The sequence below is a fragment of the Ponticoccus litoralis genome (assembly GCF_039769985.1).
Classification (GTDB): domain Bacteria; phylum Pseudomonadota; class Alphaproteobacteria; order Rhodobacterales; family Rhodobacteraceae; genus Ponticoccus; species Ponticoccus litoralis.
This window is the reverse complement of record NZ_JBDNCH010000002.1, coordinates 231,306-340,953: the sequence shown is the minus strand read 5'-3', so window position 1 is coordinate 340,953 and position 109,648 is coordinate 231,306. Positions and strand designations below refer to the sequence as shown.

Annotated in this window: 107 protein-coding genes, 2 tRNA genes and 16 pseudogenes (2 of these 125 only partly in view); 78 read left to right on the top strand and 47 right to left on the bottom strand. The window is 66.6% G+C overall.

The features are described from left to right. Both ABFB10_RS02715 and ABFB10_RS02710 read right to left on the bottom strand, forming a co-directional pair. Positions 1-717 carry the 5' portion of a putative zinc-binding metallopeptidase gene (locus ABFB10_RS02715; RefSeq protein WP_347165276.1) on the bottom strand. Its footprint begins 51 nt before the window's first position, so the window shows 717 of its 768 coding nt (coding positions 1-717); it begins with the start codon at positions 715-717; the stop codon falls past the left edge of the window. A 133-nt stretch (positions 718-850) separates the two neighbouring features. Further along, positions 851-910: pseudogene (locus ABFB10_RS02710) on the bottom strand (hypothetical protein); the annotation flags it as partial. 140 nt (positions 911-1,050) lie between these two features. Here ABFB10_RS02710 and ABFB10_RS02705 point away from each other — a divergent pair. The 3 genes from ABFB10_RS02705 (at position 1,051) to arsJ (ending at position 4,345) form a co-directional block, all read left to right on the top strand. Then, entirely contained in the window at positions 1,051-1,902 is an 852-nt protein-coding gene (locus tag ABFB10_RS02705; protein ID WP_347165275.1) for a metalloregulator ArsR/SmtB family transcription factor, read from the top strand. Next, on the top strand, positions 1,899-2,897 hold the full coding sequence (locus ABFB10_RS02700; RefSeq protein WP_347165274.1) for an ArsJ-associated glyceraldehyde-3-phosphate dehydrogenase: 999 nt from the start codon (positions 1,899-1,901) through the stop codon (positions 2,895-2,897). The genes ABFB10_RS02705 and ABFB10_RS02700 overlap by 4 nt, the downstream gene beginning before the upstream one ends. Positions 2,898-3,085: 188 nt before the next feature. Continuing rightward, entirely contained in the window at positions 3,086-4,345 is a 1,260-nt protein-coding gene (arsJ, locus tag ABFB10_RS02695; protein WP_347165273.1) for an organoarsenical effux MFS transporter ArsJ, read from the top strand. Positions 4,346-4,457: 112 nt separating this feature from the next. On the opposite strand, the gene kynU is transcribed toward arsJ, so the two are convergent. Beyond that, positions 4,458-5,651, bottom strand: coding sequence for a kynureninase (gene kynU / locus ABFB10_RS02690; RefSeq protein ID WP_347165272.1), 1,194 nt, complete (start codon positions 5,649-5,651; stop codon positions 4,458-4,460). A 240-nt stretch (positions 5,652-5,891) separates the two neighbouring features. Between kynU and ABFB10_RS02685 the strand changes: the two genes are divergently transcribed. The 4 genes from ABFB10_RS02685 to ABFB10_RS02670 all read left to right on the top strand — a co-directional run bounded on the left by ABFB10_RS02685 (position 5,892) and on the right by ABFB10_RS02670 (position 10,362). Continuing rightward, on the top strand, positions 5,892-6,338 hold the full coding sequence (locus tag ABFB10_RS02685; protein ID WP_347165271.1) for a methyltransferase family protein: 447 nt from the start codon (positions 5,892-5,894) through the stop codon (positions 6,336-6,338). Positions 6,339-6,469: 131 nt separating this feature from the next. After that, positions 6,470-8,044, top strand: coding sequence for a Re/Si-specific NAD(P)(+) transhydrogenase subunit alpha (locus tag ABFB10_RS02680; RefSeq protein WP_347167914.1), 1,575 nt, complete (start codon positions 6,470-6,472; stop codon positions 8,042-8,044). A 16-nt stretch (positions 8,045-8,060) separates the two neighbouring features. Beyond that, positions 8,061-9,494 (top strand): NAD(P)(+) transhydrogenase (Re/Si-specific) subunit beta, encoded by a 1,434-nt coding sequence (locus ABFB10_RS02675; RefSeq protein ID WP_347165270.1) that lies wholly within the window; start codon positions 8,061-8,063, stop codon positions 9,492-9,494. Positions 9,495-9,756: 262 nt separating this feature from the next. After that, positions 9,757-10,362 (top strand): biotin transporter BioY, encoded by a 606-nt coding sequence (locus tag ABFB10_RS02670; RefSeq protein WP_347165269.1) that lies wholly within the window; start codon positions 9,757-9,759, stop codon positions 10,360-10,362. Between the two features lie 135 nt (positions 10,363-10,497). On the opposite strand, the gene ABFB10_RS02665 is transcribed toward ABFB10_RS02670, so the two are convergent. The 5 genes and pseudogenes from ABFB10_RS02665 to ABFB10_RS02645 form a co-directional block, all read right to left on the bottom strand. After that, entirely contained in the window at positions 10,498-11,709 is a 1,212-nt protein-coding gene (locus ABFB10_RS02665; RefSeq protein WP_347165267.1) for a bifunctional alpha/beta hydrolase/OsmC family protein, read from the bottom strand. A gap of 271 nt (positions 11,710-11,980) precedes the next feature. Further along, on the bottom strand, positions 11,981-12,604 hold the full coding sequence (locus tag ABFB10_RS02660; RefSeq protein WP_347165266.1) for a hypothetical protein: 624 nt from the start codon (positions 12,602-12,604) through the stop codon (positions 11,981-11,983). 327 nt (positions 12,605-12,931) lie between these two features. After that, positions 12,932-13,747, bottom strand: a complete 816-nt coding sequence (locus tag ABFB10_RS02655) for a lytic murein transglycosylase (RefSeq protein ID WP_347165265.1) — start codon at positions 13,745-13,747, stop codon at positions 12,932-12,934. Between the two features lie 288 nt (positions 13,748-14,035). After that, positions 14,036-15,442 (bottom strand): type I glutamate--ammonia ligase, encoded by a 1,407-nt coding sequence (gene glnA / locus ABFB10_RS02650; protein WP_347165264.1) that lies wholly within the window; start codon positions 15,440-15,442, stop codon positions 14,036-14,038. Positions 15,443-15,516: 74 nt separating this feature from the next. After that, positions 15,517-15,857 (bottom strand): annotated as a pseudogene (locus tag ABFB10_RS02645) (P-II family nitrogen regulator). A gap of 173 nt (positions 15,858-16,030) precedes the next feature. Between ABFB10_RS02645 and ABFB10_RS23950 the strand changes: the two are divergent. Continuing rightward, positions 16,031-17,598: pseudogene (locus ABFB10_RS23950) on the top strand (NAD(P)H-hydrate dehydratase). 92 nt (positions 17,599-17,690) lie between these two features. Here ABFB10_RS23950 and ABFB10_RS02625 read toward each other — a convergent pair. Continuing rightward, the gene (locus tag ABFB10_RS02625; protein WP_347165260.1) at positions 17,691-18,182 is read right to left on the bottom strand and encodes a Hint domain-containing protein; all 492 of its coding nucleotides are present in this window, start codon (positions 18,180-18,182) and stop codon (positions 17,691-17,693) included. Between the two features lie 133 nt (positions 18,183-18,315). Between ABFB10_RS02625 and ABFB10_RS02620 the strand changes: the two genes are divergently transcribed. Then, positions 18,316-18,400 (top strand) — tRNA-Leu (locus tag ABFB10_RS02620). A 72-nt stretch (positions 18,401-18,472) separates the two neighbouring features. Here the strand turns inward: ABFB10_RS02620 and ABFB10_RS23945 are convergent. From ABFB10_RS23945 to ABFB10_RS02605, 4 genes and pseudogenes are all read right to left on the bottom strand, one after another. Continuing rightward, positions 18,473-18,670: a tyrosine-type recombinase/integrase gene (locus ABFB10_RS23945; protein WP_430522986.1), complete on the bottom strand. Its 198-nt coding sequence runs from the start codon at positions 18,668-18,670 to the stop codon at positions 18,473-18,475. Positions 18,671-18,795: 125 nt separating this feature from the next. Beyond that, positions 18,796-18,912 (bottom strand): annotated as a pseudogene (locus tag ABFB10_RS23940) (type IIL restriction-modification enzyme MmeI); the annotation flags it as partial. A gap of 288 nt (positions 18,913-19,200) precedes the next feature. Continuing rightward, on the bottom strand, positions 19,201-19,899 hold the full coding sequence (locus ABFB10_RS02610; protein WP_347165258.1) for an aldolase/citrate lyase family protein: 699 nt from the start codon (positions 19,897-19,899) through the stop codon (positions 19,201-19,203). Positions 19,900-19,922: 23 nt separating this feature from the next. After that, positions 19,923-20,735 (bottom strand): carbon-nitrogen hydrolase family protein, encoded by an 813-nt coding sequence (locus ABFB10_RS02605; RefSeq protein ID WP_347165257.1) that lies wholly within the window; start codon positions 20,733-20,735, stop codon positions 19,923-19,925. Between the two features lie 202 nt (positions 20,736-20,937). Between ABFB10_RS02605 and ABFB10_RS02595 the strand changes: the two are divergent. From ABFB10_RS02595 to ABFB10_RS02555, 9 genes and pseudogenes are all read left to right on the top strand, one after another. Beyond that, positions 20,938-22,487: pseudogene (locus ABFB10_RS02595) on the top strand (ABC transporter substrate-binding protein). Between the two features lie 33 nt (positions 22,488-22,520). Further along, the gene (locus ABFB10_RS02590) at positions 22,521-23,465 is read left to right on the top strand and encodes an ABC transporter permease (RefSeq protein ID WP_347165252.1); all 945 of its coding nucleotides are present in this window, start codon (positions 22,521-22,523) and stop codon (positions 23,463-23,465) included. Next, positions 23,462-24,277, top strand: a complete 816-nt coding sequence (locus tag ABFB10_RS23935) for an ABC transporter permease (protein ID WP_430522985.1) — start codon at positions 23,462-23,464, stop codon at positions 24,275-24,277. Before ABFB10_RS02590 ends, ABFB10_RS23935 begins: the two co-directional genes overlap by 4 nt. Further along, positions 24,277-25,929 (top strand): dipeptide ABC transporter ATP-binding protein, encoded by a 1,653-nt coding sequence (locus ABFB10_RS02580; protein ID WP_347165250.1) that lies wholly within the window; start codon positions 24,277-24,279, stop codon positions 25,927-25,929. The genes ABFB10_RS23935 and ABFB10_RS02580 overlap by 1 nt, the downstream gene beginning before the upstream one ends. Beyond that, a complete protein-coding gene (locus ABFB10_RS02575) occupies positions 25,926-27,473 on the top strand; it encodes a serine hydrolase domain-containing protein (protein ID WP_347165249.1) in 1,548 nt (515 codons plus the stop codon). Before ABFB10_RS02580 ends, ABFB10_RS02575 begins: the two co-directional genes overlap by 4 nt. After that, a complete protein-coding gene (locus ABFB10_RS02570) occupies positions 27,470-28,270 on the top strand; it encodes a creatininase family protein (protein WP_347165248.1) in 801 nt (266 codons plus the stop codon). The genes ABFB10_RS02575 and ABFB10_RS02570 overlap by 4 nt, the downstream gene beginning before the upstream one ends. Next, a complete protein-coding gene (locus ABFB10_RS02565; protein WP_347165247.1) occupies positions 28,267-28,956 on the top strand; it encodes an RraA family protein in 690 nt (229 codons plus the stop codon). The genes ABFB10_RS02570 and ABFB10_RS02565 overlap by 4 nt, the downstream gene beginning before the upstream one ends. Positions 28,957-29,079: 123 nt before the next feature. Beyond that, on the top strand, positions 29,080-29,850 hold the full coding sequence (locus tag ABFB10_RS02560; RefSeq protein ID WP_347167913.1) for an N-formylglutamate amidohydrolase: 771 nt from the start codon (positions 29,080-29,082) through the stop codon (positions 29,848-29,850). Continuing rightward, positions 29,850-30,701, top strand: a complete 852-nt coding sequence (locus tag ABFB10_RS02555) for an alpha/beta hydrolase family protein (protein ID WP_347165246.1) — start codon at positions 29,850-29,852, stop codon at positions 30,699-30,701. The genes ABFB10_RS02560 and ABFB10_RS02555 overlap by 1 nt, the downstream gene beginning before the upstream one ends. Here ABFB10_RS02555 and ABFB10_RS02550 read toward each other — a convergent pair. Next, the gene (locus tag ABFB10_RS02550; protein ID WP_347165244.1) at positions 30,664-31,575 is read right to left on the bottom strand and encodes a GntR family transcriptional regulator; all 912 of its coding nucleotides are present in this window, start codon (positions 31,573-31,575) and stop codon (positions 30,664-30,666) included. The two genes, ABFB10_RS02555 and ABFB10_RS02550, sit on opposite strands and share 38 nt — an antisense overlap. A 910-nt stretch (positions 31,576-32,485) precedes the next feature. Between ABFB10_RS02550 and ABFB10_RS02545 the strand changes: the two genes are divergently transcribed. Next, positions 32,486-33,157, top strand: a complete 672-nt coding sequence (locus ABFB10_RS02545; protein WP_347165243.1) for a hypothetical protein — start codon at positions 32,486-32,488, stop codon at positions 33,155-33,157. Here the strand turns inward: ABFB10_RS02545 and ABFB10_RS23930 are convergent. From ABFB10_RS23930 to ABFB10_RS02520, 6 genes and pseudogenes are all read right to left on the bottom strand, one after another. Beyond that, on the bottom strand, positions 33,120-33,356 hold the full coding sequence (locus ABFB10_RS23930; RefSeq protein WP_430522984.1) for an acyl carrier protein: 237 nt from the start codon (positions 33,354-33,356) through the stop codon (positions 33,120-33,122). The two genes, ABFB10_RS02545 and ABFB10_RS23930, sit on opposite strands and share 38 nt — an antisense overlap. Beyond that, positions 33,346-34,791: a class I adenylate-forming enzyme family protein gene (locus ABFB10_RS02540; protein WP_347165241.1), complete on the bottom strand. Its 1,446-nt coding sequence runs from the start codon at positions 34,789-34,791 to the stop codon at positions 33,346-33,348. Before ABFB10_RS02540 ends, ABFB10_RS23930 begins: the two co-directional genes overlap by 11 nt. Continuing rightward, positions 34,778-35,779, bottom strand: coding sequence for an aKG-HExxH-type peptide beta-hydroxylase (locus ABFB10_RS02535; RefSeq protein WP_347165239.1), 1,002 nt, complete (start codon positions 35,777-35,779; stop codon positions 34,778-34,780). Before ABFB10_RS02535 ends, ABFB10_RS02540 begins: the two co-directional genes overlap by 14 nt. A gap of 769 nt (positions 35,780-36,548) precedes the next feature. Continuing rightward, the gene (locus tag ABFB10_RS02530; protein WP_347165238.1) at positions 36,549-37,556 is read right to left on the bottom strand and encodes an ABC transporter permease; all 1,008 of its coding nucleotides are present in this window, start codon (positions 37,554-37,556) and stop codon (positions 36,549-36,551) included. Continuing rightward, positions 37,549-38,556 (bottom strand): ABC transporter permease subunit, encoded by a 1,008-nt coding sequence (locus tag ABFB10_RS02525; RefSeq protein WP_206563401.1) that lies wholly within the window; start codon positions 38,554-38,556, stop codon positions 37,549-37,551. The genes ABFB10_RS02530 and ABFB10_RS02525 overlap by 8 nt, the downstream gene beginning before the upstream one ends. A 399-nt stretch (positions 38,557-38,955) precedes the next feature. Beyond that, positions 38,956-40,657: pseudogene (locus tag ABFB10_RS02520) on the bottom strand (peptide ABC transporter substrate-binding protein). Positions 40,658-40,911: 254 nt separating this feature from the next. Between ABFB10_RS02520 and ABFB10_RS23925 the strand changes: the two are divergent. The 4 genes and pseudogenes from ABFB10_RS23925 to ABFB10_RS02505 all read left to right on the top strand — a co-directional run. Then, positions 40,912-41,433: pseudogene (locus ABFB10_RS23925) on the top strand (ATP-binding cassette domain-containing protein); the annotation flags it as partial. 100 nt (positions 41,434-41,533) lie between these two features. Continuing rightward, entirely contained in the window at positions 41,534-42,742 is a 1,209-nt protein-coding gene (locus ABFB10_RS02515; RefSeq protein WP_430522983.1) for an ATP-binding cassette domain-containing protein, read from the top strand. 387 nt (positions 42,743-43,129) lie between these two features. Beyond that, positions 43,130-44,292, top strand: a pseudogene (gene argE / locus ABFB10_RS02510) (acetylornithine deacetylase). A 505-nt stretch (positions 44,293-44,797) separates the two neighbouring features. Then, positions 44,798-45,965, top strand: a pseudogene (locus tag ABFB10_RS02505) (M20 aminoacylase family protein). Between the two features lie 302 nt (positions 45,966-46,267). Here the strand turns inward: ABFB10_RS02505 and rsgA are convergent. Next, positions 46,268-47,302 carry a ribosome small subunit-dependent GTPase A gene (rsgA, locus tag ABFB10_RS02500; protein ID WP_347165236.1) on the bottom strand — a complete coding sequence of 345 codons (1,035 nt, stop codon included), beginning with the start codon at positions 47,300-47,302 and terminating at the stop codon, positions 46,268-46,270. A 248-nt stretch (positions 47,303-47,550) separates the two neighbouring features. On the opposite strand from rsgA, the gene ABFB10_RS02495 reads away from it, so the two are divergent. Beyond that, positions 47,551-48,345: a glycosyl transferase gene (locus ABFB10_RS02495; protein WP_347165235.1), complete on the top strand. Its 795-nt coding sequence runs from the start codon at positions 47,551-47,553 to the stop codon at positions 48,343-48,345. A 52-nt stretch (positions 48,346-48,397) separates the two neighbouring features. Here the strand turns inward: ABFB10_RS02495 and ABFB10_RS02490 are convergent, their stop codons facing one another. Next, positions 48,398-49,216, bottom strand: coding sequence for a universal stress protein (locus ABFB10_RS02490; protein WP_347165234.1), 819 nt, complete (start codon positions 49,214-49,216; stop codon positions 48,398-48,400). A 332-nt stretch (positions 49,217-49,548) separates the two neighbouring features. Between ABFB10_RS02490 and fabF the strand changes: the two genes are divergently transcribed. Together fabF and mltG are read left to right on the top strand one after the other, a co-directional pair. After that, complete coding sequence (gene fabF / locus ABFB10_RS02485) at positions 49,549-50,811, top strand: beta-ketoacyl-ACP synthase II (RefSeq protein WP_347165233.1); 1,263 nt, start codon at positions 49,549-49,551, stop codon at positions 50,809-50,811. Between the two features lie 16 nt (positions 50,812-50,827). Beyond that, positions 50,828-51,986: pseudogene (gene mltG, locus ABFB10_RS02480) on the top strand (endolytic transglycosylase MltG). Positions 51,987-52,054: 68 nt separating this feature from the next. Here the strand turns inward: mltG and ABFB10_RS02475 are convergent. Then, positions 52,055-52,399, bottom strand: a complete 345-nt coding sequence (locus ABFB10_RS02475) for an MmcQ/YjbR family DNA-binding protein (protein ID WP_347165231.1) — start codon at positions 52,397-52,399, stop codon at positions 52,055-52,057. A 224-nt stretch (positions 52,400-52,623) separates the two neighbouring features. Here ABFB10_RS02475 and cysS point away from each other — a divergent pair. From cysS to ABFB10_RS02450, 5 genes and pseudogenes are all read left to right on the top strand, one after another. Next, positions 52,624-54,079, top strand: a pseudogene (gene cysS / locus ABFB10_RS02470) (cysteine--tRNA ligase). 305 nt (positions 54,080-54,384) lie between these two features. Further along, entirely contained in the window at positions 54,385-55,998 is a 1,614-nt protein-coding gene (gene cimA, locus ABFB10_RS02465) for a citramalate synthase (protein WP_347165229.1), read from the top strand. Next, positions 55,998-56,714, top strand: a complete 717-nt coding sequence (locus tag ABFB10_RS02460) for a class I SAM-dependent methyltransferase (protein ID WP_347165228.1) — start codon at positions 55,998-56,000, stop codon at positions 56,712-56,714. The genes cimA and ABFB10_RS02460 overlap by 1 nt, the downstream gene beginning before the upstream one ends. Next, positions 56,711-56,887 carry a hypothetical protein gene (locus tag ABFB10_RS02455; RefSeq protein ID WP_347165227.1) on the top strand — a complete coding sequence of 59 codons (177 nt, stop codon included), beginning with the start codon at positions 56,711-56,713 and terminating at the stop codon, positions 56,885-56,887. The genes ABFB10_RS02460 and ABFB10_RS02455 overlap by 4 nt, the downstream gene beginning before the upstream one ends. Beyond that, a complete protein-coding gene (locus ABFB10_RS02450; protein ID WP_347165226.1) occupies positions 56,884-57,492 on the top strand; it encodes a squalene/phytoene synthase family protein in 609 nt (202 codons plus the stop codon). The genes ABFB10_RS02455 and ABFB10_RS02450 overlap by 4 nt, the downstream gene beginning before the upstream one ends. 501 nt (positions 57,493-57,993) lie before the next feature. On the opposite strand, the gene ABFB10_RS02445 is transcribed toward ABFB10_RS02450, so the two are convergent. Next, positions 57,994-59,226, bottom strand: coding sequence for an MFS transporter (locus tag ABFB10_RS02445; RefSeq protein ID WP_430522982.1), 1,233 nt, complete (start codon positions 59,224-59,226; stop codon positions 57,994-57,996). 531 nt (positions 59,227-59,757) lie between these two features. Here ABFB10_RS02445 and ABFB10_RS02440 point away from each other — a divergent pair. The 5 genes from ABFB10_RS02440 to ABFB10_RS02420 all read left to right on the top strand — a co-directional run bounded on the left by ABFB10_RS02440 (position 59,758) and on the right by ABFB10_RS02420 (position 63,398). Then, a complete protein-coding gene (locus ABFB10_RS02440) occupies positions 59,758-60,399 on the top strand; it encodes a DNA-3-methyladenine glycosylase family protein (protein ID WP_347165223.1) in 642 nt (213 codons plus the stop codon). Next, complete coding sequence (locus ABFB10_RS02435) at positions 60,396-60,809, top strand: hypothetical protein (protein WP_347165221.1); 414 nt, start codon at positions 60,396-60,398, stop codon at positions 60,807-60,809. The genes ABFB10_RS02440 and ABFB10_RS02435 overlap by 4 nt, the downstream gene beginning before the upstream one ends. A gap of 48 nt (positions 60,810-60,857) precedes the next feature. Next, on the top strand, positions 60,858-61,523 hold the full coding sequence (locus ABFB10_RS02430) for an alpha/beta hydrolase (protein WP_347165220.1): 666 nt from the start codon (positions 60,858-60,860) through the stop codon (positions 61,521-61,523). Between the two features lie 180 nt (positions 61,524-61,703). Then, positions 61,704-62,462 (top strand): hypothetical protein, encoded by a 759-nt coding sequence (locus tag ABFB10_RS02425; protein ID WP_347165219.1) that lies wholly within the window; start codon positions 61,704-61,706, stop codon positions 62,460-62,462. A 351-nt stretch (positions 62,463-62,813) separates the two neighbouring features. Then, on the top strand, positions 62,814-63,398 hold the full coding sequence (locus tag ABFB10_RS02420; protein WP_347165218.1) for an HNH endonuclease: 585 nt from the start codon (positions 62,814-62,816) through the stop codon (positions 63,396-63,398). Positions 63,399-63,881: 483 nt separating this feature from the next. On the opposite strand, the pseudogene ABFB10_RS02415 reads toward ABFB10_RS02420, so the two are convergent. The 4 genes and pseudogenes from ABFB10_RS02415 to ABFB10_RS02400 form a co-directional block, all read right to left on the bottom strand. Continuing rightward, a pseudogene (locus ABFB10_RS02415) lies at positions 63,882-64,410 on the bottom strand (bactofilin family protein). Further along, on the bottom strand, positions 64,400-65,707 hold the full coding sequence (locus ABFB10_RS02410) for a DUF5930 domain-containing protein (RefSeq protein WP_347165217.1): 1,308 nt from the start codon (positions 65,705-65,707) through the stop codon (positions 64,400-64,402). Before ABFB10_RS02410 ends, ABFB10_RS02415 begins: the two are co-directional and overlap by 11 nt. A 156-nt stretch (positions 65,708-65,863) precedes the next feature. Further along, positions 65,864-66,694: a ferritin-like domain-containing protein gene (locus ABFB10_RS02405; RefSeq protein WP_347165215.1), complete on the bottom strand. Its 831-nt coding sequence runs from the start codon at positions 66,692-66,694 to the stop codon at positions 65,864-65,866. Positions 66,695-66,795: 101 nt separating this feature from the next. Next, the gene (locus ABFB10_RS02400; protein ID WP_347165214.1) at positions 66,796-67,245 is read right to left on the bottom strand and encodes a peroxiredoxin; all 450 of its coding nucleotides are present in this window, start codon (positions 67,243-67,245) and stop codon (positions 66,796-66,798) included. A gap of 742 nt (positions 67,246-67,987) precedes the next feature. Here ABFB10_RS02400 and ABFB10_RS02395 point away from each other — a divergent pair. From ABFB10_RS02395 to lpdA, 6 genes and pseudogenes are all read left to right on the top strand, one after another. After that, the gene (locus tag ABFB10_RS02395) at positions 67,988-70,426 is read left to right on the top strand and encodes a YhdP family protein (protein WP_347165213.1); all 2,439 of its coding nucleotides are present in this window, start codon (positions 67,988-67,990) and stop codon (positions 70,424-70,426) included. Then, the gene (locus ABFB10_RS02390; protein WP_488175601.1) at positions 70,410-70,664 is read left to right on the top strand and encodes a hypothetical protein; all 255 of its coding nucleotides are present in this window, start codon (positions 70,410-70,412) and stop codon (positions 70,662-70,664) included. Before ABFB10_RS02395 ends, ABFB10_RS02390 begins: the two co-directional genes overlap by 17 nt. A gap of 17 nt (positions 70,665-70,681) precedes the next feature. Beyond that, positions 70,682-71,740 (top strand): tRNA preQ1(34) S-adenosylmethionine ribosyltransferase-isomerase QueA, encoded by a 1,059-nt coding sequence (queA, locus tag ABFB10_RS02385; protein ID WP_347165212.1) that lies wholly within the window; start codon positions 70,682-70,684, stop codon positions 71,738-71,740. A gap of 111 nt (positions 71,741-71,851) precedes the next feature. Continuing rightward, positions 71,852-73,111: an MFS transporter gene (locus tag ABFB10_RS02380; RefSeq protein ID WP_347165210.1), complete on the top strand. Its 1,260-nt coding sequence runs from the start codon at positions 71,852-71,854 to the stop codon at positions 73,109-73,111. Positions 73,112-73,217: 106 nt separating this feature from the next. Next, positions 73,218-73,796 (top strand): DUF924 family protein, encoded by a 579-nt coding sequence (locus tag ABFB10_RS02375; RefSeq protein ID WP_347165209.1) that lies wholly within the window; start codon positions 73,218-73,220, stop codon positions 73,794-73,796. A 67-nt stretch (positions 73,797-73,863) separates the two neighbouring features. Further along, positions 73,864-75,248: pseudogene (lpdA, locus tag ABFB10_RS02370) on the top strand (dihydrolipoyl dehydrogenase). Positions 75,249-75,330: 82 nt separating this feature from the next. On the opposite strand, the gene ABFB10_RS02365 reads toward lpdA, so the two are convergent. Then, the gene (locus ABFB10_RS02365; RefSeq protein WP_347165207.1) at positions 75,331-75,612 is read right to left on the bottom strand and encodes a hypothetical protein; all 282 of its coding nucleotides are present in this window, start codon (positions 75,610-75,612) and stop codon (positions 75,331-75,333) included. A gap of 6 nt (positions 75,613-75,618) precedes the next feature. After that, positions 75,619-76,272, bottom strand: coding sequence for an alpha/beta hydrolase (locus ABFB10_RS02360; protein WP_347165206.1), 654 nt, complete (start codon positions 76,270-76,272; stop codon positions 75,619-75,621). Between the two features lie 166 nt (positions 76,273-76,438). On the opposite strand from ABFB10_RS02360, the gene iscR reads away from it, so the two are divergent. The 13 genes and pseudogenes from iscR (at position 76,439) to ABFB10_RS02295 (ending at position 86,246) form a co-directional block, all read left to right on the top strand. Further along, positions 76,439-76,903 carry a Fe-S cluster assembly transcriptional regulator IscR gene (gene iscR / locus ABFB10_RS02355; protein WP_347165205.1) on the top strand — a complete coding sequence of 155 codons (465 nt, stop codon included), beginning with the start codon at positions 76,439-76,441 and terminating at the stop codon, positions 76,901-76,903. Positions 76,904-77,019: 116 nt separating this feature from the next. Further along, positions 77,020-78,064, top strand: a pseudogene (locus ABFB10_RS02350) (cysteine desulfurase family protein). 16 nt (positions 78,065-78,080) lie between these two features. Beyond that, the gene (gene sufB, locus ABFB10_RS02345) at positions 78,081-79,613 is read left to right on the top strand and encodes a Fe-S cluster assembly protein SufB (protein WP_347165204.1); all 1,533 of its coding nucleotides are present in this window, start codon (positions 78,081-78,083) and stop codon (positions 79,611-79,613) included. Between the two features lie 51 nt (positions 79,614-79,664). Next, positions 79,665-79,868, top strand: a complete 204-nt coding sequence (locus ABFB10_RS02340; RefSeq protein WP_347165202.1) for a hypothetical protein — start codon at positions 79,665-79,667, stop codon at positions 79,866-79,868. Further along, a complete protein-coding gene (locus ABFB10_RS02335; RefSeq protein WP_347165200.1) occupies positions 79,865-80,191 on the top strand; it encodes an FkbM family methyltransferase in 327 nt (108 codons plus the stop codon). The genes ABFB10_RS02340 and ABFB10_RS02335 overlap by 4 nt, the downstream gene beginning before the upstream one ends. Then, on the top strand, positions 80,188-80,499 hold the full coding sequence (locus tag ABFB10_RS02330) for a heavy metal-binding domain-containing protein (RefSeq protein ID WP_023852418.1): 312 nt from the start codon (positions 80,188-80,190) through the stop codon (positions 80,497-80,499). The genes ABFB10_RS02335 and ABFB10_RS02330 overlap by 4 nt, the downstream gene beginning before the upstream one ends. Positions 80,500-80,653: 154 nt before the next feature. Further along, the gene (gene sufC, locus ABFB10_RS02325; RefSeq protein WP_206563437.1) at positions 80,654-81,409 is read left to right on the top strand and encodes a Fe-S cluster assembly ATPase SufC; all 756 of its coding nucleotides are present in this window, start codon (positions 80,654-80,656) and stop codon (positions 81,407-81,409) included. Continuing rightward, a pseudogene (locus ABFB10_RS02320) lies at positions 81,410-82,688 on the top strand (SufB/SufD family protein). 20 nt (positions 82,689-82,708) lie between these two features. Continuing rightward, positions 82,709-83,194, top strand: a complete 486-nt coding sequence (locus tag ABFB10_RS02315) for a YIP1 family protein (protein WP_347165198.1) — start codon at positions 82,709-82,711, stop codon at positions 83,192-83,194. Positions 83,195-83,313: 119 nt separating this feature from the next. Then, positions 83,314-83,775 carry a YIP1 family protein gene (locus tag ABFB10_RS02310; protein ID WP_347165197.1) on the top strand — a complete coding sequence of 154 codons (462 nt, stop codon included), beginning with the start codon at positions 83,314-83,316 and terminating at the stop codon, positions 83,773-83,775. Then, positions 83,768-84,989: pseudogene (locus tag ABFB10_RS02305) on the top strand (cysteine desulfurase). Before ABFB10_RS02310 ends, ABFB10_RS02305 begins: the two are co-directional and overlap by 8 nt. 104 nt (positions 84,990-85,093) lie before the next feature. Then, positions 85,094-86,107, top strand: a complete 1,014-nt coding sequence (locus ABFB10_RS02300) for a methyltransferase (RefSeq protein ID WP_347165196.1) — start codon at positions 85,094-85,096, stop codon at positions 86,105-86,107. Positions 86,108-86,169: 62 nt separating this feature from the next. Further along, positions 86,170-86,246, top strand: a tRNA-Arg gene (locus ABFB10_RS02295). A gap of 9 nt (positions 86,247-86,255) precedes the next feature. On the opposite strand, the gene ABFB10_RS02290 is transcribed toward ABFB10_RS02295, so the two are convergent. The 16 genes from ABFB10_RS02290 to ABFB10_RS02215 form a co-directional block, all read right to left on the bottom strand. Beyond that, positions 86,256-87,305 carry a tyrosine-type recombinase/integrase gene (locus ABFB10_RS02290; protein WP_347165195.1) on the bottom strand — a complete coding sequence of 350 codons (1,050 nt, stop codon included), beginning with the start codon at positions 87,303-87,305 and terminating at the stop codon, positions 86,256-86,258. Next, entirely contained in the window at positions 87,302-87,478 is a 177-nt protein-coding gene (locus ABFB10_RS02285; protein WP_347165193.1) for a hypothetical protein, read from the bottom strand. Before ABFB10_RS02285 ends, ABFB10_RS02290 begins: the two co-directional genes overlap by 4 nt. Then, positions 87,475-87,870, bottom strand: a complete 396-nt coding sequence (locus tag ABFB10_RS02280; RefSeq protein ID WP_347165191.1) for a hypothetical protein — start codon at positions 87,868-87,870, stop codon at positions 87,475-87,477. Before ABFB10_RS02280 ends, ABFB10_RS02285 begins: the two co-directional genes overlap by 4 nt. Position 87,871: 1 nt before the next feature. Then, positions 87,872-88,498 (bottom strand): hypothetical protein, encoded by a 627-nt coding sequence (locus ABFB10_RS02275; protein WP_347165190.1) that lies wholly within the window; start codon positions 88,496-88,498, stop codon positions 87,872-87,874. After that, entirely contained in the window at positions 88,495-89,187 is a 693-nt protein-coding gene (locus tag ABFB10_RS02270; RefSeq protein ID WP_347165188.1) for a hypothetical protein, read from the bottom strand. The genes ABFB10_RS02275 and ABFB10_RS02270 overlap by 4 nt, the downstream gene beginning before the upstream one ends. A 423-nt stretch (positions 89,188-89,610) precedes the next feature. Continuing rightward, complete coding sequence (locus tag ABFB10_RS02265; protein ID WP_347165187.1) at positions 89,611-90,012, bottom strand: hypothetical protein; 402 nt, start codon at positions 90,010-90,012, stop codon at positions 89,611-89,613. Continuing rightward, positions 90,009-90,512, bottom strand: coding sequence for a hypothetical protein (locus ABFB10_RS02260; RefSeq protein ID WP_347165186.1), 504 nt, complete (start codon positions 90,510-90,512; stop codon positions 90,009-90,011). The genes ABFB10_RS02265 and ABFB10_RS02260 overlap by 4 nt, the downstream gene beginning before the upstream one ends. Continuing rightward, the gene (locus ABFB10_RS02255) at positions 90,512-90,685 is read right to left on the bottom strand and encodes a hypothetical protein (RefSeq protein WP_347165185.1); all 174 of its coding nucleotides are present in this window, start codon (positions 90,683-90,685) and stop codon (positions 90,512-90,514) included. Before ABFB10_RS02255 ends, ABFB10_RS02260 begins: the two co-directional genes overlap by 1 nt. Beyond that, the gene (locus ABFB10_RS02250; RefSeq protein WP_347165183.1) at positions 90,685-91,383 is read right to left on the bottom strand and encodes a hypothetical protein; all 699 of its coding nucleotides are present in this window, start codon (positions 91,381-91,383) and stop codon (positions 90,685-90,687) included. Before ABFB10_RS02250 ends, ABFB10_RS02255 begins: the two co-directional genes overlap by 1 nt. Positions 91,384-91,393: 10 nt before the next feature. Continuing rightward, positions 91,394-92,197, bottom strand: coding sequence for an ERF family protein (locus ABFB10_RS02245; RefSeq protein ID WP_347165182.1), 804 nt, complete (start codon positions 92,195-92,197; stop codon positions 91,394-91,396). Positions 92,198-92,308: 111 nt separating this feature from the next. After that, positions 92,309-92,644 (bottom strand): hypothetical protein, encoded by a 336-nt coding sequence (locus ABFB10_RS02240; protein ID WP_347165180.1) that lies wholly within the window; start codon positions 92,642-92,644, stop codon positions 92,309-92,311. 13 nt (positions 92,645-92,657) lie between these two features. Then, positions 92,658-92,897, bottom strand: a complete 240-nt coding sequence (locus tag ABFB10_RS02235; protein ID WP_347165178.1) for a hypothetical protein — start codon at positions 92,895-92,897, stop codon at positions 92,658-92,660. A gap of 20 nt (positions 92,898-92,917) precedes the next feature. Further along, positions 92,918-93,232 carry a hypothetical protein gene (locus ABFB10_RS02230; RefSeq protein WP_347165177.1) on the bottom strand — a complete coding sequence of 105 codons (315 nt, stop codon included), beginning with the start codon at positions 93,230-93,232 and terminating at the stop codon, positions 92,918-92,920. A gap of 351 nt (positions 93,233-93,583) precedes the next feature. Further along, positions 93,584-94,093 carry a hypothetical protein gene (locus ABFB10_RS02225; protein WP_347165176.1) on the bottom strand — a complete coding sequence of 170 codons (510 nt, stop codon included), beginning with the start codon at positions 94,091-94,093 and terminating at the stop codon, positions 93,584-93,586. After that, positions 94,093-94,308 (bottom strand): hypothetical protein, encoded by a 216-nt coding sequence (locus tag ABFB10_RS02220; RefSeq protein ID WP_347165175.1) that lies wholly within the window; start codon positions 94,306-94,308, stop codon positions 94,093-94,095. Before ABFB10_RS02220 ends, ABFB10_RS02225 begins: the two co-directional genes overlap by 1 nt. A gap of 242 nt (positions 94,309-94,550) precedes the next feature. Beyond that, on the bottom strand, positions 94,551-94,823 hold the full coding sequence (locus ABFB10_RS02215; RefSeq protein WP_347165174.1) for a helix-turn-helix domain-containing protein: 273 nt from the start codon (positions 94,821-94,823) through the stop codon (positions 94,551-94,553). 92 nt (positions 94,824-94,915) lie between these two features. On the opposite strand from ABFB10_RS02215, the gene ABFB10_RS02210 reads away from it, so the two are divergent. The 20 genes from ABFB10_RS02210 to ABFB10_RS02115 all read left to right on the top strand — a co-directional run bounded on the left by ABFB10_RS02210 (position 94,916) and on the right by ABFB10_RS02115 (position 108,007). Continuing rightward, positions 94,916-95,122: a carph-isopro domain-containing protein gene (locus ABFB10_RS02210; protein ID WP_347165173.1), complete on the top strand. Its 207-nt coding sequence runs from the start codon at positions 94,916-94,918 to the stop codon at positions 95,120-95,122. A 66-nt stretch (positions 95,123-95,188) separates the two neighbouring features. Beyond that, entirely contained in the window at positions 95,189-95,632 is a 444-nt protein-coding gene (locus ABFB10_RS02205; RefSeq protein WP_347165172.1) for a hypothetical protein, read from the top strand. Positions 95,633-96,070: 438 nt separating this feature from the next. Next, complete coding sequence (locus ABFB10_RS02200; RefSeq protein ID WP_347165170.1) at positions 96,071-96,253, top strand: hypothetical protein; 183 nt, start codon at positions 96,071-96,073, stop codon at positions 96,251-96,253. A gap of 187 nt (positions 96,254-96,440) precedes the next feature. Then, positions 96,441-96,662, top strand: coding sequence for a hypothetical protein (locus tag ABFB10_RS02195; protein WP_347165169.1), 222 nt, complete (start codon positions 96,441-96,443; stop codon positions 96,660-96,662). After that, positions 96,659-97,012 (top strand): RusA family crossover junction endodeoxyribonuclease, encoded by a 354-nt coding sequence (locus ABFB10_RS02190; RefSeq protein ID WP_347165168.1) that lies wholly within the window; start codon positions 96,659-96,661, stop codon positions 97,010-97,012. Before ABFB10_RS02195 ends, ABFB10_RS02190 begins: the two co-directional genes overlap by 4 nt. Further along, positions 97,009-98,250, top strand: coding sequence for a hypothetical protein (locus ABFB10_RS02185; RefSeq protein ID WP_347165167.1), 1,242 nt, complete (start codon positions 97,009-97,011; stop codon positions 98,248-98,250). The genes ABFB10_RS02190 and ABFB10_RS02185 overlap by 4 nt, the downstream gene beginning before the upstream one ends. Then, entirely contained in the window at positions 98,141-98,920 is a 780-nt protein-coding gene (locus ABFB10_RS02180; protein ID WP_347165166.1) for a hypothetical protein, read from the top strand. The genes ABFB10_RS02185 and ABFB10_RS02180 overlap by 110 nt, the downstream gene beginning before the upstream one ends. Further along, positions 98,917-99,267, top strand: a complete 351-nt coding sequence (locus ABFB10_RS02175) for a hypothetical protein (RefSeq protein WP_347165165.1) — start codon at positions 98,917-98,919, stop codon at positions 99,265-99,267. The genes ABFB10_RS02180 and ABFB10_RS02175 overlap by 4 nt, the downstream gene beginning before the upstream one ends. Continuing rightward, positions 99,264-99,425 carry a hypothetical protein gene (locus tag ABFB10_RS02170; protein WP_347165164.1) on the top strand — a complete coding sequence of 54 codons (162 nt, stop codon included), beginning with the start codon at positions 99,264-99,266 and terminating at the stop codon, positions 99,423-99,425. Before ABFB10_RS02175 ends, ABFB10_RS02170 begins: the two co-directional genes overlap by 4 nt. Next, entirely contained in the window at positions 99,422-100,018 is a 597-nt protein-coding gene (gene nusG / locus ABFB10_RS02165) for a transcription termination/antitermination protein NusG (protein ID WP_347165163.1), read from the top strand. Before ABFB10_RS02170 ends, nusG begins: the two co-directional genes overlap by 4 nt. A gap of 252 nt (positions 100,019-100,270) precedes the next feature. Then, the gene (locus ABFB10_RS02160) at positions 100,271-100,780 is read left to right on the top strand and encodes a terminase small subunit (RefSeq protein ID WP_347165162.1); all 510 of its coding nucleotides are present in this window, start codon (positions 100,271-100,273) and stop codon (positions 100,778-100,780) included. A 704-nt stretch (positions 100,781-101,484) separates the two neighbouring features. Further along, positions 101,485-102,156 (top strand): phage terminase large subunit family protein, encoded by a 672-nt coding sequence (locus tag ABFB10_RS02155; protein WP_347165161.1) that lies wholly within the window; start codon positions 101,485-101,487, stop codon positions 102,154-102,156. Then, complete coding sequence (locus ABFB10_RS02150; RefSeq protein WP_347165160.1) at positions 102,153-103,574, top strand: DUF4055 domain-containing protein; 1,422 nt, start codon at positions 102,153-102,155, stop codon at positions 103,572-103,574. Before ABFB10_RS02155 ends, ABFB10_RS02150 begins: the two co-directional genes overlap by 4 nt. A gap of 74 nt (positions 103,575-103,648) precedes the next feature. Then, positions 103,649-104,230, top strand: a complete 582-nt coding sequence (locus ABFB10_RS02145; protein WP_347165158.1) for a DUF6651 domain-containing protein — start codon at positions 103,649-103,651, stop codon at positions 104,228-104,230. Next, a complete protein-coding gene (locus tag ABFB10_RS02140) occupies positions 104,142-104,426 on the top strand; it encodes a DUF6651 domain-containing protein (protein ID WP_347167911.1) in 285 nt (94 codons plus the stop codon). The genes ABFB10_RS02145 and ABFB10_RS02140 overlap by 89 nt, the downstream gene beginning before the upstream one ends. A gap of 96 nt (positions 104,427-104,522) precedes the next feature. Beyond that, positions 104,523-105,671: a major capsid protein gene (locus ABFB10_RS02135; RefSeq protein WP_347165156.1), complete on the top strand. Its 1,149-nt coding sequence runs from the start codon at positions 104,523-104,525 to the stop codon at positions 105,669-105,671. A 58-nt stretch (positions 105,672-105,729) separates the two neighbouring features. Further along, positions 105,730-106,002, top strand: a complete 273-nt coding sequence (locus ABFB10_RS02130; protein WP_347165154.1) for a hypothetical protein — start codon at positions 105,730-105,732, stop codon at positions 106,000-106,002. Between the two features lies 1 nt (position 106,003). Continuing rightward, positions 106,004-106,531 carry a DnaT-like ssDNA-binding protein gene (locus tag ABFB10_RS02125; RefSeq protein WP_347165152.1) on the top strand — a complete coding sequence of 176 codons (528 nt, stop codon included), beginning with the start codon at positions 106,004-106,006 and terminating at the stop codon, positions 106,529-106,531. Beyond that, positions 106,528-106,932 carry a hypothetical protein gene (locus ABFB10_RS02120; RefSeq protein ID WP_347165151.1) on the top strand — a complete coding sequence of 135 codons (405 nt, stop codon included), beginning with the start codon at positions 106,528-106,530 and terminating at the stop codon, positions 106,930-106,932. Before ABFB10_RS02125 ends, ABFB10_RS02120 begins: the two co-directional genes overlap by 4 nt. Next, positions 106,925-108,007, top strand: coding sequence for a phage minor head protein (locus ABFB10_RS02115; protein ID WP_347165150.1), 1,083 nt, complete (start codon positions 106,925-106,927; stop codon positions 108,005-108,007). The genes ABFB10_RS02120 and ABFB10_RS02115 overlap by 8 nt, the downstream gene beginning before the upstream one ends. On the opposite strand, the gene ABFB10_RS02110 is transcribed toward ABFB10_RS02115, so the two are convergent. Beyond that, positions 108,004-108,183, bottom strand: coding sequence for a hypothetical protein (locus tag ABFB10_RS02110; RefSeq protein ID WP_347165149.1), 180 nt, complete (start codon positions 108,181-108,183; stop codon positions 108,004-108,006). The genes ABFB10_RS02115 and ABFB10_RS02110 overlap by 4 nt on opposite strands. Positions 108,184-108,213: 30 nt before the next feature. Between ABFB10_RS02110 and ABFB10_RS02105 the strand changes: the two genes are divergently transcribed. The 3 genes from ABFB10_RS02105 to ABFB10_RS02095 form a co-directional block, all read left to right on the top strand. Next, a complete protein-coding gene (locus ABFB10_RS02105) occupies positions 108,214-108,624 on the top strand; it encodes a hypothetical protein (protein ID WP_347165147.1) in 411 nt (136 codons plus the stop codon). A 182-nt stretch (positions 108,625-108,806) separates the two neighbouring features. Further along, positions 108,807-109,217, top strand: a complete 411-nt coding sequence (locus ABFB10_RS02100) for a hypothetical protein (RefSeq protein ID WP_347165146.1) — start codon at positions 108,807-108,809, stop codon at positions 109,215-109,217. Between the two features lie 91 nt (positions 109,218-109,308). Further along, on the top strand, positions 109,309-109,648 hold the 5' portion of the coding sequence (locus tag ABFB10_RS02095; RefSeq protein WP_347165145.1) for a hypothetical protein. The gene runs 173 nt beyond the window's last position; the window shows 340 of its 513 coding nt (coding positions 1-340); the start codon lies at positions 109,309-109,311; the stop codon falls past the right edge of the window.

Genomic DNA, 109,648 nt, shown 5'->3' with positions numbered 1-109,648 from the left:
CGCGGGCGTCAGCACGAAGGGGTAGAGGTCCGGCAGGTCCAGCGCGCGGTTCACGTGGTTCATCGCGATGCTGATGTCCACGGCCAGGGTCAGCAGCCGCTGGGTATCGGCGTCCTCATAGGCATCGTAGTCGGCGGGCGGGCCATCGGGCAGCGACAGGCCGGAGGCGGTGGTGCTGTCCAGAAGGTCCGTCAGGTGCAGCAGGTGGGCGATGGTCTCGGCCCAGTCCTCGTGCGGGTGGGCGGTGGCGTAGGCCGTGATATGGGTTTCGCCGGGCGGTTCGGGGGTCTTGTAATGGGTTGTCAGGGCGTCGCCGTAATCGGCGCGCTCGTCGCCAAAGCTCTTGCGGAAGGCCCCGAGGAAGGCCGGGTCGCCGGACAGCCGGAGAAAGAGGAAATGCGCCATCTCGTGCCGGATGTGGCCGATCATGGTGCGGTAAAGCTCGCCGAACTGCGCCTGTCGCTGGGCCAGCACCATGTCCGAGGCCTCTGTCACGTTGAGGGTGATCGTGCCGCCCGCATGGCCCATGATCACGTCGGTCGTGCCGCTGGCGGTCTGCTCGGAGAGCATCCGGAAGGCCGGGCGGGCGCCCGGGTCGCCGGGCGTGAACCAGCCCCAGCGCATCAGGTTGGCCAGCACCCAGCGCTTGGCGTGTTCGCTCCGCTCCCACAGCGGCATGTTCTCGGGTTCGCGCAGGTCGGGCACCGTTTCGGTCATCGCGCAGGACCGGCAGAGCGTGCCGCCCTCGGTACGTCCAGTTGCAGCCGATATCGTCGCGGTTGGCGCAGAAGGGCAGATCCTGCTGCATGGTCTGGCTGTCCGGGTCGAAGGTCAGCGGCTGGCCGCAGGTGCAGGCCGTGTTGTGGAAGAAGACGGTCGCGCCGCAGGCGGGGCAGTGGAAGACTTGCATGGATGCTCTCGGGTGGGATGCGCCTTTCAACGCGCTGCGCGGTCTGGCGGTTCCAGGGGTCAGCCGCGCCGGGGCGAAAGAAGACCTGTCGGCGGCAGGAATCGCTTGGCACGGGTTAATATTTCCAATATTCGGGAAATATGGAATCTGTAGCATCATCCCAAGCGGTCGCGCAGCTGACCGCGCTGGCCCATCCCCGCCGCCTTGCGGTCTTTCGCCTGCTGATGCGCCGCTATCCCGACGCGGTGCCGGCGGGCGATCTGGCGCAGGCGCTTGAAATGCCGGCCTCTTCCCTGTCGACCACGCTGGCGCAGCTTCGGCAGGCCGGGCTGATCCGGCAGGACCGGCAGGGCACCTCGCTTCTCTACTCTGCCGATGTGGCGGGGGCGGGCGGCCTCATGACCTACCTTGCCGCGGATTGCTGCCGCGGTCGGGCCGACATCTGTTTTGCCACCCTGGAAAAGGATCCTGCCATGCCTGCCGCATCCCCTCGCAAGCGGACCGTGCTGTTTGTCTGCACCGGCAACTCCGCCCGTTCGATCTTTGCCGAGACCCTGCTGCGCGACATCGCGGGCGACCGGTTCGAGGTTTTCTCTGCTGGAACCCGCCCGCAGAGCGCGCTTAACCCCTTTGCCCTGAAACTGCTGGCGGACAAGGGACATGACACAACGGTGTTACGCGCCAAGCATATCTCGGAGTTTCAGGGCGAGGGCGCACCGCAGTTCGACTTCGTCTTCACCGTCTGCGACCGCGCCGCGAACGAGGAATGCCCGCCCTGGCCGGGCCAGCCGGTGACCGGACACTGGGGCCAGCCCGACCCGGTCAAGGCAGAGGGCACCGAAGCCGAGCGCATGCTGGCCTTCCAGCAGGTCTATGGCGCGCTGAAGAACCGGATCGCGAGCTTTGCCGCGCTGCCGGTGGATACGCTGGACCGGGTCTCGTTGCAGGCGCGGATCGACGACATTGGAAGGATCGAGGACGCATCCGCATGACAGTCTACGCACTCAACGGCCTTGGCCGCATGGGCAAGCTGGCCCTGAAACCGCTGCTGGAGGCAGGCGAGACCATCGCCTGGATCAACGATGCGGTCGGCGACGCGGCCATGCACGCGCATCTGCTGGAGTTCGACACGGTGCACGGGCGCTGGAATGCGGAGTTCTCGCATGACGCGGACAGCATCACCATCGACGGCACCCGCCTGCCGGTCCACCAGAGCAGGACGCTGGACGCCCTGCCGCTGGAGGGCGTCGACGTGGTGATCGACTGCACCGGCTACTACAAGACAGAGGCCCGGATCGCCCCCTATTTCGAACGTGGGGTGAAAAAGGTCGTGGTCTCGGCCCCGGTCAAGGACGGCGATGCGGCGAATGTGGTCATGGGGGTCAACGACGACAGCTACGACCCGGCGCGCCACCGCATCGTGACGGCGGCCTCCTGCACGACCAACTGCCTTGCCCCGGTGGTGAAGGTCATCCACGAGGGGCTGGGCATCCGCCATGGCTCGATGACGACGATCCACGACGTGACCAATACGCAGACCATCGTCGACCGCCCGGCAAAGGACCTGCGCCGCGCGCGCTCGGCGCTGAACTCGCTGATCCCGACCTCGACCGGATCGGCCACGGCGATCACGCTGATCTATCCCGAGCTGACGGGCCGCCTGAACGGCCATGCGGTGCGGGTGCCGCTGCTGAATGCCTCGCTGACCGACTGCGTCTTCGAGGTCGAGCGGGAGACCAGCGTCGAGGAGGTCAATGCGCTGTTCAAGGCAGCCGCCGATGGGCCGCTGAAGGGCATCCTTGGCTATGAAGAGCGCCCGCTGGTCTCGACCGACTATGTCAACGACCCGCGCTCGTCGATCGTCGATGCGCCCTCGACCATGGTGATCAACGGCACGCAGGTGAAGATCTACGCATGGTACGACAACGAATGGGGCTATGCGCACCGGCTGGCGGAGGTGGCGCGGATGGTCGGCGCCTCGCTTTAGGCGCGGCTCCCGGGGTGCGCCCCGGAGACCACAGCGGCAAGACCGCCGGAACCGGGGGCGAACAGAAGGCGCCGTGTCGCCCCCTGACGTGAAAGACGTCGCGACAGGACTGCCCCGGGCGCGCGGCGGGCGGGGCAGGATGCCAGGCCGGGCGCGCCAGGTTGCCGCCCATCAGGATGACAGGACAGATGACCCAGACCCGCACCGCCCACCGCCCCGAAGGCCTGTCGGCCTATATCGCCGTGACCGCCGCCTATTGGGCCTTCATGCTGACCGACGGGGCGCTGCGCATGCTGGTGCTGCTGCACTTCCACACGCTGGGCTTCTCGGCGGTGCAGCTGGCCTATCTCTTCCTGCTGTATGAACTGGCGGGCATCGTGACGAACCTTTCGGCGGGCTGGATCGCGGCGCGCTTCGGCCTGACCGCGACGCTTTACGCCGGGCTGTCCCTGCAGATCGTGGCGCTGCTGGCCCTGGCGCAGCTTGATCCCGGCTGGGCGCTCGGGGCCTCTGTCGTCTATGTCATGGTGGTGCAGGGCCTGTCGGGGGTGGCCAAGGACCTGTCGAAGATGTCCGCCAAGTCGGCGGTGAAGCTGCTGGCACCCGTGGGGCAGGGCGGGCTATTCCGCTGGGTGGCGGTGCTGACCGGCTCGAAGAACGCGGTGAAGGGCTGCGGCTTCCTGCTGGGCGCCGCGCTGCTGGCCCCGGCGGGTTTCGTGCCCGCGATCCTCGGCATGGCCGCCGTGCTGGCTGTTGTGCTGGCGGCAGTGGCGCTGCGCATGCCCCCGGGGCTGCCGGGCGGCAGCAAGGGGGTCAAGTTCGCCTCGGTCTTTTCCACCGACCGCAATGTCAACTGGCTGTCCTTCGCGCGGGTCTTCCTGTTCGGCGCCCGGGATGTCTGGTTCGTGGTGGGCATCCCGGTCTATTTCTACGCCGTCCTCTCCGACGGGTCGGAGGCGGGCAACCGTGCCGCCTTCTTCACCATCGGCAGCTTCATGGCGGTCTGGACGATCCTCTACGGCGCCGTGCAGGCCTGGGCGCCCAGGGCGCTGGGGGCGGCAAGCCGCCCCGAGGCCGAGATCGCCGCCGCCGCGCGCGGCTGGGCGCTGTCGCTGACGGTCGTGCCGGTGCTGCTGGCCGCGCTGGTCGCGCTGGCCGGGGATCCGGCGCCCTGGCTGACCGCGACGATCATCGCCGGGCTGCTGCTCTTCGGCGCGCTCTTCGCGGTGAACTCGGCGCTGCACAGCTACCTGATCCTTGCCTTTTCCAAGGGCGAGAGGGTGACGATGGACGTGGGCTTCTACTACATGGCCAATGCGGCGGGGCGCCTGCTGGGCACGCTGCTGTCGGGGCTCAGCTACCAGATCGGCGGCCTGCCGGCCTGCCTTGCCACCGCCGCCGTCCTGCTGGCGCTCAGCGCCTTCGGGGCGGGCCGTCTGCGGACCTGACCGGCGGCGATGGCGGGGGGCGGTGGCGCCACCGACCGGGGTGGGCGGCAGGCGCGCCGGGCGGCAAGCCGACCGGCGCGCAGACGGCCCGCCCGCAGGCGCCGTGGCAGGCTCAGGTCACCGCCTTGCGCGCCCGGTACTCGGGCTGGTCCCACAGCGCACCGTCCATCACCTCTGCCAGCACCTCGGCGGCGCGGTCGATCTCGGCCTCGCCGATATACAGCGGGGTCACGCCGAAGCGCAGGATGTCGGGGGCGCGGAAGTCGCCGACGACGCCGCGCGCGATCAGCGCCTGCATGATGGCATAGCCCTCGGGGTGGCGGAACGACACCTGCGAGCCGCGCTGGTCATGCGCCCGCGGGGTGGCCAGCGTCAGCGCGGGGCAGGCGGCCTCGACCGCCGCGATGAAGCGGTCGGCCAGCGCCAGCGACCGGGTCCGCAGCGCCGTCATGTCCACCCCCTCCCAGACATCGAGCGCGGCGTCGAGCGCGGCCATCTGCAGGACCGGCGGCGTACCGACCCGCATCCGCGCCACGCCCTCGCCGGGGCGATAGCCCTGTTCGAAGGCGAAGGGCGCATCGTGACCCAGCCACCCGGCCAGCGCCGGTTCAACGTGGTCCGCGTGACGGGCCGCGACAGAGATGAAGGCGGGCGCGCCGGGACCGGCGTTGAGGTACTTGTAGGTGCAGCCCACCGCGAAATCGGCGTTCCCGCCGGTCACGTCGACCGGGAAGGCCCCGGCGGAATGCGCGAGATCCCAGATCGCAAGGGCGCCCCGGGCATGGGCGGTGGCGGTCAGCCGCGCCATGTCGTGGCGCCGCCCGGTGCGGTAGTCGACCTCGGTCACCAGAACGACGGCGGTCTCTTCGGTGATCGCATCCTCCAGCGCCTCGGGGTCCGCCAGTTGCAGGCGATAGTCCGGCCCAAGCAGCTTGATCAGCCCTTCGGCCATGTAGAGGTCGGTCGGGAAATTGCCGGTGTCCGACAGGATCACGTTTCGCCCGGGGTTCAGGGCCACGGCGGCCGCCAGCGCCTGAAACACCTTGATGGACAGGGTGTCGCCGATCACCGTATGCCCCGGCCGGGCGCCGATCAGCCGCCCGATCCGGTCCCCCAGTGCGCGCGGCTGGTCCATCCAGCCGCAGGCGTTCCAGCCGCCGATCAGATGCGGACCCCACTGCTCTGTCACCGTCCGGGCAACGCGCTCGGGCACGGCGCGGGGCAGGGGCCCCAGCGAGTTGCCGTCGAGATAGACCAGCCCCTGCGGGATGTCGAAAAGCCTGCGTGTGGTGGTGAAGTCGGTCATGGGGCCTGTATCCTGTTTGCGCCGCGCCATGGGGCGGCGGGGGTGCGGGCGACCATAGACCGACAGGTGCCGGGCGTCCAAGGGGCCGTTGGCCTTGTGGTCGGGGCGCGCAGAGGCAGAGGGGCGGCGGCCCCGGGGGGCATGGCGCATCGGCCCCGGGCCGCCCCGTGCGACATCGGCAGCCGTTGCGCGCCGCGCCGCCGCAGGTCACCCTTGCGCCGCAATGCGGGGAGAATGCTGATGAAATGGCTCGACATGCCGCCGGTCTGGCTGGCGGCTTTCCTGTCGCTGGCCTGGGTCCAGAAGACCGTCCTGCCCGTCGGCTCCTTCGGCCCGGTCTGGGCGGACCTGCTGGGCGGGCTTCTGGTCGGGGGCGGGCTGCTTCTGGCGGCGCTTGCGGTGACCGAGATGCGCCGCCAGCGCACCACGGTCATCCCGCACCGAGAGGCCGACCGGCTGGTCACAACGGGCATCTTCAGCCGCACGCGGAATCCCATCTACCTTGGCGATTCGATGATCCTTGCGGGGATGGTGCTGTACTGGGACGCGGTGCTGGCGCTGCCCCTGATCCCGATCTTCGTCTGGGTGGTGGAGCGTCGATTTATCGCGCAGGAAGAGGTGCGGCTACGGCGAAAGTTTGTTGCCCAGTACACACGGTATGCGCAACAAACGCGACGATGGCTTTAACTTTCCGTCGCGGTATGGTCTAGAGCGGCGCGACGGTTGTGCACCCCCTTGGGGGATTGTACATCCTATGTGCGTGCTGCGATGCAGAAAGCGCGAGACGCAGGAATTCCTGAACGAGGGGGATGAAACACGTGAGAATCGGGACACCAACAGAGGTCGAGGCCGGTGAGAACCGGGTGGCGATGACGCCCGACTCGGCCCGGCAATTGCAGAAGCTGGGCCACGACTGTCTGATTCAGGCCGGGGCTGGCACAAAGGCCGGCTTCTCAGATGCAGATTACGCGGCAGCCGGGGTAGAGGTCGTCGCCGATGCCGACACCCTGTGGGCAAAGTCCGACATCATCGCCAAGGTGCGCATTCCCACGGATGAGGAACTGGGCCGCCTGAGCGCGGACAAGACGCTGATCACCTTCTTCAACCCCGGCGGCAACGAGGCTGGTCTGGAAAAGGCCAAGGCCTCGGGCGCGTCGGTCATCGCGATGGAAATGGTGCCGCGCATCAGCCGCGCGCAGAAGATGGACGCGCTGTCGTCCATGGCCAACATCGCGGGCTACCGCGCGGTGATCGAGGCGGGCAACAACTTCGACCGCTTCTTCACCGGCCAGATCACGGCGGCGGGCAAGGTGCCCCCGGCCAAGGTTCTGGTGGTCGGCGCCGGTGTGGCGGGCCTTGCCGCCATCGGCACCTCGACCTCGCTGGGCGCGATCACCTACGCCTTCGACGTGCGCCCCGAAGTGGCCGAGCAAGTCGAGTCGATGGGCGCCGAATTCGTCTACCTCGACTTCGAGGAAGAACAGACCGACGGCGCCGCCACCGGTGGCTATGCCTCTGTGTCCTCGCCTGAATTCCGCGAAGCGCAGCTGGCCAAGTTCCGTGAACTCGCCCCCGAGATCGACGTGGTCATCACCACCGCGCTGATCCCCAACCGCGACGCGCCCAAGCTGTGGCTCGAGGACATGGTCAAGGCGATGAAGCCGGGATCGGTCATCGTCGACCTCGCGGCAGAACGCGGCGGCAACGTCGAGGGCACCGTCAAGGACGAGAAGGTCGTGACCGAGAATGGCGTGACCATCATCGGCTACACGGATTTCCCGAGCCGCATGGCGACGCAGTCCTCGACGCTTTACGCGACCAACATCCGTCACATGATGACCGATCTGACGCCCGACAAGGACGGCGAGGTCAACCACAACATGGACGACGACGTGATCCGCGGCGCGACCGTGACCCACAAGGGAGAGATCACCTGGCCGCCCCCGCCGCCCAAGGTGAAGGCCATCGCGGCCCAGAAGCCGAAGGAAAAGGCCAAGGAGCTGACGCCCGAGGAAAAGCGCGCCAACGAGGTTGCCGCCTTCAAGGCGCAGACCGTGCAGCAGGTGACCCTGCTGGCGGTGGGCGGTGGCCTGCTGCTCGCGGTGGGCCTTGTCGCCCCGGCCAGCTTCATGCAGCACTTCATCGTCTTCGTGCTGTCGGTCTTCGTGGGCTTCCAGGTGATCTGGAACGTCTCGCACTCGCTTCACACGCCGCTGATGGCCGTCACCAACGCCATCTCGTCGATCATCATCCTTGGCGCGCTCATGCAGATCGGATCGGGGAGCTTCCTCGTGATCCTGCTGGCGGCCCTGTCGGTCTTCATGGCCGGGATCAACATCTTCGGCGGCTTCCTCGTGACACGGCGCATGCTCGCCATGTTCCAGAAGTCGTAAGGGAGGGGACAGACACATGGATTTCGGTTTCACGACAGCGGCCTACGTGGTCGCAGCCGTCCTCTTCATCCTGTCGCTGGGTGGCCTTTCGGGGCAGGAAAGCGCCAAGCGGGCCGTCTGGTACGGCATCGTCGGCATGGGCCTTGCGGTCTTTGCCACGCTGATCGGCCCGGGCTCTGGCTTCTGGCTGCTCTCGCTGATCCTGATCGCGGCGGGCGGGGCCATCGGCTTCGTCGTCGCCAAGCGTGTCCAGATGACCGAGATGCCGCAGCTTGTGGCGGCCATGCACTCGCTTGTCGGCCTCGCGGCGGTCTTCGTGGGCTTCAACGCGCATTTCGAACTGGGCCGCGTGCTGGCCATGGACGAAACCGCGCGCAAGTCGCTTGAAGGCTTCGCGGCGCTGATCGCCAAGAAGGACTCGGTCGAGGTCAACATCCTGCGGGTTGAGCTCTTCCTCGGCATCTTCATCGGCGCCATCACCTTCACCGGCTCGGTCATTGCCTTCGGCAAGCTGGCGGGCAAGGTGACCTCGGCGGCCACGAAACTGCCGGGCGGCCATCTGCTGAACGCGGGCGCGGCGGGTCTCTCGGTTCTGTGCCTGTTCTGGTACATGGGCAGCGGCGGCTTCTTCCCGCTGTTCCTCATGACGCTGGCGGCGCTGTTTATCGGCTACCACCTGATCATGGGCATCGGCGGCGCCGACATGCCGGTCGTGGTCTCGATGCTGAACAGCTATTCCGGCTGGGCGGCGGCGGCCATCGGCTTCAGCCTGGGCAACGACCTGCTGATCGTGGTCGGCGCGCTGGTCGGCTCTTCGGGTGCGATCCTGTCCTACATCATGTGCAAGGCGATGAACCGGTCGTTTGTCAGCGTGATCCTCGGCGGCTTCGGCGGCGCGGCGGGTCCGGCGGCGGAGATCGAGGGCGAACAGGTCGCCATCGACGTCGACGGCGTGGCGCAGGCGCTGGAAGAGGCGGACTCGGTGATCATCGTTCCGGGCTACGGCATGGCGGTGGCGCAGGCACAGCAGAACGTCGCCGAACTGACGCGCAAGCTGCGTGGGCAGGGCAAAGAGGTGCGTTTTGCCATTCACCCGGTCGCGGGCCGTCTGCCGGGGCACATGAACGTGCTGCTGGCCGAGGCCAAGGTGCCCTACGACATCGTGCTGGAGATGGACGAGATCAACGAGGACTTCCCGGAGACGGACGTCGTCATCGTCATCGGCTCGAACGACATCGTGAACCCCGCCGCGCAGGACGATCCCAACAGCCCCATCGCCGGCATGCCGGTGCTGGAGGTCTGGAAGGCCAAGACCGTCTTCGTGTCCAAGCGTGGGCAGGGCACCGGCTACTCGGGCATCGAGAACCCGCTGTTCTTCAAGGACAACACGCGGATGTACTACGGCGATGCCAAGCAGTCGATCGGCGACCTGCTGACCAAGCTGGGCTGAGGCCTGCGGGGCGGGGCAAGACCGCCGCCCCCCTGAAAGACCCGAGCGGTCCGCCCCCAGTGGGCGGGCCGTTTTTCTTTGCGCCCGTCCCGCAGGGCGCGCGCGGGCAGGGCGCGGGACACCCGCCCCGGCGCCCGCCCGGGGCCGACTTTGCAAACTGTACGCTTTGCAGGATTTGCGCAATTGCCGGGCAAGCCGCTTGCGGCAATGCAGCAAGTCGGGCACAAACACTGAAACGCTTGAACAGAGGACGGGGGCTCCCATGAACCTGACAATGAACCGCAACGTGCTGGCCGAGGCCTTCGGCGCCAATGAGGGAACCGCGCTGCGCGTGAAGCAGGTTGCACTTTTCGTGGCGGGCATCGCCTTCCTGGCCGTGATGGCCAAGATCAAGGTGCCGGTCCCCGGCTCGCCGGTCGCGATGGGCATGGGCACCTTCGCCGTGCTGACCGTCGGCGCCGCCTATGGCGCGCGTCTCGGGCTGGCGACGATCATGGGCTACATGATCCTCGGCATGCTGGGCTTTGACATCTTCCAAAGCTCCACCGCCGACCTGAACGGCATCGAGTACATGATGGGCGGCACCGGCGGCTACCTGCTGGGCTACGTCATCGCCGTGGGCCTGATGGGCGTGCTGGCGCGCCGGGGCTGGGACCGGTCGGCCCCCAAGATGGCGGGCGCGATGCTGCTGGGCAACGTGGTGCTCTACATCCCGGGCCTGATCTGGCTGGGCATGCTTTACGGCTTTGACAAGCCGATCCTGGCATGGGGTCTGACGCCCTTCCTGCTGGGTGACTTCGTCAAGCTGGCGCTGGCGGCGCTGATCCTGCCCGCCGCGTGGAAGCTGATCGGCCGCGCGCGCGGCTGACGCTACCGATACCCGTTACGGACGGCGCCGGGCGAAAGCTGCGGCGCCGTTTTTCGTTCAGGTTGGCTGTTCGGGCCAGTCGTTCGGGCCAGTCGTTCTGACCAGTTGCGCGGGCCGGCTGCGCCGCGCAGTGGATCAGGCCAGCTCTGTGGTGATATGCGCGCCCGCCTCCAGCGTCCGGTGCACGGGGCAGCGGTCGGCGATCTCCAGCAGGCGCGCGCGCTGGTCGTCCGTCAGCGGCCCCTCCAGCGTGATCCGCCGGGTGAACCGGTCGATGCGCGTGTCCTGCGCGGTGCCCGCATCCTGCGCATGCACCTTGTCGTGGCGGACATCGACGCTGACGCCCTCCAGCGGCCAGCCCTTGCGGCGGGCATACATCCGGATCGTCATCGAGGTGCAGGCCCCCAGACCCGCCGAAAGGAAGCCGTAGGGCGAAGGCCCGCGATCCGTGCCGCCGTAGGCTTCGGGCTCATCGGCGACCATGTGGTGATGCGGCCCGTTCTGCACGTCCTGCAAAAAGCCGCCCGGGTCGGCCTCTGTCACGCGGGTCACGCCCTCGGGGGCGCCCACGGGCGGGGCGGGGCGGCGCAGGTCCAGATAGCGCCCGGACCATGCGGCGATCACCCCGGCGGCATATTCGGCGTCCTCGGCAGCGCTGACGAGGTGATCGGCATCGCCAAGCGTGACGAAGCTTTTCGGGTGGCGGGCGGTGGTGAAGATCCGGGTTGCGTTCGAGATGTCCACAACGCTGTCGCGCGGCGCGTGCAGGATCAGCAGGGCGCGTTTCAGGTGAGCGATGTCCTCGGCAAGGGCCTGCCCCTGCACATCCCGGACGAAATCCCGCCCGATGGTGACCGGGCGCCCGCCCAGATCGACCTCTGCGGCGCCGTCGCGCTCGATCGTCTCCAGCGCCTCGGCAAAGTTCCGGGTGACATGGTCGGGGTCGAAGGGCGCGCCGATGGTGACCACCGCCCCGGCCGAGGCGATGTGGCGCGCCGCCCGCAGCATGGCCGCGCCGCCCAGCGAATGCCCGATCAGCAGTCCCGGCGGCATGTCGCGGGCCGTCAGGTATTCCGCCGCCGCACCCAGATCGGCGACGTTCGAGCGGAAGGTGGTATTGGCGAATTCGCCCCCCGAATGGCCCAGCCCGGTGAAGTCGAAGCGCAGCACCGCAAAGCCCATGGCCGCCAACCGGGCCGAGATGCGCCGCGCCGCCGCGATATCCTTGCCGCAGGTGAAGCAATGGGCGAACAGCGCCGTGGCCAGATGCGGCCCCTCGGGCAGGTCGAGCCGGGCGGCAAGGCGGTCGCCGGAATGTCCGGTGAAGGTGACGCGTTCGGTGGGCATGGCGGGGTCCTTCGGATGCGGGCCTTCACACTGTCTTTGCCGGTGGCATGTCACAAGCCTGCGAAGCAGGGCGTCACGCGATGGTGAGGCGGATGGACCGGCTGTTGAAGAACGTTACAGCTCTGACCGCGACTGGCCTTCTGGCCGGGGTCGGGCGCGGCATCCGGGATAGCCCGGAGCACCGGGGCGTGCCGGGTGTCCCCGGGCTTGCCGATAAGCGCAGGGCCGTCCCCAGTGCCTCCCTCTCTGCCTCCGGCGCGAGGGGCCCTCGTCAGTGCGCGAGCTGGTACAGAACCGTTTGCAGGCGGTCGGTGTTGTACAGCGCCACGAAGAGCATCGTCACCGCAAGCGCCCGCGAGACAAGGCGGATATCCATGCCGCGATACAGGCCGACGACGAAGCGAACGGGCGCCAGCGGCGCCGAAAGCAGGCCCATCGCACCGGTCTTCAGCCAGCGCGCCGACGTGATACGGCGATCCTGCGGACCTGTCTGCTCTACCCGGATGCGGTATTGCGCCAGCCGGTCGGTTGTGGCGGGGCGGTCCTGATCCTCCGCCGGTGCCGGGTCGGGTGCCAGCATGGCGCGCAGGCTGTCGGGCAGGTCCGCGTCCTCTGCGGGGTCCGGTGCGGACGGGGCGCGGCGCGGCGAGACGTAGCTTTGCAGGCGGATGAAATCCTCGCGGTCGATCAGGACGTCGGGCGCGTACCATTCGAGGATATCCGCCTCGGAGGTCTTCAGCGCCAGCAGCACGGTATCGGAGAGGATGCGCGCCGCCATTTCGTCTTCGGGCGGGCCGCCATCCGCCGCGATGACCTCTATCAGCACGCGGGGGCCGTAGTCGCTGTCTTCCTGCGGGGTGACGACGATGCCGAAATCCCGTACCGATGACCGCACTTTTGCCAGAATCGATCCGGGGGCGGCACCCGGGCTCCTGACGGGCAAGGCTGATGGTCGCGGCCTTCAGGTAGGGGGCCGGATCAAGGTCCGAAGCGTCTGGCAGAATGAGCCCGGCATAGGGATGCTCGATTGTGATCATGCGACCTCCTCGCGGCGGAACGCGCCGCTTTGCCGAGGGTATGCCCGCCGAACTTGGTTTCTTCGGGGCAAAATCGCGCAATTTTGCGTGTAATCGTCATCCGGTTCGACCGCATTGGTTAACCAAACGTGAAACGGCGCGCCGGGGAGGGCGCGCCGCTTGGGATACCGGATGGCGATATGGGCTCAGCGGCCCATCTGCTCCGCCGCATAGGCGATGGCGCGCTGGTAGTTGCCGCTGTCGTTCCAGGCGGACAGCACCTTGAAGTTGCGCGTGCCGGGGCCGAAGGGCTGCCCGGCCTGCCAGCCGTGCTGACGCAGCATGTTGGCGGCAGAGGCCAGCGCGTCGGTGGCATTGTAGGGATCGGCGCGGTCGTCGCCATTGGCGTCGACGCCGTAGCGCATCCAGTTTCCGGCGAGGAACTGCATGTGGCCCAGTTCTCCGGAGGGGCCGCCCTGGGTGCCGGCGTTGATCACGCCGCGATCCACCAGCTGCAGGGCCGCGACCGCATGCGGTTCGAACCGCGGATGGCGGCGGCAGTAAGAGGCCAGCGTGACCGCGCCCGACACGATGTTGGTCTTGCCGGTGTAGCCGCCCCAGGAGGTTTCGAGCCCCCAGATCACCGCAAGGATGCTGCCCGGGACGCCATAGCGCTGTTCGATCGAGTTGAAGAGCCCGGCGTTGCGCTCCATCCGCGAGCGGGCGGTGTTCACGAAAGACTGGGCAGAGCCGCCGGTGCGTTTGGCAAGGAACTGCGCCGGGTCGCCGTAGGACACGCCGGTCTGGCTGGAGGGCTGGGACTCGAAGCGCCAGGTGATGCCGGACAGCTGCGTGCCCGCCAGCGCCTGAAGGCCGCGCTGGCCAACGCCGCTGGCGGCGGCTTGCTGGCCGAAGGCCTGTTTGTAGCCGTTGAAGGCGCCCTGGCTGGTGATGCAACTCGCGGCCCAGGCAGGGGCGGCGGTGACCAGGGACAGGCAGACGGCGGATAGAATACGACGCATCGGTAACTCCGGATTGACTTGTTGCTCAAAGGGTAGCGGGCCAAATCGCAACGTCCAATAGCAATGTTGCCCGGCGCCAGTGGCCCCGGCGTCACCCTGCCGATGGACTGTGCCGCGGGATGGGTGGGGCGGGGCCGCCGTGTGCCTTTTAGCGGATCGGCAGGCGGCGGGGCCGCCTTGCGCCACCGAGGCCCCCGCGCCGACCTTTCGGCATCGGACCGGGGTGTCGGGACGCAAAAGGGCGCCCGCGCGGGACGCCCTTTTCCGTATCGGTGCTGCGCCTGTGGATCAGCAGCTGTAGTACAGGCTGTATTCCACCGGGTGCGGCGTGTGCTCGTAGGCGACGACCTCGTCCATCTTGAGCTCGAGATAGCCTTCGATCTGGCTTTTGGTGAAGACGTCGCCGGCCAGCAGGAACTCGTGGTCGGCCTTGAGCGCCTCGACCGCCTCGCGCAGCGAACCGCAGACCGTCGGGATGCCTTCCAGCTCTTCCGGCGGCAGGTCGTAGAGGTTCTTGTCCATCGCCTCGCCCGGGTCGATCTTGTTCTTGATGCCGTCCAGACCGGCCATCAGAAGCGCCGAGAAGCACAGGTAGGGGTTCGCCGCCGGATCGGGGAAGCGGGCCTCGACGCGCTTGGCCTTGGGGCTTTCCGTCCACGGAATACGCACGCAGCCCGACCGGTTGCGGGCCGAGTAGGCGCGCAGAACCGGGGCTTCGAAGCCGGGAATCAGGCGCTTGTAGCTGTTGGTGGAGGGGTTGGTGAAGGCATTCAGCGCCTTGGCGTGGGTCAGGATGCCGCCGATGAAATACAGCGCTTCCTGGCTGAGGTCGGCGTATTTGTCGCCCGCGAAGAGCGGCTTGCCGTCCTTCCAGATCGACATATTCACGTGCATCCCCGAGCCGTTGTCGCCCTTGATCGGCTTCGGCATGAAGGTGGCCGAGCGGCCATAGGCATGCGCGACGTTGTGGATGATGTACTTGAACTTCTGCAGCTCGTCCGCCTGCTTGGTCAGCGAACCGAAGATCAGGCCCAGCTCGTGCTGCGAGGTCGCCACTTCGTGGTGGTGCTTGTCGACCTTCATGCCGATGCGCTTCATCGTCGACAGCATCTCGGAGCGGATGTCCTGACCGTCGTCACGCGGGTTCACCGGGAAGTAACCGCCCTTGAAGGTCGGACGGTGGCCGAGGTTGCCCATTTCGAAATCGGCGTCGGTGTTCCATGCCGCGTGGTCGGCATCGACCTCGAAGGAGACCTTGTTCGGCGCGACCGAATACTTGACGTCGTCGAAGATGAAGAATTCCGCTTCGGGGCCGAAGTAAGAGGCGTCACCGATGCCCGAGGCCTTCAGGTAGGCTTCTGCCTTCTCGGCAGTGCCGCGCGGGTCGCGCTCATAGGCTTCGCCGGTGTCCGGTTCGACGACCGAGCAGTGCAGGCACAGGGTCTTTTCGGCATAGAAGGGGTCGATGTAGGCCGAGTCGGTGTCGGGCATCAGTTTCATGTCCGAGGCTTCGATCGACTTCCAGCCGGCGATCGACGAGCCGTCGAACATCAGGCCTTCCTCGAGGAAATCCTCGTCGACCAGATCCGCAACCATCGTCACGTGCTGAAGCGCACCGCGCGGGTCGGTAAAGCGGATATCGACATAGGCGATGTCCTCGTCCTTGATCATGGCCAGAACAGCGTCTTTGCTCATTCCTTCGTCCTCTTTTGTCAGAAAATTGGTGTTTTCGCAGGAAACCGTGGTTTCGCGGGTGTTTTTTGGGGGGGTTACAGGGCGTCCGAGCCGGTCTCGCCGGTGCGGATGCGGATGGCCTGCTCGACTCCGCTCACGAAGATCTTGCCGTCGCCGATCTTGTCGGTCTTGGCGGCGGCGATGATCGCCTCGATGGCGCTATCGACCTGATCGTCGTCCAGCACGATCTCGATCTTCACCTTCGGCAGGAAATCCACCACGTATTCGGCGCCGCGATACAGCTCGGTATGGCCCTTCTGACGGTACCGAAGCCTTTTACCTCGACCACCGACAGGCCCTGGATGCCGGCCTCTTGCAGCGCCTCTTTGACCTCATCCAGCTTGAACGGCTTGATGATTGCTTCGACCTTCTTCATGAATGGCCCCTCCTCGGTGTCTCTAAGTTGTCTCTGGCAGACCATTTCCCCATCGCCACCACAATCCGATAGGGTGTAACCTGCCGCCCAGCCGAGAGTGAAAAATCCGGCGCGACTAAACAATAGGCAGATCGCCCAAAATGCGGGCAAAATTGAATCGACGGGGCGAACCGATGACCGAGGTTCTGACGGCAGCCGGGATGCGGGCGGTGGAACATGCCGCGATGGAAAGCGGGCGGGTGACCGGTCTGGAACTGATGGAACGGGCCGGGCAGGGGGTCGTCGAGGCGATTCTGGAGCACTGGCCCGACAGGCGCCGCGCGCTGGTTCTGTGCGGACCGGGCAACAACGGCGGTGACGGTTTCGTGGTCGCCCGGCTGCTGGCGGGCCTTGGCTGGCAGGTCGAGGTGCTGCTTCTGGGGGACGCGGATCGGCTGCCGCCGGATGCCAAGGTCAATTGCGACCGCTGGCGCCGGATGGGCCCCGTGTCCGGCCTGACGGATGCGCACATGGAGGGCTACGCCGGGGACAATCCGGGCGTGGATGTGACCGTCGACGCGATCTTCGGGATCGGGCTGACCCGCCCTTTCCAAAGCCTCTAGCCGGACGCAGAGGGCACTCAACCTGTGGGCTGCGGCCTCGCCGCGCGACAGCCGCTTTCCCGGTGTGGTGTCCATCGACGTGCCAAGCGGCATGGATGCCGACACGGGAGAATACCCGGGATACGGGCAGGAGACCCCGCTCGATTCCTGCATCCTGGCCAATATGACGGTGACCTTCCATCGTCCGAAGGCCGGTCACCTGGCGGGCCATGGTCCTGCCGCCTGCGGGAAACTGATCGTCAAGGATATTGGGCTCTAACGGGCGCCAGAGACACGGAGCGCGCATGGACGTCAGATCCCTTACCCGCGAAACGCTGCCGGACCTGTCGAAGCGGGCCGATCAGCACAAATACGACCATGGCCATGCGCTGGTGCTGGCGGGCCCCCCGGGTGCGGGTGGCGCGGCGCGGCTGGCGGCCCGGGCGGCGTTGCGGATCGGTGCCGGGCTGGTGACGCTGGGCTGCCCGCTGCGAGCGGTGGCGGAGAATGCCATGCAGCTGAACGCCATCATGCTGCGCGGGCTGGACGGCGCCGCCGGTCTGGCCGAGGTGCTGGAGGACAAGCGCCTCAACGCGCTCTGTCTCGGGCCGGGGCTGGGCACGGGCGGTTCGACCGGCGAACTGGTGAAAATCGCGCTTTCGGCGCGGCGGGCCACGGTGCTGGATGCCGACGCCCTGTCGCGGTTCCAGCGCAGCCCCGACGCGCTGTTCAAGATGCTGCACGCGGACTGTGTCCTGACCCCGCACGGGGGCGAGTTTGCCCGGCTTTTCCCGGATATCTCAAGGGATCTGCAGGCGGGTGGGTTCACGAAGATCGCGGCCTGCCGGGCGGCGGCGCGCCGGGCGGGCTGCACCGTGTTGTTCAAGGGCGCCGAGACGGTGATCGCCGCGCCGGAGGGGCCGGTCTGGCTCAGCGATGCGGGATCGGACCGCGCGGCGCCCTGGCTGGCCACGGCGGGCGCGGGGGATGTGCTGGCGGGCATGATCTGCGGTCTTCTGGCGCGTGGGCTATGCGCGACGCAGGCGGCAGGGGCCGCCGCCTGGGTGCATGTCGAAGCAGCGCGCAGCTTTGGCCCCGGGCTGATTGCCGAGGACCTGCCGGACCAGATCCCGGCGGTCTTCCGGTCTCTCTGCCTGTAACGCGCCGGGCTGACAAGATCAGGCCCGGCATCCTTGTTTCACCGGCCCTGCCATGGCGCGATGGGTGTCGGGCGAAGGGTCGGTGCGGCCCGTCAGGCCGGAACAGCGGCGGCAGAGGCCAGTTCCAGCCCGTCGGCATAGAGGATATGTGCCGCGTCGAAGACCAGTTCCACGGTCTCGACCTCGATCACCCCGAGAAGGCGAATGAACTCGCCGTCGACGAGCCGCTCGACCGGGATCAGCGCCTGCGAGGCCCCGAAAAGCATCGGTGCCCGCCAGTCGCGGACCAGGACTTCCTGGCTGGCGGAAAGCGTGATGTCCTGGTCTGGCCGGGCATTTCCCAGCGAACCGGCGCGGATGCTGACCGCCCGCATGCTGCGCAATCGGCGCCGCACCTGCCTGACCACGGCCATGCCGCTGTCGCGGGTGATCACGCGATCCCCGGGATTGATGAATTCGACCGGCAAGGCGCCCTCGAGCGTCAGCACCACGGTGCCGGCGACAAGCGTGTTCAAAGCCTGATCGGACTCGATATGGCGCGCGGGAAGAGCCCCGTCGTCACGCCGGACCGTTTTCGGTTCCATTGGCGTCGTCCTGTATCTGTCTGCCTCGATTTTTGACACAGCATATGACAACGCCGGGTAAATGTCCTGTGGTTTCTGAGCTGATTTTTCCTCTCGCACCGGGCCTGAGGCTTTGCTAGACAGCGCTTCACGTGCGGGTGTGGCGAAATTGGTAGACGCACCAGATTTAGGTTCTGGCGCCGCAAGGCGTGGGGGTTCAAGTCCCTCCACCCGCACCATTTTGATTTCAAGGTAAAGTTGCTGGGCTGGAAACGCTGCGCATAGATCGGGCTACTGAGTTTGGCACTTTGTTAGCACTTTCCTGTTTCGTTTTCGCTCTGTTCGCGTGCCGTCTGCGCCCTTCTGGCAACTGCTTTCTGGTTCGCCTGAGCGGTATGTTTCTGAACCATCGAGAGCGTCTTGTGGCCGGTCACGGCCTGGATGTCGCGTATATCGACGCCCGCATGGGCCAGCTGTGTCGCGGCGGTGTACCGCCCCCCATGCGGCACGAGACGGTTTGTTCAGGACAAGACGCCGATGGCTTCCCGGATGGCCTCAACCTTCTTCTGTACCTGACGTTTGCCCATATGCAGCCTGCGGTCAGTTCTCAGTGACATCCAGCAGGGTTGTCCTACAGCAGCGCGACATAGTGGCGGTTCAGGCGGCCCGTCGCCTTGATGTCAAAGGCGCTTTCCTTGCTTTGTTCGACGGTCGAGATGCCTGCGAGGGGCAGAAAGACGCCGAAGCTGTCTTCGGATTGATCCCGAGTTCCCGGCTCAGCGCCGCGGTCGAAGCTTGCGATCGCTGTATTGCTGCTCTGACGGCGTGCGTGCCCTCTCGGCAGATTTGCCTTGCAAATCGCCTGCCGGGTGACAGTGCGTGGCGCAGCCCTGACGAACTTGTCCCAAAGTGCTTCCTGCCATTCCTGCGAGTGGATCACACCATCAAACCGTGGGATCAAACACCGAATTGGAGCAAAAAGCCCATTTGTGAGGTTGGTGGCGGGCAGGCAGAAAGCTTGCCTGCGCCGCCGTCTTTGTCAGTATACGAGGGTGTCCAGCACCTGCTTGAGCCCCAGCGACAATAGCTGGTGCTCAGCGGCGACGACACGCACGGCCGCCCCGTGGTCGCGGACGAAGGCCTGTTCCTCGGGCCGCCAGGTCGGCATCCACCAGGGCTTGCCCGCAGCCTGTGCCAGCCCGGCGAGCCGGGCGATGTCGGCCCGGTCCCCATCGACGAAGCCATAGGTCGCGCGGCCCCGGGTCAGCGCCAGGTCGAAGGGGCCGACGAAGATCCCGTCGACCAGCGGGCTGGCCAGCAGCGCTTCGGCGTCGTCGAAGGCCTCGGCCGTCTCGATCATCGGCAGACAGAGAACCTCGCGGTTCTGGCGGGCGAAGTAGTCGTCGTCTGGCGCCTTGAAGCGCGCGGACCGACCGGCGGCGTAGCTGCGGGTCCCAAGGGGCGGGAACTTGCAGGCGGCCGTGGCGGCCTCCGCCTCGGCCAGACGACCTACGTGGGGCAGGATCACCGCGTCGACGCCCAGGTCTACGGCGCGCTGCACCCAGACCGGCTCTGGCGCTTCGATCTTGGCGCAGACCGCAAGGCCCAGGCCGCGCGCCGCGACCACCAGCGCCTCGCGCCGGTCGGCGTCGTAGCCATTGTGTTCGATGTCCAGAACCACCCTGCGGAAGCCGGCATCGGCGGCTATTTCCAGCAGGTCCAGGTTTGGTGTGCTCATCCAGAAAGCGAAGGAATTCATCATCATGCCATCACGTGGTGGGTGTTGGAGGGCAGGGTGGTGCGCACCCGGTCGAGATAGTCGAAGTCCAGTTCGGCAAAGGTGACGCCGGTCTGGGCCGAGGCCCGGGCGATGACGGCGCCCCAGGGGTCGATCACCATGGAGTTGCCATAGCAGGCGCGCTCGCCCGCCGGTTCCGCGTGAGCACCGACCTGGGCCGGGGCAAGCACGTAGGACTGCGTCTCGATCGCGCGAGTGCGCAGCATGCATTCCCAGTGGTCCTTGCCGGTTTCCATGTTGAAGGCTGCGGGCAGGACGATCAGGTCACAGCCGTCGCGCATATGGGCCAGGAACAGCTCGGCGAAACGCAGATCATAGCAGATGGCACAGCCCGCGCGGCGGCCCGCCACGCTGTAGCCGGTGACGGTGTCACCCCGGTCAATCACGTCGGATTCGCGGAAGACATGGCCCGAGGGCGTTTCGACGTCGAAGAGGTGGATCTTGCGATAGCGCGCGATCTCGGTGCCGTCGGGGCCGAAGGTGACGCTGGTGTTGTAGTAGCGCCCGCCTGCGGCCTCCAGCAAGGAGCCGGCGTGGAAGGTGGTGCGGTAGCTGCGCGCCAGCGACTGCATGGCGCGGTAGGCCTCGCCGTCGGGCAGGATCTCGGCTGCGGCCCACTGGGCCTCCCTGCTGCCGCCGAGGAAGGTGGCGTATTCGGGCGCCACCACCAGGTCGACCTCGCCCGGGGTGATATGGGTGCGGAACAGCGCCTCGATGGTGTCGAGATTACGCAGCTTGTCGTCCCGCGAGTTCATCTGAAGCATCGCGATCTTCATGGGAATCCTTGTCTCTGAGTGGGGCCTTCGCCCCTGTTTCCTGCTATGCCCCGGGGTCACCGCGACCGGGGGACCGGCGGCCCCCTTTGGCCAAGGCCCTGAAAAGCGGTGAAAACTTTTCGTTTGACCCGAGGTCGATTCCCATATTGTATTATGTGGCGATAAAAAACAATGCAGAGACATCCTGACAGGGAGTGACAGAATGAGACTTGGAAACCGCATCGGCGCTTCGGCCCTTGGCCTCATGGCAGCTCTGGCCGCAGGCGGGGCCGCAGCGCAGACCCTGAACGTCCAGCTCTCCTCGGACATCCGCAGTTCGCGTCCCGGCGTGAACCGAGACGCGCTGTCGGACATGGTGGCGCTGAACGTGGCCGAGGGGCTGTTCGCCATCGGTGAGCGGGGCGACATCGTGCCGATGTTGGCCGAGAGCTGGACCGTGTCCGACGATGGCACGGTCTACAGCTTCGCCCTGCGCGAGGGCCGCATCTTCCACAACGGCGCGCCGGTCACCGCCGATCTGGTGAAGCAGAGCTGGGAAGCCATGCTCGCGGCCCCCGACTTCAACTGCACGGGCTTCTTCGACGGCAGCCGGGGCGCGGCCGTCACCTCGATCGAGGCACCGGACGCGAAGACGGTGGTGATCACCTGGCAGAGCCGGACGCGATGTTCCTGAAGTATGCGGCACAGTCGCAATGCGGCGGCATGGCGGTGACTCACCCCGACAGTTTCACCGCCGAGGGCGACTGGGATCATCCGATAGGCACCGGGCCCTTCGTCTTCGCCGACTGGCGGCGCGGCCAGAATGTCACGCTGGAGAAATTCGCGGACTACCAGCCTCTTGATGGGGAGGCCGACGGCCTCGCCGGGCACAAGGAAGCCATGGTCGAGACCGTCAACCTGGTGGTGACACCGGACCGTGCCACCGCCGTCGCCGCCCTGCGCGGCGGCGACCTGGACGTGGTGCCCTACCTGTCGACCGCCGAGGCGGCCGAACTGCAGGAAGAAGACGGCTTCGTGGTGAAATCCGCCCCCCACGGCGGCATGATCACCCTGCTGATGCAGACCGAGGACCCGGTGCTGTCTTCGACCGAGATGCGCCAGGCGGTGGCCGGGGCGCTGGACATCCCGCAGCTGGTGGATGTGGCGACCAACGGACTGGGCACGCCCAATGCCTCGCTGGTGCCGATCAGCTCTCTCTACCACAGCGCGGTGCATGACCGGGGCGTGGGCTATGCCCCGGGCGAGGTGCCCGCGCTGCTGGAGGCCGCGGGCTATGATGGGCAGGAGCTGGTGATCCAGACCAACCGCCGCAACCCGATCAACGAAAATGTTGCGGTGCTGGCCCAGGCGATGCTGCAGATGGCCGGCGTCAACGCCCGGATCGAGGTTCTGGAATGGGCCACCCAGCTGGATCGCTTCCGCTCCGGCAGCTTCCAGATGTCGGCCTTCAACTACTCCAACCGCGCCGACCCGGTTCTGGCCTACAGCGCCGTCGTCGACAGCAAGGAGGACCGCGGCAGCGCCATCTGGGACGACCCCCGCGCCATCGAGCTGGTGGACGAGACGCTCCAGACCCCCGACGGTGAGGCGCGCCAGGCGCTCTTCGACGAGCTGCATGAGCTTTACCTCGATCAGATGCCCTTCGTGATGCTGGCCAACAACCTGACCGTTTCGGTGAACGCCGACTACGTGCAGGGCTACAGCACCTGGAACGGCTTTGCGCGCCTCTGGGGCGTCAGCGTCGAGAAGTAACTGACTGATCCGACAGGACCTCCGGGGACCAAAATGACCAGATTTGTACTGTCGCGGCTCGTCTCCGCGATACCCACCCTTTTCCTCGTATCGCTGGCGGTGTTCACGCTGATCCGGCTGATCCCCGGGGATCCCGTAAGCCTGATGCTCGGCGACAATGTCGACGATGCGGCTTACGCGGCCATGAGCCAAGAACTGGGGCTGGACCGCCCGATCGCGGTCCAGTTCCTGATGTGGCTGCAAGGGGCGTTCCAGGGCGACCTGGGCCGCTCCATCACCACCGGCGAGGCGGTGTTGCCGCTGGTGCTGCAACGCTTTGCCATCACCGCGCAGCTGGTGCTGGTGGCAGTCGGGCTGGCCACCGTGCTGGCCGTGCCGCTCGGCATGCTGGCGGCCTGGCGGCAGAACTCGGCCTTCGACCTGGGTGTGGTCGTGGGCGCCACGGCGCTGATGTCGATCCCGACCTTCTGGATGGGGCTGATGTTGCTGCTGCTCTTCGGCCTGAACCTCGGCTGGTTGCCGGTGCTGGGCTATGTCTCGCCCTTCGAGGACTTCGGGGCAGGGGTGCTTTACCTCGTGATGCCGGTCGCCGTCCTGGTGCTGCATGAATGCGGGATCCTGGTGCGGATGTCGCGGGCCTCGACGCTCGACGTGCTGCGGCTGGATTATGTGACCCACGCCCGCGCCAAGGGTCTGACCGAGGGGCAGGTGCTGCGCCGGCACGTCTTCCGCAATGCCTTCGGGCCGACCTCGACCCTGCTGGGGCTGATCCTGGGCAACCTGCTGGGCGGCGTGGCCGTCGTCGAGACGGTCTTCACCATCCCGGGCCTGGGCCGGCTGATCGTGGAGTCGATCTATGGCCGGGACTACCCGGTGCTGCAGGGTTGCCTGCTGTTTGTTGCCGTCACCTACGTCGTCGTGAACCTGATCGTCGACCTTTGCTATCCGCTCTTCGATCCGAGGGTGAAGACCACATGAACCTTGGCCGTACCAACAAGTATTTCGGCGGTCTGCTGATCGCCTTCTTCCTTCTCTCCGCCCTGCTTGGCTGGCTCTGGACGCCCTATGATCCGCTGGCGCTGGACCTGCGCGCGCGCCTTCAGGCGCCCAGTGCGGCGCATTGGCTGGGCACCGACGAATACGGGCGTGACGTGCTGTCCCGCCTAATGGCGGCGGCGCGGACCTCGGTCACCATTTCGGCGCTGACCGTCAGTTTCGCGGTGACCTTCGGCATCGTGCTGGGCGCGCTTTCGGGCTATGCGCGCGGCTGGATCGACCGCGCCGTCATGCTGCTGACCGACACGCTGCTGGCCTTTCCCTCGATCCTGCTGGCGCTGGCGCTGCTGTCGATCCTCGGCGCCAACATCTGGGGCGTGATCCTCGGCCCTCGGGCTGGCCTACATGCCCACCGTGACCCGCGTGGTGCGCGGCGCGGTCATGTCCCTGCGGGAGCAGGAGTTCATCGAGGCCTCGCGCCTGATGGGCCATCCTGTCGGCTATACCCTGCGGGCCCACGTGATCCCCAACTGCCTGGCGCCGGTGATCGTCATCGCGACGTCGATGTTCGGCTCGGTCCTGCTGACGGAAAGCGCGCTGTCCTTCCTTGGCCTGGGCGTGCCGCCGCCGGCGCCCACCTGGGGAACATGCTGGCCGGCGCACGCCCCTACATGTCCCAGGCGTCCTGGCTGGGGATTTTCCCGGGGCTCTGCATCGCGCTGACCCTGCTCGGCATCAACCTCTTCGGGGACTACGTCCGCGACCGTTTCGACCCGCGCATGAAAGGCCTGTGATGACCGATCAAGACACATTTCTGAGCGTCGAGGCGCTTGAACTGGGGATCGCCAGCCTGCCCGAGAACCGCATCGTGCGCGGCGTCAGTTTCGACATCCGCCCGGGTGAGATGGTGGGACTCGTCGGGGAATCCGGCTCGGGCAAGACCATGCTGGGCCGCGCCATCATCGGCTTGCAGCCCGGCGGCATCGTCGGGCGCGGCGGCACCATCCGCCTGCGCGGTCGGGACATCGCGCAGATGTCCCCGCGGGAGCGACGCAAGATGCGGGGGGAGGACGTGGCTATCGTCTTTCAGGAACCGATGACCTCGCTCAACCCGTCGATGACCATCGGGCGGCAGCTGGACGAACCGCTGCGGAGCCACACGAAGCTTGGCACGGCGGGGCGGCGCGCCCGCATTCTGCAAATGATGGAGCGCGTGGGCATCCCGTCGCCCGCCGACCGGTTGAACGACTACCCGCACGAGTTCTCGGGCGGGATGCGGCAACGGATCATGCTGGCCTCGGCCATGCTGCTGAAACCCGCGCTTCTGATTGCGGATGAACCGACGACGGCGCTGGATGCGCTGGTACAGCGCGAGGTGCTGGAACTGATGGTGGAGATGACGCGCGAAAACGGCACGGCGCTGATCCTGATCAGTCACGACCTTCCCATGGTCGCCCGCTACTGCGAACGGGTCATGGTGATGCGGCAGGGCGAACTGGTGGAGCAGGGCGAGACGCGCCGGATCCTGGCGCAGCCGGCCCATGACTACACCCGCAAGCTACTGGCGGCGATGCCCGAACGCGGGCCCCTGCGCAGCTTCGGCGAAGACGAGACGCCGCTGGTGGAACTGCGCGACCTGAAGGTCGAGTATGTCTCTCGCGGGGCGCTGCTGTCGCGGGCCAATCGCAAGCTGGCCCTGAGAGGCGCCAGCCTGACGGTGCGGCGGGGCGAGGTGGTCGCGGTGGTCGGCGCCTCGGGTTCCGGCAAGACGACACTGGGTCGCGCGCTGGCGCACCTGATCCCCTATAGTGGCGGCGAGATCCTGTTTCGCGGCAAGCCGGTCGCCCGGGGCAGCGAGGGGTGGATGGATTTCCGCCTGAACTGCCAGATGATCTTCCAGGATCCCTTCGGCTCTCTCGATCCGCGCTTCACCATCCGGCGTGCGCTGGCCGAGGCCCTCTATCACATGGACATCGGCGCGCAGGAAAAGGACGAGCGGATCCGCCGTATCGTGGCGGAGGTGGGGCTGGAGGAGGAGCACCTGGACCGCCTGCCGCACGAGATGTCGGGCGGCCAGCGGCAACGCGTGGCCATCGCCCGCGCCATCATATCCGAGCCCGATTTCGTTATCGCGGACGAGGCGGTGTCCGCGCTCGACGTGACGGTACGGGCGCAGGTTCTGGACCTGCTGGCGGACCTGCAGCAACGCCACGGCTTCTCGTGCCTCTTCATCAGCCACGACCTGGGCGTGGTCGAACAGCTGGCAGACCGTGTGGTCGTCATGCGGGACGGCGAGATCGTGGAGGAGGGGCCGCGCAACCGGATCTTCGACGCGCCCGAGAGCGACTATACCCGCGCGCTGCTCTCGGCGATCCCGACCCTGAAACGCAGTGGCGAGGGCGTGGAGCTCAGCTGGCGGTTCGCCGCGCCGGAGGCGGGCGCATGAGTGGACAGCATAGACTGCCGAAATGCGCGCCCGAGGCCCATGGTACCGATCCGGAGGTGCTGCTGCGCCTGCTGGATCGGATCGCCGCCGAGGGGTTGGAGGTGCATAGCCTGCTGGTGTGGCATGACGGCGCCCTGATCCAGGAGGCCTATTGGGACCCTTACGGCCCCGACCGGCTGCACATGATGCACTCGGTCACCAAGAGCTTTACCGCCATGGCCGTCGGGCTGGCCTGGGACGACGGTCTGCTGAACCTGGACGCCCCGGTGATCGACTTCTTCCCTGAGCATCGCGCGGTGGCTCCCGAGGGGATAGAGGCGATGACCCTGCGCCACCTGCTGACCATGACCAGTGGCCACGAGCACGGCATCTCGGGCGGGGCCTGGCGCAAGCTGGAAACGAGCTGGGTCGCGGATTTCCTGCGTCGGCCGCTGGTGCATGCGCCCGGTGAGGTCTTCGTCTATGACAGCGCCTGCAGCTACGTCCTGTCGGCCATCGTGCAGAAGGTGACCGGGCGGAGCTGCCACGATCTGCTGCGGCGGCGGGTTTTCGATCCTCTGGGCCTGACAGCCGGCATCCGCTGGGACCTCAGCCCGGAAGGGATCAACAGCGGTGGCAACGGGCTGTGGTGTACCAGCCGCGACCTGCTGTCGCTGGGCATCCTGCACCTGCAGGACGGATGCTGGCAGGGACGGCAGATCCTGTCGCGCGACTGGGTTCGGGCGGCCACGGGCATGCAGCTGCGCGACGTGTCGCTGGGCGTGCTGACCGGCGAGGCCTACCTGGGCCCCGGTGAAAGCCACGACGGGGCAGAGGCCGAACGCCGCGAGGGCTACGGGTTCCAGTGGTGGCGCGGACCGAATGACAGCTACTCGGCCAACGGGCTTTTCGGACAAAACTGTTTTGTCTTTCCCAATGAACGCGCCGTGATCGCGGTGACCGCCGGGATGGAGGACGAGGACAGTCGGCTGAAGCGCATGATCCAGGAGGATCTGCGCCCCGCCCTCGGCCAGTGGCGCGGGGCGGAACTTGCGCCGCGGATTGCCGGGCTGGACCTGATGCCGGCGCCGCCGGGCAACCCGGGCGCCGCACCCGAGGGCTGGCAGGGGCTCTATCTGGTGCAGGAGAATGACCAGCGGGTCACCGGCATCCGGCTGGCGCAGGACGGCCTGACATTGCGCCTCGGGATCGAGGATGCGCGCGGTCGGCACGACCTGTGCGCCGGGCTGGGCCATCGGCAGGAGGGGATGACGACCCTCAGCGGCGCCGCCCTGCATCACGCCTACGAGTTCGACGCGCCCGGCGCCCGGGTCGCCGCCTGGGCCGCCTGGTCGGTGCCCGATGCCGAGGGCTGGAGCTGCCTGACCCTCGACTGTGCCTTCGTGGAGACGGCCTTTCGCGATACGCTGCGCCTCTGGCTTCGCAGCGGCGAGATGCGGCTGGAGCGGGAGGTGAACGTCAATTCCTCGATCCGCCGACTGCCTCTGCTGCGTGCTACCCGCGTGACCCGGGACTGTTCCCAACCGGAGGAAACCCCGACATGAGCGGCCCCTTGCACCTGGCCCGCATGACCCGGGCCGAGGCCGCGCGGCGGCTGGCCGACAACCCCGTGATCCTGTTGCCCCTCGGCTCGCAGGAAGGGCAGGGGCCGCATGTGCCCATGGGCGACTATCGCCTGTCCGAAGCGCTGGCGGAACGGATCGCCTGCCGCAGCGGGGCGCTGGTGGCCCCGGCGCTGCCCTTTGGCTACGCGGATTTCTTCCGCGACTACCCGGGCGGAATGCAGATCCGGGCGGATACCTTCACCGCGCTGTTGACCGACATGCTGACCAGCTTTCTCGATCACGGGCTGACCCGGCTGCTGATCCTCAACGGCCATACCACCAACGCGCCCCTGATTGCGCAGGTCACGCGGACCCTGCGACGAGAGCGGGGGGCGGTGGTGGCTTCGGTCGATCTCTGGCCCTCGGTTCCCGCCGCGCTGCTGAAGGATCACTTCGGCGAGGCCCCGGTGAAGGGCCATGGCGGCGAGCCGATCACCTCGGTTGCCCTGCACCTGCTGCCGGGCGAGGCGCGGGCGCTGGACGTGCCCCCGCAGGACCGGCGCGGGCAGCTTCTTGACCTGCCGCTGCGCGGTGTCTCGGGCGCGGATTTCGAGGGGCTGCGGGTGAACCTGCCGGTCACCGCGGCAGAGATCGCGCCCGACGGCCTGCTGGGCGGTGATGCCAGCCGGGCCACGGCAGAGGCGGGCGCCGCGATCACCGAGGACCTTGTGACCCGCCTCTCGGCCCTGGTCGCACATCTCCGGGCCGCTCCGGCCACGGGAAAGGACCCCGCATGAGCCGCTACCGTATCGACCCGATGCCCGCCTCGGCGGATCCGTCCCTGCTGACGGCGCTGGAGAAGATCGAAACCGCCACACTGGGCCATGTGCGCCTGACGGGCATGGTGGATAGGGGCATCCGCGCCCTCGACCCGCGTCAGCCCGCCTGCGCCGGTGTCGCGGTGACGTTGGCGCTGCCGGCCATGTGTTCGACCCTGATGCACCATGCCGTCAGCCTGCTGCGCCCCGGCGACATGCTGATCGTCGACCGGCTGGGCGATGACCGTTTTGCCTGCCCGGGCGGCGCGGTGGCGCGGGCGGCGAAGATGGCCGGCGCGGCGGGGGTGGTCATCGACGGCCCCGTGACCGACCTGGCCGAGATCCTGGCAGAGGGCCTGCCGGTCTGGTCGCGCGGCCCCGCGCAGCTGACCACCCGGCGGCTGGAGCTGGGCGGCACGCTGAACCGACCCGTCAGCTGTGGTGGCGTGCCCGTGCTGCCGGGCGACATCGTGCTGGGCGATGCCTCCGGCGTGGTGGTGATGCCCGCCGACGAGGCCGCCGCCGAAGCAGAGGCCGGACTGGCGCGCGAGGGCCGGGTGGCCCGCACCATGGACCGTCTCGCGGCGGGCGAACGACTTGGCGATATTACTGGGGTCAACGCCCGGATCGCCGACCTGACAGACCCGAAGGACCCGAAGAAATGACCCAGGACCTGCCGGTGGCGCCGTTGGTGCCAATGCCCGCCTCCGTGGCCGATGTGCTGACCGTGACCGCGCCCCGTGCGCCGTTGATCCCGCTGGTGCTGGACAGCCCGCACAGCGGCACCGATTTGCCCGCCGATTTCCAGCCGGCGGTCGACCCGGACATGGTGCGGATTTCGGTACGACACCCATGTCGACGACATCTTCGCCGCCGCCCCCGACCATGGCGCGCCACTGCTGGCGGCGCTGTTCCCGCGCAGTTTCCTCGACCCCAACCGGTCGCTGTCGGACATGGACGAGCGGATGGTTGCCGGCCCCTGGCCGCATCCCACGCGCGACAGCAACACCGCCCGGCGCGGCATGGGTCTGATCTGGCGCAAGGCCTGGGGCGAGACGCCGATGTACGACGCGCCGCTGACGGTGGCCGAGGCCGAGGCGCGCATCCGCCGTTACTGGCTGCCCTACCACGACGCGCTGCGCCAACTGCTCGACGGGGCCTTTGCCCAGTACCGCCGGGTCTGGCACATCAACTGCCACTCGATGACCGACGCGGGCCATGCCATGTCCTCGGACGGGCCGGGCACGAGCCGCGCCGACATCTGTATCGGTGACATGCTGGGCACCTCGGCGGGGCCCGAGTTCACCGCGCTCCTGCGCGAGATCCTGGAAGGCGAGGGGTTCAGCGTGGCCATGAATAGGCCCTTCAAGGGCGCCGAGCTGACCGAGGCCTATGCCAACCCCGCTATCGGTCGCCATTCCGTTCAGTTCGAGATCAACCGCCGCCTGTACATGGATGAGGAGACCCGCGACCGCAGTGCCGACTACCCGGCCTTCAAGGCCGCGATGACCCGCATGGTGGGCTGCGTGGCCGACTACGTGAAAGCGGAGGTGTCCTGATGGCCCGGATGAACTTCTACCGCCTGCCGGCCAGCGCCATGTTCGCCGCCCGCTGCGATCCGCGGTTCCATTACTGTACCTACGTCCCCGAAAGCTACGACCCTGAGGCGAGCCGGACCTACCCGCTGGCGGTGCTGATCCACCACAGCAAGCGCGATGCCCAGGCGCTGCGGGATCGTTTCACCGCCTTCGCCGAAGCACACCAGTGCGCACTTCTGGCGCCGCTCTTTCCCTGCGGGATAAACGGCGAGGACGACTTCAACAATTACAAGCTGATGCGCCATGCCGGTATCGCCTATGACGAGGTCCTGCTGGGCATGATCGAGGAAGTGGGCCAGGTCTTCCGCCTGCAGACCGAGCAGGTTCTGATGTATGGATTCTCGGGCGGCGGGCAGTTCGCACATCGCTTCCTGCTGCGGCACCCGGACCGTCTGCGCGGCATCTCCATCGCGGCGCCGGGTACGGTGACCCTGCCGGGGGACCCGCGCGGTTGGTGGATCGGTACCGGCGACATGGAGGCGTCAACGGGCGCGCCTTTCGACCCCGGGGCGGTCGCGCGGGTCCCGGTACAGCTGCTGGTCGGGGCAGAGGACACCGCCGGGGGCATGACGATCCGCCGGGGCTCGGACTTCTGGTGCGAGGATGGCGCAAACGATGCCGGCGCGACGCGGGTCGCGCGGTTGACGGCCCTGGAAACGGCGCTGCGCGGGATCGGCGCCGCACCGGAACGGCAGGATCTGCCGGGCGTCGGCCATGTGGCCGAGGCGATGGAGCCGCCGGTCCGCGCGTTCTTCGTAGCCGTCTGCTGGCCGACTAGTCCAGCCTTGCCGGTTCGCCCGGCACACGGCTGAGGTGGCGGTCGAGGATCTGCGCGGCGGCCTCTGTGTCGCCGACCTCGATCGCATCGAGGATCGCCAGGTGATCGCGGGCCGCCTTGCGGATGCGGTCGGCGCTCAGCTCGGTGAACTCCACCACTTCTGTCATCCGGCGCAGGCTGTTCTGCCGAGCGATCGCCTCGGACAGGAAGCGGTTGTGCGCCCAGCCCACCACCGTGGCGTGGAAGTTGGCGTTGGCTTCGAACCATTCCGCGCCGGTGATCCGGTTCACGGGCGTGTCATGAAGACGCTGCTGCTGCGCGCGCAGCTCGGCCAGTTGCCCCAGGTCGGGCCGGAACCCGGGATCCCGGACCGCGCCGCATTCGACGATGACCCGAAATCCGTAGCTGGCATTGATCGCCTCGGGGTTGTCCAGCGTTTCGGCAAAGCGCCACCCGTGGCCGGTACGCCGCTCGGCGAGCCCGGCGTTGGCGAACCGCATCAGGACCAGGCGGATCATCCCGCGCGTCACGCCGAAATGGTCGGCCAGTTCTGCCTCCGACACCTCCGGGGTGATCTCGCCAGAGGCGCGCGCTGTCATCACCCGCTCGTAGAGGGTTTCGGTTTCCGACTTGGGCAGCAGATCGGAAAGGTTGTCGTTCTTCGCCGGCAGACCCTGGAAGCGGAAACCGATGTTCGGGATCTTGGTGAAGAGGCCCCGTTCCTCCAGATGGATGAGGACACGGCGAACCGGAGTCCTCGAGGTTCCCAGCAATTTCGCCAGCGGCGTCTCCGAGACGTGCTCTCCTTCTTTCCAGTGCCCGTCTTGCGCAAGGGTAAGGATCTTGTGGGCGATCTCGGCCTGGAGATTGCTCAGGCCTTCAGCTGATTTGATCGAAGTGGCGCTCATGTCTGCGTCTCGGAGTCATGTGATTTCACGTCACCTTGGATGGTGAGCGGAGAGGTGGCCGAAGGGCTGCCCAGTCATACGACATGTTTCGCGGTAGGAGAACCTGAGCTCGATCATCTGACTTCGAACGACGGGACCGACTTCCGCTGGTCGGATACGACCCGGGATGTGCCACGACAACTACCGCGTGAGGAGCGCAATCATGTAACCCAGAGACCCGGTTCCGCCATTTCGGCGGGGAAGGCGCCCGGGAGGGGGCGAGGGCCGGATGAGCCCGTATCGTTGGTTGCGATAGCATGGCCATCCTTGGCAAAGTCCAGGAGCAGACGCTCAGGTGTCGCACCCCAATCCGTCTCCGAAGATCGACGGTGACCGCCAGCGTCGCCCAAGGCTCCACCCCCGGCTTCCTACACCACGCGCTGGGGGCTATCAGATGGGGCCGCATCGCATCGCTGGTCGAGACCGCAAGGATCAACGGCGTAGAGCCCTTTGCCCGTCTCAACGCCATCGCCGCCGGACATCCGCAAGGTCAACTCGATGATCGGGCCCCTTGGAACGTCACCCCGCCAACCTGAGACCGCAGGCCGCTTGGCCACCGCTCGACGTTGAAAAGATGAGGTGAAATGAGTTCTCCAGTGCCCCTTGCACAGAGGGGCGAGATGTAGTTTTTTTATCTAACTTATCCAGAAGGGAAGATATAATGAACTTGGATCTCAAGAAAATTCTGACATTGAAGGGCGGTAAAACCGCTGCAGCTCCGAAAGTCGGCGAGCTGGCTCCTCCGGGAACCGGTTTCTGAGCCTGACCGGAACGAGAATTCCGATCGTGAAAAGAAAAGCGGCCCGCAACTTGGCGGGCCGTTGGTTTGTGGTGCAGATATACCCCGAATGACGCAAGAGTACGAAACCCGATGACGGCCCAAGGCGCGGACATTAGCCATGTGCTGCGTTCAGTCGCGCGTTTGACCACGAGCTGGCCGGGCAGGGCCGTCGGACCGCATGGCGCTGCAAGACTGCTGAATTCGGGCGGATCGCTACCGCCGATCCTGTGGTTTTACAATGCAGAGCTGGAACCGGTCAATTTCCATGCTGCCCTCAGCCCGGAGCAGCCGCTTGTCGCGCTCCGCTCTCTCAACATCATAATGAAAGCGTCCCCCGAGCGCGATGTCATCGGGGCCGAAATGGCGCGGCAGGTGGCGGAGGCTCTGACGGACCTTCTTCCCGAGGAGATCGCTCTTGTCGGCGGCAATTGTCAGGGGGCGCCGTATTCATTCCACTGCGCGAACCGCCTGTTGGAGCTGGGCCACAGGATAAGGTCCGTCGCTGCTATCGATACCATCCCCGACTGCGCAGTACCCGTGCCTGCCTTGCTCAATTTTGGCGCAGAGTCACCGGAGTGGAATCCGTTTCACGACGATTTCTCCCTCACCCATGAACGGGTGGCGAGGCTTTTTCCCGTTTATAGGCAATCCAGTCTGCCTTGCGCGCACGGGCAATACTTCAGGCCGGAGAATATCCCCTATCTGATCGCCAACATCGAGAGCGTTATAGGGGCCCGTATTCTCGCCGAAGAGCTTCAGTGACCTCTGCCGGGGTTGCATGTGAAAACAGAAGGGAGGGATGAACTTCGGCGTGGATAAGCTGCCCGATTAGGCTGCATAGCTCGACGGCTTTCAGGGAATCGCCGCCGAGGTCGAAGAAATCACTGTTCTGCGACACCTCGGCATCGGGAAAGAATGTCTTGAACGCGCGTTCGACGCATATGCTCAGATCAGAGGACATGGCACAGGTCCTGAGTGGTTTCGACCATTCGGCCCAATTGCGCCTTTGCGGGCTTGAGGCCGGATGTCTTCGGGATGGCCGGCAGGAGGGCGATCTTGTCCGGCCTTGTCAGCGGTGACAATTGTGCCCTCAATCGGGTCTTGAAGTTGGACAGGCGGCTTGGGTCGGCTTCGATCACGGCAATAATCTCGTCTTCGCCATCGACTGCGCCTGGGGCTGCGAGCACGCAACAAAGTGCGGCGCCCGTGATCTTCTGAATCCGCTCTTCCAGGTCGGGCGCGTTGAAGGACACACCATTCCGGCACAGGTATTCCTGAACTCTTCCAACGACATACAGATAGCCTTCGTCATCGAGATAGCCGCGATCGCCGGGTTGCGCGCTATTCTCACCAACCCGCGTAACGATATGGCCGACCGCGTTGATCGGCAGCGGACGATTGTCGTCGTCGACAATGCTGACCTGATGATGGGGAAGCGGTTTTCCGACCGAGTGTGGATGGCTGTCAATCGCGTCCCCCTCAAGGCGGGAAATGACGCCCGTTTGGGTCGAGGAATAGGTGACGCAGAGCCTGGCGGACAAGAGGGCCTTGGCCTCGGTCAGCGCCGGGCCAAGCAAGGGCCCGCCGATGCACTGCATTTTCACCAGCCGATGATAGCGAGGGCCGGTGCCGGCCAATCCCTGCGACTTTATGTGCTGGGTCAGTCCGCGGACCAGGACCGGCGGAAGCGTCACTTCTTCTGCATCCTCATGCAGCAGCGCAGCATCGAGCTCGGCATAGCTGAAGAACACCGGGACGGGGATGATCTTTCGCCCGTAGATCGCGTTGCGATACCAGACAAAACGCGTTCCCGGAAAACTCAGATTGAGGCAGGACACCGCGTTTCCCCAGTCGCCGCGTTCTCCGCCCCGGGCCATCCGTTCAACGGCGGTGAAGACGTCGGCATGCGAGGAGGGGTACAGTTTTGGCACCCCGGTTGTGCCGGAGCTCATGATGAAATCCGCGGGACCGCATTGCTCGGGCACTCCGGGTCGCGCTTGCGGAGTCTCTGGCGCCCCGGTGTCGCGCGGGAAACTCTGTATCCCGTCGTGTCGCGCCAGCGTCCTGAAGTCCGAGAATACATGGCTGGCCCCCGCGCGCGCGGCCCGTTCCTGGATTTCCGACAGGGGGCTTCTGAAATCGAGCACCAGTGGCGATGCCCCCAAGGCCCAAAGCGCGAAGATCGCGGCGAAGGTGTCGATCTGGTCGGTATTCGCCAGAGCCACCACCTGATTTGCGGCGACGCCCAGGTCTGCGAAGGCCGCCCTCAGCGTGTGCAGACGCGCGCTGAATGCCGAATAGGTGACGGTCCTGGCCCCGGTTTCGAAAAGGATGGCGTCGGGGGCCGCGTCGGCCCGCTTCAGAAAGGCCGCGCCGATGGTGTCAGCTGCGTACATCGGACATCGCCCTTTGCGCATCGTCGAACAGCTGCTGTCCCAGCGGCGTCAAACGCGCATGGCGCTGAATTTCCGTGGCGCAATCGTGATAGACGGTCGCGGCTTGGCTGCTCTGGCGGTGCAGCTCGTCGGCCTCTGCCCCGCAATAGCCGCTGTCGATAATGCACCGAGCGGCTTGCACCATGCGCGCCGAGACCCACGCCGCATGGAAAATCCCCTCCATGGGACGTGGAGTGGACCGGAGCGGAGAGCTGTACAGCTCGCAATCGTCATTCAAGATGACGGGGTCATCGAGGTGATGGAGAAACAGCTTCGCATGCGAGCTTTCGTGAACCAGCGTCATCAAGGTTGCGGGCAGATCGTCGATCTTGTCCGCGTTCATCAGGATGGAACCGAAAGCGGCAAAGACCGTGGCGCCGCCAAAGCCGCTTTTTTTCGGGTCCCGGTTCGTGGCCAGGTAGATCTGCGACACGAGGAGATCGAATTCCCTTGCCCAGTCGGGGGCGAATTCCTGCATGATCTCTCTTGCCCGATTGATCATGGCTTTCGCTTGGTCTGTCTGCCCGGAACCGGGCGCAACCAGATCGTCCGTAAGCCCGCTGTCATCGCGATAGGCGCGGCGAAGGACCTCAGAGGCGGCGGGCGACAGGGCGTCATCCGACAGGCCAAGCACCCGCAGCCCGGCTTTCGGCGCCTGATCCGGAAGTTGAAGGAACAGCAAACAGGCGCGTTCAAAGCCCGGTTCATCCTGTGACAAAGCGGCGTTCAGGATGGCGTCATGCGCGGCGAAAACACAGCTGTCAGGAAGCCCGCGATTGGCGAAGATATCCGCCAGCTTTTTCTCGGCCCGCGCCTTGTTGTCTTTGTTGTCCCAAACCTCAAGCAACAGGTGGCGCAATGAGGTTTCCAATCGAGGGATTAACCGGTTAATTGTTTCCCGAAGCTCTTCGGCATTCGGCAATAAGGTCGCTGCAACGTCGCGTTCCATGAAACTCCCAGGCAAGTGATTTGGTACTGAAACGAACCGGAGTTTTGCAGCGCTATGCCGCTCGGCCAATCCGCATCCGTTGTCGGTTCTCCGTTTCCGTACCAATCCGTTCCGGTTGGATGTATGCGTGGTCGGCTGTTCTGTTTCAAGCGTTGTTTGGCGTTTCGCTTGGGTTTTGAAGGCGATACCGCGTGCCGAAGATCGCCCGCGCATTCCCGTCCATGGCTTCGATGGCAAGGCCTGATGTTGTTCCGTCTGAGGTCAGCGCCATTGAGACGGATTTGGGGCTGTCATAGCGAAGATGCGGTCATCGGGCCGAGCCGCCATCACTATTGCAGTGATTTGCAGCGCGGAAGAGATGGCCATGCCCTATTTTGTCGGGCGTGATGTCTGGGTGGAGAGTAGAGCCATCTGCCGGATTGAGGATGCCGGCAATGTGGGCCGGTGTTTCAAGGCCCGTGAATGAACGGCACGCAGGTTGGTCCGGTACGGCAGCGCGGGGCTACAGCGCATCGGGCCCGCGAGCCACGCGCTCCGGGGGCCTTGATTGGGGTTCGACTGACGTTCTGTGATATCGCTGTGCCGAAGGCTGGTGGCGCGCTTGGCCCGGCTCGCCGATCCCGATGATGCGCGGCCCGAATTGCATCCTGCGAGCGTCCCTTGCCGCCGCCCGAAGACGGGTATCCCTGCCCGGGCCGACCCGAACTTGCCGTTGCGTCGCTTTCGCGTTCCCCGCCCGCGCCGATTGCGCGGGCGGGGGACCATGGCGTCAGCGGCCCCGGATGCGTGGGTCGAGCGCGTCGCGCAACCCGTCGCCGAGGTAGTTTACCGAGAGCACCGTCAGCGAGATGGCGATGCCCGGCAGCATGACCCGTTCGGGGAAGCGTTCCATCCGCTGCACCGCGTCCGCCAGCATCTTGCCCCATGTCGGGAAGTCCGAGGGGAAGCCCACGCCCAGAAAGCTCAGGGCGCTTTCGGTGATGATCGCCGTGGCCAGTCCCAGCGCCGCCGAGACCATGATCGGCGAAAGCACGTTGGGCAGCAGGTGCCGCCGGATGATCTTGCCGTTCGACGACCCGATGGAGCGTGCGGCAAGCACGAACTCGCGCTCCTTGATGGCCAGCACGTCGCCGCGCACGATCCGCGCCGTGGGCATCCACGAGGTGATCGCGATGATCGTCACGATCAGGATGAACATGCCGCCCTCGGGGCCGAAGTTGGCCCGCAGCGGTTGCCGGAACAGCGTCACCGCAAGCAGCAGCAGCGGCAGGATCGGCAGCGCGAGGAACAGGTCGGTGGTGCGCATCAGCAGCCCGTCGAGGCGCTTGAAGTAGCCCGCCATGACGCCGATGGCGGTGCCGATGATCAGGCTCAGCAGCATCGCCGCCCAGCCCACCGCCATCGAGGCGCGTCCCCCCGCCAGCATCTGCGCGAGGTTGTCGCGGCCCAGCTGGTCCGACCCCGAGGGCTTGGCCCAGGAGACCTTGGCCGAGCCGTCCCACAGCGTGGTGTAGATCGGCCGCAGGTCCTTGTTGCGGATGTCCAGCTTTTGCGGATCGACCGTCCAGATGTAGGGGCCGACCAGCACCGCCAGCGTGATGAAGGTCAGGAAGCCCAGCCCGAACATTGCGCCCTTGTGCTTGCGGAACTGGTCCCAGACGTCCTTCCCGCGCGAGCGGGGCGGCTGTGTCGGGCCCTTGTCCTGCAGCGCCGCGATGGGGGCGGCGGCCTCTGCGCCTTCGGCGAGGATCACATCGTCCTGCGGAGAGTCAGTCATAGCGGATCCTCGGGTCGAGAATGCCGTAAAGGATATCGGCGATCAGGTTGAACATCACGATAAGCACCGCGAAGATGAAGGTCAGCGTCATGACCATGGGCAGGTCGTTGGCGAAAAGCGCGGTCAGCAGAAGCTGCCCGATGCCGTTCACCTTGAAGACGCTTTCGGTGATGATGGCGCCGCCGAAGATCGACGGGATCCCCAGCGCGATGACGGTCACCACCGGGATCATCGAGTTGCGAAGGACGTGGACCATGACGGTGACGGCCTCTGACAGGCCCTTGGCCCGGGCGGTGCGCACGTAGTCCTGATTGAGGTTGTCCAGCATCGAGGCGCGCATGTAGCGCGACAGCTGCGCGGTGATCTGAAGCGCCAGCACCATGACCGGCATGATCATCTGTTGCAGCTGGACCTTGAAGGTGGCCCAGTCGACGACCCGGTGCGTGGTATCGTAGATCGAGGGGAACCAGCCAAGCTGCACGGAAAAGATCACGATCAGCAGGGGGCCGGTGAAGAAGGGCGGGATCGAGAAGCCGATCATCGTCACGAAGGTGCCCGCCTGATCGAAGACCGAATACTGGCGGTAGGCCGAGTAGATGCCGACCGGGATCGCGATCAGGATGGCGACGATATAGGCCACGCCCACCACCCAGAGGGTCTGCGGGATGCGCTGCAGGATGATGTCCATGACCGGGCTGCGGGTCTGCCACGAGATCACCCGCAGCTTGCCTTCTGAGAAGGTGGTGCCCAGCCAGTGGTCGATCAGCACCTGCGGCTCGATCCAGAAGACCTGGACCAGCCATTTCCAGTATTGCACCAGCGGCGGCTCTCCGAGGCCGAGGGCCTGCCGCATCTTCTCCTTGACCTCGGGCGGCACGGTCAGGGGGACCTGCGCCATGGGGTCGCCGGGGGCGAGCTGCAGCAGCATGAAGATGACGAAGCTGATGAAGATCAGCGTCGGGATCGAGAGCAAGAGTCGTCGGATCGCGTATGTGAGCAAGGGTTACTCCCCTGTCTGGCTTTGTCGGTGGCGGTGGATGCACGTCCCCTGCGGCCCCGGGGACCGAAGCGGGGGGCATGGCGCGGGAAAGGCGGGGGGTGCGACAGGGGCGAGGCGGGTCACCTGCGCCGCAGCAAGGGCGGCGCGACCACGGGTCGCCGGATCTGTCAACGCGCGGAAACGCGGGCGATGCTGCCGGGGTGCCGGGGCAACCGGTGGCCGCATGGCGCCATTCAGGAACCCGCAGCCGTCGTGCCGGAAGGGTCTTTCTGGCTGCCGGAGGTCCGTCGTCATCGCGGGGCGGGCCTTTCTGCCGGGGCGGCGGCGATGTCGGGGCAGGCCGGGGCGGCGCCCGGCCTGCACGAGGGCGCGCGACAGGCGCGCGCCCGGTTCCGGGGCTTACTCGGTGCGATACCAGTCAGCCACGTTCCACAGCTCCGAATCCCAGACGTTCAGATCGACGCCGCCAAGGGTGTTCGAATGCGCCGACAGGCGGCCACGGTGCACCAGCGGGATCATGCCGCCGCGCTCGAAGGCCATCTTCGACAGCTCGCGGTCGATGCGCTGACGCTCTGCCGGGTCGGCGGTCTTGGTCAGCTCGGTGTGCAGCGCGTCGTACTCCTCGTCGCAGAAGCGGCTGATGTTCTCGCCCTGCCACTGGGTTTCGGGGCGCGGAGCCTTGTCGCACAGGCCGTTGCCAAGGTAGGCCTGCGGGTCGGTGCCGTTGAAGGTGTTGGCGTACATCTCGACGTCGGCATAGAACTTCTGGAAGGTGTCGGGCGAACCCGGGTCACCGCCGAAGAAGACCGACGAGTCGACATTGCGCAGCTCGACCTCGAAGCCGATCTGCTCCCACCAGTCCTTGATCAGCGCCTCGGAAGTCCTGGCGCACGGCATTGGTGGAGGTCTGGTAGAGCATCCGCAGCTCGACGCCGTCCTTCTCGCGGATGCCGTCGCCGTTGCTGTCGACCCAGCCGGCCTCTTCCAGCATCGCCTTGGCGCCCTCGATATCCTGGACATCGCAGCCCTCGGCATCGGTCCAGGCAAAGGCCTCGGGCGCGGGGACCCAAGAGCAGGTCACGCGACCGGCCTGACCATAGCCCACCTCGACCAGAAGGTTGCGGTCGATGGCCATGGACATGGCCTTGTAGACCGCCGGGTCCGACAGATAGGGGTGCGGGCGCACGACCGAGCGCTCATCCGGCCCGAGGTTCGGGTCGGGGTTGGTGTTGTTCAGCATGATGCGTTCCATCAGCGGACCAAAGCCCGCCACGGCGACGCCTTTCCCGCCGGCTTCCATCTCGGCAATGACGTCGGGCGCCAGCTGAAGGTTCCATGCGTAGTCGAACTCGCCGGTTTCCATCACGGCGGTGCCCGCCGCGGCCGCGTCGCCGCCGCCCTTGAAGTTGACGGTCGCGAAGGCCGGCTTGTTCGGGTCGCGGTAATTGGGGTTCGCCGACAGCGAGATCACGTCGTTGGGCTTGAACTCGTCCACGACGAAGGGGCCGGTGCCGATGGGGCCAAAGTTCTCATCGGTGCAGGTCGAGGCGGCGGCGCCGACGCAGTTCTCGAACTGGGCCTTTTGCAGGATCGGGCTTTCGTTGCCCACGAAGGCGGAATAGGGCACCGGCTGCGGTTCGTCGAAGGTGACCACGACGGTCAGCTCATCCGGGGTTTCGACGCTGGCGATGCCCTCGAACTTGGTCAGCTGCGCGCAGCCGCCTTCGGGATGGGTGCAGTATTCGTAGGTGAATTTCACGTCCTCGGACGTAAAGGGCGTGCCGTCGGACCACACGAGGCCCTCGGTCAGCTTCCAGGTGATCTGGGTCAGGTCTTCGGTGACGCCGCCGTTGTTGACGGTGGGGATCTCGTCCACCAGCCAGGGCACCAGCTCGCCGGAGGCGTTGTAGCGGGCCAGCGGCTCGACGATGATCGACGATGCTTCGGTATCCTTGGTGCCGCCCGACAGGAAGGGGTTCAGGATCGACGGCGCCTGCCAGTAGATGATCCGCACTTCGCCGTCAGAGCCGCGCTCGGCCATGGCGGCTGGTGCGAAGGCCACGGCAGCGGCAGCCCCCAGCATCAGGGTCTTGAGTTTCATGTCACTCTCCTAGTTGGCGGGACGGGCCTTCGTGGGCCGTCCACGTTCTCGCATTGGTGGGGAACAGTGATGCATCCCGAATTCCGGCACGCAATGGCCGGGGGTTTGAAATGACATCCAACGCTCTCTCACTGGGTCCATCGAAACAGATGATGCGCAAAATGCAAGCATTGCCTAAAGGAAGTGCACCGCCACCCTTTACAGGCGGCTTTGGCAGGCCGTAGCCTTCTGTGTCAGACAGACAGAGGACCGCCATGCTGGACGCCGCCCCACACCCGATTGCCCGCATCGAAAACCTGCGGGTGGAGTTCCAGACCAAGTCCGGTCCGGTGGTGGGGGTCGAGGATGTCTCATTCGAGATCGGCCCCGGAGAGACCGTCTGCGTGGTCGGCGAGATCGGGATCGGGCAAGTCAGTCTCGTCGCTGTCGCTGATGCGGCTGATCGAATACGGCGGCGGCGAGATCGCCGGGGGCCGCCTGCTGTTCGACCGCAAGGAGGGGGCGAGATCGACCTCGCCGCCACCGACCAGTCGCTGATGCGCACGATCCGCGGCAACGAGATCGGCATGATCTTCCAGGAACCGATGACCGCGCTGAACCCGGTCTTCACCGTGGAACGCCAGCTGACCGAGGGCCTGCGCGTGCATCGCGGCCTGTCCCGGAAAGAGGCCGCCGCCGTGGCGCTGGACCTGATGAAGCAGGTCCGCATCCCCGAGGCCGAGCGGCGGCTGAAGCAGTACCCGCACGAGCTGTCGGGCGGCATGCGCCAGCGCGTGGTGATCGCCATGGCGCTGGCCTGCAAGCCGCGCCTGCTGATCGCCGACGAACCCACCACCGCGCTGGACGTGACGATCCGAGGCGGAAATCCTCGCCCTGATGGACCGGCTCAAGCGCGAGACCGGGACGGCGGTGATGTTCATCACCCACGACATGGCGGTGGTCGCCCAGATGGCCGACCGCGTCGTGGTCATGTTCCGCGGCAACAAGGTCGAGGACGGCACCGTCGAAGAGATCTTCGAGCGCCCGCAGCATCCCTATACCAAGGCTCTGCTGGCCGCCGTGCCCAAGCTGGGCGAGATGTCGGGCACCGATCTGCCCGCGCCGATGCGGCTGGTCGGGCAGGCGGGTCCGCCGCCGCAACCGATCCCGGGCACGCAGGAGCCGCTGCTGAAGGTCGAGAACCTGACCACGCGCTTTGCCGTCCGGGGCGGGCTCTTCCGGCGCACCGTCGCCAATGTGCACGCGGTCGAGGATGTGTCCTTCACGCTGAACAAGGGGCAGACCCTCAGCCTTGTGGGCGAAAGCGGCTGCGGCAAGTCCACGGCGGGGCGCTCGATCCTGCGTCTGGTCGAGCCGATGGCGGGCACCATCGATCTGGACGGCACCGATGTCATGGCGCTGCCGCCCTCGGGCCTGCGCGACATGCGGCGCGAGATGCAGATGATCTTTCAGGACCCCTTCGCCTCGCTGAACCCGCAACTGCCGCTCGCCGATCAGGTGGCCGAACCGATCCACAACTACGGCGTGGCCAAAGGCTCTGCGGTGATGGACAGGGTCGCCAACCTTTTCGACCGGGTCGAACTGCCGCGCAGCTTCATGCGCCGCTTCCCGCACGAGCTGTCGGGCGGCCAGCGCCAGCGCATCGCCATTGCCCGCGCGCTGGCGCTGAACCCCAAGCTGATCGTCGCGGACGAGGCGGTTTCGGCGCTGGACGTCTCGGTTCAGGCGCAGGTCATCAACCTGATGATGGAGCTGCAGGCAGAGCTGGGCCTTGGCTATGTCTTCATCAGCCACGACATGGCGGTGGTCGAGCGGGTCAGCCACCACGTGGGCGTGATGTACCTTGGCCGCATCGTCGAGCTGGGGCCGCGCCGCGCCGTCTTCGAGAACCCGCAGCATCCCTATACCCGCGCCCTGATGAAGGCGGTGCCCATTGCCGATCCGCGCCGCCGCAAGTCCGAGAAGGACCTGAACTTCAAGCCGATTCCCTCGCCGATCCACCGGGTTGGGCATGAGCCCGGGCCGTCGGTCTACCGCGAGGTCTCTCCGGGACACAGGGTGCTGACCTCCGACAGCGGGTACTGATCGGCGCCGCAGGAGGGTCGGCATCCGCACGGCCTCTGCTGGCGGCGGTGCGTCTTGGTGTGTCTCGACCGACGGCGCGCTCCCCGACCGGACGCGCCTTGCGCGTGGCGACAGGGAAGGGGACATGGCCTCTCTCTGCCCAGAGGGCGGGCACTGCCCCGGTTCTGACCGGGCGGCGGGCCCTGCCGAACCCGGCCACGCGGTGCCAGCCCGCCTCTGGCCCGCCCGCTGCCTCGGGGGACCACTGCCGCGCCATGGCTGCCGGGCGCGCCGAGGACAGGCAGGGCCGCCACCCGGTTGCCCGCCCGCGGGACACGCACGGCCCCTGCCGCGCTGCCGCATGTGCCGGGGCTTTCCTTCCGCTTCGCGCCGGGGCAGGGTCTGTGCATGACACAGACCCTTTCCCCCCGCGAGATCCTCGACCGTCTCGTCGCCTTCCCCACGGTCAGCCGCGACACCAACCTGCCGCTGATCGACTGGGTGCAGGGCTACCTTGCCGCCCATGGCATCGAGGCCGGGCGCCACGTCAAACCCGACGAGCCCGGCAAGGCCGCGCTTTTCGCCCATGTCGGACCGCCAGAGCCGGGGGGCGTCCTGCTCTCGGGCCATACCGACGTGGTGCCGGTGGACGGGCAGAGCTGGACCGCCGATCCCTTCACGGTGACAGAGCGCGACGAGCCGCCTCTACGGGCGCGGAACGGCGGATATGAAGGGCTTCGACGCGATGGCCATCTGGGCGGCGGTCGAGGCGCAGAAGCGCGGCATCACGCGGCTCGCTGCAGCTGGCGCTGTCCTACGACGAGGAAATCGGCTGCGCCGGGGCGCCGCCGCTGATCGAGGCCATGCAGCACCTGCCAAGGGCCTCGGATGCGATCATCGGCGAACCGACGATGCTGAAGCCGGTCGCGGGTCACAAGGGGGGCGTGACCTGGTGGGTGCATGTGCATGGTTTCGAGGTCCATTCCTCGATGCTGCACACCGGCGTCAACGCGATCATGTACGCCGCCAAACTGATCGACTGGGCCAACGGTCTGAACGCCTCGCTCATGGCGGCAGAGCCGCAGGGCCTCGCCGCGCTCTTCGACCCGCCCTATACCAATGCCCATGTCGGGCAGGTCCGGGGCGGCACGGCGCATAATATCACCGCGAAGGACTGCGAATTCGGCTTCGGCTTTCGCGTGGTGCCCGGCGAGGACCTCGACCTCTGGCGGCGGCTCTTCGCCGGGCGCGTGGCAGAGGTGCAGGCCGAAATGCAGGCCGTCCGCCCGGAGACATGGATCGAGGTCGAGGAACGCTTTGCCCTGCCGCCGCTGGCCCCGCGCAGGGACAACCCCGCCGAGGAACTGGTCCGCCGCCTGACCGGCGAGAACGGCCAGAGCTTTGTCAGCTACGGAACCGAGGCCAGCCATTTCCAGGCGGCGGGCTACAACGCCGTGGTCTGCGGCCCGGGCTCCATCGGGGTGGCGCATCAGGGCGACGAATACATCTCGACCGCGCAATTCGCCGAAGGCCGCACCTTCATGGAACGCCTGCTGCAATCCCCGGCCTGAGCACGGGCCCGCAAGCCCCCGGCATCCCGGACATCCACCCGGCCCGGGCTTCTTTGGTCCGACAAATACCTCGGGGGGCGCCCGCAGGGCGCGGGGGCAGAGCCCCCTCCCACCGGGCTCATCGTCTCGACGGCCCGTCCGGCGTCCCCGCACCCGGCGCTCTGCCGCGCCGTTCTGTCGACGGGCAGGGCGCGCGCCGGGACCGGCAGCCGTCGGGCCGCCAGCGGGCGCCTGCGACAAGGGCGGCCCGGCCCCTGCCGCAGGGGCCGGGCCGGCTGCCGGTTGCCCGGGCGCAGGCCGCGGTGCGGAAGACCCGTCGCAGGGCGGTCGCCGGTGCGCCCATCCGTCGGGCCGCCTCACCCGGAAAACCCATGTCCCGCGCATCCACAGGCTTGCGGAGGCCGCCGCCATTCCTATGCTCTGCAACAGGACCGGCCCCGCGGGGCCGCCACAACAGGAAGGCCGCGCCCGGCGCCTGCCGCCGCCCGGGGCCGAAGGAGAGAGCATGCCCGTCAAGAACCGCTTCGCTGAACTGCACGCCGAGATCACCGGCTGGCGCCGCGACCTGCACGAGAACCCCGAGATCCTGTTCGAGACCCATCGCACCTCTGCCACTGGTGGCCGAGAAGCTGAAGGAATTCGGCTGCGACGAGATCGTCACCGGGCTGGGCCGCACCGGCGTTGTCGGGGTCATCAAGGGCCGCCAGACCGGGTCCGGCAGGGTGGTGGGCCTGCGCGCCGACATGGACGCCCTGCCGATCCACGAGGCGACGGGGCTGGACTATGCCTCGAAGACGCCCGGGGCCATGCATGCCTGCGGCCACGACGGCCACACCGCCATGCTGCTGGGCGCCGCCAAGTACCTGGCCGAGACGCGCAACTTCGACGGCACCGTGGTGGTGATCTTTCAGCCCGCCGAAGAGGGTGGCGGCGGTGGCCGCGAGATGTGCGAGGACGGCATGATGGAGCGGTTCGGCATCCAGGAGGTCTATGGCATGCACAACTGGCCGGGCCAGCCGGTCGGCAGCTTCGCGATCCGTTCCGGCGCCTTCTTCGCCGCCACCGACCAGTTCGTGATCGATGTGACGGGCAGGGGCGGCCATGGCGCCAAGCCGCACCAGACCGTGGATCCGGTGGTGATCTCGGCCCAGATCGTGACGGCGCTGCAAAGCATCTCGTCGCGCAATGCCGATCCCGCCGACCCCATCGTGGTCTCGGTCACCGCGATCGAAAGCTCGTCCAAGGCCTTTAACGTGATCCCGGCGCGGGTGCAGCTGAAGGGCACGGTGCGCACCATGTCGAAGGAGAACCGCAAGTTGGGCGAAGAGCGGCTGAAGGCGCTGGCCACCGCGACCGCCGAGGGTTTCGGCGGCACCGCAGAGGTCACTTGGCTGCCGGGCTATCCGTCGATGGTGAACACCGAGGCACAGACCGCCTTTGCCGCCGATGTCGCCGAGGCGGTCTCTGGCGCCTGCGACCGCGCGGCGGAGATCACCATGGGCGGCGAGGATTTCGCCTATATGCTGGAGGAACGGCCCGGCGCCTATATCCTCGTGGGCAACGGCCCCTCCGCGGATGTGCACAACCCGGAATACAACTTCAACGACGAGGCGATCCCGGCGGGCTGTTCGTGGTGGGCCGAAATCGCCGAACGCCGCATGCCGCTGGCCTGACGGGGCCGCATGGGGCCGGATGGGGCGCCCGACCCAGCCGGGGGCTCGGGTCGGGCACTCCGGCCTGCGGGCGCGTGGAAGGGGGCTCTGCCCCCGCCTTCGGCTCCCCCGAGGTATTGGGGAGACCAGAGAAGCAGGGGACGGTCCGGGAACTGCCCCCGATGCGTTTTCAGGGGGCGCTTTCGACGGTCTGGCGGAGCCGCGATCGGGGAGGGGGCGCTGCCCCCGCCGCTGCGCGGCCCCCGGGATATTTTCCGACAGAAGAAGACGGGGGCTGCGCGGCGCCGATCCCGCGTCCCGTGTCAGCGGCCTTGGTTGCGCTTTTGCCGCCCGCGCGCCTGCCCGCCCTTGACCATCTTGCCGAAGGCCTTCTGGCGCGAGCGGGTCTGCGAGAGGCTTTCCGAGTTGTAGCGGTCTTCGAGCATCAGCTTTTGCCAGCGCTTCAGGCGGTCCGGGTCGATGTGGCCCGCATCGAGCGCCGCGCGGATGGCGCAGCCCGGTTCGGTGTCATGGGCGCAGTCGTTGAAGCGGCACTGCGCGGCGATCTCGGTGATGTCGTCGAAGACCTCGCCGATGCCGTCCTGGGCGTCGGCCAGTTGCAGCTCGCGCATGCCGGGGGTGTCGATCAGCCAGCCGCCGGCGCGGGTGCGCACGAGGCTGCGGAAGGTTGTCGTATGGCGCCCCTTGGCATCGTCCTCGCGGATGCCCGCCGTGGCGGCGGTCTGTTCGGTCAGGGCATTGCGCAGGGTTGTCTTGCCCACGCCGGAGGAGCCGACCAGCGCCAGCGTCCGGCCCGGCCCGCACCATGCGGTCAGGCGGCCCGCGTCCTCCATGTCCTTGGCGTTCAGCGCCAGCGCCGTCACCAGCGGCGAGAGCTTCTCGGCCTGGCGGCGGTAGTCGTCGGCGTCCTCCACCAGGTCGGCCTTGGTCAGCACCACCGGGGGCAGGCATCCGGCGCTGGCGATCAGGGCGAGGTAGCGTTCGAGCCGCGCGAGGTTGAAATCGGCGTTGCAGCTGGTCACCACCGCGATGGTGTCGATATTGGCGGCGATGCGCTGGCGCTCGACCGTATGCCCGGCGGCCTTGCGCGTCAGGTCGGTGGCCGGGTCCAGCCGGCGCAGGGCGCTGGTGCCGTCGCTCAGCACCCAGTCGCCCACCGCATAGGCGCCGGCGCGCTCCGAGGGGATCAGCATGGCGTCGCCCGTGGACCCGAGGGCGCGCAGGCGGTCGCGGTGGACTTCGGCCACGCGCATCGGTTTCAGGGTCTCTTCACCGGCGGTCAGCTGGCGTGCGAAGGCTTCCGACCATCCGAGGTCGGCAAGTGTCGTGTCAGTCAATGGAAACGGTCCCGTACAGGCATCACATCAGGCGCCGCGCAGGGGCGACGCCGGTGTCTTGCTCGGGCAACGCGGCCTCAGGCGCGCGCGGCCCGGAAGGGGGATGCAATCTCCATCATGCCTCCGGCCATCGGGGTTTTACTGGGGCGCCAGACTACGCCCGCCGCGCCGCGTGCGCAAGGGTGCCGCTGGTCTTTCCGCGGGCCACTTGCTAATCGGCACCCGGGGCCAGCCGGGAAGGAGCCGCGATGACCGTCAACATCATGTGCATCAAATGGGGCACGCTCTTCGGGCCTGAATACGTGAACCGTCTCTATTCCGGTGTACGCCGCCACCTGTCGCGCCCGGTGCGCTTTCTCTGCATGACCGAGGACGCGGCGGGCCTGCACCCGGATATCGAGGTGCTGCCGCTGCCGGTCGAGCCCTTCGCCGGGCCGATGGGCGAGGCGCTGAAGGTGGCGAACCGGCAGGGCGCCATGCGCAAGACCTCGCTGTTCCGGCCCGGCCTGGTGCCGGATCTGGAGGGGCCGGTGCTGGGTTTCGACCTTGATGTCGTGATCACCGGCGGGCTGGACGAGATCCACGACCTTGCCCCCGGCACCGTCGCCATGCGTCACGACTGGACCGAGAAGCGCAAGGGGCGGCCCACGGGGCACGGTTCGGTCTTTCGCTTCGATCCGGCGCGGCACGGGTTTCTTTATGACGACCTTGCAGCCAACCCCTATGCCGAGGTCGAAGAGGCGCGCGGGTCCGAGCAGCGCTATACCTCGCACAAGGCGATGGATCGCGGGGTTTTCACCTATATCCCAGAGCCCTGGGTGGTGTCCTTCAAGTATGACTGCAACCCGTTTCCGCTGAATTACCTGCGCCCGCCGCAGTTGCCCGAAGACGCCCGCGTGGTCTGCTTTCACGGCCACCCGAAGATGGACGAGGCGATCGAGGGCTATTCCGGCTCGGTCATTCGCCGCTCGAAACCCTGCGGCTGGCTGCGCGACCACTGGATCGACCGCGCCCGCGCCGATCTGGGCGCGGACTGGGCCTGACGGTCGCGCATCGCGTGGCAGGCGCCGGGGCCATCCCCGGGCGCCTGTGGTTCTATGGCTTGGCGGCGCGCACGATCAGCAGGTCGTTCGGGGGATCGCGCACCATGTCGGCGGCGAAGGAGCCGAGCCCGCTGAAGGACAGCGGCCGCGTGGTTGCCCCGATGGCCAGCAGGTCCGGGCCGAAGGACAGGATCTCCTGCTGCACCGCCGCGCCGAGCGGGCCGTGGATCAGCGGGACCTCGGGATGTGGCGCGTCAAAGCTCTGGACCCAGTCCGCGGCCTGGTCGCGGGTTTCGGCTTCGACCGCGCGGGCATAGTCCGACCCCTTGCCGCCGGTCAGGCCCTCGAAAGGAGCGGACCAGACGTGGAAGATGCGGCAGGTCGCATCCGCGGCGATGGTCTTGGCCGTTTCCACCGCGCGGGCGCAGGTGGCGGAGAAGGCCACCGGGGCAAGCACCCGGCGGTAGTCGCTCAGCACCGGGTCGACGACCATCAGCACCGGTGTCAGCGAGCGCGAGACGACGCTTTCCACGGTGGTGGCGCGCAGCCCGTCGAGGACGCCGCGCTGCCGGTGCCGCCCCATGACCACCAGGTCGAGATCCGGTGAATTGACCTCTTCGATCAGCAGCGCAAGCGGATCGCCGGTTTCGACCCTTATGTCATAGGTGACGCCGGTGCCGAGTTTCCCGGCAATCGCTTCAAGCCGATGACGCGCCTTGGCGCCGATCTCTTGCGCGAAATCCGAGGCATAGGACTCGTCGACGACGGTGAGCAGGGTCAGCGGCGTGTCAAGCCTGCGCGCAAGGTCGAAGGCTCTTTCAACGGCCCGGTCAGAGCGGTCAGACAGATCGGTGGCGACAAGCAGGGGCATGGAAAACCTTTAATTGGTGACAACGGGCGGGTTTATCCCGGTTGAAGGTAGGCAGTCCCCCTGAGAGGGTCAAACCCTTTGGGGTGGAATTGCCCCGGCGCAGGGTCGGCGCGTTCCGGATGGCCCCCGGACCGCGACGGGGCAGAGGCGCCCGTGCCGGGGCCGCCCGCCCGGGCCCGATGCAAACGGTCGCGACCAGCGGTCCTGCCAGCGGCAGGCGCGGGCCGACAGAGGCGGCGGCGCCACGCCAAGGCCGCGCGCGCACTCTTGCCCCCGGACCGCCTCGCACGGTAAGAGCGGGACAACAGAGAGACGAACGAAAGGGCAGATCCATGGCACGTCGCGTTGTGGTCACAGGGCTTGGACTGGTCACCCCGCTGGCCTGCGGGGTCGAGGAAACATGGTCGCGCCTGCTGGACGGGCAGTCCGGGGCGGGCACCATCACCAAGTTCGACGCCAGCCATCTGGCCACGACCTATGCCTGCGAGGTGCCCTATGGCGACGGCACCGACGGCACCTTCAACCCCGATCTCTACATGGACAAGAAGGAACAGCGGAAGATCGACGAGTTCATCCGCTTCGGCATGGCCGCCGCCGCGCAGGCGGTCGAGGATGCGGGCTGGGCGCCCGAGGACGAAGAGGCGCAGCTGCGCACCGGCGTCATGGTGGGCTCGGGCATCGGCGGTCTGTCGTCGATCGCCGACACCGCGCTCTTGATCCGCGACAAGGGCCCGCGCCGCGTCTCGCCCTTCTTCATCCCCGGCGCGCTGATCAACCTGATCTCGGGCAATATCTCGATCAAATACGGCTTCAAGGGCCCGAACCATTCGGTGGTCACCGCCTGCTCGACCGGCGCCCATGCCATCGGCGACGCGGCCCGGCTGATCAAATACGGCGACGCTGACGTGATGGTCGCGGGCGGCGCTGAGGCGGCGATCTGCGAAATCGGCATCGCGGGCTTCAACGCCTGCAAGGCGCTCTCGACCAAGCGCGCCGACGATCCCAAGGCCGCAAGCCGCCCCTATGACGCCGACCGCGATGGTTTCGTCATGGGCGAGGGCGCGGGCGTTGTCGTGCTGGAGGAATACGAGCACGCCAAGGCGCGCGGCGCCAAGATCTACGCCGAAGTCTGCGGCTACGGGCTGACCGGCGACGCCTACCACATCACCGCCCCCTCCGAGAGCGGCGAGGGCGGCGAACGCTCGATGAAGGCGGCGCTGCGCGATGCGGGCCTGCAGCCGGGCGATCTGGACTACATCAACGCGCATGGCACCTCGACCATGGCCGACACCATCGAACTGGGCGCGGTCGAGCGCCTCTTGGGCGATGCCGCCTCCAAGGTCACCATGTCCTCGACCAAATCCGCCACCGGGCACCTTCTGGGGGCTGCCGGCGCGATCGAGGCGATCTTCTCGATCCTCGCGATCCGCGATCAGGTCGCGCCGCCGACGATCAACCTGGACAATCCGGCGGTCGAGACGCCCATCGACCTGGCGCCCAACGCCAAGCGTGCCCGCGAGGTGCGCTATGCCCTGTCGAATTCCTTCGGCTTCGGCGGCACCAATGCCAGCGTGATCTTCGGCAAGGCCGACTGAGCAGGAGACTGACCCGATGTGGCGCAATGTTGCCTCGAACGCGCTGACCTTTCTGGTCGTCGCGGTCTTCCTCTTTGGCGGGCTGCTGCTCTGGGCGCAAAACGAATACTCCGCCGAAGGTCCGCTTCAGGCGCCGATCTGCCTTGAGGTGCCGCGCGGCACCAATATGAGCCGCGTGTCGGAGAACCTGTCCGGGCAGGGCGCGGTCAGCAGCGCCATGCTGTTCCGGCTGGGCGCCGATTACACCGACCGCACGCAGCAGCTGAAGGCCGGGTCCTTCCCGGTGCCCGAGGGCGCCTCGATGGCCGAGATCGTCGATATCGTCACCCGCGGCGGCGCCTCGACCTGCGGGACAGAGGTGGTCTACCGCATCGGCATCACCCGCGCGGTGGTCGAGGTCCGCGAGATCGACCCGCAGACCGAGCCGCTACGAGCAGCGCGCCGAGTTCACGCCGGGCGAGGGTGAGGCCCCCGAGGTCTATGCCTCCGTGCGCGAGGCGGGCGACACCCGCTACCGCGTGGCGCTGGCCGAGGGCGTGACCAGCTGGCAGGTCATCGAGGAACTCAAGCAGGTCGATATCCTCGAAGGCGAGGTCGCGGTGCCCGAAGAGGGCGCGCTGGCGCCGGACAGCTACGAGATCACCCCCGGCGACACCCGCGCCAGCGTGATCGAGCGGATGCGCCGGGCCCAGGAGCTGATCCTTGCCGAGGCCTGGGCGGATCGTGCCGACGGCTTGCCGCTGGAAAGCCCCGAAGAGGCGCTAATCCTCGCCTCGATCATCGAGAAGGAAACCGGCAACGCGCAGGAACGCTTTGACGTGGCCGCCGTCTTCGTGAACCGGCTGGAGCAGGGCATGCGCCTGCAGACCGACCCGACGGTGATCTACGGCATCACCAAGGGCCGTGGTCCGCTGGGCCGGGGCCTGCGTCAATCGGAACTGCGCGGCGCGACGCCGTGGAACACCTATGTGATCGACGGGCTGCCGCCGACCCCCATCGCCAACCCGGGCCGCGCCAGCATCGAGGCGGCGCTGAATCCCTCGGGCGCCGACTACCGCTACTTCGTGGCAAAGACGCTCGATCCCGTGGACGGCCACAATTTCGCGGTGACGCTCGACGAGCACAACCGCAACGTCGCCGCCTACCGGGCGCTGGAGCGGGAGCGCGACAACTGATACGGGCGGGGCGATTTCTTCCAAAGAAATCGCCCCGAATTCTTTAGGAGAATTCGGCCCGCGCGCGCTCAGCCCTCTGCGATGGCCCGCTGCGCCTTCTTCGTCAGCCCGCCGAAGACCAGCGCGTAAGAGCTCTCGATCCGCTCGCGCAACTCGTCCTCGGGCACCGCGTCCCAGTCGACCTGCACCCAGGAGCGGTGGAAATAGGGCGCCTTGACCGCCCGCTCCATGCCGATCAGCGCCTCGGCATCCGCGATGGAGGGCGTCTTGACCGACACCCCGCCGCCCTGCGCGCCGATGCAGGCGAACATCTTGCCGCCGACCTTCCACGCATCGTGCCCGCCGCCCCGGGGGTCGGACCATTCGGCGCCCTTCAGCGCCCGGCAGATCGTGTTGACAGTCTCGCGGCTCATGGCGCCAAGGGTGCGCCGGGGCCGCCGGCAATGCAAGGGCCAGGTGGCGCTTGGCGGGCGCCGCGAAACCTGCTAAGGCCTAGGGCCATGAAGATCACCGCAACTCTCATTTGCATCATCTGCTGACCACGGTCGGGGCCCCCGACCATGGCGGGCCGGTCTTCTATTCCCTCTGACGGATGAAGTTGCTAAGCCCGCCGCGACCAACGCGAAGGACCGGGCCTATGGACATCACGCTCACCAATACCCGCACCCGGCGGAAGGAGACCTTCACGCCCATCGACCCCGGGAATGTGCGTCTCTATCTCTGCGGTCCCACGGTCTACGACCGCGCCCACCTTGGCAACGCGCGGCCCGTGCTGGTCTTCGACGTGCTCTACCGGCTCTTGCGGCATGTCTACGGCGCCGACAATGTGACCTACGTGCGCAACTTCACCGACGTTGACGACAAGATCAACGCCACCGCGCTGGCCCGCAAGGAAGCCGGGGCCGAGGGCACGCTGGAAGCGCTGGTGCAGGAGCGGTCGGACGAGACCATCGGCTGGTATCACGCGGACATGGACGCGCTTGGCGCGCTCAGGCCCGATCACGAGCCGCGCGCGACCGGCTACATCGCCGAGATGGTCGCCATGATCGAGGACCTGATCGCGCGCGGCCATGCCTACGAGGCCGAGGGGCATGTGCTCTTCGCGGTCGAGAGCTACGCGGCCTATGGCAAGCTCTCGGGCCGGTCGGTCGACGACATGATCGCGGGCGCGCGGGTCGAGGTGGCGCCCTACAAGAAGAACCCGATGGACTTCGTGCTGTGGAAGCCCTCCTCGGACGAGCTGCCGGGCTGGGCGTCGCCACTGGGGCCGGGGCCGTCCGGGCTGGCACATCGAGTGCTCGGCCATGAGCCACGCGCTTCTGGGCGAAAGCTTCGACATCCACGGCGGCGGCAACGACCTGATGTTCCCGCACCACGAGAACGAGATCGCGCAAAGCTGCTGCGCCCACCCCGAGGGCGACTTCGCCCGGTTCTGGCTGCACAACGAGATGCTGCAGGTCGAGGGCAAGAAGATGTCCAAGTCGCTGGGCAATTTCTTCACCGTCCGCGACCTCTTGGATCAGGGCGTGCCGGGCGAGGTCATCCGCTTCGTCATGCTGTCCACGCATTACCGCAAGCCGATGGACTGGACGGCGGAGAAGGCGGCGAATGCAGAGAAGACGCTGCGGCGGTGGAGAAGTCTTCTTTCGGAGGTGTCTCCGGGTAAGCCGTTTAAAGATGTTGAAAAATTTCTCGCGGACGATCTGAACACTGCCGGAGCGCTGAACGCCTTGAGCCATTTCGGGCAGGTACTGTTTCAGAAGGCTGGGAACTCTTGGGAAGGCTCCGAAAGCCTTCGCAAAGATCGCGAGACATTCGAACTGGCGCAAGGTTTCGTGGCTTCTGCGCGTTTGCTCGGTCTCCTGAGCGAAGAGATGGGCGGCTGGACGGAGGTTTCAGTGGACCTTTCCGCCATGGCTTCCCGACTTGCCGAGGCCCGCGCGGAGGCCATGCAGAGCAAGGACTTCTCCGAGGTGGATCGGCTGAAGCAGGGCTTCATCGCCGCCGGGCTTGAGGTGCGCATGTCCAAGGAAGGCGTGGAACTGGTCCCGGGCGCGGGCTTCAACCCTTCGAAACTGGAGGGTTTGCTGTGACACCTCCATTCAAAGCGCCCGCCCGTACCGCAGGCCGGGCAGCCCCCGACCGCCCCGTCCCGCCAAAGGCGGGCCGATGTTAAACGGCGCACCTCCGGTGCGACGGGCGGGGGCTTCACCCCCACCCGCGGACGGGGCCTGCCCTTTGCGCTTGTTGGCACCCATAGTGATATGCATGGCAGCCTCCTTGCCGACAAACTGCCCATCGCGCCTGTCGGCCTCCTCGCCGATGGCGCCGCACCCAGCCGAGGTCGCGCGTCCAGCCTGCGCACCCGCCGCGCCGCCCGCCAGCAGGGAACCGCCGCATGACCCGCGAACGTCTCTACCTTTACGACACGACGCTGCGCGACGGGCAGCAGACGCAGGGCGTGCAGTTCTCCACCGCCGAGAAGCTGCGGATCGCCGAGGCGCTCGACCGGCTCGGCGTCGACCATATCGAGGGCGGCTGGCCCGGGGCGAACCCCACCGACAGCGCCTTCTTCGAGGAGGTCGGCCAGACCCGCGCCACGCTGACCGCCTTCGGCATGACCAAGCGGGCAGGCCGCTCTGCCGAAAACGACGACGTTCTGGCTGCGGTGATGAACGCGGGCACCGCCTCGGTCTGCCTTGTCGGCAAGACGCATGATTTCCACGTCACCACCGCGCTCGGCATCACGCTGGAGGAGAACGTCGAGAACATCCGCGCCTCTGTCGCGCATCTGGTGGCGCAGGGGCGCGAGGCGCTGCTGGACGCCGAGCATTTCTTCGACGGCTACAAGGCGAATCCCGCCTATGCGCTGGACTGTCTGAAGGCCGCGCAGGCTGCTGGCGCCCGCTGGATCGTGCTCTGCGACACCAATGGCGGGACATTGCCGCATGAGATCGGGCAGATCGTGGGGGCGGTGATCGCGGCGGGCATCCCCGGAGAGCGCCTTGGCATCCACACCCACAACGACACCGAGAACGCCGTTGCCGGGACGCTGGCCGCCGTCGATGCGGGCGTGCGCCAGATCCAGGGCACGCTGAACGGGCTGGGCGAGCGCTGCGGCAATGCCAACCTGACCTCGCTGATCCCGACGCTGCTGCTGAAGGAACCCTATGCCTCGCGCTATCAGACCGGCGTGACCATGGAGGCACTGGAGGGGCTGACCCGCACCAGCCGGATGCTGGACGACATCCTCAACCGCGTGCCGATGCGGCAGATGGCCTATGTCGGCTCTTCGGCCTTTGCGCATAAGGCGGGGCTGCACGCCAGTGCCATCCTCAAGGATCCGACCACCTACGAACATGTCGACCCGGGCGTGGTCGGCAACCGCCGCGTGGTGCCGATGTCGAACCAGGCGGGGCAGTCGAACCTGCGCCGCCGTCTCGCCGAGGCGGGGCTGGAGGTCGAACCGGGTAACCCGGCGTTGGCCCGCATCCTTGACCTGATCAAGACCCGCGAGGCCGAGGGCTATTCCTACGACACCGCGCAGGCCTCCTTCGAGCTGCTGGCGCGGTCGGAACTGGGCCTGTTGCCCGAGTTCTTCGAGGTCAAACGCTACCGGGTCGCCGTCGAGCGGCGGAAGAACAAATACGACCGGATGGTCTCGCTTTCCGAGGCGGTCGTGGTGGTGAAGGTCGATGGCGAGAAGAAGCTGTCGGTCTCCGAGTCGATGGACGAGGAGGGCTGCGACCGGGGTCCGGTGAACGCGCTGTCCAAGGCGCTGGCCAAGGATCTGGGCCGCTATCAGGCGCTGATCGACGACATGCGGCTGGTCGACTTCAAGGTCCGCATCACCCAGGGCGGGACAGAGGCGGTCACCCGCGTCATCATCGACAGCGAGGACGGCGAGGGCCGCCGCTGGGCCACCGTGGGCGTCAGCGCGAATATCGTCGACGCCTCCTTCGAGGCGCTGCTGGACGCGGTGCGCTGGAAGCTGGTGCGCGCGGGGGCGTGATGGACTGGGACGCCTTCTTCACCGTCCACAAGGACCTGCCGCGCGAAGGCCCCGGTGCCCCCGAAGATGTGGCATGGGCCTGCGCCCCGGCGGAGGTGCCCGAGGATGCGGCGATCTGCGACGCGGGTTCCGGCCCCGGCGGCGACGTGGCGGCGCTGCTCTCGGTAGCCCCCCGGGGCCATGTCGTGGCGGTGGACCTGCACTTCGGCGAGGCCGCCGACGCGCGCTTGGCGAACGAGCCCCGGGCGCGGGGCGTTTCCGCCGATTTCACGGCGCTGGAGGCCTTGCCCGAGGCGCCCTTCGACCTGATCTGGTGCGCAGGCGCGCTTTACTTCCTCGGTCTCGAAGAGGGGCCGAGCAGACTGGGCCGGGCGCTGAAACCGGCGGGCGTGCTGGCCTTCTCGGAGCCCTGCCGTTTCGTCGAGGCGCCCTCGCCAGAGGCAGGGGCGATCTTCGGTGGCTACCCGCTGCGCGATGCAGAGCAGATCGTCGCCATGGTCGAGACGCAGGGGTTCACGGTCTTGGGCCATCGCCGGGTGCCGGACGCGGGCTGGGAGGCCTATTTTCAGCCGCTGGAAGCCCGGATCGCAGCGCTGCGCCCCGGCGCTGATGCCCCCTTGGCCGCGATGCTGGATCAATGCGCGCAAGAGGCGGCGGCCTGGCGCGCGCACAGGGCCGAAGTCGGCTACCTGCTGGTGGTGGCGCGCCGGACATGAGTTTCGAACCCGGCACCGACCTTCATGCCTGCGCCGAACTGGTGCAGCGCGCCGACCCCGAGCGGTTCCGCGCCGTGATGGCGGCGCCGGTGGCGGCGCGGGCGGCGCTGTTTCCCATCTATGCCTTCAATATCGAGGTGGCGCGCGCACCCGGGTCACGGCAGAGCCGATGATCGCCGAGATGCGGCTGCAGTGGTGGCGCGATGCGCTGGACGAGATCCGCGCCGGCGGGGCGGTGCGCCGCCACGCGGTGGTGACGCCGCTGGCGCAGGTGCTGGACGCCGAAGGCGCGGGGCTGCTGGACGGGGTGGTCGAGGCGCGCAGGCTGGACATCGAGAAGGCGCCCTTTGCCAACCGGGGCGCCTTGATGGCCTACCTCGCCGCCACCGGGGGCGCCCTGATGCAGGCCGCCGCGCGGGCGCTGGGGGATCGCGACGGGCGGGCGGCGCTGGCTCTGGGAACGGGTTCGGCGCTGGCGGGCTACCTGCGCGCGGTGCCGGAACTGGAGGCGCGCGGCAAGCTGCCGCTGCCGGACGGGCGCCCCGAGGCCGTGGCGGACCTGGCGCGGCAGGGTCTGGCGCGACTGGCCGAGGCGCGCGCCCTGCGCGGCACGGTGGTGGGCGAGGCGCGGCCCGCCCTGCTGGCGGCGGCCATGGCGGCGCCGGTGCTGCGCCGTGCCTCTGACGCCCCGGCGCGGGTGGCGCAGGGTAGGCTGATGCCGCCAGAGGCGCAGGTCCGGGCGCGCTGGCTTTGGGTCGGGATGACCGGACGCTGGTAGGCTGTGCCAAGGCACCGGTGGGGGCGGCAGCGGGCGGATTGATGCCTTCAGAGGCACGGATCCGGGGGCGTTGCCTTGGGTCGGGGTGACCGGACGCTGGTCGGGGGAGCAGGCGCCCCGGCGCGGCTGGGCTGATGGTGCCGGAAGCGCGGGTCCGGGCGGGCTGTGCCGAGTCAGTATCACTGGATGCTGCGCCGTGCCTCTGACGCCCCGGCGCGGGTGGCAGAGGGCGGTTCTTTGCCGCCAGAGGCGCGGGGCCGGGCAGGCTGGCTTTGGGTCGCGGTGACCGGGGGGCCTGATCGCGGGGGGCTTTGCGCCGAGGTGATCGGGGGCGATGTCAGGGCGTGTCGGCCCGACCGGCTCTCGATCCGCCTCCGTCAGGGCGCCCGGATCTTGCGGCACCCCGGCGGCGCGAAAGGCAGCCTGTCACCGGATCGCTGCCCGAGGCTATCCGGGGCAGGGTGGGCTTCCAACCCATCCCACCTTGACCGGCGGGCCTGATCAGGTCGCGATGTCCTTCGGGCGCAGCACCAGCCAGATCAGCGCGCCGCCCGCCAGCACGAGGAAGGGCGCCATGGCGAGGTTGACCGCCAGCCAGCCCTGTTGTGCCGTCCCGCCCGAGCAGTTCATCAGCCCGCCCGAGGCCAGAGAGGCCGGGGTCACGCCGCCGAAGACCAAGAGGTCGTTCAGGCCCTGCATGCGCCCGCGCTCATGCGGCTCATGCGCGCCCGCCAGCATCGCCGTGGCGCCGATGAAGCCGAAGTTCCAGCCCAGGCCCAGAAGGATCAGCGCAAGGAAGAACTGTTCCAGCGCGACGCCCGACAGGGCCACCGCCCCGGCACCCGCAAGGATCAGCAGGCCCGCGGCCATGATCTTTTCCACCCCGAAACGGGCGATCAGGTGGCCGGTGAAGAACGAGGGCACGAACATCGCCAGCACATGGGCCGTGACCACATCCGCCGCGTCGCCCTTGTCAAAGCCGCAGCCGACCACGGCCAGCGGCGTCGAGGTCATGACAAGGTTCATCAGCGCGTAAGAGACCATGCCGCAGATCACTGCGACGGCGATGCGGGGCGTCTTCAGCAGCTCCAGCCGCGACCGACCCTTGGGTGCATCCGCAGAGGGCACCGGCGGGCGCGGAATGTCGAGGAACAGGAACAGCAGCGCGCCGATCAGGTTGATGGCGATGATCGCGCCATAGGTGCCGAGGAAGGGGATGACATAGGCATCCGCCGTGACCTTCACCAGCTGTGGCCCGATGATGGCCGAGGCCAGCCCGCCCGCCATGACGTAAGAGATCGCCTTGGGCCGGAAGTCGTCGGAGGCGGTATCGGCGGCGGCGAAGCGATAGAACCCCTGCGCCGACATGTAAATCCCGGTGATCAGCGACCCCAGCAGGAAAAGCGGGAAAGAGGCGGTATACAGCCCCGAGGCCCCGACCGCGCCGCCGAGGGCGCCCGCCAGCGCGCCCAGCGTAAAGCCTGCGCGGCGCCCGAAACGCTGCATCATGGCCGAGACCGGCGTCGCCGCCAGCATCGACCCCAGCACGATCATCGAGATCGGCAGCGTCGCGTAGCACAGGTTCGAGGCCAGCGATTGGCCCGCCAGCCCGCCGATGGTGAAGATCATCGGCATCTGCGCCCCCAGAAAGGCCTGCGCGCAGACCAGAACGGCGACGTTGCGACGGGCGCGGGGCGCGTCGGAGGAGGGGGAAGGGAGGGTCATATCGCTCATGGGGAATGCGTAGGCCGCGCCGCCGGGCTTCGCAAGGCCCGAAGCGCAGGGAGCGGTTCCCCGGGGCATAGAGCAGTCCCCCCGCCCGGCGCCGCGCCTGCCCGCCCGGGACCATCCCGCGCCGGGCGTGCGGTGGCGCCCGAAGGCACAAGACGCCAAGGCCGGGACCACGGCCCCCGAGGGCCGCAATGATCCGTCCGCGCAATCCCGGGGCTGCGGCGGCGACAGAGGGCGCAAGATGCGCAGGCGGCGACCATCGCACCCCGAGGCCGCAATGGCCCCCGAGGCAAACCCGGCGCGTGGCTTGCGACAGGGGCGCAAGACGCGAAAGCCACGAACTCGCCACACGGGGCCCCGATGATCCGCCCGCGCAACCCCGGAGCGGTGGCGGCTACCGAAGGCTCTAGACACGGATACCGGGACCACCGCACCCCGGGGCCGCAATGATCGCCCCTGCAATCCCGGGGCCGCCGGGACCGAAGGCGCAAGAGCCGGGTTGACGGGGGCCCGCGGCCCGGGTCACTCAGGGCCATGGATATGGAGCGGACAGAGCGGATCATTCGCGGCACGGACTGCGTGGCCGAGGGTGCGGCCTGGCTGGCCGCCCGCGACCCGCGCTTTGCCGCCGCGCTGACGCTGACCGGGCCGCTGCCCCTGCGCCTGCGCGACGACGGCTTTGCCCAGCTGCTGAGCGCGATCACCAGCCAGCAGGTCTCTGTCGCCTCGGCCCGGGCAATCTGGGCGCGGCTCGAAGAGGCGGGCCAGACCACCCCCGAGGCGATCCTTGACAGCGGCGAAGAGGCGTTGCGGGCGCTTGGCCTCTCGCGGCAGAAGGCGCGCTACGCGGTGGCGCTTGCCGAGGCGGGGCTCGACTACGAGGCCCTGCGCGGCCTGCCCACGCCAGAGGTGACGCGGCAGCTGGTCGCGGTGAAGGGGATCGGCATCTGGACGGCAGAGATCTACGCGATGTTCTCGCTGGGCCGGGCCGATGTCTTCGCGCCCGGGGACCTGGCCCTGCAGGAAGGCGCCCGGCTTTTGTTCGACCTGCCCGAGCGGCCCCGGGAAAAGGCGCTGCGGCAGATGGCCGAGGCCTGGTCGCCCCGGCGCTCGGTTGCCGCGCGGGTGCTCTGGGCCTATTACCATGTCATGAAGCAGCGCGAAGGCATCGCATGACGGTACGGATCGGGATACTGGCGGCGGCCATGACGCTTTGCGGCACGGCGGCCTTGGCGGGGTTCGACGCCCCGACCCTGTGCACCGGGTCCATGCGCTTCTACAACGAGGACGGCACCCACGAGACCTATGCCCTGCGCTTCGCGTTCGAAGGGCCGCGCTACCGCATCCAGGCCACCGGCGAAAGCGGCGAGATCGAGCCGACCGATGATCGCGGCCAATGCGCCGATTACCTCGACGCGGGCTGCCGGCATGCCTTTGCGATGGACGACGGCGGCACGGACCACTACGACTTCAGCCTGTCGGCGCGGGGGGAGGGCAGGTACCTCTACAGCGAGACATGGGCCGACGGGTTTTCCGGCAGCGCCCTTGTCGACTGCGCCGAGGCGGGCGCCGCGCCCACCAACTGACCGCCCGGCAGACCGGGCGAGGACGACAATCGGGAGACCACCGACACCATGACACGGGTACTGAACACCGGCCGCCGGGCGCCAGCCTCTGGAGAGTTGCGCTCTTGCGTGGTCTTTCTGCACGGCTACGGCGCCAATGGCGCCGACCTTCTGGGGCTGGCCGATCCGCTGAGCGAACACCTGCCGGACACGCTTTTCGTGGCGCCCGATGCGCCCGAGGCCTGCGCCGGGGCGCCCATGGGCTTCCAGTGGTTCCCGATCCCGTGGATCGACGGCTCGTCCGAGGAAGAGGCCATGGCGGGCATGGCCCGCGCGGTCGACGACCTGAATGCCTTCCTTGACGCGCTGATGGTGGACGAGGACCTGATGCCCGAGCAGGTGGCGCTGCTGGGCTTCTCGCAGGGCACGATGATGAGCCTGCATGTCGGGCCGCGGCGCGAGGACGAACTGGCCGGGATCGTGGGTTTCTCGGGGCGCCTGTTGCAGCCGGAACTGCTGGCCGACGAGGTGGTGACGAAGCCGCCGGTGCTGCTGGTGCATGGCGATCAGGACGACGTGGTGCCGCCGGATTCGCTGCCGCAGGCCGCCGAGGCGTTGCAGCAGGCCGGCTGGAAAGAGGTCTACGCCCATATCATGAAGGGCACGGCCCATGGCATTGCGCCGGACGGGCTGGGCGTGGCGCTGGCCTTCCTGCGCGACAAATGCGGGTTCTGAGCGGGTAAGGCGTTTCGAAACGCCTTCGAAGCGCCGTGGACGGCGCTTGCAAGCCGCTTCGAAGCGGCTTTGGCGCCCGTGGCAAGGGAACGCCTATCGCGCAGACGTGCAGGCAGCAGGCCTTGTCAGCTTCTGGCCTGCTGTTACCTCTGGGTCCGAGCAGCGGAATGGAGAATTCGGATGACAGGTCCTTTCGGAACATCGCTTCGGGGCCTTGCCCTTGCCGCCATGGGCAGCCTGCCCATGGCCGGACAGGCGATGGCGCAGGAGGCGGGGCTTTGCGACTACAAGCCTTCGATCCTTGCCGGGGCGGCTGTCCAGAAAGCAGGTGAGGCGGGCAAGGCGCTGGCGCCGGTGGCCCGAGAGGGCGCGCGCGCCGCCGGGCAGTGGATGCTGATGCACCCGGGCCAGAGCGTCTCGCTGATCTCGGGCGCGGCGGGCACCGCCTCGGGTACGGCGGCTGGGGCCGGGGGTGTCGCGGCCACCGTGACCTCGATCGTGACCGCGCCGGTGACCCTTGCGGTGGGGGCCGTGACCTTCGCCGCGGCGGGCGGCTACGAGGGCGCCTGCTACTTCAAGGTGGACCGGGTGACGGATGCCGAGGCGGTGCGTGCCATCATCGACAACATCACCCTGACCGACCCGCTGGTCTGGACGCGCAACACCAACAAGGGGCCGGTGATGGTGCTGGCCGGGCCGGAGGGGGAAACGGTTTACCCGATCCGCCAGCTGTATATCGCGGACGGTGTGCTGAAGGTCCGCAACTGGGGCCTGAACGCGACGCTGGGGCCGGTGGCTTTCGTGGAGCCGGCGGCAGCGGTGGCGCCACCCGCGGCGGCAGGGGTGGAGGGGGCCCCGGCAGAGGCAGAGGCGCCGCCCGCGGCGGCAGAGGTGGTCCCGCCTGCGGCGGCAGAGCCGGAGACCCGGACGGAAGACTAGGGGCCGCCGCGCCATCGCGGGCAATCCGGTATCCGGGCAGGTCCCGGCGCCGTCTCCTGCAGTCCGGCGCCATGGCCCGGGGCGCGGGCCAGAGACCGCAGGCGCCGCCGGACCCCGGGTTCTGGGCTGGGATTGGGCCATCCGCCAGGCGACAGTTTGCGGTTCCGCCGCCCGAAAAGCGCATGTTGCCTGTCACACGCACATTACAAATGCAGGGTAGCCCTCTGTCACGACACTGCATGTTGCGGGACTTGTCAGAAGCCCGACGCGATATATAGTGATCATGGTAAGGGGCGGGGCGTCCCGCTCCGGCTTGAAAACGAGCAGACGGAGCGGAGGACGAGTCCCGTCATGAACCCAGAGTTCAGAACGAATTTCGTACGTGAACCGGGGGCATTGAAACAGCACCCGGCCTTGGTGCTGAATGCGGATTACAGGCCGCTGTCCTATTACCCGCTGTCGCTCTGGCCATGGCAGGACGCGGTCAAGGCGGCCTTTCTTGACCGGGTGGACATCGTGGCCGAATACGACGAGGTCGTCAGAAGCCCGAGTATGAGCATCAGGATACCCTCGGTGGTGGTCCTGAAAGATTTCGTGAAACCTCAGAAGCGCGTGGCATTCACGCGCTTCAATCTTTTTCTGAGGGACGAATTCCGCTGCCAGTACTGCGGCGCCAAGTCGGAACTGACCTTCGATCACGTGGTTCCGCGCGCCTCGGGCGGGATCACCAGCTGGGAGAACGTCGTCGCCGCCTGCGCGCCCTGCAACCTGCGCAAGGGCTCGAAAAGCCTGCGGCAGGCGAAGATGTCGCTGTACAAGACCCCGCGTCCGCCAAGCGCCGGAGAGCTGCTGAACATGGGTCGCCGCTTCCCGCCCAACCACCTGCACGAAAGCTGGATGGACTTCCTGTACTGGGATGCCGAACTGGAGGCCTGACGGGACTGTTTTCCGGCCGACACGATCTCTGGGACAGGGAAGCAGAGGTGTTTTCCGAAGCCGCGATGCGGGCGCATTCGGTGTCACGGGCCGGGGGCCGTCGATCGCGGGCTGCCCGCTGATGCGCCGGGGCCTATGCCAGCGCCCTGCGCGCAGCCCCGGGGCCAATCGAAAAGAGACACGGGGTTGGCGTTGCCCTCGATCCCCGGGGATCGGCTGCTGGGCGCGCGGGCCTCTCGATGGCCGAAAGCAGCGCCTTAGTGTCGCCATCGGCGTTGAGGCGGACAGCCACAGGATGCAGCGGCGCCCCGGAACTGGGGCCAGCGCGACCTCGCGTGCAGGGCCGGAGAGGCGATGAACAGGCTGGCGGAGGGGGCAGCAGCGACGCGGGTATGGCGGCCCTTCGGTCGGGCTGCCGCCAGAACAGCAAAAGGCCCCGCCGATGGCGAGGCCCGTGATCGGAAAATCCGGTGCTGCTGCGGATCAGCCGTTCTGCTGGGCGGCGGCAGGCGCGGGCGCGGCACCGGGCTGCCCGGGCTGCTGGCCGGGCTTGGCGCGGCCACCGTTCAGCGGGTCGTCCTGACGCTGCACCGAACCCTCGAAATGGGCGCCGGATTCGATTGCGATGGTCTTGTGGATGATGTCGCCCTCGACCCGCGCGGTCGCGGTCAGGCGGACCTTCAGGCCGCGCACGCGGCCCACGATGCGGCCATTCACCACGACGTCGTCGGCGATGACCTCACCCTTGATGGTGGCGCTTTCGCCGATGGTCAGCAGGTGGGCGCGGATGTCGCCCTCGACCGTGCCCTCGACCTCGGATATCGCCGGTGGTCTTGATGTTGCCCGTGACGTGCAGGTCCTGGCTCAGCACCGACGCGGGCGGCTTGGCCTTGGGCGCGGCGGGGGTCGCGGGCTTGTAGTCTCCGACCGGCGACTTCGGTGCATCCATGGCAGCAGTCTTGCCTTCGTCGGGCTTATGTCCCGGCTCGTTGATTTTGCTCTTAGAAAACATCGTTAGCAGCCTTGATATAGGTCATGGGGTTGACGGGTTTGCCACCGACACGGACCTCGTAGTGGAGGTGCGTCCCGGTCGACCGTCCGGTGTTCCCCATATCACCTATCCGATCCCCGCGCGAGACCCTTTGGCCGACCTTCACGCGGATTTTGGACTGGTGCGCATAGCGTGTCTCGATGCCGAATTCATGCTGGATCTTCACGAGACGCCCGTAGCCCGAGGACCAGCCGGCGTGGGTCACGACGCCGTCGGCGGTGGCGTAGATCGCGGTGCCGTGCGGCGCGGCGAAATCGGTGCCCGCGTGCAGGCGGCCCCAGCGGTAGCCGAAGCCCGAGGTGAAGCGGAAGGCATCCTTGAGCGGCGAGGCGAAGGGCGCCTTCTGGGCCGCGATGCGGTACATGTTCAGCCGGTCCATCTGGTTCAGGATCCGGTTGGCGCGCATCATGTCTTCGGTGGGCTGCTCGCCCCGTGTCGAGAAGGACAGCGGCGTCAGCGGACCGCCCTGTCCAGAATAGCCCTTGCGCACCTGTCCGAGAATGCGGTCGGGGTCCATCCCGGCCTTCTCGAACATCCGGTCGAGCGGCTTGACGGAGACGGTCATCGCCTCTTCCAGCTGGCGGAAGATGCGGTCGTTCTTCTCCTCCATCAGCTCGATCTCTGCCTCCATCTCGGCGGCACGGACCAGCGCAAGCTGCGCGTCGGCGACAACCTTGTCGCGTTCCTCGGCGGTGCGGGCCAGCGCGTCGGACAGGATGCCGACCTGGCCATCGTCGTGACCGGCAGCGGCCAGCGGCACGCCGCCCTCGATGCTGTCCTGCAGGGAGGCAAGCCGGTCGCTGACGTCCTGCCGGGCCTTCATGGTGTCGCGCAGGGTGGCCTGGATCACGTCGATGCCGGTCTCGAGCTCGCGGCGGCGGGTCTCGGATTGCAGAAGCTCGGTCTGCATGACCGAGATCTGGCGGAGAGCGGCATTGAAGCGATCCTGGGCGGCCAGCGCCTCGGCGGCGCGGGTGTCGCGTTCGCCCGACAGGGCATTGAGACGCTGCTGGTAGGTGATCTGTTCGCGGCGGGCCTGCTCGCGGAAGTTGCCGGCGCCGATCGAGTCCATCAGCAGCACGGCGGTGGCGATGGTGGTCCAGCCAACCAGTAGAGAGACGCCGGTGAAGGCAATGGCCTGGGTCTCGGGTCGCAGCCGGATGAAGCGGGTCTCGCTGTCCGATCGCAGGAAAAGCCGGCGCTCCGGGAAGAAACCCTCCAGAAGCGCGTGTGTCTTTATCGCCAGACGTGTTCTCACCTGGTGTCCCCTAAGTCGTCCCAACAAAGACGCTCGGTTCCCCATCCGGCGCCTTGCAAAGGGGCTTATCGGCGCAATTGTCACGACGCAAGATTTTTGGTCCGGCGATTCGCTTTGACCGGCAGGATGTGGCCAAAGCGGCAAAAAACCGCTTATTCAACGGCTTCGCTTGGGGATCTCGTCCGCCAGGGGCCAGTAGAAGTCCGGAGGCAGCCCGGCCTCGGCCCGTTTCTCTTCGTTGAACGGCGGCTTCAAGGCCCCGTGGAAATATTTCCCGACCAGTGTGTGAAAGACGTCTTTCGGGTCATGGTCGTGCCGTCCGCAGAGGAAATGGAACCACTTTGACCCATAGGCCACGTGCCCGACCTCTTCGGCATAGATGGTCTTCAGCGCCGCGACCGCGCTCTCGGCCCCGGCCTTTTCGAAGACAGCGATCATGCCCGGGGTGACGTCCAGGCCGCGCGCCTCCAGCACCATGGGCACCACGGCAAGGCGCCCCATGAAGTCCTCCGCCGTATCCTCTGCGGCGCGCCACATGCCGGCATGGGCGGGCAGGGCGCCGTAGTGGCTGCCCATCTCTTCGAGGCAGTCGCAGACCAGGTTGAAGTGCTTGGCCTCCTCGTCGCCGCATTTCACCCAGTCGTCGTAGAAACCCATGGGCATGGGAATGTCGGTAAAACGCGCAAGGATGTCCCAGTGCAGGTCCACCGCGTTCAGCTCGATATGGGCGACCGCGTGCAAGAGCGCGATCCGCCCCTGCGGCGAGCCGGGCCGGCGCCGCGGCACGTCGCGCGGATCCAGCAGCGCGGGCTCGGCGGGCCGGGCCGGACGCATCGGCGGCGCGGCCCGGCCCAGCGGGATCACGCGCCCCTCGGCCCGGGCGGCGAACCAGGTGGCCGCGTGGCGCCGCGCCAGCGCCGTCTTGGCGCGCCCCTCCGCCGTGGTCAGCACCTCGACGGCCATTTCGCTCAATGTCTGCCCGGACATGCCGCCGCTCCTGCTTCTTCTGTCCAAAAATATCCCGGGGAGTCCCGAAGGGACGGGGGCAGAGCCCCCGCACCGCCCGCATAGGGCAGAAAGGCCGGGGTTTACAGTGCCTTCACCGCCTCCAGCACCTCTTCGGCATGGCCCGGCACCTTCACCTTGCGCCACTCCTTCGCGATCCGCCCCTCGGCGTCGATCAGGAAGGTCGAGCGTTCGATGCCCATGAAGGTCTTGCCGTACATCTTCTTTTCCTTCCACACCCCGAAGGCTTCGGACAGGTCGGACCCCTCGTCCGACAGCAGCGGCACGGTCAGGGCCTTCTTGGCCATGAACTTCTCGTGACTGGCAAGGCTGTCCTTCGAGATGCCGTAGACCTTTGCGCCCGCCGCCTCGAAGGCGGGCTTCAGCGCGGAAAAGGCCTCGTTCTCCTTGGTGCAGCCCGAGGTGTCGTCGCGCGGGTAGAAGAACAGCACCACCGGGGCCCCGCGCAGGGCCGATAGGGTGACCTCTCCCTCCGTCGAGGGCAGCGTGAAATCGCGAACCGTGTCTGTCATGCCTGTCTCCTGTCGTGGCTTGCGCTATACTCGCGGTCAAACTCGGCCTGACAGGGCCGGGGTCAAGGCCAAATCGAACAGAGCGGGCAGGTATTGAGCGCGGACCGGACCCCAGAACAGCCGCAGCAGAAGGCGGCGCAGGATCGCCGGACGCGGCGCAGGCGCCGTCGTCGCCGGGGCGGCTTTGCCGTTCTGCTGGTGCTTTTCGTGCTGACCGCCGGGGCCGGGCTGGGGGCGCTCTGGGCGGTGGGCAGGCCGGTGGATGCGCCGCCATGGGTGCGCGACCGCATAGAGGCGCGGCTGACCGACAGCCTTCCGGGGCTGGATATCGACTTTGGCCGGATGAGCCTGCTGATCCAGCGCAGCGGCCTTGCGCGGGTCATCCTTTGGGACGTCGAGATCGACAACGACCGGGGCGAGCGCATCGCGCAGCTTGCGGATATCGAGGCGGGCCTGTCGCCCTCGGCGCTGTTGCGCGGGCGTGTCGCGCTGCGCGAGGTTCAGGTGTCCGGCGCCTTCCTCACCATGACCCGCGACCCGCAGGGGCGCTTCGGACTGGCGCTTGGCGATGCCTTCGCCGCCGGGACAGAGGTGCCCGACGTGGCGCAGATGATCGAGCCGCGTCGACAGGCTGCTTCAGGATCCGCGCCTTGCCGGGCTCGACCTCTTCGAGGCAGACGGCCTGACCCTGCGCTTCGAGGACCAGCGCGCGCGGCGCGGCTGGACGGCGGACGGCGGGCGGGTGCAGCTTCTGCGCGACGCCGACAGGCTGCACCTTGCGGGCGACGTGGCGCTTCTGGGCGGCGGTTCGGGCGTGGCCACGGTGGAGCTGGATGCCTCCAGCCCATTCGGCGAGAACCGGCTCGACTTCGCCCTGTCGCTGCAGAACCTGCCCGCGCAGGACATCGCCACGCAGACCCCCGCGCTGGCCTGGCTGGGCGATGTCGAGGCGCCGATCTCGGGCTCCCTGCGCTCGGCCTTCGAAGCGGACGGCAGCCTTGGCCCGATGCAGGCGCGGCTGGAAATCGGCGCCGGGGTCCTGCAACCCAACCGGGCCACCCGGCCGCTGAAGTTCGACGGCGCGCATACGGTTTTCGCCTTCGATCCAGACAGCGGCATCCTGACCTTCGACGAGGCGGAGGTGGACACCAGCCTGGGCCGGATCGGCGCCCGCGGAGAGGCGCGGCTGCGCGGGCTGGACAGCGGCTGGCCCGAGGGGCTGACCGGCCAGTTCACCCTGCGCGACGCGGAGCTGGCGGGCGGCCTGCTGATGGACCGCGCCATCGCGGTCTCGGGGGCCAGTCTCGCCTTCAAGGTCGACCTCGCGCCCTTCACCTTCACCCTGGGCGCGCTGCGGTCGACCGATCCGCGCTTTCCGCTTCAGGCGAAGGGCCGGGCAGAGGCGCGGCCCGACGGCTGGGACCTGAGCCTCGACACCACGGTGAGCCGGACCACCGCCGCGCATGTTCTGGCCTACTGGCCGGAAGACTTCCGCCCGAACACCCGGCGCTGGGTGGCCGAGAACGTCCGGTCCGGCATCCTGCACGACATCGCCTTCGCGCTGCGCCTTGCGCCGGGCGTCGAAGAGCCCGAGACCTTCCTCGACCTTTCCTTCTCGGAGGGGCAGCTGACCTACAACCGGCGCCTGCCCGCGGTGCAGGGCGGGTCGGGTCGCCTGACCATTCAGGGGCAGCGGCTGGGCGTGCGGGTCGACAGCGGCCTGATCGAGCCCGAGCAGGGCGGCGCGCTCGACGTCGCGGGCAGCGCCTTCGTCATCTCCGACCTGAAGGCCCAGCCGCAGGTCGGAGAGATCCGCCTGAATGCGAAGGGCAGCGCCACCGCCGCCCTGTCCTATCTCGACAACGAGGCCTGGCGGATCCTGGAAAAGACCGGGCGGGACGCCTCTCTGGCCACCGGGCGGGCCGAGGTCACCGGGCGCATCGCGCTGCCGCTGATCCGCGGCCTGAAGCTGCCCGAGGTTACGCTGGATCTTGCCGGGACGCTGCACGACGTCGAAAGCGACCAGCTTGTCGCGGGCCGGGTGCTGGCCGCCGAACGGCTGGAGATGCGCACCGATGGCGACAGCCTGCGCATCGGCGGCGATGTCACGCTCGACGGGGTCGCCGCGACCGGCACATGGAAGCAGCCGCTGACCGGCGGTGGCGACGGGCAGGTGACGGCAGACGTCGCGCTGAGCGCGGCCAACCTCGCGACGCTGGGGGTTTCCCTGCCCCGGGGCATGGTCTCGGGCAGTGGCCGGGGCGCGCTGACGGTCGACCTGCCCAAGGGCGCCGCGCCGCGCTTTGCGCTGGAAAGCAACCTTGCGGGGCTGGCCCTGGGCATTCCGCAGATCGGCTGGTCGCTGGGCCGGGGAAGCACCGGGCAGCTGCGCGTCTCGGGGGCGCTGACGCAGCCCGTGACGGTGGACCGCCTCGCGCTCTCGGGCGGCGGGCTGGAGGCGGAGGGCCGCCTGCATCTGGCCCCCGGCGGCGCGCTGGACCGGCTGGACCTCAGCCGCCTCAGTGTCGGCGGCTGGATGGATGTGGCCGGGCGCCTGCGCGGGCGCGGCGCCGGGCAGGCTCCGGCGGTCGAGCTGACCTCTGGCAGCATCGACCTGCGCCGCGCGCCCTTCGGGATGGGCGGTGGATCGGGCTCCGGTGGCGGGGCGGGCGGCGGGGCGCCGCTGTCGCTGGCGCTGGACCGCTTGCAGGTGACCGACAGCATCGAGCTGCGCGACTTCCGCGGCACCTTCGCCACCGCGCGCGGGCTGGAAGGCCGTTTCGAGGGCGCGCTTGCGGGCCGCGCGCCGATCAAGGGCGAGGCGGTGCCCCAGAACGGCGCTGCCGCCTTCCGCATCCGGGGCGAGGACGCGGGCGACGTGCTGCGCTACGCGGGCTTCCTGAAGACGGTGCAGGACGGCACCTTCAGCCTCGGACCTCGCGCCGCTGCGGGGGCAGGCGGGCAGCTTCGACGGGTTGCTGCGGATCGAGGGCGCGCGCCTGCAGAAGGCGCCCATCGTCGCCTCGCTGCTCGATGGTATCAGCGTCGTCGGCCTGATCGACCAGCTGAACGGCCCCGGCATCTTCTTTTCCGAGGTCGAGGCGCGCTTCCGCCTGTCGCCGTCGCGGGTGGTGGTCTCGCGCTCCAGCGCGGTGGGCCCCTCCATGGGCATCTCGCTTGATGGCTATTACGACCTCGCGGCGCGGCAGATGGACATGCAGGGGGTGCTGTCGCCGATCTACATCGTCAATGGCATCGGGCGGATCTTCTCGCGCAAGGGCGAGGGGCTGATCGGCTTCAACTTCAACCTGCGCGGCGCGGTGGACGCGCCAAGGGTTGCGGTCAATCCGCTTTCGGTGTTCACGCCGGGCATGTTCCGCGACATCTTCCGGCGCCCGCCGCCAGAGCTGTCGCAATAAGCCCGGCGGAGCCTGCAATGAAACTCAGCGATTTCGACTTCGACCTGCCTGAAAGCCTGATTGCCACGCGGCCCGCGCGGCCCCGGTCCTCGGCGCGTCTGCTTGTGGCGGAGGGCGATGCCCTCACCGATGCGGTGGTCACGGACCTGACCCGCTGGCTGCGCCCCGGCGACCGGCTGATCCTCAACGATACCAAGGTCTTGCCGGCGCGACTTCACGGGATACGCAAACGCTCTGGCGAGGCCGGAGAGACCGAGGCCCGTATCGACGTGACCCTGCTGGAGCCGCAGGCGGGTGGCGCGTGGACGGCGCTGGTGAAGCCGCTGAAGAAGGTGCGAGACGGTGAAGACATCATTTTTTCCAGCGACTTGTCCGCCACTCTTGAGGCGCGACACGAAGGGCAGGCCGTGCTGCGCTTCAACCTGACCGGCGAGGATTTCGACGCGGCCCTGAACGCGGCGGGCGCGATGCCGCTGCCGCCCTACATTGCCGCGAAACGGGCCGCAGACGCGCAGGACCACGAGGATTACCAGACCGTCTGGGCGCGCCATCGCGGCGCGGTCGCCGCGCCCACGGCCTCGCTGCATTTCGACGCCCCGCTGCTGGAGCGGCTGCGCGCGCATGGCGTGGACTTCACCCATGTCACGCTGCACGTGGGGGCGGGCACCTTTCTGCCGGTCAAGGTCGAGGATGTGACGACGCACCGGATGCACGGCGAATGGGGCGAGGTCACCGAAGAGGCCGCCGCCGAGATCGCCGCGACCCGCGCGGCGGGCGGGCGGATCATTCCCGTCGGCACCACGGCGCTGCGGCTGATCGAGACCGCCGCGCGGTCTGGCCGGATCGCGCCCTATGCGGGGGTGACGGATATCTTCATCTATCCGGGTTTCACCTTCCACGTGACCGACGCGCTGATGACGAACTTCCACCTGCCGAAATCGACGCTGCTCATGCTGGTTTCCGCCCTCATGGGGCAGGAGCGGATGCGCCGGGTCTACGATCATGCCGTCACCGAGGGGTACCGGTTCTTTTCCTACGGCGATGCCTCGCTGCTGATCCCGCCGGATCGCGCCTGATCCCGGAAAGCTGGTCGCTTCGCGACACCGAATCGTGGCAGGGGTCGCTAAGCGACCAGAGCGCGCCGCCCGGTTCCTGACAGACCCGGGGTTCAAGACACCGGAGGTCCCATGTACCACGTCATCACCACCGCCTGGCCGCTGCTGCTGGGCATGCTGCTTCTGATGGTGGGCAACGGCCTGCAGGGCTCGTTGCTGGGTGTGCGCGGCTCGGCAGAGGGCTTTTCCGCGGCGACCATGTCGATCGTCATGGCGGGTTACTTCGCGGGCTTCCTGATCGCCTCGCGCAGCGTGCCGAACATGATCCGCCGCGTCGGGCACGTTCGGGTCTTCGCCGCGCTGGGGTCCTTCATCTCGGCGGCGCTGATCCTGTTTCCGGCCTTCCGCGACCCCATCGCATGGACGCTGGGCCGGGTGGTCCCGGGGTTCTGCTTCTGCGGGGTCTACATCACCGCCGAAAGCTGGCTGAACAACGCCACATCGAACGAAACCCGGGGCCAGACGCTGTCGGCCTACATGATCGTGCAGATGGCGGGCATCATCATCGCGCAGGGCGTTCTGCTGATCCCGGATGCCACGGGCTTTTTGCTGTTCGTCATCCCCTCGGTGCTGGTTTCGATCTCTTTCGCGCCGATCCTGCTGACGATCCAGCCCACCCCGGCCTTCGAATCCACCAAGCCCAAGACCCTGAAAGAGCTCTACGCCGTCTCGCCGCTGGGCATGGTGGGCATGTTCCTGCTGGGCGGGGTCTTCTCCGCGCAGTTCGGCATGGCGGCGGTCTACGGCACGCAGGCCGGGCTGACGCTGGGGCAGATCTCGATCTTCGTCGCCACCTTCTACATCGGCGCGCTCTTGATGCAGTATCCGCTGGGCTGGCTGTCGGACCGCTTCGACCGGCGGCGGCTGATCATGATGGTGGCCGCGCTCGGCGCCGCGGCGGCGGCGGTGGCGATCTTCGCGGGCGGGGCCTTCCCCATCCTCGTGACCTGCGCCTTCGTGGTCGGCGGCTGTTCCAACCCGCTGTATTCGCTGCTGATCGCCTATACCAACGACTTCCTCGAGCCGGAGGACATGGCCGGTGCCTCGGCCGGTCTGCTGTTCGTGAACGGCGTGGGCGCCGTGGCCGGCCCGCTGATCATCGGCTGGGGCATGCAACAGATCGGCCCCGCGGGCTTCTTCGTGCTGATCACCGTGCTGATGTCGGCGGTCTCGCTTTACGCGCTGTACCGGATGACGCAGCGGCCCGCGCATTCGGTCGAGGAGCAGACCGCCTATGCCAAGGTCATGCCCTCCGCCTCGCCCATCGCGGTCGAGATTGCGCAGGACTACTACATCGACCGGTCCGGTGACGAAGAGGAAGAAGAGGAGTGACGCCCCCGATCTGTCAGACATTGACAGAATTCGTGATTGGGGTCAGGGCCTTCGCTCGCATAATGCTTGGACCTGTGGAGCGGGTCATGTGTGACTGGAGAGGACGATGACAAAGCCCGAAGAGGTTCTGGGATTCTGGCTCGACGAGGTCGGAGCCAAGGGGTGGTACGCGCAGGACGACGCGCTTGACGCGGAGATCACCGCGCGTTTCGGTGCCGCGTGGGAAGGGCTGATGGAGGGGCGTTTCGGCCTGTGGCTGACGCATCCCAGCGGCGTTCTGGCCTATATCATCCTGGCCGATCAGTTCCCCCGCAACATGTTCCGTGGCGAGGCCCGGGCCTTTGCCTCGGACCGGGTGGCGCTGGCGGTGGCCAAGCAGGCGATCCATCGCGGCTGGGACATGAAGATCGACGGGCCCGCGCGGCAGTTCTTCTACCTGCCGCTGATGCATTCGGAAAACCTCTGCGATCAGGACCGCTGCGTGCGCCTGATCAAGGAGCGTCTGGACGGTGGCGACAACCTGCTGCACGCGCGCGTGCATCGCGAGGTGATCCGCCAGTTCGGGCGCTTCCCCTACCGCAATGCGGCGCTGGACCGGCGCACCACGGCGGCAGAGGCCGAATTCACCGAGAACGGCGGATACGGCGCGCTTCTGCGCGAGGTGCAGGCGGTCGAGGCCGCCTGACGCTTTCGCTTTGCTCCCGCGCCCTCCGTCCCGTAGCCTTGGGCGGATGGCGGCAGGGAGGGCACGCATGGCTTCGCAGACATTCGACATGGTGGTGGTGGGCGCAGGCCCCGGGGGCTATGTCGCCGCCATTCGCGGCGCGCAGCTTGGCCTGACGGTCTGCGTGGTGGAACGCGAGCACCTCGGCGGCATCTGCCTGAACTGGGGCTGTATCCCGACCAAGGCGCTTCTGCGTTCTGCCGAGGTCTTTCACCTGATGCAAAGGGCCGGGGAATTCGGCCTGACGGTACCGAGGGGCTGGGCTTCGACCTGGACAGGGTGGTGGCGCGCTCGCGCGGGATCGCGAAGCAGCTGAACCAGGGTGTCGGGCATCTGCTGAAGAAGAACGGGGTCACCGTTGTGATGGGCGAGGCGCGGCTGGAGGGTCCGCGCCGCGTGGTGGTCGGAGACCGCGTGCTCGAGGCCGGTGCGGTGGTGCTGGCCACCGGGGCCCGCGCCCGGGACCTGCCGGGGCTGGAGGCCGACGGCAAGCGGGTCTGGAGCTACCGCCACGCGCTGCAGCCGCCGCATATGCCCAAACGCCTGCTGGTTATCGGCTCGGGCGCCATCGGGATCGAGTTCGCCAGCTTCTACAATGCGCTCGGCGCCGAGGTGACGGTGGTCGAGGTGATGGACCGCATCCTGCCCGCCGAGGATGCCGAGATCGCCGCCTTTGCCGGGAAGCAGTTCGTGAAGCAGGGCATGACGGTGCTGGAGGGGGCGACGGTCACCGCGCTGGACCGGCAGGCGGGGGAGGTTGTGGCCTCTGTGGATAAATCTGGGGATAAGTCAAGCATCGAGGTCGATGCAGTGATTTCGGCGGTCGGAATTGTCGGAAATGTGGAAGGTCTGGGACTTAAAGAGTTGGGCGTGCGGGTCGAGAAGACCCATGTCGTGACCGACCGCCACTGCCGCACCGGGGTCGACGGGCTTTATGCCATCGGCGATCTGGCCGGGGCTCCCTGGCTGGCGCATAAGGCCAGCCACGAGGGGGTCATGGTGGCCGAGCTGATCGCGGGGGGCGATCCGCACCCGGTCGCGCCGGACAGCATCGCCGGCTGTACCTATTGCCAGCCTCAAGTCGCCTCGGTCGGACTGACCGAGGCAGAGGCAAAGGCCGCGGGGCACGAGATCCGCGTCGGGCGCTTCCCCTTCATCGGCAATGGCAAGGCCATCGCGCTGGGAGAGGCGGAGGGCATGGTCAAGACGATCTTCGATGCGAAGACCGGCGCGCTTCTGGGCGCCCATATGGTCGGCGCCGAGGTGACGGAGCTGATCCAGGGCTACGTGATCGGGCGGCAGCTGGAGACCACCGAAGAGGACCTGATGCAGACGGTCTTTCCGCACCCGACCCTGTCGGAGATGATGCACGAAAGCGTTCTGGATGCATGGGGCCGGGCGATCCACTTCTGAGCCCGGGCACCCGGCCTGCGGGGGTGCCGAATTCCGGTGCGGAATTCGGGCCGGTTTCTTTGCAAGAAACCGGCGCCCGGCCTCAGAGGTGCTTGTTGTCGGTGCCCGGGGCCAGCGCCTCGGGCAGATCCTCGCCGCGCCGCCTGGCGTCAAGGGCGCGCTCGACATGCTCGTTCAGGAAACTCCGCGCCCGGCGCTCGGCCAGCCGGATGCGCACCGCGGCGCGGAAGATTTCCTCTGACGAGGGCGAAGAGGCGCCCAGCACCGCCGCCACCTGATCCGGCAGGTTCTCGTCGCCGAGTGCGTCCATCGCCTTGATGGTGTCGCGGGCCAGCTTGTCTGCAAGATCGTCGACGACGGACATAGGCGTTTACCTCGTGGTTTCGGTCAGGCGCCGCTTCACGTAGCCGGTGACCGAGCCGATCATCGTGTCCATGTGCGGATCCTCGAAGAAATGGCCGGAGCCGTCGATTTCCTCGTGGGTGATCGAGATGCCCTTCTGCTCGTGCAGCTTGTTGACCAGGCCGCGCGTGTCGGCGGGCGGCGCAACGCGGTCGTTGGTGCCGTTGATGATCAGTCCCGACGAGGGGCAGGGCGCGAGGAACGAGAAGTCGTACATGTTGGCGGGCGGGGAGACCGAAACGAAGCCGGTGATCTCGGGGCGCCGCATCAGGAGCTGCATGCCGATCCATGCGCCGAAGGAGAAACCGGCGACCCAGCAATGCTTGGAGTTCTGGTTCATCGACTGCAGGTAGTCGAGGGCCGAGGCCGCGTCGGACAATTCGCCCACGCCCCGGTCGTATTCGCCCTGGCTGCGGTCGACGCCGCGGAAGTTGAACCGCAGCACCGTGAAGCCCATCTTGTAGAAGGCGTAATGCAGGTTGTAGACCACCTTGTTGTTCATCGTCCCGCCGAACTGCGGGTGCGGATGAAGCACGATGGCAATCGGCGCATCGCGGTCTTTTTGCGGATGGTAACGGCCTTCGAGGCGGCCTTCGGGTCCGGGAAAGATGACCTCGGGCATGGGGTGGTGGCACTCCTGTACGTGATGTCCGGGCCGGCAGGGGCGCATTCTTGACGCATCCGCTCTGCCACCTTAGACAATTTCCGATCCGGGCTGCCCGGGTCGGGGCTTTGCAGCAGATAGGCAATCGGGCCGTCAAGGTCAAATTGTTCCGGGGGAACCGCGCATGAAGCTGAGTACAAAGGGCCGCTATGCCATGGTGGCGCTGGCCGATATCGCCCTGCAGGCGGAGGATGCGCTGGTGACGCTGGCGGATATCTCGCGCCGTCAGGACGTGTCGCTGTCCTACCCGGAACAGCTGTTCGTGAAGCTGCGCCGCGCCGGGCTGGTGGAATCGGTGCGCGGGCCGGGCGGCGGCTACCGGCTGGCGCGCTCGGCCAGCGATATCCGCATCGTCGACGTGCTGGCGGCGGTCGACGAGACCGTGGATGCGATGCACAAGGGGGCGGGCGCCTCGGGGGGCATGTCGGGATCCAAGGCGCAGTCCATGACCAACCGGTTGTGGCAGAGCCTGTCGGCGCAGGTCTATGTCTTTCTGCACCAGACGCGGCTGTCGGACGTGGTGGGCAACGGCCTTGCGCCATGCCCGGCGGTGCCGAACCTGTTTGCGGTGGTGGACGACGACCGCTAGAGGGGCGCCTGATGCGGGTTCGGGACCGGGGCGCTGCCGTCGCCATTGTCTCTCGGACCAATGGCGCGACAATGGCGACCCCGGAATAATTTTGGACAGAAGAAGCAGGGGCGCGCGTGGAACGGGTCTATCTTGACTGGAATGCGACGGCGCCTTTGCGGGCCGAGGCGCGCGAGGCGATGGTCCGGGCGATGGACCTGGTCGGCAACCCCTCCTCGGTGCATGCCGAGGGGCGGGCGGCGAAGTCGCTGGTCGAGAAGGCCCGGGCGCAGGTTGCGGCGGCCTTCGGGGCGGAGGGGGCGGATGTGGTGTTCGTCTCCGGCGCCACCGAGGCGGCGGCGCTGGCCTGTGCGGGGCGGGGCCTTCTGGCGGGGGATGTGGAGCACGATGCGGTGGCGGCACTGGGTCGATCCGGTGCTGCCGGTGTCGCGGGACGGGGCCGTATCGGTCGGGGATCCGGGACGGGTGGCGCTGCAGGCGGCCAATTCCGAAACCGGCGTCGTGCAGGTTCTGGCGCAGGGGCTGGCGGTGGTGGATGCCACGCAGGCCTGGGGCAAACTGCCGCTGGCCTTCAACTGGATGGGCTGCCAGATGGCGTTGGCTTCGGCGCACAAGCTGGGCGGGCCGAAGGGGATCGGTGCGCTGATTCTGCGGCGCGGGACCGACCTGGCGGCGCAGATCCGCGGCGGCGGGCAGGAAATGGGGCGGCGCTCGGGCACCGAAAACATCATAGGAATCGCAGGGTTCGGCGCGGCGGCAGAGGCGGCGGCGCGCGATCTGGCGGAGGGGGCTTGGGAAAGCGTTGCAAAACTTAGAGCGATTCTAGAAAATGGGATTGAGGTTGCGTCAAAAGAGACTATTTTTGTCGGGAAAGACGCGGATCGCCTGCCGAACACCTCTTGTTTTGCCACCCCCGGGTGGAAGGGAGAGACGCAGGTGATGCAGATGGATCTGGCGGGCTTCGCGATCAGCGCGGGCAGCGCCTGTTCGTCCGGCAAGGTCCGCGCCAGCCGCGTGCTGCGCGCGATGGGATATGACGAGGTCACGGCAAGCTCGGCCATCCGGGTGAGCCTTGGACCCTCGACGACGGAAGATGAGGTCGCGCGCTTCTGCGAGGCACGGGAACAGAAGGTTCGGCGGCACCGCGCGCGGTCCGCCTGATAGGAAGGGTATACGCATGACGGCGTTCGACAAGGTGACGGTCAAGGACGGTGTGGATCAGCAGACGGTGGATGCCGTCGAGCAGGTGTCCACCTACAAGCACGGCTGGAATACCGAGATCGAGATGGAATACGCGCCGAAGGGGCTGACCCCGGACATCGTGCGCCTGATTTCGGAGAAGAACGAAGAGCCGCAGTGGATGACCGACTGGCGTCTGGCGGCCTACGACCGCTGGCTGCAGAAGGAAGAGCCCGACTGGGCCATGGTCGACTACCCCGAGATCGACTTCCAGAACCAGTATTACTATGCCCGTCCCAAGAGCATGACGGAGAAGCCGAAGTCGCTGGACGAGGTCGACCCCAAGCTGCTGGAGACCTATGAAAAGCTGGGCATTCCGCTGAAGGAGCAGATGATCCTGGCAGGCGTCGAGGGCGCCGAGGCGACCCCGGCGGATGCGCGCAGCTCGAACCGCAAGGTGGCGGTGGACGCGGTCTTCGACTCGGTGTCCGTGGGCACGACCTTCCAGAAGGAGCTGCGCGAGGCAGGGGTCATCTTCTGCTCGATCTCCGAGGCGATCCGCGAGCATCCCGAACTGGTGAAGAAATACCTCGGCTCGGTGGTTCCGGTGTCGGACAACTTCTATGCCACGCTGAATTCGGCCGTGTTCTCGGACGGCTCCTTCGTCTACGTGCCGCCGGGCGTGCGCTGCCCGATGGAGCTGTCGACCTATTTCCGCATCAACGCCGAGAACACCGGCCAGTTCGAGCGGACGCTGATCATTGCCGACAAGGGCAGCTACGTGTCCTACCTCGAGGGTTGCACCGCGCCGCAGCGCGACACCGCGCAGCTGCATGCGGCGGTGGTCGAGATCATCGTCGAGGAAGACGCCGAGGTGAAATACTCCACGGTGCAGAACTGGTTCCCGGGCGACGAGAACGGCAAGGGCGGCATCTACAACTTCGTGACCAAGCGCGCCGATTGCCGGGGTGACCGGGCCAAGGTGATGTGGACGCAGGTGGAAACCGGCTCTGCGGTGACCTGGAAATACCCGTCGTGCATCCTGCGCGGGGCGGAATCGCAGGGCGAGTTCTACTCGATCGCGATCACCAACGGGCACCAGCAGGCCGACACCGGCACCAAGATGATCCATCTGGGCCGCGATACGAAATCGCGGATCGTGTCCAAGGGCATCAGTGCGGGGGTGGCGCAGAACACCTATCGCGGGCTGGTGTCGATGCACCCGAAGGCGAAGAATTCGCGCAACTACACCCAGTGCGACTCGCTGCTGATCGGCGACAAGTGCGGCGCGCATACGGTCCCGTATATCGAGGTGAAGAACAACTCGAGCCGCGTCGAGCATGAGGCCACAACGTCCAAGGTGGACGACGACCAGCTGTTCTACTGCCGCCAGCGCGGCATGGACGAGGAAGAGGCCGTCGCTCTGGTGGTCAACGGCTTCTGCCGCGAGGTGCTTCAGGCACTGCCGATGGAGTTCGCCATGGAAGCGCAGCAGCTGGTTGCGATTTCGCTGGAAGGCTCGGTGGGCTGACGGGGCCGGGGGCGGTTCGCCGTCCCGCTCTGCGCTGCGGAAGGTTGTGACATGACCGGAACCCTCTCCATGGCCGCGCCCGAGACGACGGGAGCCGAGTACTTCGACCTCGGCGCCGCGCAGGTCACGGTGATTGAGCCGATCCCGCTGGCGCCTCTGGTCGCGAATGTGGTGCCGAACGGGCTGACCGGTGTGAACCGCATGGAGGCGCCCGGCATCGTGCTGGGCGCCGAAAGCGAGGGGGCCCCTTCATGAAGCGCCGCGACCGCAACCTTGGCGGCACCAAGATGCTGCGCGGCAAGGGCGCCGATCTTCAGGTCGATGCGGGCGATGTGCTGTTTGCGGAGGACCGCTTCGACCTGATCAAGATCGACGTCGAGGGCATGGAGATGGAGGTGCTGGCGGGGCTGGAACCGACCGTGGCCCGCTGCCGCCCGCTGATCTTCATCAAGGTGGAGGATGCCAATGCCGGGGCTTTCCGGGCATGGGCGGCAGAGCGGGGCTACACCCCGGTCTGCGACAAGCGCCACTATGGCGGCAACATGAACTTCCTGATGAAACCCGGAGCGGCCTCATGATCGTCACCACCACACCCACCGTCGAAGGTTACCAGATCGCCGAGTACAAGGGCATCGTCGTGGGCGAGGCGATCCTTGGGGCGAACGTGTTCCGCGACATCTTTGCCGGGATCACCGACATCATCGGCGGACGCTCGGGGGCCTACGAGGCCTCGCTGCAAGAGGCCCGCGACACCGCCCTGCGAGAGCTGGAAGAGCGCGCCGCAAGCCGGGGTGCCAATGCGGTGGTCGGCGTCGATCTCGATTACGAGGTCATCAACAACATGCTCATGGTCTCGGCCAGCGGCACCGCCGTGGTGCTGGGCTGAGGCCGCCGAACCCCGCGCCGGATGGCGCATGACGAACCCCGCGCGCCCCGGCGCGCAACCTGAACACCGCGCAGGAGTCTGCGCAACACGAACACCGCGCAGCACGCTGCGCAGATCGAACAGGCCCCTGACGGGGCAGACGAAAGGACGAAAGATGCTTGAGATCAAGAACCTGCACGTGAAGCTGGAAGAAGAGGACAAGCAGATCCTCAAGGGCGTGAACCTGACCGTCGAGGCGGGCAAGGTGCATGCGATCATGGGGCCGAACGGCTCGGGAAAGTCGACGCTGTCCTACGTGCTGTCGGGCCGTGACGGCTATGAGGTGACCGAGGGTTCCGCCACCCTGCTGGGCGAGGAAATCCTCGATATGGAGCCCGAAGAGCGCGCCGCCGCCGGCCTGTTCCTTGCCTTCCAGTACCCGGTCGAGATCCCCGGCGTCGGCAACATGACCTTCCTGCGCACCGCGGTGAACGCACAGCGCAAGGCGCGCGGCGAGGAAGAAATGTCCTCGACCGACTTCCTCAAGACCATCCGCGCCAAGGCGGCAGAGCTGAAGATCGACGCCGATATGCTGAAGCGCCCGGTGAACGTGGGCTTCTCGGGCGGCGAGAAGAAGCGCAACGAGATCCTGCAGATGGCCATGCTGGAACCCAAGATGTGCATCCTCGACGAGACCGACTCGGGCCTTGACGTGGACGCGATGAAGCTGGTGTCCGACGGCGTGAACGCGCTGCGCGACGAGGGGCGCGGCTTCCTTGTGATCACGCACTACCAGCGCCTTCTGGACCACATCAAGCCGGACGTCGTGCACATCATGGCCGATGGCCGCATCATCAAGACCGGCGGACCGGAGCTGGCCCTCGAGGTCGAGACCAACGGCTACGCGGACCTGATCGCGGAGGAGGCGTAAATGGCTTTGCCCCGGGCGAAACAGACCGCAACCGACGCACGGCTTGCCGCGCTGACCCTGCCCGAGGGCGGCTGGTCCGCGTCCGCCCGCCGCGACGCGCTGTCCCGCGTGCAGGCCATGGGCCTGCCCGGTGCGCGCGACGAATACTGGAAGTTCACCCGCCCCGATACGCTGAACGCGGTCGAGGCGCCCGAGGCCGAGGCCTTCGAAGCCCATGAGGCGCCGATCTTCGGCGAACGCGAGCGGCTGCAGATCGTCTTTGTCGACGGTGTCTTCGACGCCGAGGCCTCTGACGATTTCTCGCTGGAAGGGGTGGAAATCGCCCGTCTGGCCGATGTCGCGGATATCCACTGGGCGCAGGACCTCTATGGCACGCTCGAGGCCAAGGGCCAGAGCCCGGTGCAGCGGCCCTACGCGGCGCTGAACACCGCCTTTGCCACCGATGGCCTGCTGATCCACGTGACCGGCAAGCCCTCGAAGCCGATCCACATCACCTACACGCACAAGGAAACGCGCTCTGACGCGATCCTGCACCACGTGGTGAAGGTCGATGCGGGCTGCGAGGCGACGATCCTTGAAAACGGTCCCGCCGCCGCGCGTTTCAACCATGTGATCGAGGCGGATATCGCCGAGGGCGGCGCGCTGCATCACGTCCGCGCGCAGGGCCGTGACCACGCGCGCCGCGCGGTGACGCATGTCTTTGCCCGTCTGGCGCAGGAAAGCACCTTCAAGAGCTTCACCCTGACCATGAACGGCGTGCTGACCCGCAACGAGGCGGTGATCGAGTTCACCGGCGACGACGCGGTGGCCCATGTCGCGGGCGCCTGCATGGGCGACGGCGATTTCCACCACGACGACACAGTCTTCATCACCCATGACGCGGTGAACTGCGAGTCGCGTCAGGTCTTCAAGAAGGTGCTGCGCAACGGCGCCACCGGCGTCTTCCAGTGGCAAGATCCTGGTGCAGCCCGACGCGCAGAAGACCGACGGTTACCAGATCTCGCAAAGCCTCTTGCTGGACGGGGACAGCCAGTTCCCGGCCAAGCCCGAGCTTGAGATCTACGCCGACGACGTGGCCTGTTCGCACGGGTCGACCTCTGGCGCCATCGACGAGGACAGCCTGTTCTACCTGCGGGCCCGCGGCGTGCCGCGCGGCATCGCCGAAGACATGATGACCATCGCCTTCATCGCCGAAGCCGTGCAGGAGATCGAGGACGAGAGCCTGCGCGAAGAACTGGTGGACCGCGTCGAGGCCTGGCTGGCCCGTCGTCGGGCCTGAGCCGAAGGAGGGCAGGGCGCGTGTCTGTCACCACCGACATCGCGGCCAGCTTTCGCGGGCCGGGCGCGGTGCTGCGCCGCATCTTTGCGCAGCCCGCGTCCGAGGCGCGGGCGCTGGCCTTCCTCATGGGGGGCTGCGGCGTGATGTTCGTGGCCCGCTGGCCCGCGCTGGCGCGGCAGGCGCATCTGCAGGATCAGGACCTGAACATGCTCTTGGGCGGCACGTTGCTGGCGGTGGTCTTCTTCGTGCCGCTGATCCTCTACGCGCTGGCCTTTCTGGTGGCGCTGCTCGCCCGCGCCATGGGCAGCGGCATGACCGGCTACGGGTCTCGCGTGGCGCTGTTCTGGGCGCTGCTGGCGGCCTCTCCGCTGATGCTGCTGAACGGGCTGGTGGCGGGCTTCATCGGCCCCGGACCGGCGCTGACGCTGGTCGGCCTGCTCTGGGTCGTGGCCTTCGGGCTGTTCTGGATCAAGGGCCTGCGCATCGCGGCTGAGGTGGGCGCGTGAACCCGGCGGGCATCCTGTCGCTGGCCCTGCAGACTGTGGTCTCGCCGCGCGATGTGGCGCGGCTGCTGCTGTCGATCCGGTAGGGGACAGAGGCGCTGTGGACCGCCTTCGCGCTGGTCGTGGTGCTGAACACGCTGGTCTTTTCGGCCTCGCATCTTCTGGCGCCCGTGCCGGTGCCGGGGGTTCTGGCCAATCCGGCGGTCTTCGCCGGGATGCAGGCCGCCGTCCTCGCCTCGACCATCGCCGCGCTGACATGGGTCGGCGGGCTGTTCGGCGGCACCGCGCGGCTGCGCGACATGGCGCTGCTGCTGATCTGGATGCAGGCGCTGCGGGTTCTGGCGCAGGCGCTCATGGCACTGGTGCTGCCGCTGGCGCCGGTGCTGGGCACCGGGGTCTTCATGGCGATCACCGGGCTTGGCCTGTGGATCCTGCTGAATTTTATCGACGAGGCGCACGGGCTGGGCAGCCTGCTCAAGGCCGGTGCCGTCGCGGGGCTGGGCCTTCTGGCCATGGCCTTCGCGCTGTCGATCGTACTGGCCCTCGCGGGGGTCGATCCGAACGGGATGGCAATGAATGTATGACGTAGAAACGATCCGCCGCGACTTTCCGATCCTGTCGCGAGAGGTCAACGGCAAGCCGCTGGTCTACCTCGACAACGGTGCCTCGGCGCAGAAGCCGCAGGTCGTCATCGACGCGGTGACCGAGGGCTATGCCGAGGAATACGCAAACGTTCACAGGGGCTTGCACTACCTGTCAAACCTCGCGACCGAGAAATACGAGGGCGTGCGCGAGATCATCGCTCGCTTTCTTGGTGCCCCCGATCCCGAGGAAATCGTCTACACCACCGGCACCACCATGGGCATCAACATGGTCGCCTACGGCTGGGCCATGCCCCGGCTGGAACCCGGCGACGAGATCGTCCTGTCGGTGATGGAGCATCACGCCAATATCGTGCCCTGGCATTTCCTGCGCGAGCGGCAGGGCGTGGTGCTGAAGTGGGTCGACGTGGATCTCGACCGGCGCGCTGGACCCGCAAAAGGTCATCGACGCCATCGGCCCGAAGACCAAGCTGGTCGCCGTCACCCATGTCTCGAACGTGCTGGGCACCGTGGTCGACGTCAAGGCGATCTGCGAGGGCGCCCGCGCCAAGGGGGTGCCGGTGCTGGTCGACGGCTCTCAGGCGGCGGTGCATATGCCGGTGAACATCCCCGACATCGGCTGCGATTTCTATGCCATCACCGGGCACAAGCTTTACGGCCCCTCCGCCTCTGGCGCGATCTGGATGAGCAAGGCCCGCATGGCCGAGATGCGCCCCTTCATGGGCGGCGGCGACATGATCAAGGACGTGTCGAAGGACGAGGTCACCTACAACGACCCGCCGATGAAGTTCGAGGCGGGCACGCCGGGCATCGTCCAGCAGATCGGCCTTGGCGTCGCGCTGGAGTACATGATGGGCCTCGGGATGGAGAACATCGCCGCCCACGAGGCCAGCCTGCGCGATTACGCCGTGCAGAAGCTGTCCGGCCTCAACTGGCTGTCGCTGCAGGGCACGACAGCGGACAAGGCGGCGATCTTCTCCTTCACGATGGAGGGGGCGGGCCATGCGCATGACATCTCGACCATCCTCGACAAGAAGGGTGTGGCGGTGCGCGCGGGCCATCACTGCGCCGGGCCGCTGATGGACCAGCTTGGCGTCACGGCGACCTGCCGCGCGTCGATGGGCCTGTACAACACCGAGGCCGAGATCGACACGCTGGTCGAGGCGCTGGAGCTGGCGCACGATCTCTTCGGCTGATCCGCGGGCAGCGGGGCGGTCCGTTTACGACATTCGGGTGTCGTTTCTGGAAGATTGGGGTCGAATGCGCTAGGCAGGGGGTAAGCCAAGAACGGAGGACCCCCATGGCAGCATTGGAAACGGCGGAACAGGTGTCCGACATCGCTTTCGGCTTCATGGGGTCCAAGGCGCTGTTCGCGGCGCTCGAGGTCGGGGTCTTCACCGAACTGTCCCGGCAGCCAAGCACCGCCGCGCAACTGGCCGAACGCACGGCGGTGGATGCCGACCGGGCAGAGACCCTGCTGACGGCGCTTGCAGGGCTGGGTCTTGTGGTGGGTGAGGGGGGCACCTACAGCAACGCCCCCGCCGCCGAGGCCTTTCTGGTCAAGGGCGCCAAGCATGATTTCGGCGACTACCTGCGGCTTCAGGTCGGGCGGCAGATGTACGGGCTGCTGGACCAGATCGACCATGCGCTGACCGACCGGCTGCCCGAGGATGCGACTGGCTCCTATGCCGAGTGGTTCTCGGACCCGGAACAGGCGCGGCTTTACTCCCGCTCGCAACACGCGGGCTCTCTGGGACCGGCGCGGCAGCTGCTGCGGCGCGTCGACCTGTCCGGCGCGCATAGGCTGCTGGATCTGGGCGGCGGCACCGGGGCCTTTGCCATCACGCTCTGCGCCGCCAACCCGGGGCTGTTGGCGACCATCGTCGACTTTCCCAACGTCGCGGCGCTGGGGCGCGACTACCTGGCAGAGGCCGGGCTGTCGGACCGCATCACCTATGTCGAGGGCAACGCGCTGGAGTGCGGCTGGCCGGGGGATCAGGACGTGGTGCTGATGTCCTATCTCTTTTCCGGCGTCCCCGGAGAGGCCCATGCCGGGCTGCTGCGGCGGGCCTACGATTCGCTTGCCCCGGGCGGGCGGCTTCTGCTGCACGATTTTGTCGTCCGCGCCGACCGCAGCGGGCCGAAGCTGGCGGCGCTCTGGCAGTTGCAGCACACCGCCTTCACGCCCCGCGCCCGCTCTCTTGACGCGGGATGGCTGGCCGAGGCGCTGACGGCTGCAGGCTTTACCGGGGTCGAGATCGACGACCTGATCCCCGAGATGACGATGCTGGCCGTCGCGCACAAGCCTGCCTGACGGAAGAACCCGTGGGAAAGCGTCTTGCGCAGGTCCGCGTTGCAGGTTAGACGACGGCGCAGGCACCCGTAGCTCAGCTGGATAGAGCGCTGCCCTCCGAAGGCAGAGGCCAGAGGTTCGAATCCTCTCGGGTGCGCCACATAATTTTCTAACTGCCTGATTTGCTACGGCAATCCACGACAGCACCCCGCGAGTTTCCAGCCGAGTTTCCAGAAACCAGTGCTTTTTTGTTCGCGGCACGAGTGTATTCGCTGACTTCCTGCAAGGTCTCGTGTCCCGTCCATGCGCCGATCTGGTGCGGCGTCCAGCCGTTCTCGGCCAGGATGATTGCCCGAGCCTTCCGCAATCCGTGGGCTGTCCTGCCGGTCAGTTTGGCCTTCCGCGCCGCGTTGGCGATCAGGTTCGAAAGCCCCTTTACGCTTCGGCTTCGACCATAGGCGGTCTTCGTGAATATCGTCTCGGGTTCGACCGCCCGCAGGAACGCCTTGCGATCCGCTTCAAGGAATGGGGCGACGGGCGCCGTGACCGGCAGTAGCACGTTGCCCCCGGTCTTCTCCTGCGTGAATGAGAGGTAGCCGTCGGAGCTGACGTTCTGCCAGCCGATTCGCACACCGTCGACGCAGCGGGCGGCGGTCCAGAACAGCATCTCGAAAGCCTGCCTTTGCGGCGTGCCGAAGGACCAGAAGGCGCGGAAGGCGTCAACGTCCTCTTGCGACCACGGGGCGTGTGGTGTCGCCTTCATGGCGCGGATCTCGGCGTCTTTGGCCGGGTTGTCGGGGCGCCAGTGCTCGGCCTTGGCGTAGGCCATGAGCGCGCGCCAGATGGTGCGATCAGAGCGCGCCGCGCCGGGCGGCAACTTCCGAAGCGCCTTTTCGATGTGAACGGTGGTCAGCTTCGCCACAGGGGCCGTGCCGTATTCAACCTGCATCTTCGCCAACCGTCGCCGCCAGACTTGTTGCGTCGTCCCCTTACGGGCCTTGAAGTCCGGGCTGGCGAGGAAGAGGCCGATCAGGCTGGCAAGGCTATCGTCGCGCGGCGCGACTTCTTCGGCCTCAATATAGGCGCGCAGGAAGTCCGGGTTGTTCTCGGCCAGGTTCGGCAGTGGCACCAGTTTGCCACGCACGCGGCGATACTTGTAGATCCTGCCGTCAGGCTTCGTGACGACCTTGATGCCTTTCAGCCTGACGCCTCTGGTCATTCGAACGCCGCTTCCCAACCTTCTGCCGCCTGCGCTGACTTGGCTGTTTGACTGTCTGGCGTGAATTCATACACCCGCGCACCATTCCTGACCACGATGGTGACGCCTTCCTCGCGAGCCACCTGGGCGGCTTCTCGCAAGGCCTTGGCGCTGAGAGGGCGGGGCGCGGTCATCTGGTGGCCTCATCGAAACGGACGTGATTTCCTTTCGGCGTGACCAGCGAGAGGATGTGCGGTACGCGGCGCACCTCTGCCTCGGCTTCGGCGCGGGTGTATCGGCCAGCCGATATCCCGTCGCTGGTGTAGCCGGATAGGTTCGAGCTGTAAAAAGCATCATGCTTGCGCGACCAAATCCGGTAAACTTCCTCGGCCCCGAACAATATGCGCTGGATCTCTCCCGCGCGCATATAGTCCGAGCGGCGCACGGCTTCGGTCAAAAGAGTTTCAAGACGCTGCCGCCTGCGCCGCTCATTGCGTTTGCGGCGTAGGTCTTTCGGCGCCTGTGTGAAAAGCTCAAAGCAGGAGAGGTTTCGGAGATCGTTGCGGGAGACCTTCACCCACCACATGTTATTGATGTTGTAGAAAGCCTGTCCGCGCCGAATGCGGCTCGTCGCGTCCTGCGAACCAGACGATTTGCCCATGTTCGATCAGCATCCCGTCGGCGCTTGTGCGGTTGCCGTCAATCCGGCAGACCGGGCGGTAGAGTTCTTTGTCGCTATGCCAAGACTCTGCGTAAGCTTTGGCAATGCGCTGATCGGCTGTCAGACCATTCTCGCGCCCACGGGTCACATTCGCTTCGCAGCGCTCCATGAGCCAATCGGTCAGGCGGATGCATTCGAGATGAAAGCGCTTTTGGTCCAGGAATGGCATCCGGTCCAGCTTATCGAAGTCATAGCGCCGTCCGTTCCTGTTGGATTGGCGCGCATTCGCGGACCAAATTTCGAACTTGACCGCGCGGCCAGTGATTTCAATGGAGGCGCGCAGCGGACCCTTAGCAGCCAATCGGTGGTCCGGGTTTAAGCAGCGGTAATGTTTGCGAATATTCGGATCCTCATGGACCGCCCAGCCATGATCCCGCATCACCCGGATCAAGCCGCTGTAGATTTCCGCGCGAAAGGTCGGGTCATTGGGATCATCTTGCCACACACCAATGCTGGTATCGTGCAGGCGGATGTCTACTTTGCGACGGGTCATGCTGCTGTCTCCTGTGCGAGGGCGTAGCCACCCCACTGTTGGGCCGCGGCGGTCATCATGCCGGGGAAGGACCGGCTGCGAAGGCGGGCGCGCTCGGGGCCGGGCGGCATGCGGTGCACGCGGTTCCAGCGCTTCCACTCGTCGCTGCCGTGGTCGGGCTCGGGCAGGCGCGCGGTCTCGGCCAACCCGGGTAGGCCGGCCAGGTACCAACCGGTCGCCTTGTAGGCGGGTTCTCCGAACCAGAACGGCTGGACCACCTGAGGGGCGGGAAGATCGGCAAGCATTCGGTCCCGCGCGAGGTCGTTCATCTCGGGGTTCTCGATTGCGCGGCGGGGGATGGGCGCGGACCAGCAGGCGGTGAAGATGTCGACGCCTTCCTCGAACTCGGCCTTCATGTCGTCCCAGGTGCGGCCCTTGGGCAGGCGCTTGGGCGGCGTCCATTTCCCCGGCCCGGACATCCACCGTCGACCGGATCGGCAAAGCCGGGTGCAGGGCGGGTGCATCACGCAGAGCAAATCCCAGCCCTCGTGCAAGATGCCGTCGCGGATATCGCAGCGGATGTGCCGGTTCGAACCGTCCTCGACCGCCTCGATGTCGCAGGACCAGACGTCATGGCCGAGGGCGGCGAAGGCGCGACGGGCGATGCCGGAGGTCTCGCAGCCGATGAGGACGCGCAGCGGTAGGCTCATTCGAACACCCTCACAGCTGTAAGGCAGGCGGCAGAAATCACGATGATCACGATTGCCCAGCGGACCGCCACGGAACCGTAGGCTCGGGGACTCAGTGTCCGCGAGGTGCGACGACGGTCGCCGCTCTGGAAGCTGACCAATGCCTCGGGCGTGCGGGGGATTTTGTCGTTGGTGGGCCTCATGCGGCACCCCCTTCCTTTCGGGCAGCGAGTTGCGCCCTAGCTTCATCTATGGTCGTCAGGAGCGTGTCAGGCCACTGGCTATCGTTCGCGAGGTCAGCGAGATCCTCCGCAAAGCCTGCTGCAATGCGGGCGCAGCTTTCGATGGGTACGCGAGCTTCCTGCGCTTTCTGGTGAGCGCGCAGCAGGTCACGAGTGAATTCAGCAGTGGGACTGAGCCCGTTGTCGTTCTCTTGGGGCGACATTAGAAGTCAATCTCCATGCTGGAAAGGGCGGCGCGGGTCGGGGCGATGAAGCCGTAATCCTTGCCATGCCGCCGATGGAATTCGGCGCGGTTCTTGTGGAAGAGGCTGTGGCAACCGCTAGGGCCGCCGCAGAGCGGAATGGTGTCGCGGTCGCCGGACTTGGACCCGGCGCCGGGGAGGCGGGTGTACAGGCCGCGCTCATTGAAGTCGGGCAGGTCGCGGCAGTGGTGCGCATCGGTCGGGCCGTGCTTGCCGCAGGCGCAGCAGGGCAGTGCTTTGACGCGGCGCATGTAATCCAGATCGGCTTGACCAGCGGCGCTGGACCGGTGCTTGCGGCGCTTGTCCGACACGGGCTTGATCCGGGTCTTCGCGCGAAGAGGTGTCTTGCGTGCGAGGGTCATGCTGCGCTCCTCCGCAGATCGTCAGCCGTCACACCCAGCTTGTCAGCGATCCAGTCCAAGATGGCGGTCTTGCTCTCCTGGAAGCGCTCCCTGCCCATGGCGCGGGTTGACTGGCTCTCCGGCGTCCAGATGGTCAGCACCGGGCCGCGAACCTGACCGATCGCGTACCCCTCGGCGCGGGCCTCGGCACGGACCAGTTCCGCCTTGATCCGCCGCGCGGTGGCGTTGGCCCCACAGTCGAGCGTGTAGGTGCGATGAAACCCGGTCGCGATGAGAGCGTGCTTGCGAAGGGTCTCCGGCGTCTCCGCCCACGGCATACCGAGGCAACTATCGGGTAGGCTGGCCCATGCGTCGTTGATCCACGCGAACTGGTGCTTGTGGCTCTGGGGCGAGCGGGCGCGCTCGATGGACACGAACACGGCCTCGCCTTCGTCCAGCGCGGGAGGCTGGTTGGTCATCAGGCGCAGAACGCCGCCTATCCATCGGGCGCGATACTCCATCAACCAGCCCCCACGCCGATCAGGTAGCCGGTGATGATCTCATCTACCTCGGCTTTGGTTAGACCGCTTTCAGATGCCAGGTCTTCAGCAATGGCGTCACGATCCGGCCCCTGCGGTGACCTGTTCGCGGAGACGCGATCTTGGTAGGCGTCGAAGATGTCGGCGGCGGTCATCAGAACGCTTCCCGCTCTTCCCACACGCGCACGCCAGTAATCGGGCGGGCCTTGTGGTTCTTGCGCACGTATTCCTCGATGAACGCCGTGATCGCGTCCCTGTCGTGGCGTGCAATGTCGTGCAGTGCGTCTTTGTGGTCGGTGATTTCGTAGCGCGTGACCTTGCGCAGGCCCTTGACCGCACCGGCGTCCTTGCGGGCCGCCTGCGCGGCCTTCTCGGCTTCCATTGCTTCCCGGCGGGCTTCCTCGGCGGCGCGCTGTTCTTCGATGTTCGCGGTGTCCGCTTTGCGGTCCGCTTCCTCGGCGGCGCGGCGCTTGGCCTCGGCCTCTTCCCATGCCTTGCGCTCGGCGGCGCGCTTCTCTTCGGCCAGCTTGCGCTTGAAGCCGCCCACCAGAGCGGCGAGGCCCTTGGAAATGCGGTCAAGATCGTCCAGCGTGGGCTTGTAGCGGTTCAGCGCCTCTTTCCATGCGTCGTGCAGGGGCGCGCTCTCCGACTTCTGCGCGGCAGTCACGTCCTTCTTTGCCGCCTTGATTTCCTTGGCCAGAGCATCAACCGCGTTCATCGCGGCCTCGTCCTTGACCGGTTCGCCGTCAAGCCAGCCTTCGGCCTCAGTGATGAAGTCGCCATAGGGCGCGAGGGCCTCGTTCAGCGGGTCCGGCGGTCGATTGTGGCCAGCGGCAGGGGTCATGTCGTTCATGGCGGAGTCCTCAGTAGGGGATTTCGTTCGGGTCGATTTCTGCGGCTGTCGGGGTCTTGGGAGCGGCGGCGATGAACTTTGCCTTCACTTCCGCGAACAGATCGTCGGGCAGTTCGTCTCTGGTCGCCTTCTCCGTCTCCCAGAGTTCAGCCAGATCATCGCGGTTGCCCTTGCGCCGGTTGATCGCTGTGATCAGGCGGTCGGCTGCGGCGCGGGGGTTGAATGCGGGCGGCTCAGGCTGGCGGTTTTGACCGGGGCGCGGCGCCGCGCCCTGCGCGTCGTCGTCAACCTCTGCGGACAGCCCAAGAGCGGCCTTTAGCGTGTACCGCTGCAAGTAGGTTACGGCGCTGCCCACAGCCTGAAACGGGTTCTTCGAGCCAGACCCATCGGGGGCGCAGGCAAGGGATGTTTCCTCGCTGTGTCCGTTGGCGTGAGCGATGATGCACGTCACCCTGACACCGCCTTGCCCTTGGTCAGTGCGGAAGCGATAGGACAGGCCGAACCGCGAAAGGATCGGATCGATGACCTTGGCAATCCCGGCCAACGTCTCGTGCTTGTAGTGCGTGCGGCCCTTGCTGGTGCTGAAATCGACCGTTGCATCCTTCATGATCGGCGGGATCTCAGCGCGGGCACCGGCCAGCGCGGCTGCGAACGCGATCCGCGCATTGTCCCGGTCATAATCACGCTTGAGCGCAATCATCCGTTCCATCTTGTCGAGGTCGGCGTCGGGGTTCAGCACAAGTCGCTCGATCATGCTCACCATCGGATCGGCAGGGATGGCCTCGTGGGCCTGATGTTTGGTCACAGCGTTCATTTCAGCAGGCTCCACAGGTCGAGTTGATGACTTCGATGGCAACCGCGATGCCCCAGCCGGTGGCGAGGGAAGCGACGGCAAGGAGGGTCCAGTCGGCGAGGCGCACGGCGTTCACTCAGCGGCCATGCCGAAGCCGAAGGGGAACAGGGCCGGATGCTCGTGCATCCACGCACCGCGCGGCGTGTCGCTCTCGGAGGAGGCGATGGACCGCAGTTCGTTCAGAACCAGGTCGGTCACGTCCGCGCAGATCCCGGCCTCCACATCGGCATGGATGACCCGAACGCTTTCGACGCCGCGAATGTCGAGCAGCCCGTCCTCGACCGATGCAACGGCTTCCTTGAGCGTGCCGGGCGCCCGTGCTTCGCGGGTCTCGTTCTCCATGCGAATGCACTCGACCACGCCCTCGTGCTGGCTTCTCCATTCGGCGGTATAGGTGATGAGGTACATGTGTCGTCTCCTCTCAGGCGGCTTGCTCAGCCGGGGCAGGGGTTGCAGAGGACACCCAATTGCGAATGCCGTTGATCCAGTTCCCCATTTCGCTGGAGCCATCGGCGCGCGACCATTCGTGACGCTGAAACCAGCGCAGGCCGTCGAACTGCTGCCAGATGCGATAGTGGGTGTATCCGCCGTGCGAGAGGCCCGGATACCGGGGGCCGTCCTTGCATTCCTGCCATTCGGTGACGCGTGTCTCGGTTGCCATGTGTCGTCTCCTCTCGCCGCTCAGGCTGCGCGACAGCGCGGCTTGGTGGGCTGGTGGCGGTAGTGGTGGAATGCGCTGGGGCGGTAATCGACCGGCCCATAGCTTTCGGCGCTGCGAGGGTCGGCGATGCCGAGATCAACAGCCGCCGCGTGCGCTTCCCGTGCAGCCTTGTCGATTTCCATGCCAAGCCAGCTCTGGTCCGCGCTGGCCTTCTGCGCCTGCTTCGGCGTCAGGTCTTGAAGCGACTTTTCGCTGAGCTTCATCTGCTGCTTGCGCATGCGTGTGAGGCTCTGAATCTGCTTCTTCAGTCGTTCGAGATCGTCAAGTTCCAGCATGTCGTCTCCTCTCGCCGCTTCGTGCGGCTGGTGTTGTCAGCCCCGCGATCAGCCGCGTTGTGCGGTGTCAGCGGCGGGGTGTGAGGAAACATAGCTACGCAATATGCGTAGTGTCAACATGAGAAGTAAGCAAAATGCGTATTATTGATCGCGCGACCCGCCCGGCATGCTACAGTGCCGGTGTCAGCGCGGTGCTGGCGGAATGAAAAAGCCCGGCGCGATGGCCGGGCGGAGAGGGGAGATTATGGATGGGGAAGAGTTCGCACGGCGTGCGAGAAGAGCTGCCAGAATGAGTTTGGTTAGCTTTGCAGTAAGCCTATTCTCTCTTGGATTCTCGCTTTGGGCTGGAGGTTACTTCTTTTGACCGTCAGCCCAGTGCCATTCAACATGCAGATGTTTGGGATCGAAATTGCCTTTGGCGAAGAGTCTTAGGTAGATGGTCGGTCTAGGCGTGTGGCCAGCGTCCCCTTTGTATTCTTGTTCCCCTCCGGCCCCCAGGCGGAAGCGATAAGAAATTTCACGGGCCGCTCGCTCTTCGGGTAGGGCGTCCACCTCTGTAATGGGGTATGAGTGAGGTTTGCCTACGAACTGCGCATCTTCGTGAAGTAATACGACGCCGGGCTTCGCGTACTTCAACCGTTCTATTTGGACGCTAACAGGCTCAAAGTTTCTGGCCGCTATGCTCACGAAACGCCAGCCCTCGAACTTGGAGAATGGCTGGCTAGATACCTCGAATGCGGGCGCCTTCCTCTTGGCACTGTCGCGGGTGATCTTGGCGACAACATGGCCGCTGTAAGCCTGCCACCCTGTGAATGCGGCACTCCCAATCGCGACAATGAAGGCCCAGTCGGCTTTATCCATCAAGCCTTCCTCGCCAGTTCCGCCACCACCAAGCGCGCTAGCCGCCGTGTTTCCTCGTCCGCCCCTCGGGCGCCTTCCATGAAGCTCTGGCCGAACTCCTCTCGGGCACCTTGGTCGCTTACCAGCCCGCGCACCAAGTCGACCATCATCCGGACCGCCGCGCTACGGGTTGCGACAAGCTCGCGCTCAAGCTGGATGATGCGGAGGTCTTCCATCACGCCTTTCTCGCGAGCTCCGCAGGCCAGTGCCGGGGCGCGGGGAGGGTGGGCGCGGACTCGCCTTGACGCGCCGGGCTGTCCATCAGTAGGGTGAACATATCGGGAACATCGAGCCTGAAAGTGGAAGTGCTAGTGACACCGGAAGACGAAGATGCGCGAATCTTGCGCGCCCTCAAGAACGCTCGACGGGTCTCCGGTCTTCCTCTGGATTTCTGGGCTGATCTCACGGATGGGCTTCCCTACAGTTCGGTGGCGATCCTGTGCGGGAGGTCCGACCTGTTTCCGAAATACGTGAACTCCAAGGGGATCGAGTAGACTTTTCGCAACTTCTTGGCGACGGGCAGGGGAAGATCACGCCTGCCGTTCTCGTAATCGCCCCACGCCTGGGGCGACATGTCCAATCTGGCCGAGAACTCTTTCTTGTTCAGGCCGGACAGTTCTCTGATGCGCGTCAGGCGAGCGCAGACTGCCTCCCTCGCATCTTCCTGATCTTCAAGCACAATCGACCCCATCAATGTTGGGGCCATCCTAGATAAACAAACTGCGAACTGCATTTAGCAATGTGCGTATTGACCGCGATACGCAAGATGCGTAGTTTGCCGCTATGGATCACATTGCGCATATCTGGCCGACCATGGCTGAACTGGCCGACGACCTCGGTAAACCCTACTCGACTGTGGCGGCGTGGAAGCAACGTGGCCGCATCCCCTCCGATTACGACACCGACATGATCGCGGCTGCAAGGGCTCGCGGCCACGTCTTGACGTACGAGCAACTCGCGGTTGCCCGCTCCCCCCGATCCGCCGCCTGAACACGCATTTCCCATGCGTCAGACATGGGACAGCGCGCCGTCAACAGCAAGGAAAGAGCATTTCCGATGACCCCCGATATCGCCGCCCGGATGTTCAAGAACCTCGTTGCGCAGGCTCGCGGTACTGCCGCTGCCGCCGCCATCATCGAGTCCGCGGTAGGGCACTCCATCAGCGAGGGGAGCCTGTCCCGGATCAGCAACGGCAACGCTGAGGTGCCGATGCTCTGGGCCTGGGCGCTGATGGATGCGGTGAAAAACCCCTGCTTCGACACCTACCGGGCGCAGACCCGCGAAGCCACCGCCGATGGGTGCCCCTACGAACTCACTGGCGAGGCGTCGAAAGAGCATGGCGAGGCCATCGAGTGGGGCCTGAAAGCGGCGCGGTCATCCAGCGCGAAACACTGGTCCCGAGCCGCTGTCGAGTATCGTGAGGCAGCGACCAAGCACACGGAAATGGCCAACCTCTGTGAAGCCCGCGCCGAAACCGTCGATCTGGGGAAGCGCGCATGAGATTCACAGCACAGCGCGCCAAGATCATCGACTACCTCCGCGCCTACGGCCCCATGACCACAGAGGACATGATCTCCCGCATGGGGGGTAGATCGCGACCAGAAACGGATCATCCGGCGGCTGGAGAAGGCGGGCTGCGTCTCCGTTCGGGACGACACCATCCGCCTGCTACCTCCGGGCTACATTCTTGCTGGATCTTTCCCGGCAAAGGTGGATCGATGATCCCCTGCCAACCCCACACCGGCGACTTCCTCCCCGCCGGTCAGCGCAGGGCGGGCCTCCTCCCGACTGCCCGCTCTGCGCACCAGGTTGCCGTCTCTACTCACGGAACACGGCTGCGCGCGACCGGAGCATTGCCGAGGTGCTTCTTGGCAGCCCGGCGCGCGCCATTGATCCCGGCCCCGGGGCACAGGGGCAAATCCCATGAGAGGACCTTCAATGTCCGAAAACAACCTGACCACCTCCCAGAAAGAGCATCTCGAAACCCTGAAGAAGGCCAAGCCTGCGGCTCGTGCCATCCCCGCGGTCGTCGGTGCCGGGCTGGTCCGCCTCGGCCTCGCCGCCAAGGCGCCGGGCGAGGCGGCATGCTCCCGGGGCTACGGCAGCTTCAAGGCGGCCTGAGGCTGACTGAATCCCGGGCGGCGCGGGGACTCGCCGTGGTTTCCCTGTCGGTTCTGTCGAACCGCCAACTCGCCGGGGCTTCGGTCCCGGCGCTTTTCCCTGACGACCGAAAGGATCCGTGATGGCTGGGAGCTTGAACAAGGTCACCCAAGGAGGCGGCCCAGGGGCAGGCACTGCGGATTGTCCGGTGAAATCTACCGGACGGAAGCCTGCGAAGAAGCGCCGCGACCTGTTCGGATTGCGCGCTAAATGGCTCCGTTTTGCCGATGATCGGCAGCTTCGGCGCCTCGCCAAGCTGCACGTCCGTATCGAGCGCCGCAAGTCCCTGATCGCGGAAGACCATGCTGAGCGCCTGCGCATTCAGGATTGCTGCGTCAAGCGTATGGAGCGGGCCGGGAGGCTGCATTGACGAAGTCCAGCACCGTCACTCTGCCATGGCCGCCGTCTGCGCTCTCACCGAACGCCCGGGGGCACTGGGGTATCAAAGCGCGGCACGCGAAGAAGTACCGGCGCGATGCACGCATCCTCTGCTTGGCGCAGGGCTTGCGCGCGTTGTCTGCCGAAGCGCTCTCTCTGCGGATCACCTTTAACCCGCCAGACCGCCGAGCCCGCGACATCGACAACATGATCGCCAGCGCCAAGGCTGGGCTTGACGGTCTCGCAGACGCCACCGGTGTCGATGACAGCCGCTGGTCGATCACGACCCGCAAGGGCCAGCCCGTGAAGGGCGGAGCCGTGGTCATCGAGGTGACGGCATGACACACCTCGACCGCATAGCCGAGCTGTCCGCGCCCGAGATCCGAGGTGCCCGGAGCAGGCTGAACGATTCCGTTTTGCGGCAGGTGATCCCCGAACAGCCGGGCGAGCGTGCCGCTGTCATCGCGCGCGCCAAGGTGCTGCGCGTCGAGCTGGAAGCCATAAAAACAAGGTGTGCGCGCGACTGTGACCCTATCGCGCCCATCCGCGCCTACGGCGCCCATCCGATCGCGGGGCACAATTGCTCAGACGATTCGGATGTGCCCGGGGGCAGAATAAATGACCCAAATTTTCGACCTTCAGCTCCCGGCAGGAGCAGCAGGGGGCAAACACGCCCAGCACCACGCCCCGCGCGTCGAGGTGCTGGAGCGGCTTCTGCAGGAGATGCAGGGATGAGCGGAGGAACCTTCAATCTGGCGCGCTCTATCTGGGATCATCCGGCCTTCCGGCGGGAGAAATTCACCGAGCGCGAAGCATGGATCTGGATGCTGGGAGAGGCAAGTTGGAAGCCTCGCGTTACCCGCGCTGGCGATCTTGTCGTAGCGCTGGAGCGTGGTGAACTTGTGCTGTCCAGCCGCTTCGCCGCTAAATGTTGGGGTTGGACGGACAGCAAGGTCCGTCGCTTCGTTGATCGTCTCCAAAAACTCGAAATGGTTAGCGCTAAAAGCGACGCAGGTGTGACCGTCGTAACTATCTGTAATTACGAAATATTTCAGGGTGGCGGCGCAGCATCCGACGCGCGACCGACGCAGGACCGACGCAGGACCGACGCAAACGAGAAGAAGGATGAAAAAAGGATGCAAGAAGGGGAAGAAGAGACTTCGTCTTCTTCGCCGTCTGGCGACGGCAGCGCGCCTCGGCCGGCCAACGATCTTTCTCACGCTGTTTCCCGGTTCAACGCAGCCGCCGAAAAGGCGGGATGGTCGCAGGTTCAGAAGCTGAACCCTTCCCGCTCAAAGCTGCTCCGCGCCCGCCTGAAAGACTGCGGCGGTGTCGAGGGCTGGGAGGTGGCCCTTCGCAAAGCTTTCGACAGCGATTTCTGCCGAGCGAGGACGGCGAAGCCTTGGACCGGCTTCTCCTTCGACTGGCTCATCAAGTCCGCGAACTTCACCAAGCTCCTGGAGGGCAACTATGACAACCGAGATCAGCACGCGCCTCGCGAACAAGGCCCCGGCGGAGGTGGATCAGGCAATTCTCTCGCAAGCATCGCAGCTCGGCGTCGCCTTGAGGGCCGGGTATAAGACCGTCTTCCCCAAGGGCGGCGGTAGCTACGACATGGTGACGGGATACGACGTGGGCGGAAGCGTCACGCAGGCCCCGGCAATGCTTCGTTCGGTGCAGGCCGCCAGCACGCCAGCCGAGACCCGATCCATCGAGGGATGGCTTGCGGAACTGTCCGTCCTGACCATTCCCCGCAAGGGCGACGAAATGAGCGGCGAGGTGACGCTCGTGGCCTATGCCTCGCGTCTTGGCCAGTACCCGGCGGATATCGCCCGCGCGGCGCTTCTCGACCATCCGTGGAAGTTTTGGCCGTCGTGGGTGGAGCTTCAGGACGTATGCGACCGGCTCAACGCGCCGCGCCGCCACATGGCCGCCGCTCTGGCAAACCCGGCCGCGCCAGAACCCGACCCGGTGGCGCCGCGGGCCACGCACGAACAAACCAGCGCCATTCTTGCAGGCGCTGGCTACACCCCGAAGCGCCTCGACGAAGTGCGCCGCCATCGCATGGCCTCGACCGACGCCGAGATGCAGGCCGCCGACAAGGCCCCGGCACACCACTGGTCCGAGACCGTCGCGCCGGACAGCCCCGAGATGGAGGCGCTGCGCAAGTCGCGCGACGAAAACCCCCTCGTGCAGGAGGCCCGCCGGATGCAGATGGCCCGCGAGGAAAGGCAGAAGGCAAGCGCATGACCGAACGCGAAGCGGCCATCCTCGCCGCGCTGTGGGGCGGGTGCCTGACCCGCAGGCAGATCGCCGAGAAGATCGGTATCTCCGATCCTGGGCGCCTCTTCGACGCGCTGACGAAACTGGTCCGGCATGACCGTATCACGCGCCACCCGACGACTCCGCTGACCTACTCCCTGCCGGAGTGGAAGCCCGCGCCTGAGCCCGTCGAAGCTGAACCCAAGCCGGTCCGCCAGCAGATCCCGACCCTGCGCGCCAGCCGATTGGACGGGGGAGCCGCTGGCACCATGCACATGGTTTCCGTTGCCCCGTGGCCCGGTTCGGGGCCGGCCCCCCGGGAGGTGAGCGCATGAGCCTCCCGGACGGATACGAGACCCGCTTCTACGCCAAGGTCAGGCAGCGGCACGAGAGGGAGCGCGCCGAACAGGGCAAGAGCGCAGAGGCGCGGGCCACCCGGTGCGGCAGCATCACCGCGCGGGCGGACGAAATTGAGCAGGAGCAGGCAGGGTGACATACCATATCGGGCAGATCGAGAAGGCCAACCTGGAGACCTGGGGGCGTCGACCGATCTTTCTCAAGGGGGCGCCGGGCGGGGGATCGCGCTGGCATGCGCTTACGGTTCCGCCCCAGAAGGAGGATGCAGCCGAGGCATGGTTGAAGCTGCGCGGCGTCTACAGCTTCCACCCAGTGACGCGCCGCACAACGAAGCTCAGGGGCAAGGTCATTGAGCGTGAAAGCCGATATCTGCCCGGCCTCGTGTTCGCGAGCTTCCCTGGCGTTGCCGTCCGCAGTCGTGTGACCGACTGCCCGTTCATCACAGGCGCAATCACCCTCAAGAGCGGGCACTGGGGTATCATCGTGCCTGACGACATTCGGCGCCTGCACGCCATGCGCTCGATTGACGATGAGCAAAAGCGCCAGAGATCCGAGGCGGCGAAGATCCGAAAGGGCGACCGGGTTCGGGTATTGTCCGGCTTGCTCGGTGAAGGGCAGGAGGTCGAGGTGTTCGAGATCCGTGCAGGAAGGGCACGCTTCAAGCTCCACATGTTCGGTGCCGAGATCAATGCCGAGGCAGATATTGACCGTCTCCACAAGCTCGGGTAGGTTTCGGGTGTCCCTACGCTGCATAGACCCCGGATCGGGCAACACTGGCAGAAGGGTGGGCGGTGAGACGGGGCCGAAGACGCCGCGTCACTGACGCCCGAATAGCGCCCGGCCAAGTGCTGGGCGTTTCGATTCCAAGGGGAAGCTGTCCGGCCCCGACGCACTCTAGGCTGCGTGACCAAGGTCGCAACGCCCCGACAGCCGAGAGGGTGGAAGGCCCTCACACCTCACAGCACGGATAGGAGACGATGCATGAGCCTTACGGCGAAACAGGCGCGTTTCGTCGAAGAGTACCTCATCGATCTGAACGCAACGCAGGCGGCCATCAGGGCTGGATACAGCGCGAGGACGGCGAAGTCACAAGGCCAGAGGCTGTTGACCAATGTTGACGTTGAGCGCGCCTTAACGGAAGCGCAGGCAGCACGCTCGCAACGAACGCAGATCAAAGCCGATTGGGTGCTGTCTCGCCTCGCAGACGAGGCTGTCGCGGACTTGGCGGATATCTACACGGCAGACGGGCAGCTTCGGCCAATTCACGAGTGGCCACTCATCTGGCGTCAGGGGCTTATCACGGGCGTTGACGTTGAAGAGATGCGGGTCGATGGCGAGGCCGTAGGCCATATCCGCAAGGTGAAGATTTCCGACCGCATCAAGCGGATTGAACTGATCGGCAAGCACGTCGATGTGCAAGCGTTCCGGGAACAAGTCGAGCAGACCGGGGCGATCACATTCACGGTGACCCAGGACGACGCGGAGCTGTGACCCAGATTGGCCACAATGGCGGGCCACCCATTGCCACCCTGACGCCGCGCCAGAAGATCGCCAACCGGCTTCTCGGCAGCGCGGCGCGAAACATCATGCTCCGGGGCGGCTCGCGTTCGGGCAAGACCTTCATTCTGGTTCGGGCGATCATCCAGCGGGCGCTGAACGCTCCAGGTTCACGCCACGCCATCTTCCGCTTCAGGTTCAACCACGCGAAAACTTCGGTCTGGTCGGATACCATCCCGAAGGTGCTGAAGCTCTGTTTCCCGGGCTGCGTGTCAGGTTCGACAAGACGGACTTCTATGTCGAGCTGCCGAACAAGTCGCAGATCTGGATTGCCGGGCTGGACGACAAGGAGCGGGTCGAGAAGATCCTCGGTCAGGAATACTGCACGCTGTACTTCAACGAGTCCTCGCAGATCCCGTGGGGCTCGGTGGAAACTGCCATGTCGCGCCTCGCGCAGAAGTGCGCGCTCGCGCCGGAGATCGCCAAGGCCACGGGGCGGACGTGGCTGGCGCTCAAGGCCTACTTCGACTGCAATCCGCCATCCAAGCTGCACTGGTCTTACCAGATGTTCCGGGCGAAGCTGAAGCCGGGAACGAAAGAGGCCCTGCCAAATCCCGACGATTACGTCGAGATGCTAGTGAACCCGGTACGACAACGCCGACAATCTGCCGCCCGAATACTTCGAGGTTTTGGCCAGCATGAGCGCGGCCAAGCGGCTGCGTTTCGAGGCGGGCGAGTGGGCCAGCGAAGTCAACGGTGCACTCTGGGCGCTGGAGGACCGGAAGGCGCCGGACGGAAAGACCATGCCGGGGCTCGACAGCCTGCGACGCACTATCGAACAAATGCCGCAGCTACGGCGTATCGTCGTCTCGGTTGATCCTTCGGGCACCAGGGGCGACGGCGGCGGAGATGATATCGGCATTGTGGTGGCGGGGCTCGGTGTCGATGGTCACGCCTACATCCTCGAAGACGCAACGTGTCAGATGAGCCCGGAAGGATGGGGCAGGCGAGCGGTTGAGCGATACCACGCCCACGGCGCAGACAGGATCGTTGGAGAGCGAAACTTCGGGGGCGATATGGTTCGCTTCACCGTGGCTACGGCTGATAGAAAAGCAGCTTTCAAGGAAGTGGTAGCAAGCCGCGGGAAGGCTGTTCGGGCTGAGCCGATCAGCGCCCTATACGAGCAGGGACGCGTACATCACGTCGGCAGCTTCGCAGACCTCGAAGACCAGATGTGCAATTTCACAGCTTCCGGCTTTGTCGGGGACGGCTCACCCGATCGCGCTGATGCGCTGGTCTGGGCGCTCACTGAACTGATGCTCGAAAAGCAGAAGCGCGCGCCGCTCACCGGGAGCTACGGAACCGCATGATCGACACACCAGACACCCGCAGCGCCGATATGCAGGTCATGTTGCCAAAGTGGAAGAAGGTTGCGGCCATCCTCGGCGGCACCGACGCCATGCGCGAGGCCGGCGAAGTTTACCTGCCGAAATTCGCGTCTGAGCCGCGCGAGGCTTACGAGGTGCGCCGCAAGAACGCGCGCTTCACCAACCTGTTTTCGGACGTGGTCGAGAACTTGGCGCAGCGCCCGTTTTCGGATGTGGTGACGTTGGAGGACGGCGCGGACGCTCAGCTTGTGACCTTCTGCGAGGACGTGGATGGGCGCGGCAACAACCTGCACGTCTTTGCCGGTGGGCTGTTCCATGACGCCATCGCGTCCGGCGTGGACTGGCTTTTGATCGACCATCCCAACGCCCCGGCAGATCGGGTGCGCACGGTGGCCGACGAGCGCGCGCGCGGGATCCGCCCGGTGTGGTGCCGCTACGCCGCAACGGACATGCTGGCGGTTCACTCGGAGCGCCTTGGCGGGGTTGAGCATATCGTTCACGCCCGCATGGCCGAAACAGCCACGACCCGCGAGGGGTTCAAGGAAGTCACCAAGCCCCGCGTGCGGGTGCTGAACCGGGACGTGATCCGCGACGATACGGGCGCGGTGACGGCCATTGGATCGGCAACCTGGGCGATCTGGGAAAAGCGGAAAACCGACAGCGGGAAGGAAGAATGGCGTGAAACTGCGGGCGGACCGCTTACCATCGGTGTCATTCCTCTGGTCCCGGTTCTCATGGGGCGGCGTTTGTCAGGCTGGCGTATCAAGCCGCCGATGCAGGACGTGGCAGACCTGCAGGTCGAGTATTTCCAGCAGGAAAACGGGATCAAGAACGCCAAGAACCTGACGGCCTTCCCAATGCTCTCGGGCGACGGCGTGACGCCAGACGTGGGCGACGATGGCGCGCCCGTGCCCCTGGTTGTCGGGCCCGCAACCGTTCTCTACGCCCCAGACGGTGGATCGTGGAAGTACGTCGAGCCTCAGGCCACGGCGCTCACCTTCCTGAAAGACGACTTGGCCGCGCTGGCACAGGAAATCCGCGAACTCGGGCGCCAGCCGCTGACCGCCCAATCGGGCAACTTGACCGTCATCACCACGGCGTTCGCCGCGCAGAAGGGCAACAGCGCCGTGCAGGCATGGGCTTTGGCGCTCAAGGACGCGCTTGAGCAGGCGCTTGTCTTTACCGGCCTGTGGATGGGCATCGAGGGCGGGGCAACCGTCAAGATCAACACCGAATTCGACCACGGCATAGGCGCGGAGGATACCTTCACACATGTCTTGGCGATGCACGAGGCGGGCATCATTGGTGCCGACGTTGTGACCCACGAGTCCAACCGGCGCGGCATCACCGACCCGGAATATGACGGCCTCACGAGACGACCCGACGACGAAGACGAGTAAGCCAGACCTGTGGATGCAGGCGGCGCAACGGACCGGACGGTCCACAGCAACGGCGTGAAGCCGGAGGATACCCCATGAAACTCAAGACAATCGAGCAAGACGGCAAGACCTTTGCCGAGGTTCAGGACGGCAAGCCGGTCTACGTGGCCGATGATGGCACCGAAACCGCTCTGGACGTGCCGGGCATGAAGGCCACCATCACCAAGCTGAATGGCGAGGCGATGGGCCACCGCAAGGCCAAGGAGGACGCGGAGAAGGCGCTCAAGGCCTTCGAGGGCATTGAAGACCCGGCGGCAGCGCTCAAGGCGCTGGAAACCATGCAGGGCATGGACGGCGGCAAGCTGATGGACGCGGAAAAGGCGGCTGCCGAGCGCAAGGCCGCTGTCGAGGCAGCCACCAAGACCTTCACCGAGCAGCTGGAAACCGAGCGCAAGGCCCGGGCCGATGCGGAAGGTTCCCTGCACAAGGAGATGATCGGCGGGCGCTTCGCCCGGTCGGGTTACATCTCCGAAAAGCTCGCAGTTCCGGCTCGCCATGGTCGAAGCCACTTTCGGCGGCAATTTCCAGATCGAGGACGGCAAGGTCGTTGCGCGCGACGCCTCGGGCAACCCGATCTATTCCGATGCGAACCCCGGCAGCTTTGCGGACTTCGATGAAGCCCTCGGTAAGCTGGTCGGCGCGTCTCCGTTCCGCGACAGCATCCTGAAGGGCGCGAACCAGTCAGGCAGCGGCTCGCAGGGTGCGGGCAGCGGCGGTGGCGGGGCAAAGACACTTTCCCGCGCGCAGTTTGACGCTTTGGACGGGGCCGCGAAGGCCTCCCACATGGCTGACGGGTACACCGTCACCGACTAATTCGCCGCGCCTCGGATGGGGCAGGCGCCTGGGCCGGATGGCCCGTCTTCGGACGCAACGTCCGGCCTTTAATCGCCAGCAGTAAAGGAACATTCGATGGCGACTTCCATGACTCTCACGGGGATCATCCCCACCCTCTACGAAGCCATGAACACCGTCTCCCGCGAGATGGTCGGCATGGTGCCGGCGGTGCGCCGTGACAGCAATGTCGAGCGCGCCGCTGTTGGCCAGACCGTTCGCTCGCCCATCGGCGTGGCGGGTGATCTGGAGGATATCACCCCCGGCCAAGATCCGGCAAACTCGGGCGGCTCCACCTTGGGTTACACCGACGTGACCATCTCCAAGTCGAAAGCCGCGCCGATCCTCTGGAGCGGCGAAGAGCAGCGCGCAGTCGGCACCTCGGGCACCTACAACGCCATCCTGGCGGATCAGTTCGCAGACGGTATGCGCAAGCTGGTCAACGCGATGGAAGTGGATCTCTGGGCCGCAGCCTATCAGGCCGCATCGCGCGGCTACGGCACCGCAGGCACCGCGCCCTTCGGAACCGCTGGCGACTTGTCCGACTTCGCGGGTGTGGCGAAGATCCTCGACGACAACGGCGCACCCGTGACCGACCGTCAGATGGTGCTCGGCTCGGCTGCGATGGCGAACCTTCGCGGCAAGCAGTCAGTTCTGTTCAAGGTCAACGAAGCCGGTTCGCAGGACATGTTGCGCAACGGCATGACCGACCGCGTGCAGAATTTCGCGATGCGCTATTCCGGCGGCATCTCGACCCACACCAAGGGCACCGGAACTGGCTACCAGCTTTCGGCAGCGGGCGCAGTTGGTGACACGACCATCTCGGTGGATACCGGATTGGGCACCCTGCTTGCGGGTGACGTGGTGACCTTCGCCGGGACTTCGGACAAGTACATCGCCAATTCGGAAATTTCCGGCGGTTCGTTCACCATCGGAAAGCCCGGGCTTCTGGCAGTGGAAGACGGCAGCGACGCGATCACCATCGGCAGCGACTACGTTCCCAACCTCGCCTTTGCCCGCTCGGCAATCGTCCTGGCTGCCCGTGCCCCGGCGCTGCCGGATGGCGGTGACAGCGCCGACGACCGCACCACGATCACCGACCCGTTCTCGGGTCTGTCGTTCGAAGTGTCGGTCTATCGGCAGTATCGCCGGGTGAAGTACGAAATCGCGATGGCTTGGGGCGTGGGCGTCCCGAACAGCGCGCACATTGCTACGCTGATTGGCTGATCTTCGATGTGGGGCCGGGTGACTGGCCCCCATTCCAAGCTCAGGGAAAGGAAGTCACATGCCGGGATTGCCCACTGTAGAGATCGTAAATGAAGCCTCCCCGAGTGGCTTCACTCGCATCAATGAGGCCGACTTCGACACGTCTACGATGACGTTGCGCGAGGGCGAAGACGCGACCAGCACAATGAATCTCACCCGCGAAGCCATCGATGCGATGGAGAAGGAAGAGGTTCGCGAGATCCTTGACGCTCATGGCGCCGAGTACGACGCGCGCACTGGCATTGAGAAGCTGCGCGAACTGGCCAAGCAAGTCGTGTTCGTGGACCTCTGACATGGCGTTGACGGTCGAAACCGGGGCGGGGCTGCCCGACGCTGACGCGTTGGTTTCGCTGGCCTATGTCGATGCGCATCACGAAGCGCAGGGCAATGCAGGGTGGGCCGGGGAGGATGCGGCGAAGGAGGCCGCCATTCGCCGTGCCTCGCGCTACTTGAGCAATAGCTACCGATGGCAGGGCTACAAGCTACGTGCTCGTGCCCAGTCCCTCGCCTGGCCGCGCTCTGGCGTGGTGGACGATGAGGGCAACGGCATCCCCTCGGAGGAGGTGCCGGACGAGGTCAAGCAGGCCTGTGCAGAAATTGCGCTGCGTGAGCTTGAAGCCCCCGGGGCGATGACCCCGGATTACACACCCTCGGAGCGGATCAAGGCCGAGAAATTCGGTCCGGTGTCCTTCGAGTACGACATGAGCCGAACTGATGCGGAAAGCGTCCGCCCGGTCCTGTTGATCGTGCGCGACCTGATCGGCCCGCTGCTGAGCCATCGCGGCGGATCGCGGCTGGCCGGATCGGCGGTGCGAGGGTGAACCCCGGCGAGCGCATCGCTGCCCGCGTCCGGCGCGGTGTCGCGAGGGCAGGGGCCAAAACTGGCACCGGCCAGCCCCTCACTGGCACCATCACCCGCCGCGGAAAGGCGGACACGACCACCTACCCGCCGACGCCCGGGATTGACAAGAACTACCATTTCGTCGGCATGTTCAGCGAGTTCGGGGTGAGCGATTACCAGCGCCTTGAGATCACCTCGCGCGACATGAAAGTGATCGTTACGCGCCCGGTCAGGGCTGACGACGGCGCAGAGATCGAGCCGAGCAACGGCGACACCGTGACCATCGTCGGCAAGACCTACCATATCCAGAACATCGACGCGACGGCACAGGGTGGCGTGGCGCTGATGTGGAAATGCCAGTGCAGGAATGTAGATGCCTGACAGCTTCGCCCGTCTCGCCGCTCTTCTGGCGAAAATCGACAGCGACGTGGCCAAGGCCTTTGTGGAGTCGGCCCAAGGCGCGATGAACGCGGCCAACCGCGCTGTTCTCGAGCAAGCCATCGAGCAAGCGGCGCTTACCGGAAATGTCGACGGCATCGCGGACGCCCTCGGCTTCGGGCCGGAAGCGTTTGACGGGTACAGGGAGGCTATCGAGCAGGCCTTTCGCGCGGGCGCTGCCGCCCATATCGCAAGCGCTCCCATGGGGATGGTGCGGGGGCTGGAAACCAGCTTCCAAGGCTATCACCCCGGGGTGATCCAGTGGATTGACCAGAACGCCGCGCAGCGCGTCGCAACGGAGTTCGATACAGTGCGCGAAGCGGTACGCACCACTTTCACACGCGGCATCGAGCAGAATCGGGGCTATCGCAAGATCTCTCTGGATATCGTCGGGCGCATCGAGGGCAACATGCGGCGGGGCGGCGTCATCGGCCTGACGCCGGGCGAGGCGAGCTATGTCTCTGACATGCGAGAAGCCCTGAACGGCGACGATGTGGGCAGCCTCATGCGCAATGGGCAGCTCAAGCGCAAGTTCTGGATCAAGGACGACGGCACGCTCGGCACGGTCTACAGTGGCACCACACGGGACCGTCGCTTCGACCGGACTATCGTGCGAGCGCTGCGTGGCGATGTAACGCTGACGCAGGCGGACATCGAGCGGATCACGTCGCGGTACTCTGACGGCCTCCTTCGAGAACGTGGGCGACGGATTGCACGAACGGAGGGCAATCAGGCCATGGCAGCGGGCCGGGCCGAGAGTACACAGCAGATGATCGACCGAGGCGATGCGCTTGCTTCAGAGATCACCAAGAAGTGGAAGCACACCGCGCGACCCGGGCAGCGCGACAATCACGCGGCCATGAACGGCGAAACTGTGCAGTTTGACCAGCCCTACAGCAACGGGATGATGCGCCCCCATGACCCCAACGCCCCGGCATCGGAGCGGATCAACTGTGGGTGCATCGAGACCTATCGGACAGCTTGGGACGCGGTTGCGCGGCGGCGCGGGACGCTCTAACCGGCTTCGCCTTCGTATCGGGTGAGGGTGTTCTGCTTGATCACCTCGATCACACCCTCGACCGTCGCCTGCTCGACGCGGCCTTTGGGGTCGTCGCAGATCACGCGCAGAAGCTCGCCGTGGAACCCGGCAAGCAGCTCGTAGAATTCTTTGTCGGTGATGACGCGGCGAGGCATGGCGCCGGATATTGCAGGAAGGCGGGCAGAATGGCCACCATCAAGTTCAGCCAGATCCCCTCATGGGTCCGCAATGCCAAGCAGAATGCCAACTACATCGTGCGCGGCGCCATTGAGGACACCGTTGACGACATGACCAACGGCGCGGCGGGCGTGTCCAAGGGCGGCACGGTTCAGCAGGGCAAGGTGCCGGTGGCCGATTCCGAGCTGATCAACAGCTTCCGGTTCGGTATCGGAGACCGGGGGACATCACCCCAGAACGCAGTGGCGAACGTGGTCGCCGGGTTCGACCTCGGAGATATCGCCACGGCGGAGTTCTCGGCCCCCCACGGACCAGCAAAAGAGTATGGCGGCAACGGGCAGCCGGGGTGGTTCTTCCGCCAGAACGCAGTGGCCAAGTTCCCCGGACATGTTCTGAGTAACGCCAGGAAATTCAGGTAACCAAGAAGGGGTAGGCCCATGGCTGATATCGCACATCTTTCAGTCCGCATGCCAAAATTCAGGATCGCCGTTTGCCGGGCTGTTCTGTGGTGCGCTGCGCTGGTCCTTTCTGAGCGTACCGCAGTGCGCCTGGTCTCCGCCATGATTGACTGGACGTGCCGCGGGATGAAGGTCTCGGTCAGGTGACCGTTCCACTCGGGCAGCAGGTTCTGGAAAGCCACCTGCACGGAATGCCAACCAGCGCCGCCATCGTCCTCCCAAATGGGCCGGGCGGAGGGCTGCCGCGCTACGTCGTCCAGCGCTCGGTCGGCATGGTGGAGACCTTCGATACGACCGGCACGACCGAAGCTGAGCCTACCATCAGCGTGAACGTCGAGACCGAGCCAGCAGAGTTCGCATTCGAAAATGACGCGTTGGTCACGGCCCTGTGTGAGCGGTTCAAGCCCGGCACTGTCATCGAATACGGCGGGGCTAAGGTCACCATCACCAAGCCACCCCATGTCGGTGCAATCCCGCCCCGGCAGGACAGCATGGGTTCTTCCAGCGCGGTCTACACCACGCCCGTCATCATTCGCGGCTGGTTCACTTTCTGAGACCCCCATTCGCTCGCGGGGGTAATCGCGGGCCTCTCAATAATCTGACCAACCACCCCGCGAGCGGGGTCTTTCCCCATGGAGAAAACCAATGACCGACAGCAATATTGGCTGGACGCTGTTCTTTTCGCCCTCGCTGCCCGCCACCAACGACGCGGCAGGGTTCGAGGCGCTGAATGATTGGGAACAGGTCACCGGCCTGCAAACCGCCCCTCAGTTCGGTGTTTCTCATTCGAACGTCGATGTGGATGATCTCGCAACCGGGTTCGCCGGCGGCGTCAAGGGCGCGGGCGCGGGCAACGACAGCACCTTCACCTTCCACGGCGCCCATTTTGGCGCCTCCGCGTCCGCAGGTGTGCTGGCCGCAGTGGCGTCCGCCGAAGGCAGCGACACCACCTGCTCGCTCAAGAAGGTGAAAGGCAGCGGCGCCG

What these genes read in the sequence shown, in the direction of transcription:
- ABFB10_RS02705 (WP_347165275.1), top strand. Translation starts at nt 1,051, where the DNA reads ATGGAATCTGTAGCATCATCCCAAGCGGTCGCGCAGCTGACCGCGCTG.
- ABFB10_RS02700 (WP_347165274.1), top strand. Translation starts at nt 1,899, where the DNA reads ATGACAGTCTACGCACTCAACGGCCTTGGCCGCATGGGCAAGCTGGCC.
- arsJ (WP_347165273.1), top strand. Translation starts at nt 3,086, where the DNA reads ATGACCCAGACCCGCACCGCCCACCGCCCCGAAGGCCTGTCGGCCTAT.
- kynU (WP_347165272.1), bottom strand. Translation starts at nt 5,651, where the DNA reads ATGACCGACTTCACCACCACACGCAGGCTTTTCGACATCCCGCAGGGG.
- ABFB10_RS02685 (WP_347165271.1), top strand. Translation starts at nt 5,892, where the DNA reads ATGAAATGGCTCGACATGCCGCCGGTCTGGCTGGCGGCTTTCCTGTCG.
- ABFB10_RS02675 (WP_347165270.1), top strand. Translation starts at nt 8,061, where the DNA reads ATGGATTTCGGTTTCACGACAGCGGCCTACGTGGTCGCAGCCGTCCTC.
- ABFB10_RS02670 (WP_347165269.1), top strand. Translation starts at nt 9,757, where the DNA reads ATGAACCTGACAATGAACCGCAACGTGCTGGCCGAGGCCTTCGGCGCC.
- ABFB10_RS02665 (WP_347165267.1), bottom strand. Translation starts at nt 11,709, where the DNA reads ATGCCCACCGAACGCGTCACCTTCACCGGACATTCCGGCGACCGCCTT.
- ABFB10_RS02655 (WP_347165265.1), bottom strand. Translation starts at nt 13,747, where the DNA reads ATGCGTCGTATTCTATCCGCCGTCTGCCTGTCCCTGGTCACCGCCGCC.
- glnA (WP_347165264.1), bottom strand. Translation starts at nt 15,442, where the DNA reads ATGAGCAAAGACGCTGTTCTGGCCATGATCAAGGACGAGGACATCGCC.
- ABFB10_RS02625 (WP_347165260.1), bottom strand. Translation starts at nt 18,182, where the DNA reads ATGGAACCGAAAACGGTCCGGCGTGACGACGGGGCTCTTCCCGCGCGC.
- ABFB10_RS02610 (WP_347165258.1), bottom strand. Translation starts at nt 19,899, where the DNA reads ATGAGCACACCAAACCTGGACCTGCTGGAAATAGCCGCCGATGCCGGC.
- ABFB10_RS02605 (WP_347165257.1), bottom strand. Translation starts at nt 20,735, where the DNA reads ATGAAGATCGCGATGCTTCAGATGAACTCGCGGGACGACAAGCTGCGT.
- ABFB10_RS02590 (WP_347165252.1), top strand. Translation starts at nt 22,521, where the DNA reads ATGACCAGATTTGTACTGTCGCGGCTCGTCTCCGCGATACCCACCCTT.
- ABFB10_RS23935 (WP_430522985.1), top strand. Translation starts at nt 23,462, where the DNA reads ATGAACCTTGGCCGTACCAACAAGTATTTCGGCGGTCTGCTGATCGCC.
- ABFB10_RS02580 (WP_347165250.1), top strand. Translation starts at nt 24,277, where the DNA reads ATGACCGATCAAGACACATTTCTGAGCGTCGAGGCGCTTGAACTGGGG.
- ABFB10_RS02575 (WP_347165249.1), top strand. Translation starts at nt 25,926, where the DNA reads ATGAGTGGACAGCATAGACTGCCGAAATGCGCGCCCGAGGCCCATGGT.
- ABFB10_RS02570 (WP_347165248.1), top strand. Translation starts at nt 27,470, where the DNA reads ATGAGCGGCCCCTTGCACCTGGCCCGCATGACCCGGGCCGAGGCCGCG.
- ABFB10_RS02565 (WP_347165247.1), top strand. Translation starts at nt 28,267, where the DNA reads ATGAGCCGCTACCGTATCGACCCGATGCCCGCCTCGGCGGATCCGTCC.
- ABFB10_RS02555 (WP_347165246.1), top strand. Translation starts at nt 29,850, where the DNA reads ATGGCCCGGATGAACTTCTACCGCCTGCCGGCCAGCGCCATGTTCGCC.
- ABFB10_RS02550 (WP_347165244.1), bottom strand. Translation starts at nt 31,575, where the DNA reads ATGAGCGCCACTTCGATCAAATCAGCTGAAGGCCTGAGCAATCTCCAG.
- ABFB10_RS02545 (WP_347165243.1), top strand. Translation starts at nt 32,486, where the DNA reads ATGACGGCCCAAGGCGCGGACATTAGCCATGTGCTGCGTTCAGTCGCG.
- ABFB10_RS23930 (WP_430522984.1), bottom strand. Translation starts at nt 33,356, where the DNA reads ATGTCCTCTGATCTGAGCATATGCGTCGAACGCGCGTTCAAGACATTC.
- ABFB10_RS02540 (WP_347165241.1), bottom strand. Translation starts at nt 34,791, where the DNA reads ATGTACGCAGCTGACACCATCGGCGCGGCCTTTCTGAAGCGGGCCGAC.
- ABFB10_RS02535 (WP_347165239.1), bottom strand. Translation starts at nt 35,779, where the DNA reads ATGGAACGCGACGTTGCAGCGACCTTATTGCCGAATGCCGAAGAGCTT.
- ABFB10_RS02530 (WP_347165238.1), bottom strand. Translation starts at nt 37,556, where the DNA reads ATGACTGACTCTCCGCAGGACGATGTGATCCTCGCCGAAGGCGCAGAG.
- ABFB10_RS02515 (WP_430522983.1), top strand. Translation starts at nt 41,534, where the DNA reads ATGGACCGGCTCAAGCGCGAGACCGGGACGGCGGTGATGTTCATCACC.
- ABFB10_RS02495 (WP_347165235.1), top strand. Translation starts at nt 47,551, where the DNA reads ATGACCGTCAACATCATGTGCATCAAATGGGGCACGCTCTTCGGGCCT.
- ABFB10_RS02490 (WP_347165234.1), bottom strand. Translation starts at nt 49,216, where the DNA reads ATGCCCCTGCTTGTCGCCACCGATCTGTCTGACCGCTCTGACCGGGCC.
- fabF (WP_347165233.1), top strand. Translation starts at nt 49,549, where the DNA reads ATGGCACGTCGCGTTGTGGTCACAGGGCTTGGACTGGTCACCCCGCTG.
- ABFB10_RS02475 (WP_347165231.1), bottom strand. Translation starts at nt 52,399, where the DNA reads ATGAGCCGCGAGACTGTCAACACGATCTGCCGGGCGCTGAAGGGCGCC.
- cimA (WP_347165229.1), top strand. Translation starts at nt 54,385, where the DNA reads ATGACCCGCGAACGTCTCTACCTTTACGACACGACGCTGCGCGACGGG.
- ABFB10_RS02460 (WP_347165228.1), top strand. Translation starts at nt 55,998, where the DNA reads ATGGACTGGGACGCCTTCTTCACCGTCCACAAGGACCTGCCGCGCGAA.
- ABFB10_RS02455 (WP_347165227.1), top strand. Translation starts at nt 56,711, where the DNA reads ATGAGTTTCGAACCCGGCACCGACCTTCATGCCTGCGCCGAACTGGTG.
- ABFB10_RS02450 (WP_347165226.1), top strand. Translation starts at nt 56,884, where the DNA reads ATGATCGCCGAGATGCGGCTGCAGTGGTGGCGCGATGCGCTGGACGAG.
- ABFB10_RS02445 (WP_430522982.1), bottom strand. Translation starts at nt 59,226, where the DNA reads ATGAGCGATATGACCCTCCCTTCCCCCTCCTCCGACGCGCCCCGCGCC.
- ABFB10_RS02440 (WP_347165223.1), top strand. Translation starts at nt 59,758, where the DNA reads ATGGATATGGAGCGGACAGAGCGGATCATTCGCGGCACGGACTGCGTG.
- ABFB10_RS02435 (WP_347165221.1), top strand. Translation starts at nt 60,396, where the DNA reads ATGACGGTACGGATCGGGATACTGGCGGCGGCCATGACGCTTTGCGGC.
- ABFB10_RS02430 (WP_347165220.1), top strand. Translation starts at nt 60,858, where the DNA reads ATGACACGGGTACTGAACACCGGCCGCCGGGCGCCAGCCTCTGGAGAG.
- ABFB10_RS02425 (WP_347165219.1), top strand. Translation starts at nt 61,704, where the DNA reads ATGACAGGTCCTTTCGGAACATCGCTTCGGGGCCTTGCCCTTGCCGCC.
- ABFB10_RS02420 (WP_347165218.1), top strand. Translation starts at nt 62,814, where the DNA reads ATGAACCCAGAGTTCAGAACGAATTTCGTACGTGAACCGGGGGCATTG.
- ABFB10_RS02405 (WP_347165215.1), bottom strand. Translation starts at nt 66,694, where the DNA reads ATGTCCGGGCAGACATTGAGCGAAATGGCCGTCGAGGTGCTGACCACG.
- ABFB10_RS02400 (WP_347165214.1), bottom strand. Translation starts at nt 67,245, where the DNA reads ATGACAGACACGGTTCGCGATTTCACGCTGCCCTCGACGGAGGGAGAG.
- ABFB10_RS02390 (WP_488175601.1), top strand. Translation starts at nt 70,410, where the DNA reads ATGGGCATCTCGCTTGATGGCTATTACGACCTCGCGGCGCGGCAGATG.
- queA (WP_347165212.1), top strand. Translation starts at nt 70,682, where the DNA reads ATGAAACTCAGCGATTTCGACTTCGACCTGCCTGAAAGCCTGATTGCC.
- ABFB10_RS02380 (WP_347165210.1), top strand. Translation starts at nt 71,852, where the DNA reads ATGTACCACGTCATCACCACCGCCTGGCCGCTGCTGCTGGGCATGCTG.
- ABFB10_RS02375 (WP_347165209.1), top strand. Translation starts at nt 73,218, where the DNA reads ATGACAAAGCCCGAAGAGGTTCTGGGATTCTGGCTCGACGAGGTCGGA.
- ABFB10_RS02365 (WP_347165207.1), bottom strand. Translation starts at nt 75,612, where the DNA reads ATGTCCGTCGTCGACGATCTTGCAGACAAGCTGGCCCGCGACACCATC.
- ABFB10_RS02360 (WP_347165206.1), bottom strand. Translation starts at nt 76,272, where the DNA reads ATGCCCGAGGTCATCTTTCCCGGACCCGAAGGCCGCCTCGAAGGCCGT.
- iscR (WP_347165205.1), top strand. Translation starts at nt 76,439, where the DNA reads ATGAAGCTGAGTACAAAGGGCCGCTATGCCATGGTGGCGCTGGCCGAT.
- sufB (WP_347165204.1), top strand. Translation starts at nt 78,081, where the DNA reads ATGACGGCGTTCGACAAGGTGACGGTCAAGGACGGTGTGGATCAGCAG.
- ABFB10_RS02340 (WP_347165202.1), top strand. Translation starts at nt 79,665, where the DNA reads ATGACCGGAACCCTCTCCATGGCCGCGCCCGAGACGACGGGAGCCGAG.
- ABFB10_RS02335 (WP_347165200.1), top strand. Translation starts at nt 79,865, where the DNA reads ATGAAGCGCCGCGACCGCAACCTTGGCGGCACCAAGATGCTGCGCGGC.
- ABFB10_RS02330 (WP_023852418.1), top strand. Translation starts at nt 80,188, where the DNA reads ATGATCGTCACCACCACACCCACCGTCGAAGGTTACCAGATCGCCGAG.
- sufC (WP_206563437.1), top strand. Translation starts at nt 80,654, where the DNA reads ATGCTTGAGATCAAGAACCTGCACGTGAAGCTGGAAGAAGAGGACAAG.
- ABFB10_RS02300 (WP_347165196.1), top strand. Translation starts at nt 85,094, where the DNA reads ATGGCAGCATTGGAAACGGCGGAACAGGTGTCCGACATCGCTTTCGGC.
- ABFB10_RS02290 (WP_347165195.1), bottom strand. Translation starts at nt 87,305, where the DNA reads ATGACCAGAGGCGTCAGGCTGAAAGGCATCAAGGTCGTCACGAAGCCT.
- ABFB10_RS02285 (WP_347165193.1), bottom strand. Translation starts at nt 87,478, where the DNA reads ATGACCGCGCCCCGCCCTCTCAGCGCCAAGGCCTTGCGAGAAGCCGCC.
- ABFB10_RS02280 (WP_347165191.1), bottom strand. Translation starts at nt 87,870, where the DNA reads ATGTGGTGGGTGAAGGTCTCCCGCAACGATCTCCGAAACCTCTCCTGC.
- ABFB10_RS02275 (WP_347165190.1), bottom strand. Translation starts at nt 88,498, where the DNA reads ATGACCCGTCGCAAAGTAGACATCCGCCTGCACGATACCAGCATTGGT.
- ABFB10_RS02270 (WP_347165188.1), bottom strand. Translation starts at nt 89,187, where the DNA reads ATGAGCCTACCGCTGCGCGTCCTCATCGGCTGCGAGACCTCCGGCATC.
- ABFB10_RS02265 (WP_347165187.1), bottom strand. Translation starts at nt 90,012, where the DNA reads ATGACCCTCGCACGCAAGACACCTCTTCGCGCGAAGACCCGGATCAAG.
- ABFB10_RS02260 (WP_347165186.1), bottom strand. Translation starts at nt 90,512, where the DNA reads ATGGAGTATCGCGCCCGATGGATAGGCGGCGTTCTGCGCCTGATGACC.
- ABFB10_RS02255 (WP_347165185.1), bottom strand. Translation starts at nt 90,685, where the DNA reads ATGACCGCCGCCGACATCTTCGACGCCTACCAAGATCGCGTCTCCGCG.
- ABFB10_RS02250 (WP_347165183.1), bottom strand. Translation starts at nt 91,383, where the DNA reads ATGAACGACATGACCCCTGCCGCTGGCCACAATCGACCGCCGGACCCG.
- ABFB10_RS02245 (WP_347165182.1), bottom strand. Translation starts at nt 92,197, where the DNA reads ATGAACGCTGTGACCAAACATCAGGCCCACGAGGCCATCCCTGCCGAT.
- ABFB10_RS02240 (WP_347165180.1), bottom strand. Translation starts at nt 92,644, where the DNA reads ATGTACCTCATCACCTATACCGCCGAATGGAGAAGCCAGCACGAGGGC.
- ABFB10_RS02235 (WP_347165178.1), bottom strand. Translation starts at nt 92,897, where the DNA reads ATGGCAACCGAGACACGCGTCACCGAATGGCAGGAATGCAAGGACGGC.
- ABFB10_RS02230 (WP_347165177.1), bottom strand. Translation starts at nt 93,232, where the DNA reads ATGCTGGAACTTGACGATCTCGAACGACTGAAGAAGCAGATTCAGAGC.
- ABFB10_RS02225 (WP_347165176.1), bottom strand. Translation starts at nt 94,093, where the DNA reads ATGGATAAAGCCGACTGGGCCTTCATTGTCGCGATTGGGAGTGCCGCA.
- ABFB10_RS02220 (WP_347165175.1), bottom strand. Translation starts at nt 94,308, where the DNA reads ATGGAAGACCTCCGCATCATCCAGCTTGAGCGCGAGCTTGTCGCAACC.
- ABFB10_RS02215 (WP_347165174.1), bottom strand. Translation starts at nt 94,823, where the DNA reads ATGGGGTCGATTGTGCTTGAAGATCAGGAAGATGCGAGGGAGGCAGTC.
- ABFB10_RS02210 (WP_347165173.1), top strand. Translation starts at nt 94,916, where the DNA reads ATGGATCACATTGCGCATATCTGGCCGACCATGGCTGAACTGGCCGAC.
- ABFB10_RS02205 (WP_347165172.1), top strand. Translation starts at nt 95,189, where the DNA reads ATGACCCCCGATATCGCCGCCCGGATGTTCAAGAACCTCGTTGCGCAG.
- ABFB10_RS02200 (WP_347165170.1), top strand. Translation starts at nt 96,071, where the DNA reads ATGTCCGAAAACAACCTGACCACCTCCCAGAAAGAGCATCTCGAAACC.
- ABFB10_RS02185 (WP_347165167.1), top strand. Translation starts at nt 97,009, where the DNA reads ATGACACACCTCGACCGCATAGCCGAGCTGTCCGCGCCCGAGATCCGA.
- ABFB10_RS02180 (WP_347165166.1), top strand. Translation starts at nt 98,141, where the DNA reads ATGACAACCGAGATCAGCACGCGCCTCGCGAACAAGGCCCCGGCGGAG.
- ABFB10_RS02175 (WP_347165165.1), top strand. Translation starts at nt 98,917, where the DNA reads ATGACCGAACGCGAAGCGGCCATCCTCGCCGCGCTGTGGGGCGGGTGC.
- ABFB10_RS02170 (WP_347165164.1), top strand. Translation starts at nt 99,264, where the DNA reads ATGAGCCTCCCGGACGGATACGAGACCCGCTTCTACGCCAAGGTCAGG.
- ABFB10_RS02160 (WP_347165162.1), top strand. Translation starts at nt 100,271, where the DNA reads ATGAGCCTTACGGCGAAACAGGCGCGTTTCGTCGAAGAGTACCTCATC.
- ABFB10_RS02155 (WP_347165161.1), top strand. Translation starts at nt 101,485, where the DNA reads ATGAGCGCGGCCAAGCGGCTGCGTTTCGAGGCGGGCGAGTGGGCCAGC.
- ABFB10_RS02150 (WP_347165160.1), top strand. Translation starts at nt 102,153, where the DNA reads ATGATCGACACACCAGACACCCGCAGCGCCGATATGCAGGTCATGTTG.
- ABFB10_RS02145 (WP_347165158.1), top strand. Translation starts at nt 103,649, where the DNA reads ATGAAACTCAAGACAATCGAGCAAGACGGCAAGACCTTTGCCGAGGTT.
- ABFB10_RS02135 (WP_347165156.1), top strand. Translation starts at nt 104,523, where the DNA reads ATGGCGACTTCCATGACTCTCACGGGGATCATCCCCACCCTCTACGAA.
- ABFB10_RS02130 (WP_347165154.1), top strand. Translation starts at nt 105,730, where the DNA reads ATGCCGGGATTGCCCACTGTAGAGATCGTAAATGAAGCCTCCCCGAGT.
- ABFB10_RS02125 (WP_347165152.1), top strand. Translation starts at nt 106,004, where the DNA reads ATGGCGTTGACGGTCGAAACCGGGGCGGGGCTGCCCGACGCTGACGCG.
- ABFB10_RS02115 (WP_347165150.1), top strand. Translation starts at nt 106,925, where the DNA reads ATGCCTGACAGCTTCGCCCGTCTCGCCGCTCTTCTGGCGAAAATCGAC.
- ABFB10_RS02110 (WP_347165149.1), bottom strand. Translation starts at nt 108,183, where the DNA reads ATGCCTCGCCGCGTCATCACCGACAAAGAATTCTACGAGCTGCTTGCC.
- ABFB10_RS02105 (WP_347165147.1), top strand. Translation starts at nt 108,214, where the DNA reads ATGGCCACCATCAAGTTCAGCCAGATCCCCTCATGGGTCCGCAATGCC.